Raw genomic sequence first — 107,298 nt, 5'->3', positions numbered from 1 at the left:
TGCGTCGCCAGCACATGGAAAGGCGCCGGCAGGTCGAAGCGCTGGCCGGCCACGGTGACGTGGTATTCCTGCATGGATTGCAGGAGAGCCGACTGCGTGCGCGGCGAGGCGCGGTTGATCTCGTCGGCCATCAGCAATTGCGCGAAGATGGGGCCGGGAATGAAGCGGAAGGAGCGGCGGCCGTTCTCGTCCTGCTCCATCACCTCGGAGCCCAGTATGTCGGAAGGCATCAGGTCCGGCGTGAACTGGATGCGGCGCGCGTCGAGGCCGAGCACGGTGCCCAGCGTCTCGACCAGCTTGGTCTTGGCCAGACCCGGCACGCCGACCAGCAACGCATGGCCACCGGCCAGAAGCGCCACCAGGGTGCGCTCGACCACGCTTTCCTGGCCGAAGATCACCTTGCCGACGCCCTCGCGCACCCGCGAAATATCGGCCAGCGCCTTTTCGGCCTGGGCGATCATGTCCTTTTCGGTGATCGGGCTTTCGGTGACGATGACGCTCATGGTGCCTCGATCCTTCTTGTCCGGGCCTTATGTAGCGGCGGTTTCCTGCCGCAATGCCGCGACTCGCGGCATTGCATAAAGACTTAAGGAGTCTAAATCACAGGCCAAGGCTGACAAGCGCGACAACAGTGACTATTTCGTGACCATGACCGAAAGCAAGCCAGATCGACAGCAAGGCCTCGCCGCCGCCGCGGATACCGGTGGACTGGAGGCGCTGATCGCGCGCGCCGCCCGCGCCGGCAAAGGGCTGCCGCCGGTGGAACGGTGGAATCCGGACTTCTGCGGCGACCTCGACATGGAGATCCGCGCCGACGGCACCTGGTTCTATCTCGGCACGCCGATCGGCCGGCCGGCGCTGGTGCAACTGTTCTCGACGGTGCTGCGCAAGGACGCGGACGGCCGCACCTATCTGGTGACGCCGGTGGAGAAGGTCGGCATCCGGGTCGTCGACGCGCCGTTCGTGGCCGTCGAGGCGGATGTCTCGAAGCAGGCCGGCCGGCAGGTTGTCACCTTCCGCACCAATGTCGGCGATGTGGTCGAGGCGGGTCCCGATCACCCCATGCGGTTCGTGGAGGAGGACGGCACAGGCGGGCTCAAGCCCTATGTGCTGGTGCGCGGGCGGCTGGAGGCGCTGGTGTCGCGCCCGGTGATGTATCAGCTCGTCGAGCATGGCGAGGAGCTCGAGACGCCGCAGGGGCCGATGTTCGCGCTGCGCTCGCATGGCGAAATCTATCCGATCATGCCGCTCGAACAATTGACGCGGCTGAGCCGATGACCACCATGACCACGATCCCTCCCTTTTCGGCCGAGGCGTTTCGCAGGCGGGCGCGCAGGCAGACGCAGGCCGGCGTGGCCGAGCCGGACTATGGCGACCATCGCTTCAATCCGGATCATCCGCGCCTGAAGCTCAACGGCGTGCGGCTGCGTCCCGCCGCCGTGCTGATCCCGGTGGTCGACCATGGCGACGAGGCCACGGTTCTGCTGACAAAGCGTTCGGAAACCCTGCGCAACCATACCGGCCAGGTAGCCTTTCCGGGCGGGCGCATCGATGCCACCGACCCGACGCCGGAATATGCGGCGCTGCGCGAGACGCAGGAGGAGATCGGCCTGCCGGACAGGTTCATCGATGTGGTGGGGCGCATGCCGGACTATGTTTCCGGCACGGGCTACCGCATCGCGCCGGTGCTTTCGGTGGTGAAGCCCGGCTTCCACCTCACCCTCAACCCGGATGAGGTCGATGCCGCCTTCGAGGTGCCGCTGCGCTTCCTCATGGACCCGGTCAATCACCGGCAGGGCAGCCGCATGTGGAACGATCTCGAATGGGTGTTCTACGAAATGCCCTATGGCGGCCAGCGCATCTGGGGCGTCACCGCCGGCATCATCCGCACCCTTTACGAAAGGCTCTATGCGTGAGCGGGACGGTAAGCATTGCCGGGCGCGGCGACTGGCTGGCCGACGAGCATCTGCAGCGGCTGCTGGCGGTGCTCGGCGAGGGGGACGAACAGGCCCGCATCGCCGGCGGCGCGGTGCGCAACGCGCTTCTCGGCCAGCCGGTGGCGGATGTGGACATCGCCACCACCAACCCGCCGCGCGAGACCATGCGCCGGGCCGAGGCGGCCGGCTTCAAGGCGGTGCCGACCGGTCTTGACCACGGCACGGTCACCATCGTCGCCGGGGGGCGGCCGTTCGAGGTGACGACGCTGCGCGCCGACATCGAAACCGACGGCCGCCATGCGCGCGTCGCCTTCGGGCGCGACTGGAAGGCGGACGCGGAGCGGCGCGACTTCACCATCAACGCGCTCTATGCCGAGGCTGACGGCACGGTCGTCGATCTGGTCGGCGGGCTGGCCGATATCGAGGCGCGGCGGCTGCGTTTCATCGGCGATGCCGAGGCCCGCATCCGTGAGGACTATCTGCGCATATTGCGCTTCTTCCGCTTCTTCGCCTGGTATGGCCATGGGCGGCCGGACGGCGAGGGCCTGAAGGCTTGCGCGCGGCTGAAGGAAGGGCTCGACCGGCTATCGGCCGAACGGGTCTGGGCGGAACTGAAGAAGCTGCTCTCGGCCCCCGATCCGTCGCGCGCCCTGCTGTGGATGCGGCAGGCCGGCGTTCTGTCGCGCATCCTGCCCGAAAGCGAGAAATGGGGAATCGATGCGATCCATGCGCTGGTGCGCGCCGAAGCCGATCTCGGTTGGCCGGCCGACGCCATGCTGCGGCTGGAGGCGATCCTGCCGCCGGATGCCGTGCGCATGAAGGGACTGGCGAAGCGCATGCGCATGTCGCGGACGGAGGCAGACCGTCTGGCGCAGTGGGCTCTGGCGCCCGTCGCCAGGCCCGATACGGGCGAGGGGGCACTTGCCCGCCAGCTCTATGCCGGCGAGGCGCAGGCCATCACGGATCGGCTTCGCCTCGCCCTGTCGGGCGCGCGGGCGCGGGCGGCGGAAGATGACAAGGCGCTGGTGGAGGCCGGCAATTTTGCCCGCCAGCTCGGCTTCGCGCTGAAATGGCGGAAGCCGGAATTTCCGCTCAAGGGATCGGATCTGAAGGGGCTCGGCGCTGCGCCCGGGCCGGAACTCGGTGCCCTGCTCAAGCGCCTCGAGCAGGACTGGATCGCGAGCGGTTTCGCGCTCGGGCGCGACGCGCTTCTGGAGCGCGCGGCCGGCGAGGTCAGGCCGCGTTCCTGACCTTGTCGATGCGCGAGCGGATGGCCTCGATCATCGTTTCGCGGATGATGGTTTCGCCATGGGTCTCGCGCATATGCTCGACGGCACGGCGCATGACTTCCGCTTCCTCCTCGGCGCGGGTGTGCCACTCGCAACCGGGGACGAGCGATCCGCAATGAAATTCCTTCATCGGTTCCTCCTTTACCTGTCTGTCGGGCAACAATAACACATCAGGGCGCGGTTCGATCCCTTTCGTGTTCAAATTTGATCCGCAGCGCCTGCGTGTCCGGGCGGAGCATGAAGCTCCACCCGGCAAGTGTCTGGAAAGTCAGCCTATTTCGCGACCGTGACGGATTCGGCGATCTTGTTCTTGCCACTCATGTCCCAGGTCACGGAGACTTTCTCGCCGACCTTGAGGCCGGGGTCCTTGAAGGTCTTCGCCAACTGGAAGGTCGAGCCGTCCTGAAGGACGAGGCTTTTGCCGGCGGTGAATTGCTTGATGCTGCCGGTGGTCTGGTGGGGTGCTGCGAATGCCATGGGACCGCTGGCGAGGAGGATGGCCGCAACGGTCGTAACAACAAGCTTGCGCATGGCAGGCTCTCCTGAGAATGCGGGCGCCCGGTCGTTGGAGCCCGCTTGGGCGGACCGTCCGGACACGTCGGGTCGCGGTCCGAGGCTTGACGAACCGCCGGCGTTTCCCGGTCCGTCACGCAACATATCGCTGTTTTTTCAGGAGGATATTAGACGAAAAAGAAAATCCGGAGCGCCGGGATGGCCACAATCCATGTCCGATTCCGCAATCTGGACATGGATTGTGGCGGCCGGTCCGTTCACGGAAATTTTTAACGCAGGACCGTCAAGGCCATTTCGCTTCCGGCGGCAGGCTGGACAGGATGGAATTGACGTTGCCGCCGGTCTTGAGCCCGAACACGGTGCCGCGGTCGTAGAGCAGGTTGAACTCGGCGTAGCGGCCGCGGCGCACGAGTTGTTCCTCGCGGTCCTGCTCGCTCCAGCCGTCGTTGAAGTTCTTGCGCACGATGTGCTGGTAGGCGACGAGGAAGGCGCGGCCGACATCCTGCACGAAGGCGAAATCAGACTTCCAGCCGCCCTTGTCCTCGCCCGAATGCAGCCAGTCGAAGAAGATGCCGCCGATGCCGCGCGGCTCGTTGCGGTGAGGGAGGAAGAAATACTCGTCGCACCAGTCCTTGTAGCGCGGATAGTCGGCGACGCCGGCATGCTTGTCGCAGGCGAACTGCATGGCACGGTGGAAGGCCACCGTATCGGCGTCCTCCTGGGTGCGGCGCCGGTCGAGCACCGGCGTGAGATCGGCGCCGCCGCCGAACCATTGCCGCGAGGTGACGACCATGCGCGTGTTCATGTGCACGGTCGGCACGTTGGGGTTCCACGGATGCGCGATCAGCGAGATGCCGCTCGCCCAGAAGCTCGGGTCTTCGTCCGCGCCCGGAATCTGGCTGCGGAACTCCGGCGAGAATTCGCCATGCACGGTCGAGGTGTGCACGCCCACTTTCTCGAACAGCCGGCCCTTCATGATCGACATGACGCCGCCGCCGCCGCGGCCTTCGTCACGTTCCCACGGGCTGCGCTCGAAGCGGCCGGGCGTCCAGGTGGATTGCGGGCCGGACAGTTCGTCCTCCAGCCCTTCGAAGGCCGTGCAGATGCGGTCGCGCAATTCCTCGAACCAGATCCTTGCCGTCTGCTTCTTTTCTTCGATGTCGGCAGGCAGTCCTGCCGGGATCTCGGGTCGTTGCTGCACTGGCGTCTCCGCTTGCGGGCCCCGCGGCCCGTAAAATGACTCGTCTTTTGCGGCCGTGATCCCTAATCTCTGTGAGGCAAGCGTCAAGGAGGCTTTTTTGCGCACGCCCGCAAGACCGCCGCTGGATGGCCTCAGGAAACGGCTGGAACGCAGCCGGACGGAGCGCGGCAGCAGGTCGCGCGACGGCTTCCTCAGGGAAACCTTCGTCCTGTCCCGTCCCGAGGCGCGCGCCAAGGCGCAGGAATGGTTCCAGCGCTGGCCGAAGCAGGCCTACTGGACCGAGATCGAAAGCTGGTTCGAGAGGCCGGGCGACATCATCGAGTTCACCATCCGCCGGCTGCCGGCGGCGGACTGACCCTCACCGCAACTGCCTGAGCGCCTCGCCGGCCACCATCGCGGCCGACAGGGCGATGTTGATGCTGCGCGCCCCTTCGACCATGGGAATGAGCAGGCGCGCATCCGCCGCCGCATGCACATGGTCGGGAACGCCGGCCGATTCGCGTCCGAACAGCAGGATGTCGGTCGGCGCAAAGGCGAAATCGGTGTAGGCGGTCGCCGCCCTGGTCGAGAGCAGAATGAGGCGATGCCCCTTGCCTTGCCGCGCTTCCTCGAACGCCTTCCAGTCGACATGGCGGGTCAGCGCCGCCATTTCCAGGTAGTCCATGCCGGCGCGCTTCAGCGCCCGGTCGGAGAGGTCGAATCCCGCCGGCTCGATGATGTCGACGCCAAGCCCAAGACAGGCGGCGAGCCGCAATATGGTGCCGGTGTTGCCGGCGATGTCCGGCTGGTAGAGGGCGATGCGCGGGCGGGTTTCCAAAAGCTTGCTCTATTCCAAGTTGCAATTCGGCCACAGGTGGTGCTGGCATCATCGGTCGGCGCGCCTGTCGTCTGGCCATGGGGTGCGAATGGGTATAATAGGAGCGCCATTGTCAACTCGAACCGAAGGAGGCGGGTATGCAGATACTGATGTACGCAATCATCCATCGCCTCCGGCCAATCGCCTGACGGCGGCAGTCGGTTCGACGTCATCTGACCTAGCAAGCACGTTCGATTCGATTCCCGCCTGAACCTTTCCCGGTTTCGAGCAGGAATCCCGACTTGTCCCGCCAATCAGATCTTCAAGCCTCCGCCTCGTTCAACGCCCTTCCATGGGCGTTCTGCCAGGCGGACCTATATTCCCCGCATACGGCCGCATCCGCGGCTGCGCTTCCGGCGCTCCCGGCGCTCCCGCGCCGTTCTGCGGGCATCGAAATTTGAACGCAAGAGAGCAAAGATGTTTCGCTGGTTTGAAAACAGGCTCAATCCGTTCCCGGCCGAGGAGCCGGTGGAGCCGCCGAAATCCCTGGTCGCCTTCTGCGTGCACTACACGCGCGGTGCGTGGCCCTATATCGCCCTCGACGCGGTGCTGATCGCGGCCATCGCCATCACCGAGGTGTGGATGTTCCAGTTCCTCGGCTCGATCGTCGACTGGCTGTCGGCGCACGACCGCGAGACCTTCCTGCAAACGGAAGGCTGGAAGCTGGCCGGCATGGCGCTGGTCGTGCTGGTGGTGTTGCCCGCGACCGTGTGGTTCCAGTCGCTGATCCATACGCAGACGCTGATGGGCAATCATCCGATGCGCATCCGCTGGCAGGTGCACCGCTACCTGCTCAAGCAGTCGATGACCTTCTATCAGGACGAGTTCGCCGGCCGCATCGCCACCAAGCTGATGCAGACGGCGCTGGCCGTGCGCGACTGCGTCATCAAGCTGGTCGACGTGCTCAACTATGTCGTCGTCTATTTCATCGGCGTATTGGTCATCGTCGGCTCGGCCGACTGGCGGCTGGCCACCCCGCTTCTGGTGTGGCTGGCCGGCTATCTGCTGCTTCTGCGCTATTTCGTGCCGCGGCTCGGCAAGGTCGGCCAGGAGCAGGCCGACGCGCGCTCTTTGATGACGGGCCGCATCGTCGACAGCTACACCAACATCCAGACGGTCAAGCTGTTCTCGCATGCGCGGCGCGAGGCGAGCTATGCGCGCGAAAGCATGGCCCTGTTCCTCGACACGGTCTATCGCTCCATGCGGCTGGTCACCAGCCTCTATGGCGTGCTCTATCTCCTGAACTCGCTGCTCCTGGCGTCCGTCGCCGGCCTGTCGATCTGGCTGTGGCTGGGCCAGCAGGTGTCGATCGGCGCCGTCGCGGTCGTCATCGGCCTGGTGCTGCGGCTGTGGGGCATGTCGCAGTGGATCATGTGGGAAGTCTCGGGCCTGTTCGAGAACATCGGCACGGTGCAGGACGGCATCGGCTCGATCTCCATGCCGCGCCTGGTCGAGGACAAGCCAGGGGCGAAGGAGCTGGTGGTCGACAAGGGCGCGATCCGCTTCGACGACATCGGTTTCCACTACGGCAAGAAGAAGGGCATCATCGAGCACCTGTCGCTGACCGTGAAGCCGGGCGAGAAGGTGGGCATCGTCGGCCGCTCGGGCGCGGGCAAGTCGACGCTGGTCAACCTGCTGCTGCGCTTCTACGACCTCGAGCGCGGGCGTATCCTGATCGACGGGCAGGACATCGCTGCCGTCACCCAGGATTCGCTGCGCGCCCACATCGGCATGGTCACGCAGGACACCTCGCTGCTGCACCGCTCGGTCGCCGACAACATCCTCTATGGCCGTCCCGATGCGACCGAGGAGATGGTGATCGAGGCGGCGCGGCGGGCCGAGGCGCTCGACTTCATCGCCGGGCTTGGCGACGCCAAGGGCCGCAAGGGCTTGGACGCCCATGTCGGCGAACGGGGCGTGAAGCTTTCGGGCGGCCAGAGGCAACGCATCGCCATCGCGCGTGTTATGCTGAAAGATGCACCGATTCTCATCCTCGACGAGGCGACCTCTGCGCTCGACTCGGAGGTCGAGGCCGCCATTCAGGAGAACCTCTACAGGCTCATGCAGGGCAAGACCGTCATTGCCATCGCCCACCGGCTTTCGACCATCGCGGCGATGGACCGGCTGGTCGTCATGGACAAGGGCCGCGTCATCGAGGAAGGCACGCATGACGAGCTGATCGGGCGGGGCGGCCTCTATGCCCAGCTCTGGCAGCGCCAGTCCGGCGGTTTCCTGATCGATGACGACGGTCAGCACGAGCCTGCCGCCCGCATGAAGCTCGAACTTGGAGAAGAGCCGGCCGAATGATCGACACCTGCCCCGCCGAACGGCAATTTCCCAGCGCTGACCCGGCGGGGTGCCCGCGATGATGAAGGCCATCTACAACTGGTTCGAGGCGAGGGTCGATCCCTTCCGCGAACCCGGCAGCCTGCGGCCGCCGGCCACGGTCGGCGGCTTCCTCTGGCACTATGTCGGGCAGGCGAAATTCGCCTTCTTCGCCATGCTGGTCATCGGCGGCGTGGCACCCCTGGTGGAAGCGGCCCTGTTCTACTTCGTCGGGCGGCTGGTCGACATACTCGACCAGCTTCCGGCGGAGCGGAGCTGGACGGTGCTGTGGGACGCGGCCGGCTGGGAACTTGTGTTCATGGTCGTCGTGGTGCTGGTCATCCGCACCCTTGTGGTGGGCCTGTCGGCGCTGCTCGACGAGCAGACCATCACGCCCGGCTTCTACAATCTGGTGCGCTGGCAGGCGCACCGGCATGTCTCGCGCCAGTCCTATTCCTTCTTCCAGAACGATTTCGCCGGCCGCATCGCCACCAAGGTGTGGCAGGCGGGGCAGGCGACCGGCGACCTCATGGAAAGCTTCATCGAGGTCGTGTGGTTCATGATCGTCTACACCGTCACCACGCTGGCGCTGGTCGCCGGGCTCGACTGGCGGCTGGCGGCGCTGGTAATGGTGTGGATCGTCGCCTTCGGCTGGCTGGCGCGCACCTACCTGCCGGAAATCCGCAAGCACGCGGAGGCCACGGCCGAGGCGGGTTCGATGATCAACGGCCGCATCGTCGATTCCTATTCCAATGTGCAGACGCTGAAGCTGTTTGCCGCCGACGGCGACGACCGCTATCTGCGCAGCGGCTTCGACATCTATCTCGGCGCGTTGCGGCCGTTCACGCGTCGGCTCACCGGCGTGCGCATGGCGCTGACGCTGCTGTCGGGTGTGATGATCACGCTGATCGCCTGCTTTGCCATCTATCTGTGGGTGGAGGGCGCCATCACCGTCGGCGCGGTCGCCTTCACCCTGTCGCTGGTGCTGCGCCTCAACATGCTGCTCGGGCGGCTGATGATGCAGCTCAACGGCATCCTGCGGAATCTCGGCGTGCTGGAAAATTCCAAGGCGCTGATCTCGCAGCCGCTCGGGCTGGTCGATGCGCCCGATGCGAAGGAGCTTGTCGTGGCCGGCGGCCGGATCGACGTGAAGAACCTCACCTTCCACTACGGCAAGGGGCAAGGCGTTCTGGATGCCATCGACCTCGTCGTGCGGCCGGGCGAGAAGGTCGGATTGGTCGGCCCCTCGGGGGCGGGCAAGACCACGCTCGTCAACCTCATCCTGCGCCTCTACGACACCGAGGGCGGCAGGATTGCCATCGACGGCCAGGATATCGCGGCGGTCACGCAGAACTCGCTGCGCGCCAATATCGGCGTGGTCAGCCAGGAGACGGCGCTGTTCCACCGCTCGCTGCGCGACAATATCAGGCTCGGCGCGCCGGACGCGACCGATGCCGAGGTGATCGCGGCGGCGAAGAAGGCTGAGGCGCATGAATTCATCCTCGCCTTGCAGGACAACAAGGGCCGCCACGGCTACGACGCCTTCGTCGGCGAACGCGGGGTCAAGCTTTCCGGAGGCCAGCGCCAGCGCGTGGCGATCTCGCGCGTCTTTCTCAAGGACGCACCGATTCTCATCCTCGACGAGGCGACTTCGGCGCTCGATTCGGATGTCGAGGCGGCGATCCAGGAAAATCTCCACAGGCTGATGGAGGGCAAGACGGTCATCGCCATCGCCCACCGCCTGTCCACCATCGCCGCGCTCGACCGGCTGGTGGTGCTCGACCGTGGGCGCATCGTCGAGGAGGGCACGCATGACGAGCTGGTGGCGCTCGACGGGCTCTATGCAAGGCTGTGGAAGCGGCAATCCGGCGGCTTCCTGTTCAACGAGGAAAGTCCGCTCGAAGAGACGCGCCCGGCCTGACAAGGGTGTGGGCAACGCGCCGCGCATGCTCGCCCGGACAGGCCGAAAGCCCGAAAAACCGGCATTTCGCGCCGGGCGCGACAATCTGCCCTCCTGTCATGTTGCGGTCTGGACAAGTGATGGCTTCGCGCATAAACCGAAGTCCAAATGCCGGAGGAATTCGCTAGCCTTTTGCCATGCGTGGAAGGCTGGCGTTTGAGCGGGGACAGGGCTCGATCTTCGGCACGGATGAGGCGAAAGGATCAGTCACCCGTGAGCGCAACCGATATCGAAAATCCAGCCCGTCGAGATTTTCTATACATCGCCACCGGCATGGCCGGCGTCGTTGGTGCCGGAGCCGTGGCCTGGCCGTTCATCGACCAGATGCGCCCCGACGCTTCGACGCGCGCGCTGTCGTCGGTCGAGGTGGACGTCGCGGCGCTGGAGCCGGGCATGTCGCTGACCGTCAAGTGGCGCGGCAAGCCGGTGTTCGTGCGCAACCGCACGCCTCAGGAAATCGAGGCTGCGCAGGCGGTCAAGCTTGAAGAACTGAAGGACCCGCTGGCCCGCAACGCCAATATCGGTTCCGACGCGCCCGCCACCGACGTCGATCGCTCGGCCGGCGAGGGCAAGGAGAACTGGCTGGTCATGGTCGGCGTCTGCACCCATCTGGGCTGCATCCCGCTCGGCCAGCAGGGCGATTTCGGCGGCTGGTTCTGCCCGTGCCACGGCTCGCACTACGATACGGCCGGCCGCATCCGCAAAGGCCCGGCGCCCGAGAACATGGCGGTGCCGACCTTCGAGTTCATTTCCGACACCAAGATCCGCATCGGCTGAGGCAGGGGACAATTCGATGAGCGAGGGACACTCCACCTATACGCCGAAGACCGGGATCGGTCGCTGGTTCGATGAACGCATGCCGCTGCCGCGGCTGGTCTACGACAGCTTCATCGCCTACCCGGTGCCGCGCAACCTGAACTACATGTGGACGTTCGGCGGCATCCTGTCGATCATGCTGGTTTCCCAGATCCTGACCGGCATCGTCCTGGCCATGCACTACGTTTCCGACACGAGCATCGCCTTCGGCTCGGTCGAGAAGATCATGCGCGACGTCAACTCCGGCTGGCTGCTGCGCTACATGCACTCCAACGGCGCGTCGTTCTTCTTCATCGCCGTCTATCTCCACATCATGCGCGGCCTCTACTACGGCTCCTACAAGGCGCCCCGCGAGCTGCTGTGGATCCTCGGCTGTATCATCTACCTGCTGATGATGGCGACCGGCTTCATGGGCTATGTGCTGCCCTGGGGCCAGATGTCCTTCTGGGGCGCCACCGTCATCACTGGCTTCTTCACCGCCATTCCGGTGGTCGGCACCTGGATCCAGGAGCTGCTTCTCGGTGGCTTCGCGGTCGACAACCCGACGCTGAACCGCTTCTTCGCGCTGCATTACCTGCTGCCGTTCATGATCGCCGGCGTCGTCGTGCTGCACGTATGGGCGCTGCACGTCACCGGCCAGAACAACCCGACCGGCATCGAGGTGAAGTCGAAGACCGATACCGTGGCCTTCACGCCCTATGCGACCATCAAGGACGCGCTGGGCATGATCGTGTTTCTGCTCGTCTTCGCCTACTTCATCTTCTACATGCCGAACTATCTCGGCCATCCGGACAACTACATCCAGGCCGACCCGCTGAAGACCCCGGCGCACATCGTTCCCGAATGGTACTTCCTGCCGTTCTACGCCATCCTGCGCGCCATCACCTTCAACATCGGGCCGATCAACTCCAAGCTGGGCGGCGTGCTGGCCATGTTCGGCGCCATCGCGGTCCTGTTCGTGGTGCCGTGGCTCGACACCTCGAAGGTTCGCTCCGCCGTCTACCGTCCGTGGTACCGGCTGTTCTTCTGGATCTTCGTCATCAACTCCATCTTCCTCGGCTGGCTGGGCTCGCGTCCGGCGGAGGGCACCTACGTCATCATGGCGCAGATCGCGACGCTCTATTACTTCGCGTTCTTCCTCGTCATCATGCCGGTGCTGGGCCTGATCGAGACGCCGAGGCGGCTGCCCAACTCGATCACCGAGGCGGTGCTGGAAAAGAACAAGGCCGGCGGAGCCGTCCATCCCGAGGGCGCGGCCGCGTCACCGGAAACCCGAGGCTGAGCGAAGAGTCTTTCGAGAGGAATTTGGGTATGAAGAAGATTCTCGCTTCACTGGCTGCCCTGGGCTTCGTGATGGCTGCTGGCGCCGCCATCGCCCAGGACGAGGGCCACAACGCGGCCGAGCCGACGCATTTCCCCATCCATAAGCCGAAATATGTGGACTGGAGCTTTGCGGGTCCGTTCGGCACCTATGACAAGGCCCAGCTCCAGCGCGGCCTCAAGGTCTACAAGGAAGTCTGCTCGGCCTGTCATTCGATGGATCTGGTGGCGTTCCGCACGCTGGAAGACCTCGGCTACTCCGAGGCGCAGGTGAAGGCCTTCGCCGCCGAATACACCATCGAGGACGGCCCCAACGACGACGGCGACATGTTCGAGCGTCCCGGCCTTCCGTCCGATCATTTCACCTCGCCGTTCCCGAACCACCAGGCCGCCGCGGCGGCCAATGGCGGCGCGGCTCCGCCGGACTTCTCGCTGATCGCCAAGGCGCGCGGCGTGGAGCGCGGCTTCCCGACCTTCATCTTCGACATCTTCACGCAGTATGCCGAGAACGGGCCGGACTACATCTACTCGCTGCTGACCGGCTATGACGAAGAGCCGCCGGAAGGCATGGAAATCGCCGAAGGCACGCACTACAACCCCTATTTCATCGGCGGCAAGTCGCTGGCCATGGCGCCGCCGCTGTCCGACGATCAGGTGACCTATGACGACGGCGCGCCGCAGACCGTCGACCAGTATTCGCGCGACGTGTCCGCATTTCTGATGTGGGCTGCCGAGCCGCATCTGGAGGCTCGCAAGAAGACCGGCTTCCGGGTGGTCGTGTTCCTGGTTCTGTTTGCGGGCCTTATGTACGCCACCAAGCGCAGGGTGTGGGCCAACGTCCCGCACTGACCGCACAGGCCGATAGCTTGAAAAGGAGAGGGCGCTGTCTGGCGCCCTTTTCTTTTGGGTCGAGTACCGTAAAACTGGCGCGCCAAGGGAACCTGCCTATGAACACTTCTGTCCGCGACAAGCTGCTCGCTTCCATCCGCACCATTCCTGACTATCCGAAGCCCGGCGTGCAGTTCCGCGACATCACCACGCTTCTGGGTGATGCGGATGCATTCGCCACGGCGGTGGACGGGCTGGTGGGGCCGTTTGCCGACCTCGGCATCGACAAGATCGCGGGGATCGAGGCGCGCGGCTTCATCCTTGGCGGCGCCGTGGCGCACCGGCTTTCCGCCGGCTTCGTGCCGATCCGCAAGAAGGGCAAGCTGCCGCATGAGACCGTGCGGGTGGCCTACAGCCTGGAATACGGCCTCGACGAGATGGAAATGCACCGCGACGGCGTGAAGCCGGGCGAAAAGGTGATCGTCATCGACGATCTCATCGCCACCGGCGGCACGGCGGAGGCGGCGGTGAAGCTGCTGCGCCAGATCGGCGCCGATATCGTCGCCGCCTGTTTCGTCATCGATCTGCCCGACCTCGGCGGACGCCGCAAGCTGGAAGCGCTCGGCGTATCGGTGCGGACCCTGATCGCCTTTGAGGGCGATTAGTCCTTTCGGTCGCCGACCTTCACGAGCATGGCGTTCTCGAATTCGAACACCTTGTCGCCGCCCGGATCGAAGGCTTCGCCCCTGATGCTGAACATGACCCAGCCGGGCCGCGATGCGAGCGGGCGATGCGAAAGCCCGGTGCGGGCGAAGGTAATGGTCTGGCCGGCATAGACCGGCTTCAGCCATTTCAGATTGCGGAAGCCGGGGGAGGGGCCGAATTCCGGTGCCGGACCGGCGCCCTGCCAGCCCTTCATGGCGGCCATGCGGTCGAGCGCGTCGAAGCGCATGAACATGGAGGCGGTGTGCCAGCCGGAGGCGCACAGGCCGCCCAGGACGCTGCGGCGCGCGGCTTCCTCGTCGAGATGGAAGGGCTGCGGATCGTATTTGGCGGCGAAGGCCTTGATCTCGCCGGCCTGGAAGGTGTGCGCGCCGATCGTCTTCGTCACGCCGATGCCGAGGAATTCATCCAGTGTCATCGGGCGGCCTCGCGGCTTAGGAACATGCCGGTGTTCTCCAGCTCGAACACGCTCTCGCCGCGCTGGTTGACCATCTCGGCGCGCATGGAGACGAAGCCGAGGCCGGGGCGGGACGACGACAGGCGCTTGCCCAGAATGGTGGATCGCGCCGTCAGCCTGTCGCCGGCCAGCACCGGTTTCTTCCATTTGACCTGATCGATGCCGGGTGAGCCCTGCGAGGTGGAATCGAGCAGGAACGCATCGCACATCAGGCGCATGAAGATGCAGCAGGTGTGCCAGCCGGAAGCCGCCAGCCCGCCCAGAACGCTGGCCTTGCCGGCTTCCTCGTCCAGATGCATCGGCTGGGGATCGAATTGCGAGGCGAATTCCACGATCTCCTCGGCCGTCACCAGTTTGGAGCCGAGATCGAGCGAGGCGCCCACCTCGAAATCCTCATAGGCCCACTTCTTCGCCGCCATCCGCCAAATCCCGTTCAAGCTTGTACGATCACCATGGACGCTGCCGGCCCGTTTCGCAAGCGCGGGGCGGGCATGCCCGCCCGCGGCTTCGTAGCGAACGGCCTCGTTCAGGTGTTGAACCTGAACAGCATGATGTCGCCATCCTGCACCACATATTCCTTGCCTTCGTCGCGGGCCTTGCCGGCTTCCTTGGCCGCGACCTCGCCGCCCAGCGTGACGAAATCGTCATAGGCGATGGTCTGAGCGCGGATGAAGCCGCGCTCGAAATCGGTGTGGATGACGCCGGCGGCCTGCGGGGCCTTGGTGCCGCGCTCGACGGTCCAGGCGCGCGTCTCCTTGGGGCCGGCGGTGAAGTAGGTGATGAGATGCAGAAGCTCGTAGCCGGCGCGGATCAGTCGGTCGAGACCCGGTTCCTCCAGCCCCATGGAAGCGAGGAATTCCTGTGCTTCCTCGTCGGGAAGCTGGGCCACTTCGGCCTCGATGGCTGCCGAAATGACGACCACGCGCGCCCCTTGCGCCTCCGCCATGGTCTCCACGGCCTTGGTGTGTTCGTTGCCGCTGGCAGCGTCGCTTTCGGCGACGTTGCAGACATAGAGGACGGGATGCGAGGTGAGCAGGTTGAGGCTCTGGAGAATGCGCAGGTCCTCGGCGGCGATGCCGTCGAGCAGCACGCGCGTCGGCTTGCCGTTCTGGAGCAGTTCCAGCGCCTTTTCCATCATCGGCAGCACGGTGATGGATTCCTTGTCCTTGCCGGTGGCGCGCTTGCGGGTCTGGACGATGCGGCGCTCGAGGCTCTCCAGGTCGGCCAGCATCAGCTCGGTCTCGACCGTCTCCGCATCCGCCACCGGGTCGATGCGGCCCTCGACATGGGTGATGTCGTCATCCTCGAAGCAGCGCAGCACGTGCACGATGGCGTCGACCTCGCGGATATTGGCGAGGAACTGGTTGCCCAGCCCTTCGCCCTTGGAGGCGCCGCGCACCAGGCCGGCGATGTCGACGAAGGAAATGCGGGTGGGGATGATCTCCTTGGAGCCGGCCGCCGCCGCGATCTTCTTCAGGCGCGGGTCGGGAACCGCCACCTCGCCGGTGTTCGGCTCGATGGTGCAGAACGGATAGTTGGCGGCCTGCGCGGCGGCCGTCTTGGTCAGTGCGTTGAAGAGCGTCGACTTGCCGACATTGGGCAGGCCGACGATGCCGCATTTGAAACCCATGATTTGCTGATCCTGTCCTGCTGGGGGAGTATTCCCGGCTATGGTCGATAGGGTTGCCGGTCGTCAAGGCCGGGCTGGCTATTCCTTGCCGAACAGCTTCTTGAGCATCGCGGCCATCGGACCGTTTTCGGGAACGTTGATGGCCGGTGCCTGCTGGCGAGCCTGCCTGATATGGCTCTGGGCCTTAGGAGTCTTTTTTTTGGCCGGAGGTGTGTCGTGTTCGCCGGTTGGCTGGAGCTTGTCGCGCAGGGCGAGCGTGATGCGGTTCATGAAGGAACTGTCGTCGTTGCCGGCGATCAGGCCGGCATTGTCGGCGATCGCATCCAGCAGCACGTCCAGCCACTCACGATCGGCCTTGGCGAAATCGCCCAGCACGTGGCCGTGCACCATCTCGCGCACGCCCGGATGGCCGACGCCGATGCGCACCCGGCGATAGTCCTTGCCGATATGCTGGTCGAGCGAGCGGATGCCGTTGTGGCCGCCGGCGCCGCCGCCCTTCTTCACCCGCACCTTGCCGGGCTCCAGGTCGATCTCGTCGTAGAAAACGGTAACGGCGGAGGGGTCGATCTTGTAGAAGCGCATCGCCTCGCCGACCGCCTGGCCGGAGAGGTTCATGAAGGTCTGCGGCTTGATCAGCAGCACCTTCTCGCCGTCCAGCCGGCCTTCGGCGATCTCGGCCTGGAACTTGCGCGTCCAGGGCGAAAAGGAATGGCGGCGGGCAATCGCGTCCGCCGCCATGAACCCGACATTGTGCCGGTTGTCCGCATATTTCGCGCCCGGATTGCCGAGGCCCACAAAGAGCAGCATCGTCAGCCTCCGGGCGTGGAGAATTACTTCTCTTCTTCCTCGGCCACAGCCTCTTCGCCGTCGGCGTCGGACTTGGCGGCGGCGGAGCCGGCCACGGTGGCCACGGTGAAGTCGCGGTCGGCGATCACCGGCTTGACGCCCTTCGGCAGCTTGATCGAGGAGATGTGGATGACGTCGCCGATCTCGGTGCCTTCCAGATCGACGGTGATCGAGTCCGGGATGGAGTCGGCCGGGCAGACGAATTCGACGTCATGGCGCACGACGTTGAGCACGCCGCCGCGCTTCAGGCCGGGCGACTTCTCTTCGTTGATGAAGTGGACCGGAATGTTGACGGTGACTTCCGACTTGGCGCTTACGCGCAGGAAGTCGACATGCAGCGGGAAGTCGCGAACGGCGTCGAGTTGGTAGTCCTTCGGCAGGACGCGGATCTTCTTGCCGTCCACGTCGATGGTGGCAACGGTGGTCATGAAGCCGCCGCCGTGGATCTTGTAGAAGATGTCCTTGTACGACACGACGATGGCCAGGGGAGGCTGCTTGTCGCCATAGATGACTGCGGGAATCTTGCCTTCACGGCGAATGGCACGGGCGGACCCCTTACCGACCCTTTCGCGCGTCTCGGCCTTGAGCTCGTAGCTGGTGCTCATGGCATTTCCTTTCATAGTGTGCGGAGCGCTTGTAGCGGGACTCTCCCGGCACAAACGTGGAAACACCGCACGTCCCGAAACGCCATGCCTGCCGGGCAGGTGGTGACGATGCGGGAAGGCGGGCTTCGACCGCGTTGCCTCCAAGGGTGTCTACGCGGCTGGCGGCTCTATAGCGGAAGGGGCGTGCCCGCGCAAGGCCGCGGGCGCCGGAAGCCCTCGGCGGCCGGTCGTCTTCAGGCCTGGGCGGCCCGCGCCTGCTTCATGCTCGGCAGGAAGATGGTCAGCAGGCCGATCAGCGGCAGGTAGGAGCAGGCATGGTAGACATATTCGATGCCCTTGGCGTCGGCGACCACGCCCAGCAGCGCCGCCGCGATGCCGCCCATGCCGAAGGCGAAGCCGAAGAAGATGCCGGCGATCATGCCGACGCGGCCCGGCACCAGTTCCTGTGCGAACACGACGATGTTGGAGAAGGCCGACGACATGATGAGGCCGATCAGGATGGTGAGGATGATCGTCCATTCATAGTTCGCGTAGGGCAGGGCCAGCGTGAACGGGATGACGCCGACGATGGAGAACCAGATCATCGCCTTCTGGCCGAAGCGGTCGCCGAACGGCCCGCCGAGCAGGATGCCGAGCGCGCTGGCGCCGAGGAAGGCGAAGAGCAGGACCTGTGACATCTGCACCGAAACGCCGAACTTCTCGATGACATAGAAGGTGTAATAGCTGGAAAGTCCCGCCATATAGGCGTTCTTCGACAGGACGAGGATGGTCAGCACCGTGAGCGCCCAGGCGACGCGCTTACGCGGCAGCACGAGGACGGGTGCCGCCGACTTGGCGCTTGCCGCGTTCCGGGCCCGCAACCGCTTGTACCAGTTGCCGACCTGATAGAGCACGATGATGCCGAGCAGCGATGCGAGCGCGAACCAGGCGATGCTCGACTGGCCGAAGGGAACGACCACGAAGGCGGCCAGCAGCGGGCCGATGGCCTGGCCGGCATTGCCGCCCACCTGGAACAGGGATTGCGCCAGCCCATGCCGGCCGCCCGAGGCGAGGCGGGCGATGCGCGAGGATTCCGGATGGAATATGGACGAGCCGATGCCGATCAGCGAGGCGCCCAACAGCAAGGCCCAGTAGTGGCCGGCATAGGCGAGCACGACCAGCCCGATCAGCGAAGACGTCATGCCGACCGGCAGCGAGAACGGCATCGGCCTGCGGTCGGTGACCAGCCCGACCACCGGCTGCAGCAGCGAGGCGGTGACCTGGAAGGTGAAGGTCAGGAGGCCGATCTGCCAGAAGTCGAGGCCGTAATTGTCCTTCAGCAACGGATAGATCGCCGACAGGAGCGACTGCATGATGTCGTTGATGCCGTGGCACAGGCTCACCGCCAGGATCACGGTAAAGGCCGTGCCGGTCGCGGAGGCGCGTTGGGCGGGCAGGGCGGTATCGGTCAAGGCAGGCTCCGTGCGCTCAGGCATCGCATCAATTCCAAGCTCGGGCTTATAGTCCTGTTGCAATGCGGTTTCTTTCGTGGTTTGGTCCATTACTTTCGCGAGTGGGCCAATAAGCATGGCGACTGCACATCCGGAAACGGCCGGCGGCCGGACCGATCTGTTCGAGACGCATCTGCGCCGATTGAAATGGCTGGAGCAGGCCAGCGACCAGATCGTGGCCATGCCCAGCGACTATCCCGACGGCCACAGGGTTCCCGACCATGAGCACAGCCGCTGCCAGTTGCTGCATGCGCTGACCGGCGTGGTGCTGGTCAAGACGCATTTCGGCCGCTGGATGGTGCCGCCCGACCATGCCATGTGGATTCCGGCCGGCATCGTGCACTCGGTGGAGATGCTGGGCGATGTCAGGATGCGCTCGGTCTATGTCGTGCCGGATGCGATAGAGGGGTTGCCGTCGCGCCTGCGTGTGGTTGCGGTCAGCGACCTGATGCGCAGCCTGATCGTCGAGGCGGTGCAACTGCCTGTTCGGCCGGTGCCGTCGGAGCGGGCCGTGCTGGTGCTCAACCTCCTGCTGCACGAGATCCCGCGCCTGCCGGAACGGCCGCTCGGCCTGCCGTTTCCCTCCGACCCGCGGATCGACTCGCTATGCCGTCGTTTCGTCGCCGAACCCTCGCCCCACACGACCATCGACGACTGGGCGGAATGGCTCGGCATGAGCCGGCGTTCCTTCACCCGTACCTTCCATCGCGAGACCGGCCTGTCGCTTTCGACATGGCGCCAACAGGCGCTGCTGTTCGCGGCGCTGCCGCGCCTGGCCGATGGCGAGCCGATCACCAGTGTCGCGCTCGACCTCGGCTATGACAGCGTCCCGGCCTTCACCACCATGTTCAAGCGGATGCTGGGCTCGGCGCCCCGCAGCTATCTGCGCGGCTCGCGCGAGGGGGAGAGGCCGGGCCGGACTTCCCGGCCCGACGAGAGCGGCATGCTCAGCCGTCCTTCAGCTCCATGAAGCGGATGCGGTTGTTGAACGGGTCGATGACCTCCAGTTCCAGCCGCGTTCCCTCATCCTCCAGCCCCGGTTTCATGTAGCGGTAGTTCCTGGCCGACAGCTCCCTGTGCAGGTCGCGGATGCCGGTCATGTAGACGCACATGTTGCCGCCGGGCGTGGCGTCGCCCGCATGCTCGGACAGGTGCAGCCGCAGGCCGGCGCGCGAAACCTGCGTGTAGAGCGGGAAGTTGTCGCCGTAGCGATGCTCCCAGTCCACGCTGAAGCCGAGGAAGCCGAGATAGAACTCGTGCGCCTTGGCGACATCGAAGATGCGCACGATGGGCACGGCCCCCTCGAAGGCGATCGCGCCGGTGTCCGGGGCGGCGGTGTCGATCTTGTGCGCAAGGATGTTCCAGTTCGCCAGCCCGAACTGGCGTGCGACGATTTCCAGGGCCTGGCTGTGGGTGATGTCGATATGCTGTGCGGCCAGCGCCTCGCGCATGGCCTTCGCCATGGCCTTTGCATCGCGGTAGTCCCGCATGTCCGTTCCTTTCGTCACGGCGAAGCTCTCGTCGGTGCCCGCATTGCCGACGCCTTCGCCTGACGGTGAAACGTTCAGGAAGGCTCGCGGGAGGCGTTCGCCATGCCCTTTTGGGGGCGCGGGCTGCCGGCCGCCTCCGGCCGTAGCCGCACTTTAATGCGTTGTTGCGGCTATTTCCAGCCGGCGTGTTTGCGAAACGGACGGACCATGCGCCGCAAGGTGTCGTCGCGGCGAAGGAAATGGTGGTGCAGCGCGGCCAGCGCATGGCCCAGCGCCAGCAGCCCCGTGCCGTAGGCCAGCAAGGCATGGATGCGTGACCAGAACGCTTCCGCCGCGTCCGAGGCCGCCAGCGGAAGGTTGGGTATGACGACCAGGTCGAAGGCGTAGCTGGGTATGGCGAGCGGCGACGCCGACACCACGGCCCAGCCCGCCAGCGGCACCACAATGGTCAGACAGAGCAACAGGGAGTGGGCTGCATAGGCGGCCAGCCTTTCCAGCCGGCCCATATGCCCGGCCGGCGCCGGCCGGATGCCGATCGCCCACCAGCCGAGTCTGAGCAGGGCCAGCGCCAGGATGAGGAAGCCCAGCGATTTGTGCCATTGATAGAGCCGGAATTGCAGCGCGGGATCATCGGCGCTTGCCTGGGTGAGGTAACCCAGCGCGAGCTGGCAGGCGAACAGCAGCGCGATCAGCCAATGCAGAACTTGCGCTGCGAGCCCGTAGCCGGCCTGCGTATTGCGCCACATGGCCTTCTCCCATGCCTCGGTGCTTTCAGCTCAATTGCCGGTAGGCGCGCACGGCGATCTCCTGCAGCCGCTCCTTGGGCAGGTCTCCGACCAGCGCGCAGCTCAGCGTCGCTTCGGTCCAGGCAAAGGATTCGAGGGCGCCGGCGGCGACATAGCGCAGCGAGGTTTCCTTGCCGTTCTGGGTGGGCACGACGTAGAGGGTGACGCGCCGGCCGCCATCGTCCTCATACATGAACTGCGCGGCCGCGCCGCCATTGGCCGGCAGCAACCGCCCGCCCACCAGCGTCAGCCCCTCGTCGCGAAGGTCGGGGATGACGAGAGGGCGGTCGAGCCGCTTCGACAGCCAGGCGGCCAGATGGGCTTCCTGGTCGCCGCGCACTTCCACTGGATGCAGCACCTCGCGCGTATAGAGGTTGTGGGCGGCCAGGGCTTCGCTGATCATCGAGCGGTCGGCGAGCGAGCCTGCCGCCATCATGTCGCGCCCGAACCAGCCCGAAACGGCGCCGGCCGTCACCAGCAGGACCGCGGCCGCGGCCATGCGCCAGTTGCGGTTCGTTTCGGCCTTCACCCGGTGGGCCATGCGATGCGCGGAAAGCCGGGCCGGCACCGTCTCGCGCGCGACGTGGCCGTAGAGTTCGCGCAGCGTCTCGTTTTGCCTGCGCCAGTGGCCGACATCCTCGGCAAGCACGGGGTTGTCGGCGAGATGCCGCTCGATCTCGATGCGACGATCATCGTCGAGCAGCCCGTCGGCATAGGCGAGCAGGTCGCTTTCGGTGATCGGACTGGTGTCGCCGGTCATTTCATCGTCCTCAGTTTCGGCCCGCCTTCCTCCGTAAGGCTGCGCAGCGTCGCGCGCGCCCGTCCGAGGCGCGACATCAGTGTGCCCACCGGTATGTCGAGAACCGCTGCCGCATCGGCGTAGCTGAAGCCCTCGACGGCGATCAGAAGCAGCGCCTCGCGCTGCTCGGCCGGCAGTTCCTGCATGGCCCGCGCCGTCTCGGCCAACGCCAGCCGGCCGGGCGAAGCGCTTTGCACCTGCGGTTCCGCCACGAGGTCGGTCATCGGCATGGTGTCCGGGGCGCGGCGCCGATGCCGCAACTCATTGCGGTGGATGTTCAGCAGCATGCGGAACAACCACGCCCGCAGCGGCCCGGTCGGCCGCCACAGGCTGCTTTTGCGGATCGCCCGTTCGAGGCAGTCCTGGACCAGATCGTCCGCCAGATCGGCATTGTGGGTGAGGGCGCGTGCGTAGCGCCGCAGCGCCGGCACGCAATCCTCGACCTGGTCCAGGAATTGCGACATGGGCTTGGAACCGGTCCTACTCTTTCACCACATGCCAGGCACCGCCCACTCCGTCACCGCTCACGTCGCCCGGCTGCTTGTCGGCCTGCCACAGATAGAGCGGCTTGCCGTTGTGCGCCCACTGCCTGGAACCGTCCTTTCGGCTCACCAGCGTGAACGGCGCTGCGTCGGTGGCGGAAGCGTCGGCCATCAGCGGCGGCCACTTCACGGCGCAGTCATCGTAGCAGTTCGAGGTGTTTTCGGCATCCTTGTCGAAAGTATAGAGCGTCATGCCCTTGGCGTCGGTCAGCACCTCGCCCTTGCTGGTTTCCATGGTCTTGATCGCACCGCCGGCATAGTCCTCGGCATGGGCGGCAAGCGGAAGGCCGAAGGCGACGGCTGCGATGGCAAGAAGCTTCGTGGTTGCGGACATGGTGCTTTCCTCCAGGTTGTTTGCTCGCGGATCATCCCGCCCACACGAGGGTCAACACCGGCCGGAAAGCTTTAATCCCGCCCCGGCCGGCTATTTTCGGCAATCACCGGCGTCCTTCGACGGTCATGTCGAATTTCACGACATTGGAATAGATGGGCGTGCCGACATCCATGCCATAGGGCGAGCGCAGCACGTTGCCGGTGACATGGAAGGCGATGCCGCGTCCCTGCTGCCGCAGCAGAACCACCTCGAAGCTCTCCCGGCGCGCAACGCCGCGCGCCGAAAGAACGCCTTCCACCGTGGCGCTGCGTGGTCCGGTCTGCGTGACCCTGGTCGAGCGGAAGGTGATGGCCGGATGGTTGTCCACGTCGAACACGGCCGAGGAGCGCAGGAAATTGGTGATGCGGGGCTGGCCGGCCTGCACGCTGGCGGGGCGCAGGGTGAAGGACACCGCCGAGCGCGAGACGCGCGCGGCATCGATGATGAAAGTGCCGGAGAACTGCCGGAACTGGCCCTCTATGCCGCCGCCGCCGACCTGGCCGACGCTGAACACGATGCGTGACGAGGGTTCTATCGCATAGCGGCCGCCCGCGCTGGCCAGGCTTTCGCCGAACGAAGGCGACGAAGCCAGGGCCAGGGCGCCCGCCAGCAGGATGGGCCGGATCATGACGACCTCCCGGTGTTGAAGCTCTATCGGCAACAACACCGGCGGCGGGATTTTAATCCCGGGATTTTGGCGGAAACGTCAGTCGAACAGGCTGGACACCGACTGTTCGGACGCCGTGCGCGAGATCGCCTCGCCGAGAAGGTCGGCGATGGTGATGGTGCGGATGTTGGGGGCGTCGATCGTGGTCTGCGTCGGCTGGATGGAATCGGTGATGACCAGTTCCTGCAGTTGCGAGCCGGCGATGCGGTTCGCCGCGGCGCCCGAGAGCACGCCGTGGGTGATGTAGGCGGTGACGCTGGTGGCGCCCTTTTCCAGAAGCGCATCGGCCGCGTTGCAGAGCGTGCCGCCGGAATCGACGATATCGTCGATCAGCAGGCAGTCCTTGCCGCGCACGTCGCCGATGACGTTCATGACCTCCGACTCGCCGGGGCGCTCGCGACGCTTGTCGACGATGGCGAGCTGGGCGTCGAGGCGCTTGGCCAGCGCACGGGCGCGCACCACGCCGCCGGTGTCGGGCGAAACGACCATGACGTTGTTGAGCTGCTTGTACTTGGCCTTCACGTCGCGGGCCATCACCGGAACCGAGAACAGGTTGTCGGTCGGGATGTCGAAGAAGCCCTGGATCTGGCCGGCATGCAGGTCCAGCGTCAGCACGCGCGAGGCGCCGGCGCGGGTGATCATGTTGGCGACCAGCTTGGCCGAGATCGGCGTGCGGCCCGAGGCGCGGCGATCCTGGCGCGCATAGCCGAAATAGGGGATGACCGCCGTGATGCGCCGCGCCGAGGAGCGCATGAACGCATCGATCATGATGAGCAGTTCCATCAGGTGGTCGTTGGTCGGGTAGGAGGTCGATTGCAGGACGAAGACGTCCTCGCCGCGCACGTTCTCCTGGATTTCGACAAAGATTTCCTGATCGGCGAAGCGCCGCACGCTGGCCTTGCCCAGCGGAATGTTCAGATAGCGGGCGACCGCCTCGGCCAGCACCCTGTTGGAATTGCCCGCAAAGAGTTTCATGCCTTGTCCCCGGAGAGAAATTTACGGGGTTTTTAGCCGCCTTGACCGGTATTGCAAGCGCCACAAACGGGATTCTCGAAGCAAATCCCAAGAATCAGGACAGGTTGTTGCCCGTTGGACATGGGAAAATGTCGCAGGCCGGTGCCTGCTATCCCTGGCCGGGGGCGCTGTCGAACCAGGTCGACAACTGGTCCATGGTCGTATCGGCAATGGCCTTGAGCGTGTCGGGACCCACGCCCGGCCAGCCCTCGGCGCCGTTCACCGCCGTCGCCTTCTGCTGGCCGGAGATGCGGTGCAGGCGGCTGCCGGCCGGGTCATACACGTCCCAGACATAGATGACGGTGGCGGCGCCGTCCTCGTTCAGGACCGAGAAATAACCCTTCAGCACATGGGTCGCGCTCTGGTCGGAACTGCCGGCAAGGGTGACGCCGCGCTGGCGGGCGCGCTGCTGCAATTCCTCCAGCAGCGGGCCGGCCGCTTCCACCGAAGTGCCGACGATGGGCGCGACCTGGAGCCTGATCCGGCCGGGGCGGGCCGGCGGCTGCACGGCGGCGGCCGACGAAGACGCGGCATTGTCGCTCGCCGGCGGCTGGCCCGTGGGTGGCTGGGCCGTGGCGGTCTGGCCGGGGGTGCCGATGGCGGACGGATCGAGCACGCTCGAACTGTTGCACGCGGCCAGGGCCAGCGCCACAAAAAGCACGGTCGACAAGGACGCTCGGCTCATGCCCCACAACACTCCATACGCACGGGGCCATCCAAGCGCCCCGCACGGAATGTATCACTTCACGATCAAGTCGAGATCATGGCGCGACAGCGGCCGGGCCTGGGATTCGGTGGTCAGGTAGGTGCGGCCGAGCGTCATCGCCGTCTCGGTTTCGGAATCCATGATGATCATGTGGGCGAACAGCGTCATGTTCGGGGCGATCGGCTCGGGATTGCCCTGGTAGAACATCGGCATGTCCATCCAGGAGGGCGAGAAGCGGGCGCCGACCGAATAGCCGCAGGCGTTCAGCCGGTGCTTGGTCAGGCCATAGGCTTCCATGGTGCGGGCGTGGGCTTCGAAAACGTCGCCGAAGGTGTTGTCGGGCGTCATCGCCTTCTCGACGGCCAGCAGGGCGGCCTGCGCGGCGTCGAACAGTTCCTGATGGCGCTTGGAAACCTTGCCGGTCAGCACCGTGCGCATCGCCGGTGCATGGTAATGGTGGAAGACGCCGGCCCATTCCAGCGTGAGCTGGTCGTTCTTGTTGAGCTTGCGGCGGCCGGCCTTGTAGCGGCACAGCAGCGCGTCCGGTCCGGAGCCGATGATGAACTCGTTGGCGGGGTAGTCGCCGCCGCCGGCAAAGATGGTGCCCTGCATGGCGGCCAGGATGGCGGCTTCGTCGCCTCCCTGCTTGATCAGCGGCAGGGCCGCGTCGAGCGCATCGTCGGTCAGCGCGGCGGCCTTCTCCACCTTGGCGATCTCGGCCGGGCTCTTGAACAGGCGCAGCCGCCCGACAATGCCGGAGGCGTCGGAAATCTGTCCGAAGGTCTGCAACTGCTCGTCCAGCCGGCGGCCGTTGTAGGCGGTCAGGCCGTGCGTGTCGTATTCGACGCCGATGCGGGCGCCGAGCAGGTCCAGCTCGTTCAGCAGGTTGCGCAGGTCGATGGCCGGGTTGGCGCCGTCGCGGTCGGTCCACAGCACGATGTTGTCGATGATGGAGGTCTGGCGTGCCTGGCGCATGTCGGCCGAGCGCGTCAGCAGTGTCATGGAACCGTCCGCCTGCACCACCAGACATTGGAAGAAGCAGAAACCGAAGGTGTCGTAGCCGGTCAGCCAGTACATGCTTTCCTGCGCGAACAGCAGCACGGCGTCCAGCTTGCGCTCCGCCAGCTCGATCATCAGGCGGTCGCGGCGGGCGTCGAATTCGGAACGTTCGAAATGCAGCGCCATGGCTCTTACCTCTCCAGAACGATGGCCGAGACCTGCCGGCCGTAGTCCGGCTCCTTGCGGTGGGTCGTGCGGCGATAGGAATAGAACAGTTCTTCTTCCTCATAGGTGCAGCGGCCGAGCGCCTCGGCGGTCACGCCTGCCTTGCGCAGGCGCTCCACCGTGTAGCCGTTGAGGTCGAAGAGGAAATGATGCGGCTTGCCGGACGGGACGAACCAGCCTTCGTTGGCGGCATCCGCCGCCACGAACCGCTCGCGGAACTCGGGGCCGACCTCGTAGTTGCGGCCGCTGATCGAGGGGCCGAGCACGGCCACGATGCCGTCGCGGCGTGCGCCGAGGCCTTCCATGGCCGCGATGGTGTTTTCGAGGACGCCGGTGAAGGCGCCTTTCCAGCCGGCATGGGCCGCTCCCACCACGCCGGCCCCGGCATCGGCGAACAGCACCGGGCCGCAATCGGCGGTCGAGGCGCCGACGGCGATGCCCGGCCGGTCGGTGACGATGGCGTCCGCCTTCGGCCGTTCGCCGGCGAAGGGCTCGCGGGCGACGATGACGTCGGGCGAGTGGATCTGATAGGCAGTCAGCAGGCGATCGGGCGCGACGCCCATCCATTCCGCCACGCGGCGGCGGTTCTCGGCCACCAGCGACTGGTCGTCCTGCGAGCCGGTGCCGATGTTGAGGCCTTGGTAAATGCCCTCGGAAACGCCGCCGATGCGGGTGAAATAGGCGTGGCGGATGCCGTGAGCCCCGGCCTTTTCCAGCAGTGGAGAGCGGATCGGTTCCGGCTTTTGCTGATTCACCATTAGGGCTTTGTTGTCTCCCCGGACCGTTTCGTCAAGCGGGAGATGCGAGGGATTTCGCCTGCGCGACGGCTTGCCAGAGTGGTCCCGGCGGACCGGAAAAGTCAATCGCGCGCCGGAAAAGGTACGTCGGCTGCGTCCTTTGGCAGCACCGCCAGCACCTTGAACAAATCGCCCATCTGGTCGGGCGCGGCCAGCCGCTCGACCTGCGCGGTGATCGCTTGCCGTGCGGCCTCGTCGGCGTCGGCGCCCAACCGGCCGGCGCGCTCCAGCAGGCCCATGGTGAGCAGGAATGCGCCTTGGGTGGCCGTCGAAACCTTCAATCCATGGGCGCGGGCCACCCCGCCGAGGGCGGCGAAATCGACATGCGTGGTCAGGTCCGCTTCGCCGGGGTGGGCCAGCACATCGTCGGGGGCATGGTCCTTGAGCGCCTGCAACGTGTCGCCGACACCGGCTTCGAGATAGCCATAGTCGATGAACAGGCCGGCCCCGCCGCGTGCGGCGATGCGCGCCGCGATATCCGCCATCAGGGCGCTGCGGGCCGGGGCGAGCTCGACAATGGCGCCTTCGGGGGCTGTGCCGGCATCTGCCGGCAGAAGCGACGGGTCGAGCGAGGCGGCGCCGGCGAAGAAGGCGAGCCGACCGGCCTCGTCCAGCCCCACCATACGCTCGCGCCAGCCGGAGGCGGTGCGCACGAACTGGCGCACCGGAATGGCGTCGAACAGCTCGTTGCCGACGATGAGCAGGGGTGCGTGGGGCAGGGTGGCCACCGTTTCGTGCCATGTAACGCGTTCGGCCACCGCCCCCAGCGTCTCGCGCTGGATTTCCGTCAGGCGAGGGCTCGTCTCGATCAGAGCGAAGCGCGCTTCTGCGAAAAAGGCCGGGTCGAGCCGCGCCCATGTGCGCAGCATGTCCTTCATCAGCGTGCCGCGTCCCGGCCCGATCTCGGCCACGGTGACGGGCAGCGGCCGGCCATTGGCGATCCATGCCTGATAGAGCCAGACGGCGACAAGCTCGCCGAACATCTGGCTGACCTCCGGCGCGGTGATGAAGTCGCCCCTGGCGCCGAACGGCTCGCGGGTTCTGTAGTAGCCGTGCCGGGGATGGAACAGGCACAATGCCATATATTCGCTGACCGGGATCGGGCCGTCGGCCGCGATCAGCCCGGCTATATGCCGGCCGAGCCCCGTCATGCCTGTGCCGAGCGCGCCAGCGGCCTTGCGGTGGTCATCGCCCAGATGCCGATCAGCACCATCGGCACCGACAGAACCATGCCCATGGTCAGCCAGTTGCCGGCGAGATAGCCGATCTGGGCGTCCGGTTCGCGGAAGAACTCGACGAAGATGCGCGACAGGCCGTAGCCGCAGATGAAGGCGCCGGAAACGAAGCGTGGGGTCCCCAGCTTCAGGCGCGAATGGGTGAGCAGGCGCAGGACCAGGAACAGCACCACGCCTTCCAGCAGGCCCTCGTAGAGCTGGCTCGGATGGCGGGGCAGGGAGCCGCCGGTGGGAAACACCACCGCCCAGGGCATGTCGGAAACGCGGCCCCACAATTCGGAATTGATGAAGTTCGCCAGCCGTCCCAGCCCTAGCCCCACCGGCACCCCGGCGGCCACCACGTCGAACAGCGACCAGGGATGGATGCCGCGCGAACGGGCGAACAGGAGCATGGCGATGGTGGTGCCGAGAATGCCGCCGTGGAAGGACATGCCGCCCTGCCAGACGGCGAAGATGTCGCCCGGGTTTGCAAGATAGCGGGCGAAATCGTAGAACAGCACATAGCCGATGCGCCCGCCGAGCACGACTCCGACCGCGGCCCAGACGACGAAATCGTCTATGTCCTGCGGCTTCATCGGCAGCTTGCCGTCCGGCCACAGGCGCGGGTTGGAAACCAGCCGCTTGGCGTACCACCAAGCAAACACGATGCCGACGACATAGGCCAGACCGTACCAGTGAATGGCGAGCGGGCCGATCTGCACGATGACCGGATCGATTTCGGGGAAGGGCAGGGCCGCAATCGGCAGCAAAGACGGAAAGCTCAACGAGATGTCCTCGTGCGGGTTGGATCGGCGCGGACCATGCGGCAGGGTTTGGACATGGTCAAGGCGACATGGCAAGGCGATGAAGGACCCGCGCGGGCGGCAATCATGCATGCGCCTGCGCGGATGCACTTGCATTCGCAATCCATCGCCACTACGTCAAACCGACCAAGCGAGGTGCAGCCATGTCAACCGGACCCAACCGCATTCTGGACGAATTCGCCAAGCTGATGACCGATGCGGCCGGTGCCGCCCAGGGCGTGCGGCGCGAGGTGGAGACCGCCTTCCGGGGGCAGGCTGAGCGTATCCTCAATTCCATGGACATCGTCCAACGCGAGGAATTCGAGGCCACCCGCGACATGGCCGTCAAGGCGCGCGAGGAAAATGCCAAGCTTTCCGCGCGTATCGAAGCGCTCGAGGCAAGAATTGCCGAGCTGACCGCCAGCGCGGAGAAGTCCGCGCCCGCTTCCGGCTCCCGCGCCAAGAAATAATTCCAAAAGTTTTCCACAAAGGGCGATTCTGGAAAAGCTCTTTGTCATGAATCCCTTACGCACCGGCAGGGAATCCGGTCGTAAGAGGCTTTCCACATGCGAATGACTCTTCGCCGAAAATTGGGCTGGTCACGCGACTCCGGATCAATAGACTGAATTTGTTGCATGATTCGTGAAGGCGAACATGCGCCGGGCGGTGGGGTCCGGTCATGGGTTGTTGTTGCGTCGAGCAGTCCAGACCGTCCGAGTTCTAGAAATCAATGTTCGTTGTGCGTGCCTATCCACGGAGCGTGTGATGGTGCTCCCGAACGACAGGAAGCAGTGAATGGAACTCCTCGAACTCGAAGTCTCGCGCGAAATCCATCCGGTGGATGTCATCGAGCAGGTCGCCCACAACAATGACTGGTCCTTCGAGCGGGCCGGTGACGATGAAATCTCCATCTCGGTTGCCGGAAGCTGGACCGAATATCACGTCTCCTTCTCCTGGATGGAGGATTTCGAGGCGCTGCATCTGGCCTGCGCCTTCGACATCAAGGTGCCGGAAAACCGGGCGCTGGAGGTGATGCGGCTGCTCTCGCTCATCAACGAACAGATGCTGTTCGGCCATTTCGACCTGTGGGAGCAGGAAGGGGCCATCATGTTCAGGCAGTCGCTGCTGCTTGCCGGCGGGGTCGAGCCGTCGAGCCAGCAGGTCGAGGTGCTCCTGTCCTCGGCGCTGGAGGCCTGCGAATGCTATTTCCAGGCATTCCAGTTCGTCGTGTGGTCGGGAACCTCGGCCAGGGATGCACTGGCCAGCGTCCTGTTCGAGACGCACGGCAACGCATAAGGACCAGCGCAGAAATGAGTTCAGGTACGGCGCGCAAGCCGGAGATCGGTTTTGCCGATTTCGACAAGGTCGATATCAGGACCGGCACCATCGTCGAGGCCGAGCCTTTTCCTGAGGCGCGCAAGCCGGCCTTCAAGATGAAGATCGATTTCGGCCCGGAGATCGGGGTCCGGAAATCGTCGGCGCAGATCACCCGCCACTATACGCCCGAGGCGCTGGTGGGGCGGCAGATTTTCGCGGTGGTGAACTTTCCGCCACGGCAGATCGGTCCGTTCATGTCCGAGGTGCTGACGCTCGGCTTCTCCGACGAGAACGGCGATATCGTGCTGGGCGCCGTCGAGCGCACGGTGCCCAACGGCAGCCGGCTTCACTGACCCGGATATCCGTGACTGGTGCCGGTTTTGAGGGTGAGGTATTCCATTCCGAAGACCGTGCCTATTTTGAATTGAGAATCTCTGGATTGATGCAATCCAGGAACGATATCCTTTGAGGAAGGTTCAGTCTTTGCCGAGGATAGGGTAGGCTTCGCGAGGTGCGATGCCACCAGACACCCTTCCAAGGCTTGTGAGATTTGAAATGACCATCCTCAGGAACACCCCGCGCGCCGTTGCCTTTGCCGGCACCAGCCGGCGCACCGCGCTGCTTGCGCTTGCCGCCTCCGTGCTCACCGTCGCGGCGCTGACGCTCATCCCTTCCGCGCATGCCGAGGACAAGACCTCGGTCAAGGTCGGCATCATGGCGGGCGAGGAAGAGGACACCTGGGCGGCGGTGAAGGAGCAGGCGGCCAAGAACGGCCTGACCGTCGAGACGGTCATCTTCAACGACTACACCCAGCCCAACGAGGCGCTGGCGCGCGGCGACATCGACGCCAACGCCTTCCAGCATGAGCCTTACCTCGAAAACCAGATCGCCACGCAGGGCTACAAGATCGTGGTCGCCGGCTACACGGCGCTGTGGCCGGTCGGCCTCTATTCCAAGAAGCACAAGTCGCTGGCCGATCTGCCCGACGGGGCGGTGATCGGCGTGCCGAACGACCCGTCCAACGAGGGCCGTGCCCTCAAGGTGCTGGAGGATGCGGGGCTGATCAAGCTGCGCGAGGGCGCCGGCATCCTGGCCACGGTGACGGATGTCGCGGAAAATCCGAAGAATCTGGAGATCAAGGAACTCGACGCCGGCATCGTCGGGCGCTCGGTCGACGACCTCGACGGCGCCGTCGTCAACACCGACTGGGCGCTGAAAAGCGGGCTGACCGCCGACATCCAGATCGCCAAGGAAACCATCGAGAACAACCCGTACCGCAACTTCATCGCGGTCAGGGAAGAAGACAAGGATGCGCCCTGGGTGAAGAAACTCGTCAGCTCCTATCAGAACGATGCGGTCAAGGCCGCATTCGACCAAATCTACAAGGGAGCGGGCGTTTCCGCCTACTGATCCGACCGGGTTGCGTGGCGCCCGTTCGGGCGCCACGTGGCCTTTGCTAACCAAACGGCCATTGCCCCGTCATCTGATTTGGCGCAAGGAAAGGCGGCCCGCGGCATGTGCGGTGGGCCGCTTTGCGCATGAAGCATCATGAGGCGACAGGGCAGGATGGCTTCCCGGCACATGAAAGACGGCACGATGAACCAGCATGTGGGGCACCAGCACGTGGAAGCGCTCGCCCCGGATGGGCGACGGGCGGCACCGGCTGCGTCCGGCACCGGGCCGGTGGTGCGGCTGGTCGACGTCAAGCGCCATTTCGGCCCGACCGCCGCGCTGGACGGCGTGTCCCTGACCGTCGGCAAGGGCGAGATCATCGGCATCATCGGCCGCAGCGGGGCCGGCAAGTCGACGCTGATCCGCTGCCTCAACGGCCTGGAGCGGCCGGATTCGGGCGAGGTCCATATCGAAGGGCGGGAGATCAGCCGGCTGGACGAAAACCAGTTGCAGCCGCTGCGCCGGCGCATCGGCATGATCTTCCAGCATTTCAACCTGCTGTCGGCCAAGACCGTCGAGGAAAATGTCGCCCTGCCGCTCAAGATCGAGGGCGTTCCGAAGGCCGAGCGCCTGCGCCGCGCAGCGGAGTTGCTGGAGCTTGTCGGCCTTGCCGGCAAGGCGAATGCCTATCCGGCCTCGCTCTCGGGCGGCCAGAAGCAGCGTGTCGGCATCGCCCGCGCGCTCGCCGCGCGGCCGGCGCTTTTGCTTTCCGACGAGGCCACTTCGGCGCTCGATCCGGAAACGACGCGCTCCATCCTTGCCCTGCTCAAGGACATCAACCGCCAGCTCGGCCTTACCATCATCCTCATCACCCACGAGATGGAGGTGGTGCGCTCGATCGCCGACCGCGTGGCGGTGATCGATGCCGGCCGCATCGTCGAGCAGGGCGAGGTCTGGAAGGTGTTCGCCGACCCGCAATCCGACATCACCACCAGCCTGTTGCAGGGCATCCGCCCGCAACTGCCGGCCGAGATCGCGCAGCGGCTCTCGCCGACGCTCGGATCGGAAGCGGTGCTGCGCGTCGACATTGCCGGCGAGGCGGCGCTGGGGCCGCTGCTGGCGGATCTCGCCGCCAAAGCGGGCTCGTTCCGCTTCGTCCATGGCGGTATCGAGCGGGTGCAGGGGCGGCCGGTCGGCACGCTGTTCCTCGCCGTGCCGGCCGGCGAGCCGGACCTTTCGCAAACCGTGCAATTCCTGACGGGCCGGGGCGCCCGCGTCGAGGTGCTGGGCCATGTCTTCGGCAATGATTGAGCTTTTCCTGCGTTCGCTCTGGGAAACGGTGCTGATGACCGGTGCCTCCGGCGTGGTCTCCTTCGTGTTCGGCCTTCCGCTCGGCCTCGCGCTCGTGGTGACCGATCGTGGCGGCATTGCCGAGAACCTGTGGACGAACCGCCTGCTGGGCGGCATCGTCAACGGGTTCCGCTCGGTGCCGTTCATCATCCTTCTGGTGGCGCTGATCCCGGTGACGCGCTTCATCGCCGGCACCTCGATCGGCACCTGGGCGGCGATCGTGCCGCTTTCCATCGCCGCCACGCCCTATTATGCGCGCATCGCCGAAGTGTCGCTGCGCGAGGTCGACCGCGGGTTGATCGAGGCAGTGCGCGCCATGGGCGGCTCGCGCTGGACCATCGTGCGCGAGGTGCTGGTGCCGGAAGCGATGCCGGGCATCGTGGCGGGCTTCACCGTCACGCTGGTCACGCTCGTGGGCGCTTCGGCCATGGCCGGCGCCATCGGCGCGGGCGGCCTAGGCGACCTTGCCATCCGCTACGGCTACCAGCGTTTCGAGACCACGGTGATGATCGCCGTCGTCGCGGTGCTGATCGTCATGGTCAGCGTCCTGCAATGGGCGGGCGACCGGCTGGTCGCCCGGCTGGACCGCCGCACTGCCTGACACCGATACGGCCTACGCCGGTATCCTGATGCGCGCCCGCAGGCCGCCGAGCGGACTGTCCTCGAAGGTCAGGTCGCCGCCATGGCTGCGGGCGATGTCGCGGGCGATGGGCAGGCCGAGGCCGGTGCCGGTGGCGTCGAGATTGCGCGCCGCATCGAGCCGCACGAACGGTTTGAACACTTCCTCGCGCTTTTCCGGCGGAATGCCGGGGCCGTCGTCGTCGATGGTGATGGTGAGCCAGCCATCGCCATGTTCGGCGTGGATTTCGACGGATTTGGCGTAACGAAAGGCGTTGCCTGCCACATTGGCCACCAGGCGGGTGAAGGCGTTGGGCCGCACCTGGATGTCGGGCGAGCCGGCGATCGAGGTGATGAGCTTGCACTTGCGCAGCTTTGCCTCGTCCGCCAGCCGCTGGAAGCAGGCGGCAAGGTCGAAATGCCCGGTGTCCTCGGCCGCCTCGCCGCGCGCGAAGGCCAGATAGCCCTCCAGCATGGACTGCATGTCGTCTATGTCCTTGCCCAGCGCCTCGATGTCGGCCTTGGTGCGGGTCAGCGCCAGTTGCAGCTTGAAGCGGGTGAGGATGGTGCGCAGGTCGTGGCTGACGCCGGTGAGCATCGCCGTGCGCTGCTCGATCTGGCGCTCGATGCGCTCGCGCATCTGCATGAAGGCGAAGCCCGCGCGCCGCACCTCTTCCGCGCCGCGCGGGCGGAAGTCGCGCGGCATCGGCCGGCCCTTGCCGAAGCTCTCGGCCGCCTCCGCCAGCGCCAGGATCGGCCTGATCTGGTTGCGCAGGAAGGGGATGGCGATCATCAGCAGCACCAGCGAGGTGCCGACCATCCACAACAGGAAGATGTGGGTGTTGGACGCATAGGCCTGGCTGCGGCGCACGAAGACGCGCAGCACCCTGCCTTCGAGCTGGATGCGCACCTCGATGACATTGGAATTGCCGACCGTGTCGAGCCAGAACGGCCGGTTGATCTGGCGGGTGATCTCTTCCGACAGGATCTGGTCGAGGATCGAGAAGAACGGCTTCGGCCCCGGCGGGGGCAGGGGCTCGGACGGCAGCAGGTCGACCTTGAGCTGCATCCGGTCCTGGGCGATGCGGATGATGTTGGCGTAGTCCGGCTCGTTCGGATAGGTCTCCAGCAGGTCGATGATGGCGGCGATGTCGCGGGTGACGGCTTGCGACAGGCGCTGGGTCACCGTCTGCCAGTGGCGCTCCATGAAATCGAAGGCGATGACCGATTGCAGCAGGATCATCGGCGCGATGATGATGATCAGCGAGCGGGCATAGAGCCGCTTCGGCATGTAGAGCGAAACCAGGCGCCAGAAGCGCTTCCACGATTTCTGCACCGAGGCGGCGGCGCGCTGGACGCGGGCGCGGAAGTTGTCTGGAGGCGGGCCCTGCAATTCTGTCGTCGTCATTCCGTTCCGGCCTGCGCTTGGGGCGGCGCGTCATGCGGCCGTCCGGCCGACTCTATTCCACGCTGAGGCGATACCCAATACCGCGCACCGTCTGTAGCCACACCGGGTTGGAGGGGTCGCGCTCGATCTTGCGGCGCAGCCGGTTGATCTGCACGTCGATGGTGCGTTCGCCGACTTCCGAATCCTCGCCCACCAGTTCGTGGCGCGGAATCGTTTCGCCGGCCCGTTCGGCGAAGATCGCCAGGATTTCCTGCTCGCGGTCGGTCAGCTTCAGCACCTCGCTGCCGCGTTTCAACTCGCGCTTGGCGATCTGGAAGGTGTAGGGGCCGAAGACGAGCTGTTCCACCTTGGGCGTGGAGGCGGGGCCGCCGCGCCGCAATATGTTGTTGACGCGCAGGATCAGCTCGCGCGGGTCGAACGGCTTCGGCAGGTAGTCGTCGGCCCCGGCTTCCAGCCCGGTGATGCGGTTGTCGGTCTCCGAAAGCGCCGTCAGCATCAGGATCGGCACGTTGCGCTCGGCGCGCAGCGACTTCGTCAGCTCGACGCCGCTTTCGCCCGGCATCATCACGTCCAGCACCAGCAGGTCGAAATCGAGCCCGGCCAGCTTGCGCCTCGCCTCGGCCGCGGTTCCGGCCACGGTGACGCGGAAGCCGTTCTCGCTCAGGAACTGCCTGAGCAGGTTGCGGATGCGGGTATCGTCATCGACCACCAGCAGGTGGAACGCATCGTCATCCGGCGCACAGGCCGGCTGGTCCAGCCTGTCGCTGCCATCCCTGTCAGTGCCTTCCATGACGGTCTCCTAGTCTTCTGCTGCGTCATGCGAGGGGTCGGTGTCGATCTGGGCCCTCAGCTCCGGATTGACCATCGCCTTGAGAAACTGCTCGATCGACTTGCGCCCCGCATCCTCCATTTCCATCAATGCGCCTTGTATTCGGCGGGACTGTGGCCGCGAAAGGGCAAGCGACAGCTCACGCCCCTTGGCGGTGGGATAAAGCTCGCGCTGGCGGCGGTCACGCGGTCCCTGCAATTGCACGATGTGGCCGGTGTCGATGAGCTGCTTGAGCACCCGCGCCAGCGATTGCTTGGTGATCTTGAGCACATCGAGCAGTTCGGCCACCGTCAGGCCGGGCCGGCGGTTGACGAAGTGCAGGACCCGGTGATGGGCGCGGCCGAATCCGTAGTCCGCCAGCATCTGGTCGGGGTCGGAGGTGAAGTCGCGATAGGCGAAGAAGAACAGCTCGATCAGCGTGAAATCGATGCCGTCCTCGTTGGCCACCGCCGCCCGGATCGGTGCCTCGTCGCCGGTTTTTTCCTTCAGCATGCTTCTCCCGCACCAAATTAAGTCAGCACTATTGACGTATTCTGCGCCCAATGATAATTTTTGACAAGCTTTAGGGCTTATTGCGACCGAAAACGCAAGGCTGGACCGGAAATCCGGAACTTCCTGAGTTTGCCATGGCCACAATATGGGCCTAGGCTTCGGACTGGCGGTTGCCTCATCGCTGCCGGATCAAACTTCAACGCACAGACTTATGCAGGCAGGCTGCCTGCGGGAGGTTATTGTCATGGCATCCGTTTCCTTCGACAATCTCGACGGTTATATCTGGATGAACGGCGAATTCGTCAAATGGGCGGACGCCAAGATTCACGTGCTGACCCACGGGCTTCACTATGCCAGCGCCGTATTCGAAGGTGAGCGCGCCTATGGCGGCGAGATCTTCAAGCTGACCGAGCACACCGAGCGTCTGCATGAATCGGCCCGCATTCTCGGCTTCAAGATTCCCTATTCGGTGGCCGAGATCGACGCGGCCTGCAACGAGCTGCTGAAGAAGCAGGGCTTCAAGGATGCCTATGTGCGCCCCATCGCCTGGCGCGGCAGCGAGCAGATGGGCGTCTCGGCCCAGAACAACCGCATCAACGTCGCCATCGCCATCTGGCAGTGGCCGAGCTATTTCGACCCGGAGCAGAAGCTCAAGGGCATCCGCCTCGACATGGCCGAATATCGCCGCCCCGACCCGCGCACGGCCCCGTCCAAGTCGAAGGCCGCCGGCCTCTACATGATCTGCACCATCTCCAAGCATGCGGCCGAAGCCAAGGGCTATGCCGACGCCATGATGCTGGACTGGCGCGGTCAGGTGGCCGAGGCGACCGGCGCCAACATATTCTTCGTCAAGGACGGCAAGATCCATACGCCGACGCCGGATTGCTTCCTCGACGGCATCACCCGCCGCACGGTGATCGGCCTGGCCCGTGATCGCGGCATCGAGGTGATCGAGCGCGCCATTCAGCCGGAGGAACTGGAAGGTTTCGAGCAGTGCTTCCTCACCGGCACGGCGGCCGAGGTGACGCCGGTTTCGGAGATCGGCCCGCACCGTTTCGAGGTCGGCGAGATCGCCAAGACGCTGATGAACGACTATTCGGCAGCGGTTCAGCCCAAGCGGGCCATCGCGGCGGAATAGAACTTCGTCGTCCCGTGAAGTTGCAAGGGAGCGGCCCTCTGGGCCGTTCCCTTTGTTTTTGAGCGTTTGACTTTCGTCAGAATCAGCGTCTCATGACCGCATTCGGCTCACTCGAGTCGAGGTTGTCTGAGAGGGATCACAGATGGAAACGCTACTTCCTATCATCGTGCAGGTCATCACGGGCATTATCGGCGGCCAGGCCGTCGGTGCGGCGATAAAAACGGCCGCGATGGGCCAGCTTCCCAAAATCCTCAGTGGCGCGATCGGAGGAGTCGGCGGCGCCGCCATCCTCGGCAGCCTGCTGGGTGGGGGCACCATTGATCCGGCAGCGGCGACGGCCGCGGCAGAAGGCCTCGGCGGGGCCCTCAACCTCAACAACATTCTCGGCGGCGTGGGCGGCGGCGCGATTCTCACCGGCATCGTCGGTGCGGTCATGAACGCCATGAAGAAATAAGCCGGACCAGTGGTTCGACGAAAAAGGGCGGCTTCGGCCGCCCTTTGCGTGACGGGGCGTGATCGAGGTGCACGCGGCGGCACCGTGACCCTACATCGGGGCAATGTTTCTCGGCCGTCTTTCTGCCGACAGGAAAAGGGTCATCATGGGTCAGCTCAACGCCGGCATCGTTCCCGTCACGCCGTTCCAGCAGAATTGCACCATCCTGTTCGATCAGGATGAGAAAATCGGGGTCGTCGTCGATCCCGGTGGCGATGTCGACCGTATCCTGGCGGCATTGAAGGAAAATGCCATCACCGCCACAGCCATCTGGATCACCCATGGCCATATCGACCATGCCGGCGGCGCGATGGATCTGAAGGAGGCGCTGGGCGTCGAGATCATCGGCCCGCACGAGGACGACCGGCCGCTGCTCGACAATCTGGAAAACCAGGCGCAGCGCTTCGGCCTCACCGGCGCGGTCCGCAATTGCGTTCCGGATCGCTTCCTGAACGAAGGCGACAAGGTTTCCTTCGGCGAGCACGAGTTCGAGGTCCTGCACTGTCCGGGCCATGCGCCCGGCCACGTCGTCTATTACAACCGCGCGGCCAAGTTCGCCCATGTCGGCGATGTGCTGTTTCGCGGTTCGGTGGGCCGCACCGACCTGCCGGGCGGCAACCACGAAGCGCTGATCCGTTCCATCAAGGAAAAGCTGCTGCCGCTCGGCGACGACATCGGTTTCATCTGCGGCCACGGACCGGGCGGACGCCTCGGCGAGGAGCGGCGGTCAAATCCGTTCCTGATCTGACCGGGGAATGCCATGGGATTGGGGGCGCGCTTCGCCAGAGGCAAGGCCCTCGCTCCTGCCCGCTCCCGCAGGTGGCATGCTTCTTCCGTTTGCGGCAGGGGTTTATTGGATCCGAATTACCCCCACCCCTAACCCCTCCCCACAAGGTGGAGGGGAATTCTGCGACGGCAGCATCCAGTCGAATGTCGAAGATTGTTGCTGTGACGTCGGTGAAATCCTCCCCCACCCCCTTGTGGGGAGGGGTTAGGGGTGGGGCTACGACATGTAGAAAAGGGCCGCTCGAAAGCGGCCCTTTTCGCAGGGCAGGGAACCCTTCCGGCCGTCAGTTGGCCTGGCAGAAATGGCGCAGCCCGTCATAGCCCATGAAGGTGCCGCTGCGCGCGTCGAAGCTGCGGTAGCGGTCCGAGCAATACCTGTACCATTCGGGGCTCCACGGCTCGTAGGACGCGCGATAATAATCGTCACGATAATAGCGGCGAACCGGCGCGGGGCGCGGCTCGCGGATGATGTAGGTGGGTTCCGGCTCGTAATAGCGCGGCTGGGAGGCAAGCGCTCCGCCGATCAGGGCGCCGGCGGCCAGCCCGATGACGCCGGCGGCGACCGCATCGCCGTTGGACCGGCTGTGATGGTGGTGATGGCGGCGCCAGTCGCGCGCTTCAGCCGCGGGGAGGGCAGTCGCCATGGTCGCGACGACCGCCGTCGACAACACGAATGCCTTGAAAAATCTGTTCATGACGGTCTCCTGTTCGCAGCCCCACCGCGTACGCGGCCCGATGTTGCCTGAACAGATAGTGGACCGTGCCTGAACGGCGGCTGAACGAAACGGTGCTTTACCCGTAAAAACGCAGCCGCCGGCCAGTTGTTCCGCGCAGCCTCAGCCGATGGTGAGGTTGACCGCCTTGGGGCCCTTGCCGCGCTTGTCCGGTTCGGTCTCGAACGTCACCTTCTGGCCGTCCTCCAGGCCGGGAAGGCCAGAAGCCTGTACGGCCGAGATGTGGACGAAGACGTCCTTGGCACCATCGTCTGGCGTGATGAAACCGAAACCCTTGGCGTGGTTGAAGAATTTTACGGTGCCGGTCTGCGGCATGGGATGCTCCCTTATAGTCCCATAGTCTTGTTCTCGGGTTTGCGAAGGCCCGAAGATCGAATTTGTGATTTATTTTGAGTTCATCGGCAACAAAAACTTTGTACCAGCAGGCTATTCAAGCCGTTAGTCAGCAAAGATTCTGGCGATGAAACACAAAGGGCGCGGCAATAGCTGCCGCGCCCCCTGCCGGAACTGCAATCAGCAGTCGAAATCAGGCGGCGCGCAGATTGACCGCCTTCGGGCCCTTGCCCATGCGGTCGGGCTCGACGTCGAAGGTGACCTTCTGGCCATCGACGAGGGTGCGCATGCCCGAAGCTTCGATCGCCGAGATGTGGACGAAGACGTCCTTGGCGCCGTCTTCAGGCGTGATGAAGCCGAAGCCCTTGGTGGTGTTGAAGAATTTTACGGTACCGGTCTGGGACATTGGGAGAACTCCTTCACCCGTTCGTCGTTCTGGACCTCTTCCTGCCAGCGGCTGCCGGGCAAGGGGAAGTCCGGTGGTTGCTCGGCGGTCATGCATTCGCGCACGGGTAAACCCCCCGCCAGAAACGGGGCTGTCAGAGATTCACGATATCGGGGATAGGGTCGTCCAAAACGTTCCATTCTCCGGGATGCAAATACCCGAACGATGGACTTATCGCACGGTTTTGTGACTGTGGCAAGACGGCGCTATTTCAGGGCCAATCAGGCCAGTCTGCGGACCGATGAAAATCAACGACTTGCCGGTACCCGGCGGAACTGCCGCATCGGTGCGCGTTGTTTGCGCTGCCCCAGGCAAATAGGAGAGGACAATCCATGAAGCTCAAAAGCGTTTTCGTGTCGGGAGTGGCGGTCCTGCTGACTTCCGGCCTGCTCGCGGCCTGTACCGTGGCGGTCGACGAGGGTCCCGGCTACCGCCCGCCGCCGCCACGTCCGCGTCCGCCGGCGCAGGCCTGCACCATGGAATACGCGCCGGTCTGCGGCGTGCGCGGCTCGGATAGCCGCACCTTCGGCAATAGCTGCCAGGCCAGGACCAACGGCTACCGCATCAGCCATCAGGGCGCATGCCGCTCCGGCGGTGACCGGCCCGGTTGGGGTGGGCGTCCCGGCTGGGGTGGGGGGCCCGGCACGCGTCCTCCCGAGCGCCCGTCGCGAGCCTGCACGCGCGAATTCGCGCCCGTCTGCGCTTCGAGCCGGGGCCAGCTGCGTACCTTCCCCAACGCCTGCGAGGCGCGCGCCGCCGAATGGCGGATCGTCCGTAGCGGTAGCTGCCGCTGATCGGTCGGCAAAGAGGAGGGGGCGGCATGGTCCGCCACCTCCTCTTTCTTTTTGCTGGAATTGCCTAGAGAGCGGCTTCCTTCTGCACGTCCAGGAAGGATTCGAATCCGCCATAGATCATGCGCTTGCCGTCGAAAGGCATGTTTTCCATGTCGCCTTTCAAACGTGGATCGGCCATCACCTTGGCAAGGATCTCGTCCCGGTCCTGGCGTGATTTGTAGACCACCCAGGAAAAGATCACGAGTTCGTCGTCCTTGGCCTGCACCGCGCGCGGAAACGAGGTCAGCTCGCCATAGGGCACGTCGTCGCCCGTGCATTCGACATAGGCGAGCGCGCCGTGATCCATCCACACATCGGACGCCTTGCGGGCCATTTCCTTGTATTCGTCCAGCTTTGCCTGCGGCACGGCAAGCACGAAACCATCGACATAGGACATTGCTTCCTCCTTCAGCGTTGTCGTCCGGTTGCTTACTGATTGACGGGTGCGTTCATGGCCCAGTCGACGCCGAACGGGTCGCGCAGGCTGCCCCAGCGGTCGCCCCAGAACATCACGTCCAGCGGCATGACCACCTCGCAGCCGGCATCGACGGCGCGCTGCCACCACGAATCGATGGTGTCCGCCGTCAGGTGAAGCTGCATGGTGCAGGCCTGGATCGGCTGGTGCGGATGCCCGTGTTCCGGATAGGCATCGCACAGCATCAGGCTGGAGCCGTTGACGTAGAGGTGGACATGCATGGTCCGGCCCTGTTCGTCCGGCGGCACGGCGAAGACCTGCTCGGCGCCGAAGGCCTTCTCGTAGAATGCGGCGGCTTTCAGCGCGCCGTCCAGTTGCAGGTAAGGGGTGAGGCCCCCGAGCGGCTTCGGCATCGGCGGGGCCTGGGTCTTCGCGTCTGCATTGGTCATGAGCATCTCCCGGGTCTGGCGTTGAAAGCCCCCACAGGACGTATGACAAAGCGGCGGTCCGACACTGACGGCGGAAATTTTCCGCCGTCGCAGCAATCTACTTTCCGGGCTTCCCGGTTTTCGCGGGACGACGCCGGCGCTGGGCCGTATCCGACGGGTCCTCATAGGAGCCGATACCGGCGCGTTCTCGGCGGATCGGCTTCACGTCGTCCGGCTTGACCGGCTTTGCGCCTTCCATCGGCTTTTCCGTCCGCCGTACGGTCATCTCGTCGAGAGAATTCTTCCTGAACAGGGAAGGTTTACCCTCGCTCACACTGCCGCCGCTGCGCGGGGGCGCCGAACGGTCGGTGGCGGCCTGTCGGCCGCTCGGGCTTCGCCCGATTTCACCGGGAATGCCGAAGTCCGAGCCATGCGCCTCCTGCGCCGACTGCTTCTTGAACAGCGAGCGCGAAACGGCTCCGGCCGGCCTCGTCATGTCGGTGCCCGGGCCCATGTCGTCCAGTGAGGGCTTGGCGAACAGCGGCTTCTTCACCGGCACGGCCCCGTCGGCGCCCATCTCGTCGAGATGCGGCTTGCGGAACAGGGAGTCGCCCTCGGTGCCGTCTTCCACGGCCCGGTGGCGGGCGCGGCCCTTGTTGTGCTTGCCCTTCTCGCGGCCGGAGACCGGACTTTCGGATTCCGCATATTTGGCCAGCGGGTCGTCGGCAACGGCCAGTTCCAGTTCGGTGAGCCGCTTGATCTCGTCGCGCAACCGCGCGGCCTCCTCGAAATTGAGGTCGGCGGCGGCGTCGCGCATCTTCTTTTGCAGGAACTCCAGATGGGCCTTGAGGTTGTTGCCCATCAACTGGCCGGCGTCGTCGGTGAACTGCGAGATGTCGGCGCGCACGTGATCCTTCTCGTAGACCGAGTCGAGGATGTCGGCGATGCGCGACTTCACCGATTCCGGCGTGATGCCGTTGGCCTCGTTGTATTCGAGCTGCTTTTCGCGGCGGCGATTGGTCTCGGCCATCGCCCGTTCCATCGAGCCGGTGATCTGGTCGGCGTAGAGGATGACCTTGCCGTCGACATTGCGCGCGGCGCGGCCGATGGTCTGGATCAGCGAGGTTTCGGAGCGCAGGAAGCCTTCCTTGTCAGCGTCGAGAATGGCGACGAAGCCGCATTCGGGAATATCCAGGCCCTCGCGCAGCAGGTTGATGCCGACCAGCACGTCGAACGCGCCGAGGCGCAGGTCGCGCAGGATCTCGATGCGCTCCAGCGTGTCGATGTCGGAGTGCATGTAGCGCACGCGGATGCCCTGCTCGTGCAGATATTCGGTGAGGTCCTCGGCCATGCGCTTGGTCAGCACCGTCACCAGCGTGCGATAGCCTTTCTTCGTCGTCTCGCGGATTTCGCCCAGAACGTCGTCGACCTGGCTCTTGGCCGGGCGCACCTCGACCGGCGGGTCGATCAGGCCGGTCGGGCGAATGACCTGCTCGGCGAAGACGCCGCCGGACTGCTCAAGCTCCCAGCCGCCGGGCGTCGCCGAAACGGCGACGGTGAGCGGGCGCATGGCGTCCCATTCCTCGAAGCGCAGCGGCCGGTTGTCCATGCAGGAGGGCAGGCGGAAGCCGTATTCGGCGAGCGTCGCCTTGCGGCGGAAGTCGCCGCGATACATGCCGCCGATCTGCGGAACGGTGACGTGGCTCTCGTCGATGAAGATCAGGGCGTTGTCGGGCACATATTCGAACAGCGTCGGTGGTGGGTCGCCGGGCTGGCGACCGGTGAGATAGCGCGAATAGTTCTCGATGCCGGCGCAGGAGCCCGTCGCCTCCAGCATCTCCAGGTCGAAGCGGGTGCGCTGCTCCAGCCGCTGCGCTTCCAGCAGGCGCCCAGCCCTTTCAAGCTCCTGCAGGCGTTGCTTCAGCTCTTCCTTGATCGACTTGATGGCCTGATTCAAGGTCGGGCGCGGCGTCACATAGTGCGAGTTGGCGTAGATCTTTACGCTCTTGAGCTCGCCGGTCTTGCTGCCGGTCAGCGGGTCGAACTCGGTGATCGCCTCGATCTCGTCGCCGAACAGCGAGATGCGCCAGGCGCGGTCCTCAAGGTGGGCCGGGAAGATTTCGATGGTGTCGCCGCGCACGCGGAACGAGCCGCGCACGAAATTCGCGTCCTGCCGCTTGTATTGCTGGGCGACGAGGTCGGCGAGAAGCTGGCGCTGGTCCAGACGGTCGCCGATCGTCATCTGGAAGGTCATCGCCGTGTAGGTCTCGACCGAGCCGATACCGTAGATGCACGACACCGAGGCGACGATGATCACGTCGTCGCGCTCCAGCAGAGAGCGCGTGGCCGAGTGGCGCATGCGGTCGATCTGCTCGTTGATGGAGGATTCCTTCTCGATATAGGTATCCGTCCGGGGCACATAGGCCTCGGGCTGGTAATAGTCGTAGTAGGAGACGAAATATTCCACCGCGTTGTTCGGGAAGAACTTCTTGAACTCGGCGTAGAGCTGGGCGGCCAGCGTCTTGTTGGGCGCGAGGATCAGGGCGGGGCGCTGCGTCTCCTCGATTACCTTGGCCATGGTGAAGGTCTTGCCCGAGCCGGTGACGCCGAGCAGGACCTGCGTGCGGTCCCCGTTGGAGACGCCTTCGACAAGGTCCTTGATCGCGGTCGGCTGGTCGCCGCGCGGCTCGAATTCCGATTCCATCTGGATCGCGATGCCGCCTTCGGATTTTTCCGGGCGGGCAGGGCGGTGCGGCGTCCACAAAACGCCGTTCTTGTGCAGCGGATTGCCGCTCTCGATCAGGTCGGCAAGCGCCTGCACCGTGGCGGTGACGCCGGAGTTCGGCAGCGACGCGGCGTCCTCCAGCGAGATGTCGAGGCCGGCCACCGGGTTGAGGCCGACGGCCGCGCGCTCCTTGGCCGAAGCCGCGCCGCCCATCGAGGTGCCGCGCGCCGTGCGGGTGGGCGAGGCCGACCGGGCCGGAATCTTCCTGGCGGGCTTGGTGCCGGTCTTGTCCTCCTTGCGGAGAGGCCCGGACTGCGGTGCGGGGGCGCTCCCCCGCTGGTCCCCTTCCCTCGAAATCTGCTCGGCCCAGTCCGAGATCGAGCCGGACAGGGCCGTGCCCGACAGCGGCGGCTGCGGAGCTTCGGCGAAGCCGCCCTTGTGCAGCGGCTCGCTGGCATCCATGAAATCGGTCAGGGGGCTGCGCCGCTTGGGCTGCGCCTGCTTGTCAGGAGATTTGGCCATGGTCCCGAATATGGGTGGACTCGGTTCAAATGGAAAGGGGGCGCCCTGCCCGGAAAGCGGTCCCGGCGGCTCTGCTGACAGGAGGCTGTCAGGAGCGTTTCAGCGGAAGCGCAGCTTCATGGCGAGGATGGCGCCGACGAACAGCAGCGTCAGCACATTGGCGACGATGACCGGCCATGAGCCGATGAGCACGCCATAGACAGCCCAAAGCGCCACGCCCGCCGCGATCGAGCCGGTGGCGATGAGCGAGATGTTGTCGGCCTTGCGCTCGCGCGCCAGCTTGACGACCTGAGGAATCCAGCCGAGCGTGGTGATGAACGCGGCCAGCGCGCCTATGATTTCAATCCAGTGATGCAAGGTGGGGGCTCCGAACAGTGCCGCTCATCCTATGCCAGATTCGCCGTCGCGGGGAAGCAGCCCAAGGGCTGGCCCAACGAAACAAAATGTGTCCTCAGCGGGTTTTTCATGGCGCTTTCCGTGATCGTCGGCAGGGGAGGAATGTGGTGCCGGCGTGGCTGTCACATTGCTCGCCGGAACCGCTCCAACCGACTCGATTTGCGCGCTTGGAGCATGTCGCAAACGGGCTGCGCGACGGCATCGCTTCCATCGGCTCCAGGACAATGTGTCGGAATTAAGCCGCTGATTACGTTTGGAAAAGTTACCCTTCGTGATTTGAAATCGAGGGCAGGCTCCGTAGGTTCCGGGGTGTCGCGAGGCGGCCGGCTTGTCCGGCGCCTCTGGCCAAAACCGCTGAAAACGGGAGTTCCCGACATGAAGAAGACCCTTGCCACCGCCAGTGCCCTCCTTGCCCTTCTCAGCACCGCCTATGCGGCGACCGTACAGGGCACGATTCAGGCGGTCGACCCGGAAACCAAGTCGATCACCCTCGACGACGGCAAGATCTACCAGTTGCCCGCCGAGGCCGCCGTCGACCAGCTTGCGGTCGGCACCAAGGTGGTGGTGACCGTGGACGATACCACCGGCACCGTGACGTCGATCGAGGCCGCCGCTTCATAGCGGGTTTGCATATCCGCGCGTTTCAGGCCGGTCCTGTGGGGGCCGGCCATTTCATGTCGGCTGCAATCGCCGCTTGCCGAATCCGCCGGGTCCGCGCTTCAATAGATGGCGCGGAGCTTCGGGAGGAGGCGTGTGAAGGTCGGGGTGATCCTCAATCCGGTGGCCGGCGGCGGCCAGCTCAAGGACCATTGGCCTCAGGTGATGGCCGAACTGCGCACGCAGTTCCCGGAGGTCGAGCTGCGCGAGACGCAAGGCGCGGGCGATGCCGAAAGGCTGGCGCTCGATCTTGCGATGTCGGGCTGCCGGCTGGTGATCGCCGCCGGCGGGGACGGCACGGCCAGCGAGGTGGCCGATGGTCTCCTGCTCGCCCGGCGCGAGGGCGTGAAGAACACGGAACTGGCCCTGCTGCCCTGCGGCACCGGATCGGACTTCGCGCGCGGCTTCGGCCTGCCGCGCGATGCGGCCGGGTTGCTCCGGCATATTGCCGGGGCCAAGGGCCGCCAGATCGATGTCGGGCGCATCTCCTTCGTCGACGACCATGGCGCGCTGTCCAGCCGCCATTTCATCAACATCGCCAGCCTCGGCCTGTCGGGCGTCACCGTGCGGGCGGTGAATGCAGACAAGCGCAAGGGGAGGGTGTCGGCCAAGGCGCTGTTCTACTGGCGCACCATCGGCTCGTTCCTGCGCTATCGGTTCCAGACCGTCCGCATCACGCTGGACGATGGTGAGCCGGTCGAGGCGTGCGTGGCGCTGGTGGCGGTGGCCAACGGCCGCTTCTTCGGGGCCGGGATGATGGTCGCGCCCGATGCGGAGATGGATGACGGCTGGTTCGACGTGGTCATCGTGCGCGCCGCCGGCAAGTCCGGCCTGATCCGCGACCTGACCCAGCTCTATGGCGGGCGCCACCGCAACCACCCGGCGGTGACCATGGTGCGCGCCAGGAAGGTGCTGGTGGAGCCGGTCGGAAGCGCCATGGCCGACGGTGCCCTGCTCGACATAGACGGGGAGTCGCCGGGCCGCATTCCGGCGACGTTCGAGGTGCTGCCGCGCGCACTGACCTTGAGATGCTGATTCAACAGGTTGCGGAATCGATTCCGCAAGGCGATGCAATCTCTTGATTTCATTGAACCGTTTCGTCCGGCCGTTGACGCATCCCTGTCGCGAAGCTACGGCAGGATGAAGCAAACGTCCCGGAGGTCAGGCATGGTGCAATATGTGAACGGCGCGCCGCAGGGGGAACTCACGCTGCGCACGCTGGCCATGCCGGCGGACGCCAATGCGGCCGGCGACATCTTCGGCGGCTGGGTGATGGCGCAGATGGACCTTGCCTGCGGCATCCGCGCCGCCGAGCGCGCCCGCGGACGGGTGGTGACGGCGGCGGTGAAGGAAATGTCCTTCGCCAAGCCGGTCAAGATCGGCGACACGCTGTGCATCTACACGCATGTCGAGCGCGTCGGCCGCAGCTCGATCACGCTGAAGGTCGAGGCGTGGGCGCAGCGCTATCTGTCCGAGCTGATGGAAATGGTCACCCACGCCGATTTCGTCATGGTTGCGCTGGATGGCGAGGGCAAGCCGACGCCGGTGCCGGCGGAATAGGGCAGCCTTGCCCACCTTACTGTTTCGGCGTGCTGTCGAATTGCTCGCGGGCGGCGTTGATGCGGCCGGTATTGGCGCGGGCCCAATCGGCCAGCGCGGTGACCGGAACCAGAAGCTCGCGGCCGAGGTCGGTCAGTTCATAGTCGACGCGCGGCGGGATGGTCGGGAAGACGGTGCGGGTGGCGAAACCGTCGCGTTCGAGACTGCGCAGCGTCGTGGTCAGCATCTTCTGTGAGATGCCGCCGATGGCATGGCGCAATTCGTTGAAGCGCATCGGTCCGCTGCCGAGCATCGACACGACCAGCACGGTCCACTTGTCACCCACGCGTTGCAGCACCGCGCTGACAGCCCGGCAATCCTCGCTGCGGTGATGGTGCCTTGGTTTCAAAAAAGTGCCTCCTTGCGTGGCGGTATCCTGGTTACATAAATAGCGTCGGTTTCCTTTTTATACCACCATCAACGGAGAACATGCATGTCATCTTCCAAAGCCAGGCTGGCCGTGGTCATCGGCTCGATCCGGGCGAAGCGTTTTGCCGACAAGCCCGCCCGCTGGATCGCCGACCTCATCAATAGCCGTGACGACGTCGAGGCGGAGATCGTCGACCTGAAGGACTATCCGATGGCGATGTTCGCGGAGGACACGTCGCCGCTGTGGGGACCTTCCAAGGATGAGCATGCGTTGCGCTGGCAAGCGAAGATGGCCACGTTCGACGGCTATGTCTTCACCGCCGCCGAGTACAACCACGCCCCGACCGGGGTGCTCAAGAACGCGCTCGACTATCTCGGCTCCCAGGTGTTCCGCAAGCCGGCCGGCTTCGTCGGCTATGGCGGCGTCGGCGGCGCGCGGGCTGTGGAGCAGTTGCGGATGATCGCGGTGGAATTGCAGATGGCGCCGGTGCGGGCGGCCGTGCACATCCAGTTGCCCGACTATGTCGCCATCCAGCAGGGACAGGATATTGCCGAACTGGCGCATCTGCGCACCAGCGCCGATGCGCTGCTGGCCGACATGGTGTGGTGGGCCAAGGCGCTGCGCGCCGCGCGGGACGCCGAGGAACGCGCCGAGGCGGCCTGACGAGGCCACAAAACACGGATGGCAAGAAGAAGGGCCTGTGCGGTTGCACAGGCCCTTTTTGCCGGATCAGTTGGCCGGCAGCTTGGTCGCCAGCACCTTGTCGATGCGGCGGCCGTCCAGGTCGACCACCTCGAAGCGCCAGCCCTGCGCGTCCACCGTCTCGCCGGTGGCGGGCAGGTGGTGCATGTGCGACAGGATATAGCCGGCCACGGTTTCGTAATCGCGGTTCTCCGGCAGGTCGATGCCCATCATGTCGGCCATTTCGTCGGCCTGCATGTAGCCGGCCAGCAGCCAGGAGCCATCCTCGCGCTGCACGGCGGTGTCCTCGGTATCGTCCTCGTCGAGGTCGGATCGGAACACGCCGGTGATGGCTTCCAGAATGTCGGCAGGGGTCACCACGCCTTCGAAATGGCCGTATTCGTCATGGACGAGCGCCATCGGCATGTCGGCTTCCTTGAGCTTGGCCAGCACGTCCAGCGCGTCGGCCTGGTCGTGCACGATGGGCGCCTCGCGCACATGCTTGCGCGCATCCAGCGGCTTGCCGGCCAGCAAGGTGGCCAGGATGTCGCGGGTCTGGACGACGCCGATCATGTTGTCGACATTGCCGTCGGCCGCCGGCAGGCGCGAATGCTGGCTTTCCATCAGCAGGCGGCGAATGGCCGCCTCGTCCGACTGGATGTTGAGCCAGTCGACATCGGTGCGCGGGGTCATCACCGCACGCACGGCGCGGTCGCCCAGCCGCATCACGCCGGCGATCATGCGCCGCTCGTCGGATTCGATGGTGCCCTGGTGCTCGGCTTCCGCCACGATCATCTTGATCTCTTCGTCGGTGACCCGCTCCTCGCTCTCGCCGCGCTGGCCGAGCAGCCACAGCACCGAGCGGCCGGACAGGTCGAGCAACCACACCAGCGGCGCCGAAATGGTGGCCAGCATGGCCATCGGCCCCGCGACCCTGGAGGCGACGCGTTCCGGATCGCGCAGGGCGATCTGCTTGGGCACCAGTTCGCCGATGATGAGCGAGGCATAGGTGATGACCGCCACCACGATGCCGACGCCGAGCGTATGGGCGAGACCGGTCGACATGCCCGATTCGACCAGCACCTTCGACAGGCGGTCGCCCAGCGTGGCGCCCGAGAACGCACCCGAAAGCACGCCGACCAGCGTGATGCCGATCTGCACGGTCGATAGGAACTTGCCGGGATTGGCGCCCAGTTCCAGCGCGCGCGCCGCGCCGCGCACATTGCGGTCGATCATGGTCTTCAGCCGCGCGGGCCGGGAAGAAACGATCGCCAGTTCCGACATGGCCAACAGGCCGTTCACGCAGATGAGGACGACCACGATGGCGATTTCAATGTATAGCATGAATGCTCATTAGCATTCCCGATGCCTCTTGGAAAAGAGAGCAAATCGGGCTTCGTATATCGTCGCCGATCCGGCCGCTTTTTTCAGCGGCAGGCGCGATAGCCGCTCTTGCGGCTCTTGATGTCGAAATGGAAATGGTTGCGGTGGTCGTAGTTGTAGCCCGGCCCGAGCACCGTGGTGAAATAGGAGCAACCGTCGGCGCGCACGGTGTTCAGCAGGCCGCGCTCGCGGAAGGCGAACAGGCCGGGCTTGCGCACGTCGATCACCTTGCCGTTGTTCAGCTCGATGGCCATCACGTCGAGCGCATTGCCCTTGCCGTGCTCGGAGAGCACGCCTTCGCCCCGTATCTTGCGGCAGGAATAGCTCGAGCCCTGGCGGATGGACTTGACGCCGCTGAAATAGCGCCAGCGCGCGGCCGATGTCAGCTCGTTGCGGGTCCAGCTCGCGAAGCTGGCCGCCATGGCGCAGGTGAGCGTCGCAGCCGGCTTCATCTCGATATTGCCGATCGCCGAGACCTTGACCGGATGGGCGATGCCGCACTGGCCGCCGTCGCTGATCGGTGCAAGGTCGGTATAGGCCACGCGCAGCCGCTTCAGCTCCTTGCGGCAATCCACCTCGTCCGGCGATAGCTGGTCGGTCGGCGACAGGGGCCGGTCGAAGCGCGGATAGGCGGCGGTCATGTAGGGATTGGAGGGGACCAGCGCCTGCATGCCGACGCCGGGCTGTACGCCCGATGTGGTGCCGACGTCGACGGCGGGCTGGAGATCGAACACACTGCCGGTGTTGCAGGCCGAAACGCCGGCCACCGCCGTCAGGGCGGCAATGGCTGCCAGAAACCGGCCGAGGCGCCGCCCATAGGGGGTGCCGGGCATTGCGCTGCGGGGCGTGCCTGCCATGGCGATGAACTCTGTTTCCTTGGAAAGCAGAGCCTAACCGTCAAGGGTAAAGGAAAGATCAGCGCCGCCATTCATGCCTGTGGCCGCATTGGGGCAGGCCGCCTCGTGGCCTCTCACTGGCAGAAGGTCGAGCCGTTGCGGCGCGGCGCAAGGTCCAGATGCAGGTGGGTTTCATGATCGGCATCGCTGCCGGGTCCGAGCACGGTCTTGAACGGGCCGCAGGCGGCCTTGCGGATGCGGTCGAGAAATTTCCCCTGCTTTTCCGCAGGCGCGAGGCCGACCTCGACGCTGCTCTTGTCCTTGAGGGTGAAGGAGGCGATATCCAGCGCATTGCCGAAGGCATGTTCCGACATTTTCGCGCCGTTGTGGCGCGGGCGGCAGACATAGGCGGAAGCGTGGGTGACGCCGGCCACCTCCGAACCCATGATCTCCCTGGCCGCCGGCTGCACGACGTCGGCCATGAAGCGCGCGAGGGTCTCGGCCATGGCGCAGTTCAGCTCCGCTTTCGGAGCCAGTTCGACGGGTTTGCCGAGGCTGGTGACGATAACCGGGTAGGGGATCGAGCAGCCGGCAGCCGCGTCGTGCTGTGCCGGCTCGTCCTCGAACGCGACGCCCATGGCGCGCAATCTCTTGCGGCAGGCCTCCTCCTCGGCCGGCATCTTTTCGGCGGCAACCATGCCCGAACGCGGATCAGGCTGCGGGGTGGGCCGCTTGTCCTCGGCTTTTTCCGGTTCGTCCGGCTTGCTTTCGGGCGGCTTGCTTTCGGGCGGCTTGCTTTCGGATGGCTGCTTTTCGGGCGGCTTGGCTTCCGGCACGGGCGCCTGGCTGGGTGGAGAGGCTGGCTGCGGCGCGTCGTCCGGCCGGGGCTCCGGTGTCGGCGTTTCCGTCTGGGAGGCAATATCGGGCTGTGGGGTCCGTTCGGCAAGCATTTCGGGCACGGGCGCCGATTGCGGCAGCCGCACAGGCTGGCGCCTTGCGACAGCGGGCTGCGCCATCAGGCAGGCAAGGATCAACAGGGACAGGGAACGAAATCGCGAAACGGCCATCGCATCCAAACGGGTACGGGCCCGCGCGGTTGCAGCGAAAAATGATCACCTTCGGTAACGGCTTGTTGCCGCCGGCGTGTTCCTCGCACTTCGCAGGCAGATTCCGGAACGCTGCCCAAGTCGTTGAAGCCGAATCCCTTTTGCAGGTTCATGCGTGGCTGTCATGCAGCCGGCGGCTCCAGTCCTCGACCTTGCGGCTGGCGATGCGCCGCGCGGCAAGCTCACGCCACGACGGCGCCAGTTCCGGCAGGGCACCAAGCTCCTGAAGCGATTCCGTGTCCATGGTGCGCGTGTAGAGAAGCCCGATGATGCGCGCCAGCGACCACTCCGGCTGCGGGCGCTCATGCAGCACCAGCGCATTGCCCGCCTCGGCCGCGCCCTCTTCCAGCACCCTGTAGTACCAGCCGGTGCGCCCGCTCTTTTGCACTCTGATCGCCATGTCCGGGCGGTCGAAGCGGGCATTGAGCCGCCAGCAGGGCTGGCGTCCCTGGCTCACCTGCAGCAATGCGGAGCCGAGGCGAAAGACATCGCCGATGCAGAGATCGGCTTCGGACAGGCCGCTTGTCGTGATGTTCTCGCCGAAGGCCGGCGCCGCGGCCTCGATGCCTTCCTTGCGCCATTCGCCATAATGGTCGGCGGGGTAGTGATGCACGGCCTTCTCGGGGCCGCCATGGTGGCGGGTGTCGCCATGCTCGTCGCCTTGCAGTCCGACGCGGGTGATGGCCAGATGTCCTTGCACCGGCTTCTTGTCGATGCCGCTCGGCACCTGCCGCGGTCCGAGCGGCGCCAGCGTACCGATGAAAAACCCCTCGACGATGGCCGGCGCCGGTGCCGTAGTCTTATTCGGCAACGCTCTCGAGCCCCTGTTCCAGCCAGTCGGCAAGCTGCGGCAGGCCGAGCAGGTAGCGGGCCGTCTGCCGCAGCGGCCGCTGTTTCGCCGCTGTCAGCGCCTCGTCCCACTCGCTTGCGTCGAAGTCGCCGCGCCCGATCCATGCCAGCGCGATCAGCTCGGCGGCCTCGTCGACGTTGAGATCGCTGATCAGTGCCCGGAATTCGCGTTCGGTCAGGTCTTCCGTCTCTTCCTCCGCCAGGCCGTGATGATGCTGGAGGTCGCGGCTTTCGCCGTCGAATTCGATCTCATGCTCGCTGCCGGCATCGAAATCGTCGCGCATGCCGGCGCTCAACGCCTTCGCCTTGAGGATCAGCATGCGGACCGTGTCCGGCCCGATCGAAAGCTCCCACTCGCGTTCCTGGCTGTTCCGCATCGAAAATCCTCGTGCCAATCCAGCCCGGCCGGTGCTGCCGGACCCGCCCGATGATAGCCTATCTCGCACATTCGTCATACGGCCGAGCTTCGGCCGCAAGAGGCCGGATTGACAGGGCCAGCGCGGCGAATGAAATGGCGCAAGCTCTCTCCATTCGATCGGATTCCCCAGCGTGGCGTCGCTCCTCACTCCCAAGGTCCTGCCCATCCTCATGCTGCTGGCCTCGAACGTCTTCATGACCTTCGCCTGGTACGGCCATCTGAAGTTCAAGGGCGCGGCGATCTCTGTCGTCGTCCTGGCGAGCTGGGGCATCGCCTTCTTCGAATACTGGCTGGCGGTGCCGGCCAACCGGCTCGGCAATCAGGTCTATTCGGCGGCGGAGCTGAAGATCATCCAGGAGGTCATAACGCTCGGCGTCTTCGCCGTGTTCTCGGTCACCTATCTGAAGGAGGCGCTGACCTGGAACCACTTTTTCGGCTTCCTGCTGATTGCCTGCGGCGCGGCGCTGATTTTCAGGGCCTGATTTTTTTGCCGGGCAAGCGTCCTTCGTTTTTAGGACGTGAAAAACCTCCAGCAATTGCTATATTGTGACGAGAATCCGAGATGTGACGGTTCCGTCAGTGTCCTGACGGACCGTTTTCTTTTTGTCGAAAGGGCGCCTGGAAAGGGCGTACGGCAGGAAAGGAGTGGCTATGAACAAGGTGCCGATGACAGGCGGTGGCTTCGAGACGCTGAAGGAGGAGCTGCGCTGGCGCCAGCAGGATGAACGGCCGCGCATCATCGAGGCGATTTCCGAAGCGCGTTCGCATGGCGATCTCTCGGAAAACGCCGAATACCACGCCGCCAAGGAAGCGCAGAGCCTCAATGAAGGCCGAATCAGCGAGCTTGAGGACCTGATCGCGCGCGCCGAGGTCATCGACATCAGCAAGCTGAGCGGCGACAAGATCAAGTTCGGCGCCACGGTCGTGCTCGTGGATGAGGACACTGAAGAGGAAAAGACCTACCAGATCGTCGGCGACCAGGAAGCCGATGTGAAGGCGGGGCGCATCTCCATCTCGTCCCCCATCGCGCGCGCTCTGATCGGCAAGGAAGTCGGCGACGCCATCGAGGTCAACGCACCGGGCGGTGCGCGTGGCTACGAGATCGTCCAACTGCGCTGGGCCTGATCCGGTCGCCGGATAGGAAGATCCAGCCATGGCCGCAGCGCCGGTCGACCTGTCGCGGGTCCATGTCGTGGTGCCCAATTTCAAGAAGCGCCTGTCCGGCGTCACGAGCACCATCATCCAGCTCGTGCCGTTGCAGGCGAAGGAGATCGGCATCGCCACGCTTGGGCCCGGCCTGCCCGACCACCTGCCGCGCCTGCGCTGGTGGCAGGTGCCGGGCTTGCTCCGACGGCCGCAGGGCGCCTCGGTGCGTGTCTGGCATGCGCGCCGCAACCCCGAAATGCTGGCCGGCGTGGTGCTGCGCGACATCTTTCGCGCGCCGCTGAAGCTCGTCTTCACCTCGGCCTCGCAGCGCCGCCACAAGCGCTGGACGAAGTTTCTCATCCGCCGCATGGACGGGGTGATCGCCACCAGCCGCAAGACCGCCGCCTATCTCGAAGTGCCGAACACGGTGGTCATGCACGGCATCGATATCGAACGCTTCCACCCGCCGGCGGATCGTGCCGAGGCGGCGCGGGAACTGGGGCTCGACCCCGGCCAGTTCCATGTCGGCTGTTTCGGCCGCGTGCGGCACCAGAAGGGCACCGACCTGTTCGTCGATGCCATGATCGCGCTTCTGCCGCGCCATCCGCGCTGGTCCGCCATCGTGGCCGGCCGCGCGACGGCCGAGCACAAGGGGTTCGAGGTGGATCTGCGCGCCCGAGTCGAAAAAGCCGGCCTGGCCGACCGCATCCTGTTCGTCGGCGAGCACCGCGACATCGAGCGCTGGTATCGGCCGCTGTCGCTGTTCATCGCTCCGCAACGCTGGGAGGGGTTCGGCCTCACCCCGCTCGAAGCTATGGCGACGGCGGTCCCCGTCGTCGCCACCGATGTCGGCGCCTTCTCCGAGCTGATTGAAGACAGCGTCACCGGCACGCTCATCCCCCGCGACGACCTCGGCGCGATGATCGCTGCGGCAGAGCGATGGATGGAGGACGAGGCCGGGCTAGGGCAGGCGGCGGCGAACAGCCGGGCCCACGCCGCGACGCGTTTCAGCATCGAGGGAGAGGTGCGGCGGCTGGGAGAGATCTATGCAGCCGCTATACACGGGCAATGATCCGTGCGAGATGCCGGAATGGCACGATGGTCGCCGCACCCCGCCTGTGCAGAATTTGAGCCGATGAGCACACAAGCCGAGAACCGCCCCACCGTCTCCGCCGTCGTCACCAGTTGCCGGCGCTTCGACCTGCTTGAGAAGACGCTGGAGAGTTTCCTTGAACAGAACGACTATCCGCTCGACGAGCTGATCGTGATCGAGGACTCGGACGATCGCGGCGTCTACGGCATCGAGCCCCTGTTGCAGGGGACAAGGCACCGCATCATCTTCAACGGCAAGAATATCGGCCAGATCGCCTCGATCGACAAAGCCTACGCGGACATCGCATCGGACTATATCTTTCACATGGAAGACGACTGGCTGTTCACCCGCAAGGGCTTCATCGCCCGGGCCGTCGAGATCCTCGAACAGGAGCCGCAGGCCATCATGGTGACGGTGCGCGACGATGCCGACATGCCCCGCTATGTCCGCAGCCTCAAGACGCGCCGGACCGGGACAGCGAGCTACAAGCTGGCTTTTCCGGAACTGCACTTTCTATGGCATACGTTCACCTTCAATCCGGGATTGCGGCGGACCGAAGATTACCGGGCACTACGGGGCGGCTACGCGGCCATCGGGGATGAAATGGCCATCAGCCACCATTACAAGGCCCGCAAGTGGGACATGGCCTGGATGATCGGCGGCGGGGTAAAACACGCCGGCGATGCGCGATCCGCTTACGGAAATGGAGCGGGATATCGCAGGCCGGCCTCGTCGGGTGGCCTGTCACGTCTGCTGAGGCGCGAAAATTTGCGCAAATGGCGCGAATCTCTGGGGCGCCATTTTTGGCACAGGCTGCGGCTGATGGGAATCGACACCGAGCCACTGCAACGCAGGAAACGGTGACGATGAAAGGATCGATCCGCACCTATGTGATCAATCTGGACGGCGGCACCGAGCGCCTTGAATCCGTCAGCCGGATGCTTGGTTCATTCGGCATGGATTTCGAGCGTGTTCCCGCGTTCGATGGCCGCAAGCTCGATCTGAGCAAAGTTGCCGACTACGATGCGGGCCGCGCGGAGCGCTATATGGGGCGAAGCCTGGTTGGCGCGGAAATCGGGTGCTACCGCAGCCATCTTTCGGCTGCGGCGCAGTTCCTGCAGTCGGATGCCGAGTACGGATTGGTCTTCGAAGACGACGTGCTGTTGCGTTACAATCCCATCGCACTTCTGGAGGAGGCGCTTCCCGTCTTGGAGAGCGCGGACAAGGATTGGCTCCTGCTCAATATCGGCGCCAACAAGTCCAAGATCACCAGCCCGATTTCGGAGCATGACATCGGCAGTTATCGATGCAGTCTCGTTGCCGCGCATTATTTTCCCATGATGGCATGCGCGATCGTCTGGTCCCGGGAAGGAGCCAGGCAATTCGTCGAAAACCACGGCAAGATATTTGCTCCTGTCGACAATTACTTTCGCTATTGGCTGACCCGCGCCGGGCATGGATATGCCTTCTGGCCGGCGCCGGTCACCACCACCGACGCGGAAAGCCAGATTGCCGCATCGGATGGCCGCAAGCGCAGCAGATATGGCCGCAAATGGTATTACGGCTTCTCCAAGCAGAAGAGGCTTCTTGAGGATAAGCTGATCGCCCTGGGCCGTCGGTATCGCTTCAGGGCAAAAGCCTAGAAGTCCCTCAACCCCAGGCGTGCCCCAGCGTAAATGAGCTTATCAATGAAGGTCTATTACATAAACCTGGACAGGTCGCCCGAGCGTCGCGCGTGGTTCACGCAGCAGGCCGAAGCGCTCGGGCTCGATCTCGTGCGGGTTCCGGCGGTCGATGGCCGGGAACTGCCGGCGGGGGAACTGGATCATTGGCGGCAATTGTCCGAAGGGAACAAGATTCTCTCGCGCGGCGAAATCGGCTGCTTCCTTAGCCATAGAAAAGCATGGGAGGCGGTGCTCGCCGCTCAGGAAAAGTGGGCCTTCATTGCCGAGGACGACATTCATTTTTCGAGAAATGCCGCGGCTTTTCTTTGCGACGATAGCTGGATCCCCGCACAAGCTGGTTTGATAAAGGCGGAGACAGATTTAAGGCGACATGAGTTTTCTCCCACTTCATGGCCGACGCCTTTCGGCCATGAACTCAGGCGGTTGAAGTCGACGCATCTGGGTGCGGGTGGCTATCTTCTTACACCTGAGGCGGCTAGTCATTTGTTGGCCTTCACGGAACACAGGTGCGAGGCTGTCGACGGTCTGTTGTTTGCAATGAATTACATGAAGGAGCATCAACTGGAGGCGTGGCAAATACTTCCGGCAATTTGCATCCAGGATGTCTATATCGAAGAGCACGCAGATACTGAAAATCTTCGAAGTGTTGTTGATAAGGAACGTGTCGAGAGCCGTCTGATAACCAAGAGTATTACTGTAACACATTTCACTAAAATTAAGAGAGAGGTAAATCGTATACTGATGCAATTACGTAGCCTTCTTGCAAGAATCTACCTAACGCTCATGCGAAGGTCTGTATTTATGGCAGTCGATTTTGATGGGAAGAAGATGGATTCGTGAGAGACACTGATGAAATGCTATCTCATCAATCTCGACAGAAGCCCCGAACGGCTCGAACGCATGGCCGCCGTGTTCGCCGGCGTGGGGATTGAGTTCGCGCGAATTCCGGCTGTAGACGGCAAGTTGCTTTCCGCGGAGGAGCAGCGGCACTGGCTGAGTGACGGCGATACGCCCTACGAGCTGACCGCAGGGGAGATCGGTTGCTTTCTGAGCCACCGCAAATGCTGGGAAGTCATAGCGGGCAGCTCCGAAAGCCACTTCGTAATATTCGAGGATGACATTCACATCGGCAGGAACGCGACGGAAATTCTCTCGCGCGTCGACTGGATTCCAGCCGACGCCGATATCGTTAAGATAGAGACTTTCCTGCATCCCACGCAGATGCAGAGGAAACCCGCCTCCGTCGTGTGCGGAAGGAAAATCACCAGATTGTGGAGGACCCATTTCGGAACGGGCGGCTACATCATCTCCAGCAGTGCCGCGTCGAAGCTGCTCTCCCTGAGCGGGAAACTTTCCTGCCCTGTTGATCACTTCCTATTTGACCCGCGGTTTTCGGGCTTCAGTTCCCTGGTCATTTATCAGATGTCACCGGCCCTATGTGTGCAGGAGGTGGCGCTTAACTCGAAAGACGTCGACCCAGTCTTGAGCAGCACTCTCCATCGTGAAAGAAATCCACTGGGAAGGGATACAACGCGAAAAGGTCTGCGAAAGCTCCGGCGGGAGATCGGCAGGCCGTTCGAGCAATTTTGGCGAATGGTGTGGCTCTCGATCAAAGGCAGAAAAAGAGGCCTTGTTGCATTTGAATAGCATCGGCGCGAGATATGCTTCGTTTTGCGGTGTACGGCTCCAGAGATTCCAATGGAATTCGAAGCGGGACCTTTCACCTTGCTTTGCGATGATGCCTTATTTGAATTTCCGGGACTTTCATCATGAAAGTGTAAAATTTAATTTGTTCGTTTGATATGCAGTCTGCACTTAATCATGTACATTCAACCCTGTTGATTTATGAAATATTTATTATCAAATATTTTATATAAGTTATTAATATGTATATTTTTTCTTTTTTAATGGGATCGTGAGAATGTTTAAAGAAAGCCGTGCTGAGTTCTTGATGCGATGGTATCTGTACAGGCGCTGGAAGAAGCGTATATCGCCATTGCGGCAGTCTGAATACAATTTCCATACAATTATTCCACGCCTTCGAGATAGGGGCGATATATTTATAGACCTTGGTGCAAACATCGGCGATGTCACCTTGGCAGCTCGCCGATATGGCATGAGAGTCATCGCCTTTGAACCTGATCCCATCGCGCGTGCGGTGCTGGAGGCGCGAACGAACGACGATAGCGGAATTACGATCATTCCCAAAGCTGTTGGTGGGTTGGCTCGAATTGCGACTTTTCATCAACGTCCTGACGTTGATGACCTGATGAAAACACAGTCCTCATCACTGGTGCTCACGCATGAACATACTGGTGGCAATACATTCGATGTTGAAGTCGTTAACATCGTCGACTTTATAAATGAAGTGGATGGCCGCATCGCAGCCCTAAAGATGGATATTGAGGGCGCAGAGGCCGAGTGCCTCGAAGCTATGCTCGATGCAGGGAGTCATCGCCGAATAGGATATATGTTCATTGAGACCCATGAAGGTTTCTCGGATGAGATTCGTGAGAGGATAAGCGCTTTGCGCAGACGTATTCTCTCCGAGAAAATCGATAACATCGATCTTGATTGGGTCTGATCGCCTTGGTTGGAACGGAAATAAGCGAACTACAATCTCGTTAGCGCGAGCTTGTCTGAATTCGGCCTACCCGATCCTCACCGGCACTTCATCCTTCACCTTGCGGATGGTCAGCGCGGTGCGCACCGTGTCCACGTTCGGCGTCGAGGTCAGGTCCTCGATCACGAAGCTCTGGAAGGTGCCGATGTCGCTGGTCACGCAGTGAAGCAGGAAGTCGGATTCGCCCGACACCATCCAGGCTTCGCGCACGATCGGCCAGTTGCGGGTGCGCTCGGCGAAGGCCTTCAGTTCCACCTCGGCCTGGTGCTTGAGGCCGATCAGGCAAAATGCCACCACCTCCATGCCGAGCGAAGGGGCGTCCAGCAGGGCGCGGTAGCCGCGGATGATGCCGGTTTCCTCCAGCCGGCGCACGCGCCGCAGGCAGGGCGGGGCGGAAATGCCTACCCTTTGCGACAATTCGACATTGGTCATGCGGCCGTCATGCTGCAATTCGCGGAGGATTTTCCAGTCGATGGCGTCGAGGTCGGCCTTCACGGTCATGCGATCATCTCTGCGCAAGAATCTGTCGTGTTCCGGTAATTAAACGACTTTTTATCATACGCCAGCGATTTTACGTTACGCCGCGTTTCTCTTTCTCTCCTGCGACAAGCTTTCCGGGGACACTTTGCCGTTTGCCTTGCTGGCACGGCGGCCAGCACTTACATTGACGGCGCATATCGATCTGTTTTTCCTGCGGGCTGCCGGGCGGCCCGCCATCGCCAAGGCAGCGCCATGACCGTCAAGCATGCTCCCGTCCTCATCATCGGTTCCGGTCCGGCAGGCTACACGGCCGCCATCTATGCGGCGCGCGCCATGCTGAAGCCGATGCTGGTGGCGGGGCTGCAGCAGGGCGGCCAGCTCACCATCACCACCGATGTCGAGAACTATCCGGGCTTCGCCGAACCGGTGCAGGGCCCGTGGCTGATGGAGCAGATGGCCAGGCAGGCCGAGCATGTCGGCGCGGAGATTGTCCACGACATCGTCGTCGAGGTCGACCTCGATGCGCGTCCCTTCGTGGCGAAGGGGGATTCCGGCACCGTCTACACGGCCGATGCGCTCATCATCGCCACCGGCGCGCAGGCCAAGTGGCTCGGCATTCCCTCCGAGCAGACCTTCATGGGCTTCGGGGTGTCGGCCTGCGCCACCTGCGACGGCTTCTTCTACCGCGGCAAGGACGTGGCGGTGGTCGGCGGCGGCAATTCGGCGGTCGAGGAGGCGCTTTACCTGTCCAACCTGGCGCGCAGCGTCACCGTCATCCACCGCCGCAACGATTTCCGTGCCGAGCGCATCCTGCGCGAGCGCCTGCTGGCCAAGGACAACATCAAGGTCATCTGGGATACGGTTGTGGACGAAGTCACCGGCCGTCCGGGGCAGCCCCCGCAGCCGCCTTCGGTGGAAGGGCTGAAACTGCGCAATGTGGTGACCGGCGAGGAAAGCAACCTGCCGATCGACGGCGTGTTCGTGGCCATCGGCCACGCACCCGCCGTGGAACTGTTCGCCGGCAAGCTGAAGCAGAAGCCGAACGGCTATCTGTGGACCGAGGCGGATTCCACCCGCACCAACATTCCCGGCGTGTTCGCCGCGGGCGACGTCACGGACGACATCTATCGCCAGGCGGTGACGGCGGCCGGCATGGGCTGCATGGCCGCGCTGGAAGCCGAGAAATATCTGGCGACCGTCGAAGCACACCGGGACGCGGCGGAGTAGCCGCAAAAAATCCCAACTCGTCTTTCAGACGCCGCATCACACGAGGGGAATCATGGCGCTGGATTGGGACAAGCTCAGGGTTTTTCATGCAGCCGCGCAGGCGGGGTCGTTCACCCATGCCGCCGAGACGTTGCATCTGTCGCAGTCCGCGATCTCGCGGCAGGTGAGCGCGCTGGAGCACGATGTCGGCGTGCCGCTGTTCCACCGCCATGCGCGCGGCCTGGTGCTGACCGAACAGGGCGAGATGCTCTATCGCACGGCGCATGACGTGCTGATGAAGCTGGAGTCGATCCGTTCGCGGCTGCTGGAAACCAAGGACCACCCGACCGGCGTGCTGCGGGTGACGACGACGGTCGGGCTCGGCACCGGCTGGCTCACCGAGCGCACGAAGGAGTTCATCGATCTCTATCCGGAGATCAACCTGCAGCTCGTCTTCACCAATGAGGAGCTGGACCTGACCATGCGTCAGGCCGACTGCGCCGTGCGCCTGCGCCAGCCGCAGCAGCCGGACCTGATCCAGCGGCGCCTTTTCACCGTGCACCTGCATGTCTTCGCCTCGCCGGCCTATATCGAGCGCCACGGCAAGCCGAAATCGGTAGCGGAACTCGACCAGCACCGCATCGTCACCTTCGGCGAGCCGGTGCCCTCTTATCTGGGCGGCCTCAATGCGCTGGAGACGGTGGGGCGGCCGGATGGCGAGAAGCGGCCCAGCGTGTTGCAGATCAACGACCTGATGTCGATCCGCAAGGCGGTCAAGCGTGGCGTCGGCATCGCCATGCTGCCGGACTACATGGCCGGAAAGGAGTCCGGGCTCGTCCCGATCCTCGAGGAACTCGAAGGGCCGTCCTTCGACACGTTCTTCGTCTATCCCGAGGCGATGAAGAATCAGGCCAAGCTCAAGGCCTTCCGCGATTTCATGTTCGCCAAGGCCCGCAACTGGTCCTACTGAAGCGGGCGGCGGGTTCGGCGCTCGGGCCGGTATCGGCCGGCTTCATCCCCGCCTTGGTGCGGCCTCCGGAACAGACTGTCCTGCCTGGCAGCCGGCGCAGAAATACGCATGCCGCCGCCTCGCCACTGGTGCCCCTGCCTCGGGAGCAGGCATCCGGCCAGATTTCGTGCCTTTATTCTGGCCTTATTGCTGCATGCGATGCATTGGACCACAGATGCCGCCTTTTTGCATGCGTGCGTTGCAAAATAGATGCTTGTTTGTTGAGCAGCGGTGGCCCATATATCAGTCATCTCCTGAGCGCGTTCTCCTCCCATTAGCGCTCACGAGTGTTCCCCTCTGGAGGTTTAGCCTTTTTGGCACTTCCATCAAACTCAGCCGGATCTTCTGATCCGGCTTTTTTGTTTTTGGCTTCCGCCGGCTGATCTTCAGCTTTCTTGCCGGGTCGGTTTCCGGCCACGGTGGGCGTTCTTCACCACCATCGAAATTTTTCGCAGCCCGCCACAGGAGCAAACGCCGACATGCTCGCATGACGGTGGGCCGCCGGTTTCGCCGCCCTTGCAAGCCGGCGAACGCATCCATGGGTGCTCGCGATGTTCAGGGGCAGCGCGTAACGGTCATGTAACCCCTGTAACGTGACCGCAAAGGCGAATCTTCACTACACAGGACAAGGACGCGGCAGGCTTCGGGGATGGGGGCATCTTCCGAAGCCGGGTCTCAGGTGACGGCCGCGTCCATCCGGTTTCTTGCCGGCGTTGCTGGCAGGCGCGATGCGGCGGACCTGCCGTTTTCCTCCCCGGGGACGGTCCGCAACAAACGGCGGCAGTATCATCTGCCGCCGTTTGTTCATGCTGGACCATGCGCTGCGGCATGTCAGGCCGCCTTGCCGGCTGCGTTCATGACGTCATCGGCCAGCCGGCCTGTCAATTCAGCCATGTGGCTGAAGCTTGCGACATAGGTGGCGACGCCCGCGGTTGCCGAGCGCAGTTCGACGATCAGGTCGCCCATCTCCGCCTGCGGCATGGTCGCCTCCACCACATCCCAGCCCGGCCAGCCGTCGCGGGCGTCATAGCCCAGTATCTGGCCGCGCCGTTGCGGGATGAGGGCGATGATGCGCGCCGTCGCATCCGAGGGGGTGAAGATCTCGACCTTCATGATCGGCTCCAGCAGCACCGGCGAGCATGCGGCCATGCCTTCCTTCATGGCGAGCCGCGCCGCCATCTGGAACGCCATATCGGAGGAATCGACCGTGTGGTAGGAGCCGTCGCTGAGATTGACGGCGATGTCGACCACCGGAAAGCCCAGCGGGCCGCTTTTCAGGTAGTCGCGTATGCCGGCCTCGACCGAGGGGATATATTGCTTCGGCACCACGCCGCCGCTGATCGTGTCGGTGAACTCGAAGCCGCTGCCGCGCGGCAGCGGCTTGATCTCGATCACCACGTCGCCGAACTGGCCATGCCCGCCCGACTGCTTCTTGTGGCGGCCGCGCTGCTGCGTTCCCTTGCGGATGGTTTCCCGGTAGGGCACCGCTGGCGCGTGGCCTTCGACGGCGATCTGGTTGCGGCCCTCCAGCCGTTCGCGCACCACCCGCAGATGCATTTCGCCATGGCCGGACAGAACCGTTTCGGCCGAATCCTGGTTGTGGGCGAGGCTGAGCGAGGGGTCTTCCTCGGCCAGCCGCTGGACCGCGGCCGAAAGCTTCACGTCGTCCTTGCGTTCCTTGGGGCGCAGGGCAAAGGCATAGACCGGTTTCGGCGGCGTCAGTTCGATCAGCGGCGCCCTGCCGCCCTTCGCGGAGGTCAGGGTCTGGCCGGTGCGGGCGCCGTCGAGCTTGCCCACCGCCACCGTGTCGCCGGCCACGGCCTGGCCGAGCTTGGTCTGGTCCTTGCCGAACATGCGGTAAAGGCCGGAAACCTTGTTGACCTCGCCGTCGGGCAGGTAAAGCTCCCCGCCATCCGCCAATTGGCCGCACAGCACGCGCGAGACGGAAAGCTTGCCGCCGTGCGGCGTGTAGATCGTCTTCATCACCTGCACCAGCGTGGCGCGCTCGTCGTCGCCCACGCCGAGCCGCCGGCGCGTCGCCTCGACGTCCGGCGCGTCGTGGCGGATCGCTTTCAGCAGGCGCAGCACGCCATTGCCCTTTTCGGCCGTGCCGAGCAGGACCGGCGTCACCCGCCCTTCGCGCAGATCGGCGGCGAGGTCATCGAACACCGCATCGCGCGGCGGCTCGATCTCCTCCAGCAATTGCTCCATCAACTCGTCATTGTGGTCGGCCAGCGTCTCGAGCATCGAAAAGCGCGCCTCGATCTCGCGCGCCTTCTCGTCGCCGGGAATCTCGGCCACCTCGCTCTCGGCATATTCGCGGTAGATGTAGGCGCGCTCCAGCGCCAGGTCGATCGAGCCGATGACGACGCCGTCCTTGCGCAGGGGAATCTGGCGCAGCAGCAGCGGCACCGAGCTTGCCGGCTGCAATGTCTTGAGCGCTTCGCGAACGCCGGTCGTCGCCTTCTCGACCTTGTTGAGGAACAGGATGCGCGGCACGCCGAGTTCGTCGAGGCGGCGCATGATGAGTTGCAGGGCCGGTATCTTCTTCTCGTCGGGCTCGGCCACGACGATCGCGGCGTCGCATGCGGCAAGCACCGGCTCGGCCTCGAAGGCGAACTCGATCGAGCCGGGGCAGTCGACGAAGGTCAGCGTGTCGCCCATGAAGTCGACGGTGGCGAAATTGGCCTCGACGCTCATGGCGTGTTCGCGGGCTTCGGGAGAGTGGTCGGAAACGGTGTTGCCCGAGGCGGTGGGATTCTGGCGGGCAATGGCGCCCGTGCGGGCGAGAATGGCTTCGAGAAGTGTCGTCTTGCCGCTTGAGAAGGGACCGACGATGGCAATGCATTTCGGTCCCGTACGTCGTCCTCCGGCGCGATTACCCATGGCTGACCTCCGCTCAGGCATTTTTGAAGGGAGCGGCGGCCGGCCTGGCGGCCGTCGCGCGGCGGCAGCTTCGTGGCGCGGCTGCCTGCCGTGAAGCATGGTCACATGGCTTTGCAGGAAGGACAAGTAGGCTTTGCAGGCAGGGCAAGTGGATCAGGCGCGAAGCGGGCTTGCCGCGCATCCTCGCTTCGGCTGAAATGAGGCAAAGGAGAGAGCCGATGAAGATCATTCGTGGCGGCAGCGTGCCGACCGTCATTGCCTCCGATGCCTATTTCACCGGCCGGGTCACCCAGACCCCCATCGTCGAGGCGGAAGCGCCGGCGCGGCTGCGGGCGGTTTCGGTGAGTTTCGAGCCCGGCGCACGCACGCACTGGCACACCCACCCGCTCGGCCAGACGCTCCACGTTGTGGCGGGCGCCGGGCTGGTTCAGGTGTGGGGCGAGCCGATCCAGCAAATCGGTGTCGGGGACACGGTCTGGTTCCCGCCCGGCGAGAAGCACTGGCACGGCGCCGGGCCGCAGACGGCCATGACCCACATCGCCATGCAGGAAGCGCTGGACGGCAAGGCCGTCGACTGGCTGGAGCCGGTCGACGACGCGCAATATGGCGGGTGAGGGGAACCCCGGATGGCCGGCACGTCGTCACGGATTGCCGCCTTTGTCGAAGCCCTTCCCCTGAAGCGCGGGATGCGGGTTCTGGAGATCGGGTGCGGCCCCGGCGTGGCCGCTCGCGAGGCGGCCAGGCGCATAGGCGATGGGTTCGTCCTGGCCATAGACCGGTCCGAGAAGGCGGTCGGCCTGGCCCGCGCGGGATCGGTTTCCGAGATGGCTTCGGGCCGGCTCGATTTCAGGTGCGTTGCGATCGAGGACTTCGTGGCGGAGGCCGGCGAGGAGCCCTTTGATCTGGCGTTTGCCATGCGGGTCGGCGCGCTCGACGGGCGCCATCCGAAAGCGGCGCCCATGGCCTTGCTGCGCATCAAGGCAGCCTTGAAGCCCGGCGGCCGCCTGTTCATCGACGGCGGCGATCCCTTGAAGGAAATCGATCCTGACAGCGGATGACGACCCTTGATCCGGACCCATGCGGCCGTTGCGCTTGATTGTCCGTGCCCTGTCGGGCTAGGCTCCATCATCGACCGAGTGGCAACTAGGGTTCCGGGCGGCATGTCCGCTGCTGGACCGAGCGTTGCAGAGACCGCGGGAATTTCCGCGGCTGCACCCAAGGGATAAAACACCAGGGGAGGAGACGTCGAGATCAACCGGCGCCACAGGCGCGCAAGGGGGTCTCAATGACGCTGTCCTCGCTGCTTTTCGTCGTTCTGGCATCGCTCATCCACGCGAGCTGGAACCTGCTCGCCAAACGCGCGGCCTCGGTCGGCCCGGTTTTCGTGTTTGCCTACAACCTCGTTTCCTGCATCGGCTACGCGCCGTGGGTGCTTTACGTCCTGGGGCAGGGCCACATCGCGTGGAGCGGCGCCGGGGTCGGCTTCGTGCTTCTCAGCGGTGTCATCCATCTGGCCTACAGCCTGTGCTTGCAGCGGGGCTACCAACTGGCCGATTTTTCGGTGGTCTATCCGGTGGCAAGGGGCACCGGCCCGATGCTGTCGACGATCGGCGCTTTCCTGATCCTCGGGGAGATGCCGACCGGCGTGGGGCTGGTTGGGCTGGTGCTGGTGGTCGCCGGGATCGGGCTCATCGCAACGCGGGGCGACCTCTCGGCATTCCGGCGGCCGGGCGGCCAGTCCGGCGTTCGCTGGGGCACGACCACCGGCGGGCTGATCGCGTCCTATACGGTGGTCGATGCCTATGCGGTCAAGGTGCTGGGCATCGCCCCCGTCGTGCTCGACTGGTTCTCCAACCTTTTGCGGTTCTTCCTGCTGGGCCCCTTCGTCGTCGCGCATCCGCGCCGGGCCCTGAAGGCCATGCGCGGCTTCTGGTGGACCGCCGTCGCGGTCGGCCTGCTGTCGCCCCTGTCCTATATCCTCGTTCTGGCGGCCTTGGGATCGGGCGCACCCCTCAGCCTGGTCGCGCCGATGCGGGAGATGTCCATGATGGTGGGGACGCTGATGGGGATGTTCTTCCTGAGGGAAATCGTCGGGCCCTGGCGCCTCACCGGATGCGCGGTCCTCATCGCCGGCGTGATCCTTCTCGGGGTCGGATAAGAAAAGCCCGGCGCGAGGCCGGGCTTTTGGAGTCTTTTGAATCGCTTGCGCCGATCAGCTCAGGCTGGCCGTGAAGCGCTGGATGCGCGTGCAGGCTTCCTCCAGCAGCGCATCCGACGTGGCATAGGAGATGCGGAAGTTGGGGCCGAGGCCGAAGGCCGAACCGTGCACCACGGCCACGCCTTCCGCCTCCAGCAACTCGGAGACGAAGGTCTCGTCGGTGTCGATCACCTTGCCCGAGGGGGCCGCCTTGCCGATCAGTTCCTGGCAGGACGGATAAACGTAGAACGCGCCTTCCGGCGTCGGGCAGGTGATGCCGCGCGCCTGGTTGAGCATCGAGACGACGAGGTCGCGCCGGCCCTGGAAAACCGCCTTGTTCTTCGCGATGAAGTCCTGCGGGCCGTTCAGCGCCTCGACCGAAGCCCACTGCGCGATGGAGCAGGCGCCCGAGGTCTGCTGGCCCTGGATCATGTCCATGGCCTTGATGAGCTGGATGGGGCCTGCGGCATAGCCGATGCGCCAGCCGGTCATCGCATAGGCCTTGGACACGCCGTTCATGGTCAGCGTGCGGTCGTAGAGGTTGGGCTCCACCTCGGCGATGGTCCTGAAGACGAAGTCGCCATAGGTCAGGTGCTCGTACATGTCGTCGGTCAACACCCACACATGCGGGTGCTTCAGGAGCACGTCGGCCAGCGCACGCAGTTCGGCTTCGGCATAGGCCGCGCCCGAGGGGTTGGACGGTGAGTTCATCACCAGCCACTTGGTCTTCGGGGTGATCGCCTTCTCCAGCGCCTCGGCTGTCAGCTTGAAGCCGTTGGCGATCGAGGTTTCGGCAAAGGTCGGCGTGCCGCCGCACAGCGCCACCATCTCCGGGTAGCTCACCCAGTAGGGACGCGGGATGACGACCTCGTCGCCGGGGTTCAGCGTCGCCATGAAGGCGTTGAACAGGATCTGCTTGCCGCCGGTACCGACGATGGTCTGCTCCGGCTTGTAGTCGAGGTTGTTCTCGCGCTTGAACTTCCTGGCGATCGCCTCGCGCAGCGGCGCGATGCCCGACACCGGCGGGTACTTGGTCTCGCCGCGGCGGATCGCCTCGATGGCGGCGTTCTTGATGTTGTCCGGCGTATCGAAATCGGGCTCGCCCGCGCCGAGCCCGATGACGTCGCGCCCGGCGTTTTTCAGCTCGCGCGCTTTCTGCGAGACCGCGATGGTCGCGGAAGGCTTCACGCGGGAAAGGGCGTCGGCAAGAAAGGCCATTTGGACGTCTCCGATATATGGCTGGACGGGGAAAAATGCTGCACGCCTCTAATGTCGCATCGTGCTGTCGAGTGCAAGCATTGTTCGCTGCTGGCGCAATGGTTGCCGGGTCTTAAAGGGCCGGATTAACGCGGGTTAAACCGCTTTTAAGCGTTTCGTGACAGTTTGGACGAATCCCGCGAAGCGAAGGGAAAGATCGTAAGGGTGGAGCGCAGGGCAGGCCTATCTCATATCGAGCGCGAGGCGGATGGCACCGCGATCGGGCGGTGGGGGCCTTTCACGCTCAGGACCGCCTTCCAGCCGATCTTCGCCTTCCATGAAGGCAAGCTGCGCGTCGAGGCATTCGAGGCGCTGGTGCGTCCGTTCCGCAACGGGGAGCCGGAGACGCCGCCGGCCTTCTTCGCCACCTGCAATGCCAGCGACAGGTTGCAGGTCGAGGAACTGACGCGGACGCTGCACCTGCTGAATGCCGGGGTGTGCCTGCCTGAAGGCGTCATGCTTTTCATCAACATCGATCCGTCGGTTTTCACCGAGCAGGACATCGGTGACACCACGCTGCGCAACATGCGGCTGGTGCTGAGCAGCGTCGGCATTGCGCCGGCCCGCGTCGTGTGCGAGGTCACGGAGAACCCGACCGGGTCGCAGGAGGCCTTCTACAGTTTCGTCACCGGCCTGCGCGGCAACGGCTTTCGCATCGCCGTCGACGACTACGGCGCCGATGAATCCGACATCAGCCGCATCAAGGATCTGATGCCCGATATCGTCAAGTTCGATGCGGTCTGGATCAACCGGCTGATGGAATCCGATGTCGGTTTCGCCTTGCTGGCGACCATGGTCAGATCGTTCGAGGAGCAGGGCATCCGCACGGTGTTCGAAGGCATCGAGGAGGACTGGCAGATCGAACTGGCCGAAAAATCCGGCGCTTCCATGGTGCAGGGTTTCGTGCTGGCGCGGCCGGTGATGGCCTCGCCCGAAATGAAGGGGGCAGGTACGCCGCCCCCGGAACCGGAGCCGGAGGAACAGCTCAAGCCGGCGGCGCCACGGTCCGGCCCGCAACATCCGCCCGGAAGGACATTCGGCCGGCGGGTGGTGCGATGACAGCCGGAAACAGACGCCGGCGCATGGTCGCGGATGCCATATTCGCCGATGAGATCGGCATCGAATATGCCGTGCACGAGGATTTCCGGCTGCGCAGCACCTACCAGCCGATCTTTGCGCCGCGCGGCGAGCTGTTGCGCATGGTGGCGGTGGAAGCGGCCGTCGAGGCGCATCACCGGGGGTGCAGCGTTTCGCCAGCCATCTTCCTCGACGCGGTTCTGCCGGGGGAGCGTCCCTTCGTCGATGCGCTGTGCCGCACGCTGCACCTGCGCAATTTCCGCAATATCGGCCTGGACGGGCTGAAGCTGTTTTTCGGCTTCGACCTCGACGTCAATGACGGGGCGGGGCGCACGGTTTCCGAATTGCGGCTGATGGCCGGCCGGCTGGACGAGCTGGGCCTGCATCCGGGGCAGGTGATGTGCCAGGTTGCAGGGGGGCATGCGGACGAGCCGGGCCTCCTGTGCGAGGTGGCTTATGAAATGCGCGCCAGCGGGCTTGGCGTGGTCCTGTCCGGCTTCGGCACCGGCCATGAGAGCGAGCAGCAGGTCGACGTGATCCGGCCGCATGTCGTGCGGGTCGACGGGCCGCTCTTCGCGCTGCTGTGCTCCTATCCGGCCGCCGGGCACCTGTTCGGGCGGCTGGTGTCCATGCTTCAGGATGCCGGGGTCGAGGTCCTGGTGGAAGGTATCGAGACGGCGCGGCAGTTGCGCATGGCGCTGGAAGCCGGCGCCGACCTGCTGCAAGGCCTGCTTCTGGCAAGGCCGCTTGCCGCGGGCGCGTTCTTCGACGAAAGCCCGCTGGTGATCGACCGGCTCCTGCCCGGGGCGGATGCGGCCATGGCGCTGCGGCCGGATCGGGGCAGGTGAAGCTTTTTTTGATGCTTCCAGCAAATTAAGTCATTGGAACCCGGCGTCCGCGCCGCGCAATATGCGCGCCAACGGAGCGATGCCCATGCCCAGACTTTACGGAATGATCGACAGCGGCAATTGCTACAAGCCGCGGCTCTTGATGGCCAAGCTCGGCCTGCCCTTCGCCCATGTCGAGGTGAGTTCCCGCACCGGCGCCACCCGCACGCCCGACTACAAGGCGCGCAATCCCAATGCCATGGTGCCCCTGCTGGAGCTGGACGACGGCAGGGCGATCGCGGAATCGAACGCCATCCTGCTTTATCTCGCCGAGGGCACGCGGTTCCTTCCGTCCGACCGCTACGAGCGGGCCTTGGCCTATCAGTGGCTGTTCTTCGAACAGTACAGCCACGAGCCCTATATCGCCGTGCGCAAGGCGCTGCTGACCTTTCCCGAACGCGCCGCGGATGCGACACCGGAACGGCTGGCGCTGACGCTGGAGCGGGGCAACAAGGCGCTTTCGGTGATGGACGGGCATCTTTCCACCCGCGATTTCTTTGCGGGCGGCGGCATCAGCGTGGCGGACCTGGCGCTTTATGCCTACACCCACAGCGCGGGGAAGGGCGGCTTCGACCTCGACGCCTATCCCCATGTGGTGGAATGGCTGCGGCGGGTCGAGACCGATCCGGGGCATGTTCCGGCCGAGTGGCTGCCGCCGGCCTGAAACGCCGGCGTGAAAAAGGCGGGCAAAGCCCGCCTTTTCCTATTCGATGGGGTCAGGTGGCCTGACAGGGAGCTTTCTGGCCGGGCCGGCAGCAATCCGCTGCTTCGGCTGGTCGGTTTCTTCAAGCTCCGGCGCGCTTCCCTCGCGACCGCCAGTACATCCGTGGCTTGCCGCGCGGTCCGGGTCGATCACCCGGCGCGCGCTCGCGCAGGGTCAGGCCGCCTGCAGAGATCCAGCGGACGACTTGCCGGTACGGCGGTCCTGCTCGATCTCGAAGGTGACTTTCTGGCCGTCGGCGAGCGAGGTCAGACCTGCGCGCTGCACGGCGGAGATGTGGACGAAAACGTCCGGACCACCATTGTCGGGCTGGATGAAGCCATAACCCTTGGTGGCGTTAAACCATTTCACGGTTCCGGTTGCCATATTGCGTATTCCTTCAAGTTGGCTGCTTTGTCTGTGACCGGAAAACCATCCGGCCGGTGGTATCGAGATTTTGCAGATAGACGGCAGCAAGCTCGTAGGAACGCGCGGCCCGGATCGATCGGCCGAAATATCAACGAGCCGCATATAGCGTTTGCTTGCGGCCAAAACAAGGGGCTGCGATAAACGGGCTTCTGCCGCCTTGCGGAACAAGGCCCGCCGGGACGGCGTTTCAGGAGCCTCGCATTGCGGAGGACGAAAATGACCAAACTTCCCTTCGGCAAGACGTTTCACCTTGGCAAGATCGCTGTTCTCGGGCTCGGCCTGAGCCTGCTTGCGGCCGAGGCGCATGCCGTCTCACGCTACGACCCGACGCGCATGAGCTGCGACGGCGTGCAGGTCCGCGTCGCCCGCGAGGGCGCGGTGATCCTGCGCTACCGCTCGCCCCGCAACCCCAGCCTGCCGCTCTACGACCGCTATGTGAGCGACAGCCGCTTCTGCCCGGCCGGACAGGTGCGGGCCCGCGCCTATGTGCCGAGCGCCGACACGCGCTCGTGCCCGGTCTACAAATGCAAGCAGCCGGAATTCGAGCGGCGCGGCCGGATCTGGATGTTCGGGCGGGACTGACGGCTGGAGCCTGGTTTCCTTGGCTGCATTTGTGCAACGCCAGGCGGTTGCGTCTGGCATGCAAAATGCTCAAAAGCCGAACGACGTCTGGGCGGGCGGCGGCGGGCCGACCCGCACGCCCTCCAGCGCCAGCATCTTTTCCTTGGTCGCCGAGCCGCCGGGGGCGGAAAAGCCGCCGATCTTGCCGCCGGCCGCCACGATGCGGTGGCAGGGCACCACCAGCGGCACCGGATTGGCGCCGAGCGCAGCCCCGGTTTCGCGCGCCATGCCCTCATGTCCGGCGCGGCGGGCAAGCTCGCCATAGGTGACGGCCTCGCCGAAGGCCAGCCGGCGCGCGGCGGCGTAGATGTCGAGCCGGAAGGCGTCGATGCCGGAAAGGTCGACCGGCACGGCCGAGAAATCGATATCGGCACCGGCGAAATAGGCCCTGATCGCCTCCACCAGCTCCGCAACCCAGCCTTGCGGCTGGGCGACGGCGGGGCCGTGCCCGGCCAGCCGCCGCTCGACGCCCGCGCGGCTTTTCTCCGGCAGGCAGAGCCGCGTGATGCCGGCTTCGCTCCAGGCAAAGCCGGTGAAGCCCATCTGCGTTTCGAAGACGGTATGGCCGGCGGTTTTGTCGGAATTGTTACGCATTGTTACATTATCTCATCTGCCTGCCGTGGCCGCCACCCGAAAACAGCACATCCGCAGGTTGCCCGCCGGAATCGGCTGGTGTAAGGAGCGATTAACCGATCAACGGACTTGTACCGCTCTTGCCAGCGAAGCTCAAAATCGTCGCCTTTGGCATGGTGCTGGCCGCTTTTGGCCTTTCCGGCTGCACGACCACGTCGCAGACCACCCAGAACCTTGTCGAGACGAGCGAAGCGGAGGCCGACGCCGGCTTCGTGGTGCCGCTGCCCGAGACGGTGGCCGTGCTGCCCGAGAGCGCTTTCGCCGATGCTTCCCGCAACGCCGATCTGGCCGCTTTCCCGGCGCCCGCGCAGCCCGGCGAGACCGCGCCGGTGATGGCGCTGGCCGCCGCGCCTGCGGCATCCCCCATTCAGCTCGCCTCCGCCGCCGCCATGCCGCGCGCGGAGCCCGCGGTGCTGACCACCACGACCGCCGATGCGGAGCCCGTCTCGCGCGGCGGCGTCGACGGGCTGATCGCCAAATATGCCAATGTCTACGGCCTGCCGGAGCAGTTCGTGCGCCGCGTGGTGAAGCGCGAAAGCACCTTCAATCCCAAGGCGTACAACAACGGCCATTGGGGCCTGATGCAGATCAAGCACGCGACGGCGCGCGGCATGGGCTATGACGGCCCGGCCAACGGCCTGCTCGATGCCGAGACCAACCTGAAATATGCGGTGAAATATCTGCGCGGCGCCTGGCTGGTGGCCGATGGCGACGAAAACCGCGCCGACCGGCTTTACCAGACCGGCTACTACTACCACGCCAAGAGGCGCGGCATGCTGGAGATCACCGGTCTCGGCAAGGACCGCAAGCGCCGCCGCGAACCGGCCGCCATCCCGGCCCTGCCGGTGGAAACACCGAGCCATGTCGACCTGCCGGTCGCGCTGAACGAATCCTGATCCTTCCGGCATTTTTCTCCCCTGCTCGAGGACGGCCGGGCCACCGCGCAATTCATCCTCGCCACGCCCGGAAAACCGTCTGGCCATTGATCAAGTCGGGATGACGGGCGGCGCTCGGTCGCTCATCTGAAGTTTTGTGGTGCGGCCTTGCGACCGCCCGTCCAGCGTCCTACCGGGCCCAGCCGGCTACAGCCTTCGAGGCCGCGCACCCCTTGCGAGGATACGCGTGCAATGGACCGACCCGTCCCGTTTCCAGAACGGTTTCAGCCGGGCTGCCGCATTACCGCACAGTCCAGCCTGCGGCGAACCATCGATCCCTTCGCCAGGCACTCCCGATCAGCGGCTTGCCCTCACGTTCAGGGTTCGCCGCCGCGCCGTCCCATCCTCCGCCGCCACCGTCATGACCGGCGGTCCCGCAGGAAGGGCAGGGGAATGATAGGCGAGGCGGCGAGGGTGGGGATAAAAGTGCCGGTTTCTTTCGGATTTTGCAGGAAAAAGTCCCTCACCCTTACCCTTTCCCCCCGGGCGGGGAGAGGGAGGCATCGGCGTTGCGGCCATCTTCCTTCTCCCTGTCTGCGGAGAAAAGAATCTTTCGGGCAGCAACCGGAAGCTTATCTGTCGCCCGATGCGGCGAGGAACACGGCCAGTTGCGCCGCGAATGCCCGCTGGAAGGCCGGTCGCGCCTCGCCGCGGGCGACATAGGCGGCAAGGTTCGGATATTCTTCCAGCATCCCCGACCCGTTCAGCCTGCGCAGCACCATCACCATCATGAGGTCGCCGGCGCTGAAGGCGCCATCGAGCCAGCCGTCGTCGCCAAGACGGCGGGAAAGTTCGGCCAGCCGGACGCGGATGCGATCCTCGAGGAAGGACAGGCGCTCCCTGCCGTACCAGGGCTGGCCGCGTTCCACATAGGGCGCCTGTTCGTGCTCGACGATAGGCGGCTCCACCGTGTTGAGCGCGGCGAACATCCACATGATGGCGCGGGCCCGGCCATGCGGATCGTCCGGCAGCAGGCCGGCATGATGTTGCGCGATATGGAGCACGATGGCCCCCGACTCGAACAGCGCGAGATCGCCTTCCTGATAGGTCGGAATCTGCCCGAAAGGCTGGAGCGCGCGATACGCGGCTTCTTTCATCTCGCGGAACGAAACAAGACGGACCCCGTAAGGCTGGCCCACTTCCTCGAACGCCCAGCGGACACGCATGTCGCGCGCCTGACCCTTGCCGCGGTCGGGCGAACTTTCAAAGGCGGTGATAGTGGGGATCATGGGAAGGCTCCGGGCGGTTTCGCTCATATTATTCGGCTACTGGGCTTTTCAGCCAGAGGACGAATGAGCGGCTGCGTTCCCGACAAGCGCAGCGGCCAAATGAAAAGGCCGGGTCGAAACCCGGCCTTTTCATGAACCCTTCAGGACTCAGAAATATTCCTGCAACGGCCGCACTTCCAGCGAGCCGGCCTTGAGGGCGGCGATGGCTTCGGCTACCGCCGCCATGCCGGACAGCGTGGTGTAGTAGGGCACCTTCTGCATCAGGGTGGCGCGGCGCAGCGATTTGGAGTCCGACACCGCCTTCTGGCCGTCCGTGGTGTTGAAGACGATCTGCACCTGACGGTTGCGGATGGCGTCCTCGATGTGGGGGCGGCCTTCGAGCACCTTGTTGATCTTTTCCGCCTCGATGCCGTTTTCGGCCAGGAAGCGCTGGGTGCCGCCGGTCGCCAGCACGCGGAAACCCTGTCCGGCGAGGCGGCGCACCGGCTCCAGTATGCCGTGCTTGTCGTCGTCGCGCACCGAGACGAACAGCGTGCCCGAGCGCGGCAGGTCGACGCCCGCGCCGAGCTGCGCCTTGGCGAAGGCCAGCGCATAGTCGCGGTCGAGGCCCATGACTTCGCCGGTCGACTTCATCTCCGGCCCGAGCAGGATGTCCACGCCGGGGAAGCGGGAGAAGGGGAAGACGGCTTCCTTGACCGCGATGTGGCCGGGATTGCGGGCGTTCGGCTTCTCGCCATAGTGCGCGAAGGCTTCGTCCAGCGTCTCGCCGGCCATGATGCGGGCGGCGACCTTGGCGATGGGCTTGCCGACCGTCTTGGCGACGAAGGGCACGGTGCGGCTGGCGCGCGGGTTCACCTCCAGCACGTAGATGGTGCCGTCCTTGATGGCGTACTGGACGTTCATCAGGCCGCCGACATTGAGCGCTTTGGCGAGCGCGGCCGTCTGGCGCTCGAGTTCGTCCACGATCTCGTCGGACAGCGAGTGGACGGGCAGCGAGCAGGCGCTATCGCCCGAATGGATGCCGGCCTCCTCGATGTGCTCCATGATGCCCGAGACGTAGACGTCCTTGCCGTCGCACAGGCAGTCGACATCGACCTCGATGGCGCCCGACAGATAGGTGTCGAACAGAAGCGGGTTCTTGCCGAGCAGCGTGTTGATCTGGCCGGTCTTGTCGTTGGGGTATTTCTGCTTGATGTCCTCCGGCACCAGCTCGGGCACGGTGTCGAGCAGGTAGGTTTGCAGCATGGCCTCGTCATGGATGATCTGCATGGCGCGGCCGCCCAGCACGTATGAGGGACGCACCACCAGCGGGAAGCCCAACTCGCCGGCAACGGTGCGGGCCTGTTCGACCGAATAGGCGATGCCGTTCTCGGGCTGGGTGAGGTCGAGCTTCTGGAGCAGCTTCTGGAAGCGGTCGCGGTCCTCGGCAAGGTCGATCATGTCGGGCGAGGTGCCGAGGATCGGGATGCCGTTCTTCTCCAGCGCCTCTGCCAGCTTCAGCGGGGTCTGGCCGCCGAACTGGACGATGACGCCGACCAGCTCGCCGCGGCTCTGCTCCATCTTGAGGATCTCGATGACGTCCTCGGCGGTGAGCGGCTCGAAATAGAGGCGGTCGGAGGTGTCGTAGTCGGTCGAAACCGTCTCCGGGTTGCAGTTGATCATGATCGACTCGTAGCCGGCCTCGGCCAGCGCGAAGCAGGCGTGGCAGCAGCAGTAGTCGAACTCGATGCCCTGGCCGATGCGGTTGGGGCCGCCGCCGAGGATGACAACCTTCTTGCGGTCCGAGACGCCGGCCTCGTTGGCGGGTTGGCCGGCGAAAGGCTGCTCATAGGTGGAGTACATATAGGCGGTGGGGGAGGCGAATTCGGCGGCGCAGGTGTCGATGCGCTTGTAGACCGGGTGGACGGCAAGCGAATTGCGAAGCTGGGCGACTTCCTTGGGTTTCTTGCCGGTCAGCGAGGCGAGGCGGGCGTCGGAGAAGCCCATGGCTTTCAGCATGCGCAGATTGGCGGCGTCCTCGGGCAGGCCGTGTTCGCGGATGCGGGTTTCCATGGCGATGATGCCGGCGATCTGCTCGAGGAACCACGGGTCGATCTTGCACATGGCGTGCACGTCTTCCAGCGAGGTGCCCATGCGGATGGCCTGCGCCACCATGCGCAGCCGGTCGGGCGTCGGGGTGCCGAGGGCGGCGCGGATGGCGTTCTTGTCATCGCCCTGGCCGATGCCGGGGATCTCGATCTCGTCGAGGCCGGTGAGGCCGGTCTCCATGCCGCGCAGCGCCTTCTGCAGCGATTCCTGGAAGGTGCGGCCGATGGCCATGACCTCGCCGACCGACTTCATGGCGGTGGTGAGGGTCGGCTCCGCGCCGGGGAATTTCTCGAAGGCGAAGCGCGGGATCTTGGTGACCACGTAGTCGATGGTCGGCTCGAAGGAGGCCGGCGTCGCGCCGCCGGTGATGTCGTTCTCCAGCTCGTCCAGCGTGTAGCCGACGGCCAGCTTGGCGGCGATCTTGGCGATCGGGAAGCCGGTGGCCTTGGAGGCGAGCGCGGAGGAGCGCGACACGCGCGGGTTCATCTCGATGACGACGAGGCGGCCGTTTTCGGGGTTGACCGCGAACTGGACGTTGGAGCCGCCGGTCTCGACGCCGATCTCGCGCAGCACCGCGATCGAGGCGTTGCGCATGATCTGGTATTCCTTGTCGGTCAAGGTCAGCGCGGGCGCGACGGTGATCGAGTCGCCGGTGTGGACACCCATCGGGTCGATGTTCTCGATGGAGCAGACGATGATGCAGTTGTCCGCCTTGTCGCGGACGACCTCCATCTCGAACTCCTTCCAGCCGAGCACGCTTTCCTCGATCAGCACCTCGGTGGTCGGCGAGGCGTCGAGGCCGGACTGGACGATGGCAAAGAATTCCTCGCGGTTGAAGGCGATGCCGCCGCCGGTGCCGCCGAGCGTGAAGGAGGGGCGGATGATGGCGGGCAGGCCGACGGCATCCAGCGCCTGCGCTGCCACGCCCATGGCGTGCGCGACGTAGCGCTGCTTGCGGTCGCCTTCGCCGAGGTTCCAGCGGGTTTCGAGCGCGTCGAGGTCAGTGTCGGAGGCGCCGGACGCCTTGAGCTCGGCGCGCTCGGCCTCGTGCTTCTTGCGGTCGGCATCCTTGACGTCGGTGGCGTTGGCCAGCATCGACTTCGGCGTCTCCAGCCCGATCTTGGCCATGGCCTCGCGGAACAGGGCGCGGTCCTCGGCCTTGTCGATGGCCTGCGCGTCGGCGCCGATCATCTCGACATTGTAGCGCTCCAGCACGCCCATGCGGCGCAGCGAAAGGGCGGTGTTGAGCGCGGTCTGGCCGCCCATGGTGGGCAGCAGCGCATCCGGGCGCTCCTTGGCGATGATCTTGGCGACGACTTCGGGCGTGATCGGCTCGATATAGGTGGCGTCGGCCAGCTCCGGGTCGGTCATGATGGTGGCCGGGTTGGAGTTGACCAGGATGACGCGGAAGCCTTCCTCGCGCAGCGCCTTGCAGGCCTGGGTGCCGGAATAGTCGAACTCGCAGGCCTGGCCGATGACGATGGGGCCGGCACCGATGATCAGGATGGATTTGATATCGGTGCGTTTTGGCATGGCAGGGTCCGTTATGGCTATGCGCGCGAAACGCCGGCGCCGGGAAACCGGGCCGATGTGCGCGAGGTGAATACTGGTATCAGGCTAAGGGGGCCTTATAGGGGAGAGTTTCAACCGATGTAACCCCGAAAAATGCATGTTTGCCCAGCCAATGCGCATGGCCGGGCAAAGGGGCTGGGCAAAGGAGCCGGATTAAACGCGTGGGCTGGGCGCTCGCGGCGGCGCTCAGCCGTCCTCGTCGAGCGCAAACGACCCGGCGACGATCTCGCCCGCGCGCTCGTAGGTGGCCATGAGGACGCCGGTGGTGGAGACCTGCGAGTGCCGCAATCTGAAAGCGCCCGGCATGGCGCCGTCGCCGAACAGGCGCTTGCCCTTGCCCAGCACCAGCGGGAAGGTCAGCAGGCTGATCTCGTCGAGCAGGTCGCCGGCAAGCAATGCCTGGAGCAGGACGGTGGAGCCCTGCACCAGCAGATCGGGCCCAGTGCCGGCCTTCAGCTCCCGCAGCGCCGCAACGGGCTCGGGCATCAGGGCCCGGCTGTTGCGCCAGCCGAGGCTGTCCGGCCGGTGGGTGGCGACGTGCTTGGTCACGGCGTTGAAGGATTTCGCGATCGGGTCGGTATCGGGAACGCGCGGCCAGTGGGCGGCGAAGATGTCGTAGGTGTGCCGGCCGAGCAGCAGCTCGAAGGGCGTGTCGAAGGTCCGGTCCATGAACGCGCCCATCGGCTCGTCCCAATGGTGGAAGGTCCAGCCGCCATGCTCGAAGCCGCCGTCGCGGTCCTCGTCCGGGCCGCCGGGGGCCTGCATGACGCCATCCAGGCTGACGAAAGCGGTGAGTCGGATCTTTCTCATTGGATGTCCCTTTCGGGTTTCTGGTCGGCGATGGTGCCGCACCGGGCGGTTTCGTGCCCGGCGCATGTTGCAAGGACGTTGGGCAAACGCCGCTTCCGACACTTCGTTTCATTCCCCGGCGGAACCGCGTGCGGCCAGCGGCGTTGAAGGCGATGCCGACCGGCCGGCGGCGCAGTCAATGCAAGTCGAGATGGACAAGTCGAGATGGGCGATGGAGGCCAAAATGGGCAAGGAGAATGCGACGACGGCCAAGGGCGCGGCAGCGGCCGAGGGATTGCTGAAGGCCGCGAAGAACGAGGAACGCAAGGTTGAGGAAGCATCCGGCAGGGACCTGAAGAAGGGCGCCAAGCGGTTCGAGGAGCGCTCGAAAAGCTCCGACGGCAAGAGCGCCGGGGCCAAGCAGCGCGGCTGAGTTTGCCGGGCATGGTATGGGCCGGGCATGGTGCGGGACGAAGAATGGTCATGACTCGTCCCGGCCATTCAGTTATCTGTTAACGGACAGGAAAAGGGCAGGCCGCCGCGCCTGCCGGCAGAATGGGGATCGTGCATGCGCTGGAGAGGCCGCCGTCAAAGCGACAACATCGAGGACCAGCGCGGGCAGGGCGGCTTCGGCCGGCCCGGCGGTTTCGGCGGCGGCCCCGGCCGCATCCGCATTCCCGTGGGCGGCCGCGCCGGCGGCGGCGGCATTTCCACCATCATCATCCTCGTGGTGCTGTTCTTCGCGCTCAAGGCCTGCGGCATCGACCCGATGCAGGTGCTGACCGGCGGAGGCGGCGGGCTGCTGCCGGGCGAGGACAACGGCCGCATCACCTCCACCGAACCTGGGGCGGGCTCGGTGCGCAACGACGAGATGAGGCAGTTCGTGGCCACGGTGCTGGCCGAGACGGAAGATGTTTGGAACGGCATCTTCAAGGCCAACGGCCTGACCTACGAGGAACCGAAGCTGACCCTATTCGACGGCCAGATCCGCTCGACCTGCGGCTTCGCCTCCTCCGCTTCCGGGCCCTTCTACTGCCCGGCCGACAAGAAGGTCTATCTCGACACGTCCTTCTTCCGGCAACTGTCCGACCAGTTCGGCGCCTCCGGCGATTTCGCCGAGGCCTATGTCGTCGCCCATGAGGTCGGCCACCACGTGCAGAACCTGATCGGCGTTCTGCCGAAGTTCAACCAGATGCGCCAGAGCATGGGCGAGCAGGAAGCGAACCACATGTCGATGCAGGTGGAATTGCAGGCCGATTGCTTCGCCGGCGTGTGGGGCCACTACACCGCGCAGAAGGGCATTCTGGAAGAGGGCGACCTGGAAGAGGCGCTGAACGCCGCCCAGCAGATCGGCGACGACACGCTGCAAAAGCGCATGCAGGGCTATGTGGTGCCGGAAACCTTCAACCACGGCACCTCCGAGCAGCGCCAGAAATGGTTCGCCCGCGGCTACCAGAGCGGCAAGCTTTCCGACTGCGACACGTTCAATAATCCGATCTGAGGCAACAACCCGATCCGAGGGCCGCATGGCACAACGCCGCATCGCCGTTATCCAGGCCGGGACCAGCCTGTTCGACACGCCGCGCACGCTCGAGCGCATGGAGGCTCATTGCCAGGCGGCCGCCGCCGAAGGCGTCGAACTCGCCGTCTTTCCCGAGGCCTATGTCGGCGGCTATCCCAAGGGACTGGATTTCGGCGCGCGGATCGGATCGCGCACGGCGCAGGGCCGCGACGATTTCCTGCGCTACTGGCAGGCTGCGATCGAGGTGCCGGGACCGGAGACGGCCCGCATCGGCTCCTTTGCCGCCAAGATGAAGGCGCATCTCGTCACCGGCGTGATCGAGCGCGACGGCGGCACGCTCTATTGCACGGCGCTGTTCTTCGGGCCGGACGGCGCCTTGCTCGGAAAGCATCGCAAGCTGATGCCGACCGCCAGCGAGCGGCTGGTGTGGGGGCAGGGCGACGGCTCGACCATTCCCGTCTTCGACACGCATATCGGCCGCATCGGCGCGGCGATCTGCTGGGAAAACTACATGCCCAACCTTCGGCAGGCGATGTATGGCAAGGGCATCAGCCTGTGGTGCGCGCCGACCGTGGACGAGCGCGACATCTGGCAGGCCTCGATGCGCCATATCGCCTACGAGGGGCGTTGCTTCGTGCTGAGCGCCTGCCAGTACATGACGCGGGCCGATGCGCCGGACGCCTATGACTGCGTGCAGGGGAACGATCCTTCGACCGTCCTCATCCGGGGCGGCAGCGTGATCGTGGGGCCGCTCGGCGATGTGCTCGCCGGCCCCGTCCACGATCGGGAAGCGGTCCTGACCGCGGACATCGACCCTGCCGATACGATCCGCGGCAAGTACGACCTCGACGTGGCCGGGCACTATGCGCGCCCGGACATATTCAGGCTCAGCGTGAACGAGACGGCGCGCGCGCCGGTGAGCTATCAGGTCGAAGTCGCCGACGGCGAGGGGGGCGAGGACGGCGAGGAGCCCGGCGAGGCCGCGCCCTAGCCGGAAGGCATTGACGCCGGACCGTCATGGCCTTGCGCACGCCCTTCGATTGACGGGCGGAAAATCTGCGCCATACTGACTTGCAATGCGTGGCGCGCGGGCTCCCGAGTTTCGGGGCGGTCACCTTGTCGGCATAGCGGACATTGCCCTCCGTTTTCCGGGCGGATGGCTGTTGCGACGCCTGTGCGCGACTTCCGGCATCCCGGACACTTCACGTCATCGTCGAAGGGCTGGCGCGGTCCTGCTTGCGGCCCTGGCCGCCGTTTCGCTGGCGTTGCCGGTGCAAGGAGCGGTGGCGGCTGACGCGATGGCGGAGCTTCGCCCGGCACCCCAAGCCGATGCCGCCCCGTCATTTTCCCTGACCGACCTTTCCGGCAAGACCGTCAAGCTGCCGGACCATGGCGGCGGGCCGGTCCTCGTCCACTTCTTCGCCACATGGTGCGAACCGTGCCGGGAGGAACTGCCGGCCTTGCAGCGTCTGGCCGCGCGCTCGCAGACGCAGCCCGGGCACCAGCCGCTGACGGTGCTGGCCATTTCCGTGGGCGAGGTGGAATTGCGGGTGCGGCGCTTCTTCGAGGAGGCGCCCGTCGCCTATCCGGTTCTGCTGGACATGGACATGAGCGTTGCCAGGGAGTGGGGCGTGCGCTCCCTGCCGACCACCTTCGTGCTCGATGATGCGCTGACGCCGCGCCTTGTCGTCACCCACGACCTCGACTGGGACGGTATTGCGGTGGAGCGGCTGCGGGAACGGCTGGCAACCGGCAATCCGGAAATGGAAACGGTTCAACGGGAGGAAAACCAATGAGGATCGACAGGCGGGATTTTCTGAAGGCGGGTGCCGCGGCTTCCGCTGCGATGCTGCTGCCCGCAACGGCGCGCGCCAACAGCGCCTTTGCACCGAAGCCCGGCAACTGGCGCCGCTTCGAGGTGGTGACGCGGCTTGAGATCGCCGAGCCGCAGGGCCGGACGCAGGCATGGATTCCGCTGCCTTCGGTGAACGAGGCCGACTGGTTCCGTTCCGAAAACAGCGAATGGACGACCAATGCCGGCAGGGCGCAACTGGCGCGGGAGCCGAAATACGGGGCCGACATGCTGCATGTCGAATGGAAGGACGGGGAAAAGGCCCCGGTGGTGGAGGTGGTCAGCCGCATCGCCACCCGCGACCGGGCCGTGGATCTTTCCGCCCCCGGCAGCCCGCCGCCGCTGACGCCGACCGAACAGGCGCTCTACACGGCCGGAACCGACCTCATTCCCGTCGACGGCATCGTGCTGGAGACGGCGCAGAAGATCACCGCCGGCGCGAACACCGACCTCGACCGGGCGCGGGCGATCTACGATTGGGTGGTGGACAACACCTTCCGCGACGCCAGCGTGCGCGGCTGCGGCATCGGCGACATCGCGGCGATGCTGGAGAGCGGCAATCTCGGCGGCAAATGCGCGGACCTCAATGCGCTCTATGTCGGGCTGGCGCGGGCCGCGGGCCTTCCGGCGCGCGACGTCTACGGCATCCGGGTGGCGCCCTCGCAGTTCGGCTATGCCAGCCTCGGTGCGAAGAACGAGGTGATCACCAAGGCGCAGCACTGCCGGGCGGAGGTCTATCTGGACGGTCACGGCTGGGTGCCGGTCGATCCGGCCGATGTGCGCAAGGTAGTGCTGGAGGAGCCGCCCGGCAACCTGGCCGCCGACGACGCCAAGGTGGTGGCGGCGCGCGAGGCGCTGTTCGGCGCATGGGAAACCAACTGGCTGGCCTACAACATGGCGCATGACGTGTCGCTGCCGGGGGCGGCAGGGCCGAAGCTCGGCTTCCTGATGTATCCGCAGGCGGAAACGGCCTCGCTGCGGCTGGACTGCCTCGACCCGGACAGGTTCAGATATGCGATCACGGCGCGCGAACTGATGGCGTAGATCGCAGGCCGCCGGACCGCTATGCCGCCGGGGCCAGCGGCGGCAGGCGCGGCAGGACCGGCGACGACTGGACGATGGCGGTGTTCGTCATCGCATAGGGGACGAGCTGGTCGAGCAGCCGCTCCAGATCGGCCACCGAGGCGACCCGCACGCGCGCCAGGAAGCAATCCTCGCCGGTGATGCGGTCGCATTCGGTGATTTCGGGGATGGAGCGGATGATCTCGGCGACGCGCTTCAGCTCGCCCGGAACCGGGCGCACCCTCAGCCATGCCGAGACCGGATAGCCGATCGCCGCCGGGGCGATGCGGGCCATGTAGCCTTCGATGACGCCGCTGTCCTCCAGACGCCGGAGACGCTCCGCGACGCTCGGGGCGGACAGGCCGACCGACCTTGCAAGCTCGGCCGTGGGGATGCGGGCGTTGTCTGCCAGCAGCGCGACGATGCGCGCGTCCACCGCATCGAGGGCGCCGTTTTCGATTCCAAGACGTTTCATGGCAATGCCCTGCATAGAGAAACGAAATTCGCAAATTACGCCATGGAATAAGCATATAAGATAGCGGATGTGGCTTCTATAAATAGGCGAACGACCGGAGACGGCTTCGCCATGCAGCCGAAGAGCCAGATTGACAGGGTTTCGACGGCGGTTCCGCCGCAGCTATGGTTCGGCGTCAGCGCCGTCTTCCATTATCTGGGGCCGTCCTTCGCCGTGCTGCTGTTTCCGGCGGTGGGGGTGCTGGGCGTGGCCTGGTTCCGTGTCGCGACGGCGGCGGGGGTGTTTGCCGTACTCACACGTCCGTGGCGGACGCTGGCGGAGGCGGACGGGACCACGCGCCTGCTTCTCGTGGCGCTGGGTGTCTGTCTCGCGGTGATGAACACCTCGTTCTATCTGGCGCTGGAGCGGCTGCCGATGAGCCTGGTGGCGGCGATGGAATTCGTCGGCACCATCGGGGTCGCCCTTTATGGGGAGCGGCGCGCCAGAAACGTCGTTGCGCTGGTCCTGGCCGTGAGCGGGGTCTTCCTCCTCATCAACGTGAAATGGGCGTCCGATCCGGCCGGGCTGTCGTGGGCGGCGCTGAACGCGCTGCTGTTCGTCGGCTACATCATCCTCGGCCACCGGGCCGCGCGCGGCGGGGCGGGGGACGGGGTGCGCCGCCTCGGCGCGGCGATGGCGATCGCGCTGGTCGTTCTCATGCCGGTGGGCCTTGCCGAGGCGGCGCGCGCAATGGCGTCACCGACGCTGGTCGCGGCCGGCGTGGCGGTCGGCATGTGCTCGTCGGTCATTCCCTATGTCTGCGACCAGCTGGCGATGTCGCGGCTGCCGCGCGCGACGTTCGCGCTGTTGCTGGCGCTGCTGCCGGCCTCGGCGGCGGCGATTGCCGCGCTGGTGCTGGGGCAGATCCCCGGCGGGCGCGACCTGGCCGGCATCGCGCTGGTGATGGCCGGCGTCGCGGTTCACAAGCCGGCCCCGGCATGAGGGCGCGCCGCCACGACAGCTTATGTCAGCATGAAAACTTTTGAAGTGTTCTCCCATTGTTCCATCCTGGCGACACGCCTATAAGGAGCGCTTCGCCTTTCTGGCGAAGGGAGGACGCAGGATGGTGGACACCGCCACGGCACGGCGCGGACTTGCGCTCGTCTTCGTCACATTGCTGCTCGATATCATCGGCTTCGGCATCATCATGCCGGTGCTGCCGGCCTATCTGCAGGAATTGTCCGGCATTGACGTTAGCGCCGCGGCCCTCGAGGGCGGCTGGCTGTTCTTCGCCTATGCCGCCATGCAGTTCGTGTTCGCGCCGGTGATCGGCAACCTGTCGGACCGTTTCGGGCGGCGGCCGATCCTGCTCGCCTCGGTGTTCACCTTCGCCATCGACAATCTGATCTGCGCCATCGCCTGGTCCTATCCGATGCTGTTCATCGGCCGGCTGCTGGCCGGCATCAGCGGGGCCAGCTATTCCACCGCCTCGGCCTTCATCGCCGATGTCAGCACCGACGAGAACCGGGCGCGCAATTTCGGCCTTCTGGGCATCGCCTTCGGCGTCGGCTTCGTCATCGGGCCGGTGCTGGGCGGCCTTCTGGGCGAGTTCGGGCCGCGCGTGCCGTTCTATTTCGCGGCGGGGCTGGCCTTCCTCAACTTCGCGGTTGCCTTCTTCCTGCTGCCGGAGACGCTGGCGCCGGCCTATCGCCGCCGCTTCGACTGGCGGCGCGCCAGCCCGCTCGGCGCCCTGAAGCAGATGCGCAACTATCCCGGCATCGGCTGGCTGGGACTGGTGTTCTTCCTGATGACGCTCGGCCACATGGTCTATCCGGCGGTGTGGTCCTTCGTCAGCGACTATCGCTATGGCTGGAGCGAGCGCCAGATCGGCCTGTCGCTCGGCCTGTTCGGGCTGTGCGGGGCGCTGGTGATGGCCTTCGTGCTGCCGCGCGTCATCCCGGTGCTGGGCGAATGGCGCACCGCCGCGGTGGGGCTCGCCTTCACCGCCATCGCCGCCTTCGGCTATGCGGCGGCCTGGCATGGCTGGATGATCTATGCGGTGATCGTGGCCACCTGCCTGGAGGCGCTGGCCGATCCGCCGCTGCGCAGCCTCGCCGCCGCCAAGGTGCCGCCTTCGGCGCAGGGCGAGCTGCAAGGGGCGATCACCAGCCTGTTCTCGATCACCTCGATCATCACGCCGCTGCTCTACACGAACATCTTCGCCTGGTTCACCGGCCCCTCGGCGCCGGTGACGTTCGGCGGAGCGCCCTATGCGCTGGCCGGGGTGTTCCTGGCGCTGGCGCTGCTGGTGCTGGTGACCAAGGTGCGGGCGCCCGAACGCAAGCCGGTGACTGTGGGAGTGACGGAGGAGGCATAAGGGGTGCCGGGGTTGGCCCTTTTGTGGACCTAAATTGCTCCGGCAAATACTCCATCGTCATCAACTCTGATGGTTTTGATTGTCTCTGAGCCTTGCGTTGAGGGTTATGATGATCTTTCGCATGGTCGCTGCGATTGCGAGGATCGGTGGTTTTCCGTTGGCGATGAGGCGCGCGTAGAAGGCGGCGAACTCGCCTTGTCCGGCAGCGGCGCGCAAGGCCGGCATGAAGAGTGCGGTCCTGACCTGCGGTCTGCCGCCGCGCTGGCGTCGCCGGCCCCTTGCTGTGCCGCTCTCGTTGGGGTGCGGGGCGGTGCCGGCCAGCGCTGCGGCCTGTCGGCGCTGGAGATGGCCGAGCTCGGGCATCAGGGCGAGGATCGTCACGGCGCTGACCGTGCCGATGCCGTTCATGCCGGTGCAGATGGCGACGCGGTGGCGCAGGCCCGCGTTTTGCGCCACCAGCGCGGCGATCGCCCGCTCGAGCGCCGCGATCTGCCGGGTGATTGTTGCGAGCATGGCCCGAAACGAGGCGGCCATCGCCCTGGCACCGGGTGCCCGTGACCGGTTCTGCTCGGCAACCTTGAATGCGACCAGGTCGGCCCTTCGGCGCACGAGGGCCTGCATCTGCTTCTCGTCGGCGTCGGGCGCCTGCCACAAGGGCAGCTTCGTCCAGCGCTCGCGTCCATAGGCGGCCATCTGCGCGGCGTCGATGGCGTCGCTTTTGCCCAGCGTTCCGAAGGAGCGGATGAAGGCCTTGAGCCTGAGCGTGTCGGCGCGGTGGCAGGCGATGCCGGCCCTCAGGCACTCTTCCAGGAGCAGCAACTCGTAGCCGCCCGTCGGTTCGCACACGACGAGATCGGGGCGGCTGGTCCTGAGCAGCGAGCGGATGGCTGCGCGGCTGTTGGCGACAGTCGCAGCCGTGATGCCGTCATCGACGGCCAGCCGGTCCCTGGCGACATCGACACCGAGGCAGCGGACGGGCGCATGGTGCAGGAAGGTCATGACGGTGCTATCCTTTGCAGGCTTCGGATTGTTTGCGGGCGTGGTGGTGTGCCAGAGGCCCGATCAACTCTCCAAGCGGGGGTGCAAAGGCGGCAGAGACCTTGATGACGTCGGGTGTCGGCCCGATCCCGGAACCGGTCGCCTGCCGCCGAGGCTGCGGGTTTGCAGGCCCGCAGCCTCGCTGCTCAACCTACCCGATATCGATCAAACAATCCCGGAAGCCTGCCGCAGCGGAGCGAAGGCAGGCTGTCCGGGATCCGTTCCGTGACCTTGCCGGCAAGACCAGCCAGCGGCCGAGCGTCATCCGACCGGCGTGGATCCCGGCTCGCGGTCGCTGACGCTCCCTTGGCCGGGATGACGAGATAACAAGCGCTTCAAGTCCACGGAGCAGCCGATACGTTGAGCCTGCCGTTCAAAGCAGGTCGCCCGAAAGCGGGAACCGGTTTCGGGATAACGACATGCGTAAAAACAACAAGTTGGAGCGTACGGAGCGAATCTGAAAGATCGCGACGCGCTCTAGTGGGAAGACGGGCGGGCGGGATCAGGCCCGCTCGGCCAATGCCGGCTCGCCCTTGCGCGCGCGGATGAGGTTGGCGAAGCGGCGGAACAGATAGTGCGAATCCTGCGAGCCGGGCGAGGCTTCGGGGTGGTGCTGCACCGAGAACACCGGCTTGCCGACCAGCGTGATGCCGCAGTTCGAGCCGTCGAACAGCGAGACATGGGTTTCGGTCACACCCTCCGGCAGCGAGGCGGTGTCGACCGCGAAGCCGTGGTTCATCGACACGATCTCGACCTTGCCGGTGGTGTGATCCTTCACCGGATGGTTGGCGCCGTGATGGCCCTGATGCATCTTGACCGTGTTGCCGCCGGTGGCGAGCGCCAGAATCTGGTGGCCGAGGCAGATGCCGAAGATCGGAATGTCGGTCTTGAGCAGTTCGCGCAGCGTCGGCACGGCGTATTCGCCGGTGGCGGCCGGGTCGCCCGGGCCGTTGGACAGGAAGATGCCGTCGGGCTTGAGGGCGAGGATATCCTCGGCCGAGGCGGTGGCGGGCACCACCGTGACCCTGGCGCCGAGCCCGGCCAGCAGGCGCAGAATGTTGCGCTTGACGCCGAAATCGACGGCGACGATGTGCATGGAAGGCTCGTCCTGCTCGCCATAGCCTTCGTCCCACACCCACGGCGTTTCCTGCCACAGGCTCGACTGGCCGCTGGTGACGTCCTTCGCTAGGTCGAGTCCGACGAGGCCGGACCAGCCGGCGGCTTGCTTCTTGAGCGCCTCGACGTCGAAATCGCCGTCCGGCGCATGGGCGATGACGGCGTCGGCCACGCCCTTTTCGCGCAGCAGCGCGGTGAGCGCGCGGGTGTCGATGCCGGACATGGCCACGATGCCGCGCTTCTTCAGCCACTCGTTGAGGCCGCCGGAGGCGCGGTAGTTGGACGGGGTGGAGATGTCGGCCTTGAAGATGGCGCCGACGGCACCGGCGCGGGCGGCCGGGGCCAGGCTTTCCTCATCCTCGTCGTTGACGCCGACATTGCCGATGTGGGGGAAGGTGAAGGTGACGATCTGGCCGGCATAGGACGGATCGGTGAGGATTTCCTGATAGCCGGTGAGCGCGGTGTTGAAGCACACTTCGCCGACCGCCTGTCCGGTGGCGCCGAGGCCGCGTCCTTCGATCACCGTTCCGTCGGCGAGGACGAGCAGGGCGGTCGGCTTTTCCGAAACCCAGGGGGCAGTGCTGGCCATGGCGGCGCTCCATCGTGAAGTTGCGCGGGCACACGGCCGCAAGGCCGTCCATCCGCGGCAAAAGGCACGGGGCGGCGAACCTTCGCGACCTCCGCGCACTTAGTGCTCAGTTCATGCTAAGGCCCACGAAATAGGGGAAGCGGCCGGCCCGGTCAACACCGCGCGGGAAGTTGCCGCAGGTTTTATGGCAAACCCGCTTCCAGCCGCCGGCCACATGCTTTATCTGGACCCATCAAGGAGACGACATCATGCGCGAACGGCTGACCGAGGAAGTGAAGACTGCGATGCGGGCGGGCGACAAGTCGCGCCTTTCCACGCTGCGGCTGATCCAGGCGGCGATCAAGGATCGCGACATCGCCAATCGCGGCGCGGGCAAGGAAGCGGCCACCGACGACGAGATCGCCCAGCTTCTGGCCAAGATGGTGAAGCAGCGCGAGGATTCGGCCAAGGCCTTCGACGATGGCGCCCGGCCGGAACTGGCGGCGAAGGAGCGCGAGGAGATCGTGGTGATCCGCGACTTCATGCCCAAGCAGATGGACGCGGCCGAAACCGATGCCGCCATCCGCGCCGCCATCGCCGAGACGGGGGCGGCGGGCGTCAAGGACATGGGCAAGGTGATGGCCGCGCTGCGCGAGAAATATGCCGGCCAGATGGATTTCGGCCGCGCCAGCGGCGTGGTGAAGGGCCTGCTGGGTTAGTCTCTTTCCTCTTGCCATTTCCCTGCGCCTGCGGGGAAAGGGGGCGTCGGCGTCGCGGGTGGCACCCACCCGTTCACGACAGGCTGTCGCATGGGGAATTTTCCTCGACCTCGACAGTCGGGGACCCCCACCCCTAACCCCTCCCCACAAGGGGGAGGGGAACTTTGCGCCGATGCCACGGCCACCGACGTGCTGGTTTCGGGCGACACGGCAGCGTCGGCGTCTCTCTCCTTTGTGGGAGGGGTTAGCGGTGGTCCCGGCGGGGAGATGAGGGGCAGGCCTGCCTGAACCGGAAAAGCTCTAAAAGATCAGTGACCGGTGCACGGCCACGCCGGCGGTGACGCCGTCGGCGCAGGCCCATGCCACGGAGTGGGCGCCGCGGGCGATGTCGCCGGCGGCGTAGACGCCGGGCACGGTGGTTTCCTTGAGCGAATCCGTGCGGACGAAGGCGCCGGCCGCGTGCTCCTCCAGCGCGCAGCCGAGCTGTTCGGCGATATCGCTGTTGAAGCGGGTGCGCGGGCCGACATAGAGCGCATCGAGCGGCTCCACGCGGCCATCCGCCAGTTCGATGGCCGAAAGGCGGGGCAGATCGCCGTGCAGGGCGGTGACGGCGGCCGGCTCGATGGCAACGCCGCGCCTTTCCAGCTCGGCAAGCTGGCTCGCTTCCGGGGCCGGCTGGCCGTTGAGATAGAAGGTGGTCGGGCCCCATTCGGCCACCAGCATGGCCTGATGCACGGACATGGGCGTGGAGGCGAGCACGCCCAGACGCCGGTCCGAAAACTCGTAGCCGTGGCAATAGGGGCAATGGATGACCGACGCGCCCCAGCGCTCGGCAAGGCCCGGAATCGCCGGCAGATCGTCGGAAAGGCCGAAGGCCAGCACCACCCGGCCGGCATGGAGCGTTTCGCCGTCGGCCAGAGCAACCGTGAAGCCATGGTCCCGCGCCTGCGCGTCGGTGGCGCGCGAGGCGACGAAGCGCGCCGTGGGATAGGCCCGGACCTGGCTGCGGGCCGTGGCGAGGATGACGGCCGGATCGCTGCCATCCTGCGCAAGGAAGCCGTGCGAATGCGCGGCGAAGCGGTTGCGTGGCAGGCCGGCATCGACGATGCAGACGGAGCGGCGGGCGCGGGCGATATAGGTGGCGGCGGACAGGCCGGCAAAGCTGCCGCCGATGACGATCGCGTCGTAGGTGTTGGGGGCGTCATTGTGCATGAACGGTCTCCAGATCGTGGTCGCCGCCGCGGGAGGCGAAGCGGCGGTGGAAATCTTCGCTGAGCATGGCGAGGGTCACTTCGCCAAAGCGGGCGAGCAGGCGGGCCTCGGCGTCGTCGAAGGCCGCGCCGAGGGCGGCGTTGACGGCCTGCTCGACAAGGCAGCCGGGCGTTTCGGTGCGGTTGCCCATGGCGAGAAGCGCCGGCTGGCCGAGTGCGTCGTAGACATCGCGCAAGGTGACGCGGGAGAGGTCGCAGGCCAGCGTCCAGCCGCCGCCATGGCCCTTTTCCGAGTGCACATAGCCCTCTTCGCGCAGGCCAGCCATGATGCGGCGGATGACGACGGGATTGGTGTGCATGGCCCGCGCCAGCACCTCGGAGGTGACCGGCTCCCTGTATTCGGCCATGTGCAACAGGACGTGCAGCACGCCCGACAGTCTGCTGTCTCTTTTCATGTAACTTTATATGTTGCGTGATTGGACGCGCGTCAAGGACTTGGCTGCCAGTTTCCAAACTGATTCAGAATTTGTGCGTCAAGCGCTTGTTTTTGCTGGGCTGCGCCTCTGGATGGTTCGTGCCCGCCGCCACCAAGCCCGGCACCATGCAATGAACCGCCCTGTATCCTCACAGATGCAGGCGGTTCTTTTTCAGGCGAGGGCGGGATTTTCCCGGCCCGGATCAGGGATGCCTCAGCTTGCCTTCAGGCGCGAGCCGCGCAGCAGGCCCTGCTCCTCCAGCACCGGATAGGCCATGGAAGCGAGCAGCGAGTTGATCTGCTTGAGGTCGCGGATGGTGTCGAGGTGGATCGAGCTGGTCTCGATCGACTTCGGCGTGCCGTCGCGCAGGCGCAGGAAATGCTTCTGGCTGGTTTCCTTCTCGAGGTCGCGCAGGCGGTCCTTCTCCAGCACGAGCTGGCGCGCCGTCTCGGCATCGCGCGACACCAGCACGTTGAAGGCGAGGCGGGCATTGGCGAGCACGGAGGCGTGGAAGGAGGTCAGCTCCTGCCAGCCCTCCGGCGTGAACTCCAGCCCCAGCGCCAGCTTCTTGCGGACATGGACGAGCATGTTGCGCACGATGATGTCGCCCACCTGTTCGAGCTTGACGCAGGCGCCGATCAGTTCCTGGCAGCGCAGGGCCTGATCCTCGGTGAGCGAATTGCGGGTGAGCCTGGCCAGATAGATCTTGATGGCGGCGTGGCGTTCGTCGACCCGGTCGTCGAGCGCGGCCAGCGCGTTGATCTTGTCCTCGTCGGCGCTCTCGTACAGCTCGATGATGCGTTTGAGCATGATCTCCACGGTCTCGCACACCCGCACCACCTCGCGCGTGGCGTTGGCGAGGGCCTGCGGCGGGCTGGACAGCGCCGATTCCGACAGGGCCGACAATTCGGCCACCTGCAGGGATTCGGCCGGCTCCGGCTTGGCGCCCAGCGCCACGATCTTTTCCGAGGCGCGGTAGACGAGGCCGGCGAGCGGCAGGCCGGCGATCAGGATGATGACGTTGAACAGGATGTGGGCGTTGACGATCTGGTCCGAGGCGGTGGCGCCGAGGAAACCGATCTGCGGCTTGAAGATCATCACCAGCGCCAGCATGACGATGGAGCCCATGCCGCGCATCAAAAGGTTGCCGATCGGCACGATGCGCACGCCGGGGTCGGAATTGCGGGTGAGCATGGGGGCGATGATCGAGGAGCCGAGATTGACGCCCAGCACCAGCACCACGCCCAGTTCCGGGGTGATGAGGCCGCGCCCGGCCATGGTCGCCATCAGAAGCACGGCGGCGATGGAGGACTGGAACAGCCAGGTGATGAGCGCCGCCAGCAGATAGGCGGTGATGGGATCGCTGGAGAAATAGTTGATGATCATCGGCATCAGCTCGCTTTCGCGCAGCGGTTCCGATGCGTGGCCGATCATCTCCAGCGACAGGATGAGCAGGCCGACGCCGACCAGGATGCGGCCCTTCTGGCGCCAGTCCCGGCTTTCCGTGGCCATGAACAGGAAAGTGCCGATGATGAGGCAGAGCGGCACCAGCAGGGTCAGATCGTAGGTCAAAAGCTTGGCCACCAGCGCCGAGCCGATCTCGGCGCCGCGCACGGCCAGCTGGCCGGCGAGGCCGGACACGATGCCGGCGCCGGCGAAGGAGCCGACCAGAAGGGTGACGGCGGTGGAGCTTTGCAGGGCAATGGCGAGGCCGGTGCCGGCCAGAACCGCCATGATCGGGTTCTGCAAGGTGGCGCGCAATTTATGGCGCAGCACATCGCCATAGGCGCGCTCGACGCCGGTCTTCACGAGACGGGTGGCATAGAGCATCAGCGCCACGGCGCCGGCCAGATGGACGAGGACCACCGACCCGGTCATGCAGGCGCTCCCGCGCGGGCAGCAGCCGTGACGCGACGACGCGACGGCATCGGACAAGGCGCGCAACCGGCGCGCGGGCAGGGGCGAATCAGCTTCATGGCGGGAATATCCGTTAAGGGCTTTTATATTAGCCGGGTAACCAATATTGTCCAGCCCCGCTAGGCTCTTGGAACAAATTTTTGTTCATCTCAAGGCAAGGCCGGCGCCGAGGGGCGGTTGCCGCGCGGCGGGGTGCGGGCGGAGGAGGCGGCTTCAGGGCGTGAATCAATACAGGTGAATAAGCTACGGATTCCATTACGGAATTGTAATGCAGCCGTTCAGTTTCGGTTCATCCGGTGGCCGCTATCCCTTTGGGCATGAACAACACAGGAGTGCCTTCCATGAAACGCATCGTTCTCTCGGTCCTCGCCATCTCCATGCTGGCCGCGACTTCCCTGCAAGGCCAGGCCGCGCCGCTCAACAGGCCGGCGGCGGCGCAGGCCGAACTGGTCCAGGTGGACTGGAAGAAGCCCTCCCACAAATATGACAACCGGCGCGACAGCAAGCGCTACGACAACCGCCACACGGCCAGGAAGTACCAGTATGCCAAGCGCCACCAGTGGAAGCGCGGCCAGCGCTACTCCGACTGGCGCCGTCACCAGGCCGTGCGGGACTACCGGCGCCATGGCCTGAAGCGTCCGGCCCCCGGCCAGCAGTGGATCAAGGTCGACAACGACTATCTGCTGGTGGGCCTCGCGACAGGTCTGATCGCCGGTGTGATCGCCGCGCGCTAGGCGGGCGGATGGCGGAATAAGGAAAGGGCGGCTTTCGGGCCGCTCTTTTCATTTTCTTGCCAGTGAATACCGGGGCCTGTGAATACCGGGGCCTGTGAATACCGGGTATGGGATGCGCCGAGAGTCGTCTTGAGCGCAAAGGACGGCTATATGAGGGGAAACGAGCAGTTTCCCAGATGCGCTTTCCGCCCTCATTCCTCGACGAGATACGTGACCGGGTGCCGATCTCATCGGTGATCGGCGCGCGCGTGACGTGGGACCGCAAGAAGACCAATGCGCCGAAGGGCGACTGGTGGGCGTGCTGCCCGTTCCACGGCGAGAAATCGCCGAGCTTCCACTGCGAGGACCGCAAGGGCCGCTACCATTGCTTCGGCTGCGGCGTTTCCGGCGACCATTTCAAGTTCCTGACCGAGCTGGACGGGTTGAGCTTCCCCGAGGCGGTGGAGCGCATCGCCGACATGGCCGGCGTGCCGATGCCGGCGCGCGACGTGCAGGCCGAGGCGCGCGAGAAACAGCGCGCCGAACTGACCGACGTCATGGAACTGGCGACGGCGTTCTTCCAGGAGCGGCTGCAATCGGCGGAAGGGGCGAAGGCGCGCGCCTATCTGCGCGACCGGGGGATGACGCCGGCCACCCAGCAGTCGTTCCGTCTGGGCTATGCGCCCGAAAGCCGCAACGCGCTGAAGGAATTTCTGGCCTCGCGCGGGGTGGGCAAGGAGGAGATCGAGGCCTGCGGCCTGGTCGTGCACGGGCAGGACGTGCCGGTTTCCTACGACCGTTTCCGCGACCGCATCATGTTCCCGATCCCGGATTCACGCGGGCGCACCATCGCCTTCGGCGGGCGGGCGATGTCGCCCGACGCGCTGGCCAAATACCTGAACTCGCCGGAAACCGAACTCTTCCACAAGGGCAACGTGCTCTACAATTTCGCCCGCGCCCGCAAGGCGGTGGCGCGCGGCGAGACGGTGGTGGTCGTCGAAGGCTATATGGACGTGATCGCGCTGGCGCAGGCGGGTTTCGAGAACGCGGTGGCGCCGTTGGGCACGGCGCTGACCGAAAACCAGCTCGAGCTTTTGTGGCGCATGACCGGCGAGCCGGTGCTGTGCTTCGACGGCGACGGGGCCGGGCTGAAGGCCGCATGGCGCGCCGCCGATCTCATCCTGCCGATGATCGAGCCCGGCAAGACGGCGCGTTTCGCGCTGCTGCCCGATGGCAAGGACCCGGACGACCTGGTGCGCGACGGCGGCGCCGACGCTTTCCGGACCGTGCTTTCGGAGGCGCGGCCGCTGGCCGACCTTCTGTGGATGCGCGAGACTTCCGGCGGCGTGTTCGATACGCCCGAACGGCGGGCCGAACTGGAAAAGACGCTGCGCGAACTCACCGGCCGCATCCGCGACGAAAGCGTGCGCTTCCACTACAATCAGGAAATGCGCGAACGCGTGCAGAGCTTCTTCGGCACGCAGCGCAGGCGCCAGCCCGGGGGGCAGCAGGGGCAGAACGGACGGCGCGGGCAAGGCAGCGGTTTCCAGGGCGGCGGCTATCAGGGCGCGGGCCAGTGGTCGCGGCAGGGCGGGGCGGCCGGGCGCAGCGCCATCACCGAAAGCCTCGGGCGTTCGGCGCTGCTCAAGCGCGGCGGCGAGGTGATGACGGTGCGCGAGGCGACCATCGTGGTGGCGCTGATCAACCACCCGGCGCTGATCGACGAGTTCTTCGAGCACATCGAGTTCCTCGACCTTGTCAATGGCGACCTGCGCAAGCTGCATGCGGCGCTGCTCGACGCGCTGGCCCACGACATGGCCAACGAGCGGCAGGCGGTGGTCGAGGCGATCAGCCGTGCCGGCCACGCCGACATCCGGGAGCGGGCGGAGGCGCTGATCCGGCGCACGCGGCAATGGCCGGCGCTGGAAAGTGCGGCGCTGGACGACGCCCGCGACGCTTTCGCCCAGGCCCTGCACTTGCACCGCAGTGCGCGTACTCTACATAAGGAACTGAAGCAGGCGGAGGCCGCGCTCGCCAGCGACCCCACAGATGAGAATTACAGGCGCCTCGTCGAAATTCAGGCGCAATTCCGGGATGTGCAGGCGACGGAGGCCCTGATCGAAGGCTTCGGCGTATTGTCGGGTCGGGCCGGCAGAAGTTAGCCGGCGGCAGGACCGGCTGTGGGCAGCCCTGGCTGTTTGCGGCCGAATCGGGCGCTTGAGGGCAATTGATTCGCTTTTTTGGGGCGAATCATGCCACAGGCGCTTGACCTATCGGTAGAATGACGGAATCAGGTCGATTCGAGTTACAGTTAACCCAACCCGGCATCGACGAAAAGAACGCAGATGCGGTAGTGCCGCTTGTTGCACGGTGAAAATCTGGGGCACGATGGAAAACCAGGGTTAATCCAGGCTTAACGAGAGTTGCGGCAACTGTGGCGATGAACGCGTCGTTTCAGCAGGCGCGCACAATTTTGCAGCAGGCTTAGATTTCGCGGCTTGAGCAGCCGTCTGGAGGCAGAAGAAGAATGGCGACGAAGGAAAAGGAAGAGGTCGAGAACGAACGCGACGGTGCAACCGACGGCCCGCTGCTCGACCTTTCCGACGATGCTGTCAAGAAGATGATCAAGGTCGCGAAGAAGCGCGGCTATGTCACCATGGATGAGCTGAACGCGGTTCTGCCGTCCGAGGAGGTCACTTCCGAGCAGATCGAAGACACGATGGCGATGCTGTCCGACATGGGCATCAACGTCGTCGAGGACGACGAGCAGGGCGACGACAACGAGAGCGAGGAGTCCGAGGACGATCCGCAGGAGGTTGCCGAGCAGACCGGCACGGCCGTCGCCACCACGCCCAAGAAGGAGCCGACCGACCGCACCGACGACCCCGTGCGCATGTATCTGCGCGAGATGGGCTCGGTGGAGCTTCTGTCGCGCGAGGGCGAAATCGCCATCGCCAAGCGCATCGAGGCCGGCCGCGAGACGATGATCGCGGGCCTGTGCGAAAGCCCGCTGACCTTCCAGGCGATCATCATCTGGCGCGACGAGCTGAACGAAGCGAAGATCCTGCTGCGCGAGATCATCGACCTCGAAGCCACCTATGCCGGCCCCGAGGCCAAGCAGGCGCCGGTGGTGGAGCGCACGGAAGAAGAGGCCAAGCCCAAGGCCGAGGAAAAGCCGCGCCGCGGCCGCAGCGAAGACGACGACATCACCAATGTCGGCGGCGAGACGCGCGGCGAGGAGGACGAAGAGGAAGAGGACGAGACCAACCTGTCGCTGGCCGCCATGGAGGCGGAACTGCGCCCGCAGGTCATGGAAACCCTCGACGTCATCGCCGATACCTACAAGAAGCTGCGCAAGCTGCAGGACCAGCAGGTCGAGAACCGGCTGGCCGCCGCCGGCACGCTGTCGCCCAGCCAGGACCGCCGCCTGAAGGAGCTGAAGGACCAGCTCATCAAGGCGGTGAAGTCGCTGTCGCTCAACCAGGCCCGCATCGAGGCGCTGGTCGAGCAACTCTACGACATCAACAAGCGGCTGGTGCAGAACGAGGGCAGGCTGCTGCGCCTGGCCGAAAGCTACGGCGTGCGCCGCGAGGAGTTCCTGAAGGAATATCAGGGTTCCGAGCTCGACCCCAACTGGACCCGCTCGATCGCCAACCTCACCTCGCGCGGCTGGAAGGAATTCCACCAGAACGAGAAGGAGACGATCAAGGAGATCCGCTCCGAGATCCAGAACCTTGCCACCGAAACGGCGATCTCGATCCTGGAATTCCGCAAGATCGTGAACCAGGTGCAGAAGGGCGAGCGCGAGGCGGCCATCGCCAAGAAGGAGATGGTGGAGGCCAACCTGCGCCTCGTCATCTCCATCGCCAAGAAGTACACCAACCGCGGTTTGCAGTTCCTCGACCTGATCCAGGAAGGCAATATCGGGCTGATGAAGGCGGTCGACAAGTTCGAGTACCGGCGCGGCTACAAGTTCTCGACCTATGCGACCTGGTGGATCCGGCAGGCGATCACCCGTTCGATCGCCGATCAGGCAAGAACCATCCGCATTCCGGTGCACATGATCGAGACGATCAACAAGATCGTGCGCACCTCGCGCCAGATGCTGCACGAGATCGGCCGCGAGCCGACGCCGGAGGAACTGGCCGAGAAGCTGGCCATGCCGCTGGAAAAGGTGCGCAAGGTGCTGAAGATCGCCAAGGAGCCGATCAGCCTCGAAACCCCGGTGGGCGACGAGGAGGATTCGCACCTCGGCGATTTCATCGAGGACAAGGGCGCGATCCTGCCGATCGACGCGGCGATCCAGGCGAATTTGCGCGAGACGACGACGCGCGTGCTCGCCTCGCTCACCCCGCGCGAGGAGCGCGTGCTGCGCATGCGCTTCGGCATCGGCATGAACACCGACCACACGCTGGAGGAAGTCGGCCAGCAGTTCTCGGTGACGCGCGAGCGTATCCGCCAGATCGAGGCCAAGGCGCTGCGCAAGCTCAAGCATCCGAGCCGCAGCCGCAAGCTGCGCAGCTTCCTCGACAGCTAGAGCGAAGTTCCAAAAATGAAAAAAGGCCGGGCGTTTGCCCGGCCTTTTGCTTGGTGGGACAGGGATTTTTTCGCCGCCATGACGAATCCGGGTCGTCAAAACCGGATTTTGCGGACATGGTTCGCAGGCCTGTTGCCTTGCGGACCTGAAGGATTTCCGGCCATGTCGATCGAATTCCTGCTGACCACGCTGATCATCGTCGCCTCGCCGGGGACGGGCGTGGTCTATACGCTGGCGGCCGGGCTGTCGCGGGGCGGGCGGGCCAGCGTGCTGGCCGCCTTGGCCTGCACGCTGGGCATCGTGCCGCATCTGGTGGCGGCGCTGACCGGGCTTGCCGCGCTGCTGCACGCCAGCGCGCTGGCCTTCGAGATCGTGAAATATGCCGGCGTCGCCTACCTGATCTACATGGCCTGGCAGAGCCTGCGCGAACGCGGGGCGCTCAAGATCGAGGCGGGAGCGGATGCGCGCAGCGTGCGCCAGGTGCTGGTCGACGGCATCCTCATCAACCTGCTCAACCCGAAGCTGTCGATCTTCTTCGTGGCCTTCCTGCCGCAGTTCATCGCGCCGGGCGAGGCACATGTGCTGGCCCGCATGCTGGAACTGTCGGCCATCTTCATGCTGGCCACCTTCCTCATCTTCTTGCTCTACGGCCTGTGCGCGGCGGCGATGCGCGACCGGGTGATCGGCAGCCCGCGGGTGATGGCGTGGATGCGCCGCACCTTCGCCGCCGCCTTCGTGGCGCTGGGGGCGCGGCTGGCGTTGCAACAGCAGCAATAGGCGGCGGAGTGCCGCCGGCGGGGCCCTGCCCGCCAGCGGCCGAAGAACGAGCGCTCAGGGAACCGGCTGGCAGATCCAGCCGACGATGCGGCGCACGATGGGCAGAACAAGCAGCAGAGTGGGGAAGGCGACGAGCCAGGACAGGCCCCATGCCGGCCCCCAGACGGCCATGAAGTCCGGCCGCAGGCCGACCCCTTTCAGCGTGGAGATCAGCGACACGATGAAGGTCATCAGCAGGGAGAGAACCAGCGGGGTGACCAAAGGCGCATAGCGCGCAGGCAGCCTGGGGCGTGTGCGTTGGATAGACATAAGAATTTCCTGGAAAAAGCCGGTCCGGGGCATGGCATCCTATCGCCTTGCGGCGTTGCCCGGAGGACCGGGAGTGGATGCGTTGCCTGACGTCACACGCTTACGGCGCGCCCGAGGCGCACGCGATGCCTATACCCGCATGCTTCGCAAAATTCCAGAGCGGAAGCGTGTTTTTGCAACTCCGCGCCTGTTTGCGATATTGTGAGGGCCATATCGAAAGAAGGGCAGGCGGGTTCATTCCGGTTGCCGGACCCGTCTTCCCCCGTCATGGCACCGGAGGGAGGCGACAGATGACCACTTACATCATGCTGCTCAACTGGACGGACGCCGGCGTGAAGAGCGTCCACGATTCGCCGTCGCGGCTCGATACGGCCAAGAAGCAACTGGCCGAGATGGGCGGGGAGATGAAGGCGTTCTACCTCACCATGGGCGAATACGACATGGTGGCGGTGTGCGAGGCGCCCGACGACGCCGTGGCGGCGCGCTTTGCCATGCAGCTGGGCATGGGCGGCAATGTGCGCTCGCGCACGCTCAAGGCATTTCCCGAAGGCGCCTATCGCGAGATCATCGCCACATTGGCGTGACGGCATTTTCGACTAGGGGGCGCGATGGCCTGTCGCCGGCCTTTCTTGGCGGACGGATAGGGTCTATGGTCGCGGGCCAAAGCGCGTTCCGGCCTTGCAGATTCGCCTGTCGCGCCCTGGCTTGCTGTTTTGTGCATGTCTTCGACCGAAACCGGTTCCCGCGTCGGGGAGACATGCTCCGAGAATGAGGTTCGAATGTCTTTCCTGAAACGGCTGTTCGGTGGTGGCGGACAGGAAGCAGCGGCGAAGCCGGCGGAGCCTGCCAAGCAGGTCGAGCACAAGGGCTTCACCATCGTTGCCATGCCCTACAAGGCCGACGGCCAGTACCAGACCTGCGGCGTCGTCTCCAAGGAGATCGACGGCGTGGTGAAGGAGCACAAGTTCATCCGCGCCGACCGGTTTCCCGGGCTCGACGATGCGGCCACGGTGTCGATCCGCAAGGGCATCCAGCTTGTCGACGAGCAGGGCGAGCGCATCTTCGACTAGAGCATTTTCGCTTTTCTCCGAATCGCAGAAACGCTCCAACTCCTTGTTTTGACGCAATTTCGAACGCGAAGATCGCTTCGCGCTTTTGCTGGAATTGCTCCGGGGACAGGCGGCCGGGCGAAGGTCACGGCGTCGGCAGGAACAGCCCGTCGAGCACCACGCCCAGCGTTTCGATGAAATCGGCCTGCGCCGCGCCGGCTTCGATGGACAGGGCGGCGCGGTCGAAGGCGGCCGCCAGCAATGCGGTCAGCGCTTCCACCGGGGCCGGTTTCATGGCGCCTTCGCGCATGGCTGCTTCCAGCCCTTCACGCAATGTGCGCGCGCCGTGCCTGTTGTCGATCTCGTCCATGGCGGCGCGGCCGAGCACGGCCGGTCCATCCAGCAGCAGCAACCGGGTGCGGCCAGGCGTGGCCATGGCGGCCAGGAAGGCCCTGCCGCCGTCCAGAAGGGCCTGCCGGGCATTTTCGGCATCCGGCGTCGCCCGCTCGATCTCGGCCGCGACTTCCGCCGCTTCGCGCTCGACCACGGCGCGGAACAGGGCCTGCTTGTCGGCGAAATGGTGATAGAGCGCGCCGCGCGTGACGCCGGCCGCAGCGACGATCTCCGGCGTCGCCGTTTCCGCATAGGATTTCTCGATGAACAGGGCACGCGCCGCCGCCATCAGCGCGGCGCGGGTGGCCTCGGTGCGTTCGCGGTTGGAACGGCGGGCGTTTTCCTGTTGCATACATGCAGCCTGTATGTTAATTGTTAGAAACATGCAGACTGTATGTTAATTGAAGCCAAGAGGGAAGCCATGAAAACGACCAGCTACTATCCGGTCCTCATGACCGGCGACGTTGCCGCCACGGCGGACTTCTATGTGAAGCATCTGCGCTTCCGGCCGCTGTTTTCGAGCGACTGGTATGTCCATCTGCAATCGGAGGAGGACGAAGGCGTCAATCTGGGCATCGTCGACGCCGGCCACGACACGGTGCCGGAGGCGGCGCGGAGCAGGGGCGCGCAGGGGCTGCTGATCAATTTCGAGGTGGAGGACGTCGATGCCGTGCATGAGCGGATCGCGGCGGCCGGCCTGCCGATCCTGCGCAGCCTGCGCGACGAACCGTTCGGCCAGCGCCATTTCATCTTCGCCGACCCGAACGGGGTGCTGATCGACGTGATCAAGCCGATCCCGCCCTCGGCCGAATTCCTGGCGCAGTACGAAGAAGGCGCGGCGGCAGGCTAGATCATCAGGTTTTGCCGGAAACAGGCCCTTCACCCTTACTCTCTCCCCGCAAGCGGGGAGAGGGGAGGCGTCAGCATTGCGGGCGGCATTCCTTGCCCATGGGCGCGGAGAAAGTTCTGGCGAGGGATGAGGCGTGCAGCGGTTGTCCGGGCCGCGCTTCGGGCCCTTGAGAGGTGCGAAATCGACAGGCTTGATAAATACCAACTGTATGGTATGTATCAGGCATGTCCAGACCCACCAAGCACGCTCCCGAACGCGGCAATGCCAGAACCCGGCTTCTGGAGGCGGCACGCGACGTTGTTCGCGCCAAGGGCTACGCGGCGGCCACGGTCGACGACCTTTGCCGGGTGGCCGACGTCACCAAGGGGGCGTTCTTCCACCATTTCGTCAGCAAGGACGCGCTGGGCGTGGCGGCGGCCGAGTTCTGGACCGAGGAGACGACGGCCTTCTTCGAGGCCGCGCCTTACCACCAGCCGGCGGACGCCCTTGAGCGGGTTCTTGCCTATGTCGCGTTCCGCAAGGCGATCATCGTGGGCGAGATCGCCGAGTTCACCTGCCTCGTCGGCACCATGGCGCAGGAGGTCTATGCCAGTTCGCCCGACATTCGTGACGCCTGCGCCCGCAGCATCTTTGGCCACACCGCCACGCTGGAGGCCGATATCGAGGCGGCGCGGCGCGAGCGCGGCATTGCCGGCGACTGGACGGCGGCAAGCCTGGCGCGGCACACGCAAGCCGTGTTGCAGGGCGGGTTCGTGCTGGCCAAGGCCGGAAACGATCCCGAACTGGCGCGCGAAAGCCTCGACCATCTGGACCGGTACATCCGGCATCTGTTCCACGTCGCGGAGGAGCACGCGAAATGACCAGGACCACGCAGATCGGCTGCGCATGTGGGCGCACGCGCCTCGAAGTGACGGGGCGGCCGATCCTCGTTTCGGAATGCCTGTGCGACAGTTGCAGGGCGGCGGCGGACCGTCTGACCAAGCTGCCCGGCGCCCGCAACATGCTCACCGGCTATGGCGGGACGCCTGCCGCCGAATACCGCAAGGACCGGGTGCGGATCGTTGCCGGTGAGGAGCATCTCGGCGAATTTCGCCTGTCGGCCGGGGCCGGCTCGCGCCGCGTCGTGGCGGCTTGCTGCAACACGCCGATGTTCCTCGAACTGAAGGGCGCGCACTGGCTGAGCGTCTATCTGCATCTGTGGCCGCAGGAGACGCGGCCCAGGCCCGAGATGCGCACCATGACCGGCGACCTGCCCGACAGGTCCCGCCTGCCAAACGACATTCCCAACCCCAAGACCCATACGATGTCGTTCTTCACCAGGCTTCTGGCGGCGTGGGTGGCCATGGGGTTCCGAAATCCTAAAATCGCGGTGAAGGGAACGATCGATGCCTGACGACAAGATCGAAATCGAAAGCATCACCACGCCCGGCCGGACCGAACGCGTCAACCGCGCCAAATACATGGCGATGGGCGACGCCCTTCTGGCCGTGCTGCCCGGCGAAGCGCCCGGGCTGACGGTGGCCGATGCAAAAGAGGCGCTGCTGCCCCGCCTGCCCGAGGCCCTTTTCCCGCAGGGAAGCACGGCCGGATGGTGGCTGAAGGCGGTGCAACTCGACCTTGAGGCCAAGGGCGTCATCCGGCGCGCACCGCGAAAGCCGGTTCATCTCTACAGGACCGGATAAGCGGGCAGCGCCGGTCTTCCGTACCTTACGTAAACGTAACTTTTTGCCCGGCGGGCTTGCGCGGGGCGGGCGATCCGGGCATGGATCGGTCATGGAACGCCGTGCGTTCATCCGGATGCACAACGGACGCTCCAGCACTTGACCGAGCATCGGAGCAAGCCGAAACCCGGCCCGGTCCGAAGCTCCACATAATGAGGAGGCCGGACATGTCCCTGAAGGGAAAGACGCTGTTCATTTCGGGCGGATCGCGCGGCATCGGGCTGGCGATCGCGCTGCGCGCCGCACGCGACGGGGCCAACGTCACCATCGCCGCCAAGACGGCCGATCCGCACCCCAAGCTGCCCGGCACCATCTACACGGCCGCCGAGGAGATCGTCGCGGCCGGCGGCAAGGCGCTGCCGGTGGTGTGCGACATCCGCGAGGAGGAGCAGGTGGCGAGCGCGGTGGCCCGCACGGTCGAGACGTTCGGCGGCATCGACATCTGCGTCAACAACGCCAGCGCCATCCAGCTCACCGGCACGCTGGAAACCGACATGAAGCGCTTCGACCTGATGCACCAGATCAACACGCGCGGCACCTTCCTCGTGTCGAAGCTGTGCATCCCGCATCTGAAAAAGGCGCAGAACCCGCATATCCTCAACCTGGCCCCGCCGCTCGACATGGAGGCGAAATGGTTCAGGAACCACGTCGCCTACACCATGGCCAAGTTCGGCATGTCTATGTGCACGCTGGGCATGAGCGCGGAATTCGCCAAGGACGGCATTGCGGTGAATTCGCTGTGGCCGCTGACGGCGATCGACACGGCGGCGGTGCGCAACGTGCTCGGCGGCGAGACGATGGCCTCGATGAGCCGCACGCCCGACATCATGGCTGATGCCGCCTATGCGATCTTCAACCGCCCCGCGCGCGAGGCGACCGGCAATTTCTACATCGACGAGGAAGTGCTGAAGGCCGAAGGCGTGACCGACTTCACGACCTATGCGCCGGGGGCCAAGGGACCGCTGGTGGCCGACTTCTTCCTGCCCGACGAGGTGATCGCCCGCAGCGACACCAAGCTGGCGGGGATGCTGTAGGGGCGGTTCGGGTTTGGGGTGGAAAGCAGTTATTCAGATAGTCGGATGCTAAAGGCGGCTTGACGCCAATAGCGGTCATCCGCCCACGTTCAAAAGGTGGGATGTTCTTTTCAGGACATACAGGATTTGTTACCCGCGGCCCGTCCTCAAGGCGTTGATCTAACTCGTACCGCCAGCCCATAGAAAGTCATTGTACCATGATGCCAGAGCGCGCCCCGTCCAAACATTGGTCAAAGGTAGAGCTCCTGCACGAGACCGTGAAAAATCCGAACATTCATATCCGTGGGACACACAGCTATTACAGTGCCGCGTGGACAGGCTCATTCGAGGAGAGCGTGGTTCGCTATCACTATGGAGATGCGTACAGCCTCAAGACATGGGAACCCCTGTGGCCAATCGATCAACTCTATATCGGCGACTACGTATGTATCGGTGCGGAAGCTGTTATCTTGATGGGCGGCAATCATACGCACCGGACTGACTGGTTCAGCCTCTATCCGTTTCCTGAGGTTATTCTCGATGCCTACATTGGCAAAGGCGACACCATTCTCGGCGATGGAGCTTGGATTGGAATGCGGGCGATGATCATGCCGGGCGTCACTATTGGTGAAGGCGCGGTGGTGGCTTCCGGCGCTATCGTCACCAGAGATGTCGCACCTTATGTCATTGTCGCTGGTAACCCGGCTGTTCCCATTCGCCAGCGTTTTCCGGCAGATGTGGTCAAGAGGCTCCTCGAACTCGATATCTACAAATGGCACGAAGCCAAGTTCGATGCCTTGAAGTCGTTCATTGCCGCCAATGATATTGAAGCGCTCGTCGTTGCTTCGGACGAGTACGACCAAAAACAAGGCACGACCGCCTAGAGCCAGATGCGGTCATTCCGCTTGCGGAAGCCAATGACGGAAAAGGGATCGAAAGCCGACATTCCGGCCTGTCGCCGAAATCCAGGGTCGCTTTTGTCCAAACCGGAATTTCGATGTAGTCTCTGTAGCCATGGCATACGCGACAATCGAGGCCTTCAACAACGCCCAGAGCGGGGATGACAGACTGATCTGCGATGCTCTCAGGCAGGAGATCGACCAGGCACTTCCGGAGGCGGAGAGCAAGATCTGGCACGCCCATCCCGTCTGGTTCCTCGAGGGCAACCCGATCGTTGGCTACAGCAAGCTGAAGCATTGCGTTCGCTTGCTGTTCTGGAGTGGCCAGTCGTTCACGACCACGGGTCTGGAAGTGGAAGGAACGTTCAAGGCCGCCGAGAAGCGCTTCGTAACGCCCGCTGACATCGATCACGATCGGTT

At 65.0% G+C, this 107,298-nt stretch carries 119 protein-coding genes (2 of these 119 cut by a window edge); 64 read left to right on the top strand and 55 right to left on the bottom strand.

Translation table 11 applies throughout. From position 1 onward, the window contains the following. Window positions 1-503, bottom strand: partial view of an AAA family ATPase gene (locus tag ACVCNR_RS04775; protein WP_354198744.1) — the 5' portion only. It extends 502 nt beyond the left edge of the window; the window shows 503 of its 1,005 coding nt (coding positions 1-503); it begins with the start codon at window positions 501-503; its stop codon lies beyond the left edge, outside the window. Window positions 504-648: 145 nt separating this feature from the next. Between ACVCNR_RS04775 and ACVCNR_RS04770 the strand changes: the two genes are divergently transcribed. Genes ACVCNR_RS04770 through ACVCNR_RS04760 form a run of 3 tightly spaced genes read left to right on the top strand, consistent with a single transcriptional unit; the run spans window position 649 to window position 3,187 of the window. Continuing rightward, on the top strand, window positions 649-1,278 hold the full coding sequence (locus ACVCNR_RS04770; RefSeq protein WP_354198757.1) for a DUF1285 domain-containing protein: 630 nt from the start codon (window positions 649-651) through the stop codon (window positions 1,276-1,278). After that, entirely contained in the window at window positions 1,275-1,916 is a 642-nt protein-coding gene (locus tag ACVCNR_RS04765; RefSeq protein WP_447073976.1) for a CoA pyrophosphatase, read from the top strand. The genes ACVCNR_RS04770 and ACVCNR_RS04765 overlap by 4 nt, the downstream gene beginning before the upstream one ends. After that, window positions 1,913-3,187 (top strand): CCA tRNA nucleotidyltransferase, encoded by a 1,275-nt coding sequence (locus tag ACVCNR_RS04760; RefSeq protein ID WP_447073975.1) that lies wholly within the window; start codon window positions 1,913-1,915, stop codon window positions 3,185-3,187. Before ACVCNR_RS04765 ends, ACVCNR_RS04760 begins: the two co-directional genes overlap by 4 nt. On the opposite strand, the gene ACVCNR_RS04755 is transcribed toward ACVCNR_RS04760, so the two are convergent. From ACVCNR_RS04755 to hemF, 3 genes are all read right to left on the bottom strand, one after another. After that, window positions 3,171-3,356 (bottom strand): DUF1059 domain-containing protein, encoded by a 186-nt coding sequence (locus ACVCNR_RS04755; RefSeq protein ID WP_447073974.1) that lies wholly within the window; start codon window positions 3,354-3,356, stop codon window positions 3,171-3,173. The genes ACVCNR_RS04760 and ACVCNR_RS04755 overlap by 17 nt on opposite strands. A gap of 143 nt (window positions 3,357-3,499) precedes the next feature. Next, on the bottom strand, window positions 3,500-3,757 hold the full coding sequence (locus ACVCNR_RS04750; RefSeq protein ID WP_447073973.1) for a DUF1344 domain-containing protein: 258 nt from the start codon (window positions 3,755-3,757) through the stop codon (window positions 3,500-3,502). Between the two features lie 265 nt (window positions 3,758-4,022). Continuing rightward, complete coding sequence (gene hemF, locus ACVCNR_RS04745) at window positions 4,023-4,940, bottom strand: oxygen-dependent coproporphyrinogen oxidase (RefSeq protein ID WP_447073972.1); 918 nt, start codon at window positions 4,938-4,940, stop codon at window positions 4,023-4,025. A 97-nt stretch (window positions 4,941-5,037) separates the two neighbouring features. On the opposite strand from hemF, the gene ACVCNR_RS04740 reads away from it, so the two are divergent. Then, a complete protein-coding gene (locus tag ACVCNR_RS04740; protein ID WP_354198734.1) occupies window positions 5,038-5,295 on the top strand; it encodes a hypothetical protein in 258 nt (85 codons plus the stop codon). A gap of 3 nt (window positions 5,296-5,298) precedes the next feature. Here the strand turns inward: ACVCNR_RS04740 and ACVCNR_RS04735 are convergent, their stop codons facing one another. After that, the gene (locus ACVCNR_RS04735; RefSeq protein WP_354198732.1) at window positions 5,299-5,757 is read right to left on the bottom strand and encodes a tRNA (cytidine(34)-2'-O)-methyltransferase; all 459 of its coding nucleotides are present in this window, start codon (window positions 5,755-5,757) and stop codon (window positions 5,299-5,301) included. 456 nt (window positions 5,758-6,213) lie between these two features. Between ACVCNR_RS04735 and ACVCNR_RS04730 the strand changes: the two genes are divergently transcribed. The 6 genes from ACVCNR_RS04730 (at window position 6,214) to ACVCNR_RS04705 (ending at window position 13,710) form a co-directional block, all read left to right on the top strand. Further along, window positions 6,214-8,103 (top strand): ABC transporter ATP-binding protein, encoded by a 1,890-nt coding sequence (locus tag ACVCNR_RS04730; RefSeq protein ID WP_447073971.1) that lies wholly within the window; start codon window positions 6,214-6,216, stop codon window positions 8,101-8,103. A 58-nt stretch (window positions 8,104-8,161) separates the two neighbouring features. Beyond that, window positions 8,162-10,042 carry an ABC transporter ATP-binding protein gene (locus ACVCNR_RS04725; RefSeq protein WP_447073970.1) on the top strand — a complete coding sequence of 627 codons (1,881 nt, stop codon included), beginning with the start codon at window positions 8,162-8,164 and terminating at the stop codon, window positions 10,040-10,042. Between the two features lie 252 nt (window positions 10,043-10,294). Continuing rightward, window positions 10,295-10,858 (top strand): ubiquinol-cytochrome c reductase iron-sulfur subunit, encoded by a 564-nt coding sequence (petA, locus tag ACVCNR_RS04720; protein WP_354198726.1) that lies wholly within the window; start codon window positions 10,295-10,297, stop codon window positions 10,856-10,858. A gap of 16 nt (window positions 10,859-10,874) precedes the next feature. Next, the gene (locus tag ACVCNR_RS04715) at window positions 10,875-12,179 is read left to right on the top strand and encodes a cytochrome b (RefSeq protein ID WP_354198724.1); all 1,305 of its coding nucleotides are present in this window, start codon (window positions 10,875-10,877) and stop codon (window positions 12,177-12,179) included. Window positions 12,180-12,208: 29 nt separating this feature from the next. After that, the gene (locus tag ACVCNR_RS04710; protein WP_354198722.1) at window positions 12,209-13,066 is read left to right on the top strand and encodes a cytochrome c1; all 858 of its coding nucleotides are present in this window, start codon (window positions 12,209-12,211) and stop codon (window positions 13,064-13,066) included. 98 nt (window positions 13,067-13,164) lie between these two features. Beyond that, window positions 13,165-13,710 carry an adenine phosphoribosyltransferase gene (locus tag ACVCNR_RS04705; RefSeq protein WP_354198720.1) on the top strand — a complete coding sequence of 182 codons (546 nt, stop codon included), beginning with the start codon at window positions 13,165-13,167 and terminating at the stop codon, window positions 13,708-13,710. On the opposite strand, the gene ACVCNR_RS04700 is transcribed toward ACVCNR_RS04705, so the two are convergent. The 6 genes from ACVCNR_RS04700 to ACVCNR_RS04675 all read right to left on the bottom strand — a co-directional run bounded on the left by ACVCNR_RS04700 (window position 13,707) and on the right by ACVCNR_RS04675 (window position 18,781). After that, entirely contained in the window at window positions 13,707-14,186 is a 480-nt protein-coding gene (locus ACVCNR_RS04700) for a MaoC family dehydratase (RefSeq protein ID WP_447073969.1), read from the bottom strand. The genes ACVCNR_RS04705 and ACVCNR_RS04700 overlap by 4 nt on opposite strands. Next, entirely contained in the window at window positions 14,183-14,644 is a 462-nt protein-coding gene (locus ACVCNR_RS04695; RefSeq protein ID WP_354198716.1) for a MaoC family dehydratase, read from the bottom strand. The genes ACVCNR_RS04700 and ACVCNR_RS04695 overlap by 4 nt, the downstream gene beginning before the upstream one ends. 107 nt (window positions 14,645-14,751) lie before the next feature. Continuing rightward, on the bottom strand, window positions 14,752-15,855 hold the full coding sequence (gene ychF, locus ACVCNR_RS04690; protein WP_447073968.1) for a redox-regulated ATPase YchF: 1,104 nt from the start codon (window positions 15,853-15,855) through the stop codon (window positions 14,752-14,754). Between the two features lie 78 nt (window positions 15,856-15,933). Beyond that, window positions 15,934-16,662 carry an aminoacyl-tRNA hydrolase gene (pth, locus tag ACVCNR_RS04685; RefSeq protein ID WP_354198712.1) on the bottom strand — a complete coding sequence of 243 codons (729 nt, stop codon included), beginning with the start codon at window positions 16,660-16,662 and terminating at the stop codon, window positions 15,934-15,936. Window positions 16,663-16,685: 23 nt separating this feature from the next. After that, entirely contained in the window at window positions 16,686-17,306 is a 621-nt protein-coding gene (locus tag ACVCNR_RS04680) for a 50S ribosomal protein L25/general stress protein Ctc (RefSeq protein ID WP_354198710.1), read from the bottom strand. Between the two features lie 233 nt (window positions 17,307-17,539). Next, the gene (locus ACVCNR_RS04675; RefSeq protein WP_447073967.1) at window positions 17,540-18,781 is read right to left on the bottom strand and encodes an MFS transporter; all 1,242 of its coding nucleotides are present in this window, start codon (window positions 18,779-18,781) and stop codon (window positions 17,540-17,542) included. Between the two features lie 91 nt (window positions 18,782-18,872). On the opposite strand from ACVCNR_RS04675, the gene ACVCNR_RS04670 reads away from it, so the two are divergent. Further along, window positions 18,873-19,766, top strand: a complete 894-nt coding sequence (locus tag ACVCNR_RS04670) for an AraC family transcriptional regulator (RefSeq protein WP_354198706.1) — start codon at window positions 18,873-18,875, stop codon at window positions 19,764-19,766. On the opposite strand, the gene ACVCNR_RS04665 is transcribed toward ACVCNR_RS04670, so the two are convergent. The 12 genes from ACVCNR_RS04665 to lgt form a co-directional block, all read right to left on the bottom strand. Beyond that, the gene (locus ACVCNR_RS04665; RefSeq protein ID WP_354198755.1) at window positions 19,744-20,286 is read right to left on the bottom strand and encodes a glyoxalase superfamily protein; all 543 of its coding nucleotides are present in this window, start codon (window positions 20,284-20,286) and stop codon (window positions 19,744-19,746) included. The two genes, ACVCNR_RS04670 and ACVCNR_RS04665, sit on opposite strands and share 23 nt — an antisense overlap. 170 nt (window positions 20,287-20,456) lie before the next feature. Continuing rightward, window positions 20,457-21,032 carry a cytochrome b gene (locus tag ACVCNR_RS04660; protein ID WP_447073966.1) on the bottom strand — a complete coding sequence of 192 codons (576 nt, stop codon included), beginning with the start codon at window positions 21,030-21,032 and terminating at the stop codon, window positions 20,457-20,459. Between the two features lie 25 nt (window positions 21,033-21,057). Continuing rightward, the gene (locus ACVCNR_RS04655) at window positions 21,058-21,831 is read right to left on the bottom strand and encodes an anti-sigma factor family protein (RefSeq protein ID WP_447073965.1); all 774 of its coding nucleotides are present in this window, start codon (window positions 21,829-21,831) and stop codon (window positions 21,058-21,060) included. Further along, window positions 21,828-22,334 carry a sigma-70 family RNA polymerase sigma factor gene (locus ACVCNR_RS04650; protein ID WP_447073964.1) on the bottom strand — a complete coding sequence of 169 codons (507 nt, stop codon included), beginning with the start codon at window positions 22,332-22,334 and terminating at the stop codon, window positions 21,828-21,830. Before ACVCNR_RS04650 ends, ACVCNR_RS04655 begins: the two co-directional genes overlap by 4 nt. A 16-nt stretch (window positions 22,335-22,350) precedes the next feature. Further along, entirely contained in the window at window positions 22,351-22,746 is a 396-nt protein-coding gene (locus tag ACVCNR_RS04645; RefSeq protein ID WP_354198698.1) for a COG4315 family predicted lipoprotein, read from the bottom strand. A gap of 103 nt (window positions 22,747-22,849) precedes the next feature. Beyond that, on the bottom strand, window positions 22,850-23,413 hold the full coding sequence (locus ACVCNR_RS04640; protein WP_354198696.1) for a YceI family protein: 564 nt from the start codon (window positions 23,411-23,413) through the stop codon (window positions 22,850-22,852). Between the two features lie 78 nt (window positions 23,414-23,491). After that, window positions 23,492-24,427, bottom strand: coding sequence for a ribose-phosphate pyrophosphokinase (locus tag ACVCNR_RS04635; protein ID WP_354198694.1), 936 nt, complete (start codon window positions 24,425-24,427; stop codon window positions 23,492-23,494). 148 nt (window positions 24,428-24,575) lie between these two features. Next, window positions 24,576-25,151: a hypothetical protein gene (locus ACVCNR_RS04630; protein WP_447073963.1), complete on the bottom strand. Its 576-nt coding sequence runs from the start codon at window positions 25,149-25,151 to the stop codon at window positions 24,576-24,578. Window positions 25,152-25,205: 54 nt separating this feature from the next. Further along, window positions 25,206-26,357, bottom strand: coding sequence for a M24 family metallopeptidase (locus ACVCNR_RS04625; RefSeq protein WP_354198690.1), 1,152 nt, complete (start codon window positions 26,355-26,357; stop codon window positions 25,206-25,208). 5 nt (window positions 26,358-26,362) lie between these two features. Then, complete coding sequence (gene pgeF / locus ACVCNR_RS04620; RefSeq protein ID WP_447073962.1) at window positions 26,363-27,154, bottom strand: peptidoglycan editing factor PgeF; 792 nt, start codon at window positions 27,152-27,154, stop codon at window positions 26,363-26,365. Window positions 27,155-27,255: 101 nt separating this feature from the next. After that, entirely contained in the window at window positions 27,256-28,344 is a 1,089-nt protein-coding gene (locus ACVCNR_RS04615) for a class I SAM-dependent methyltransferase (protein ID WP_447073961.1), read from the bottom strand. Next, entirely contained in the window at window positions 28,341-29,192 is an 852-nt protein-coding gene (gene lgt / locus ACVCNR_RS04610; protein WP_354198684.1) for a prolipoprotein diacylglyceryl transferase, read from the bottom strand. The genes ACVCNR_RS04615 and lgt overlap by 4 nt, the downstream gene beginning before the upstream one ends. Before the next feature lie 182 nt (window positions 29,193-29,374). Between lgt and ACVCNR_RS04605 the strand changes: the two genes are divergently transcribed. The 6 genes from ACVCNR_RS04605 to ACVCNR_RS04580 all read left to right on the top strand — a co-directional run bounded on the left by ACVCNR_RS04605 (window position 29,375) and on the right by ACVCNR_RS04580 (window position 33,870). Beyond that, complete coding sequence (locus ACVCNR_RS04605; protein ID WP_354198682.1) at window positions 29,375-29,680, top strand: accessory factor UbiK family protein; 306 nt, start codon at window positions 29,375-29,377, stop codon at window positions 29,678-29,680. Between the two features lie 325 nt (window positions 29,681-30,005). Further along, window positions 30,006-30,506, top strand: coding sequence for a type III secretion system chaperone family protein (locus ACVCNR_RS04600; protein ID WP_354198680.1), 501 nt, complete (start codon window positions 30,006-30,008; stop codon window positions 30,504-30,506). Window positions 30,507-30,520: 14 nt separating this feature from the next. Beyond that, window positions 30,521-30,880: a tRNA-binding protein gene (locus ACVCNR_RS04595; RefSeq protein ID WP_447073960.1), complete on the top strand. Its 360-nt coding sequence runs from the start codon at window positions 30,521-30,523 to the stop codon at window positions 30,878-30,880. Window positions 30,881-31,082: 202 nt separating this feature from the next. Then, a complete protein-coding gene (locus ACVCNR_RS04590) occupies window positions 31,083-31,937 on the top strand; it encodes a MetQ/NlpA family ABC transporter substrate-binding protein (protein ID WP_354198676.1) in 855 nt (284 codons plus the stop codon). A gap of 186 nt (window positions 31,938-32,123) precedes the next feature. Further along, window positions 32,124-33,230 (top strand): methionine ABC transporter ATP-binding protein, encoded by a 1,107-nt coding sequence (locus ACVCNR_RS04585; RefSeq protein ID WP_447073959.1) that lies wholly within the window; start codon window positions 32,124-32,126, stop codon window positions 33,228-33,230. Further along, the gene (locus ACVCNR_RS04580) at window positions 33,211-33,870 is read left to right on the top strand and encodes a methionine ABC transporter permease (RefSeq protein ID WP_354198672.1); all 660 of its coding nucleotides are present in this window, start codon (window positions 33,211-33,213) and stop codon (window positions 33,868-33,870) included. The genes ACVCNR_RS04585 and ACVCNR_RS04580 overlap by 20 nt, the downstream gene beginning before the upstream one ends. Before the next feature lie 12 nt (window positions 33,871-33,882). Here ACVCNR_RS04580 and ACVCNR_RS04575 read toward each other — a convergent pair whose 3' ends face one another. Genes ACVCNR_RS04575 through ACVCNR_RS04565 form a run of 3 tightly spaced genes read right to left on the bottom strand, consistent with a single transcriptional unit; the run spans window position 33,883 to window position 36,616 of the window. Next, window positions 33,883-35,295: a sensor histidine kinase gene (locus ACVCNR_RS04575; protein ID WP_447073958.1), complete on the bottom strand. Its 1,413-nt coding sequence runs from the start codon at window positions 35,293-35,295 to the stop codon at window positions 33,883-33,885. A 52-nt stretch (window positions 35,296-35,347) separates the two neighbouring features. Then, window positions 35,348-36,085 (bottom strand): response regulator, encoded by a 738-nt coding sequence (locus ACVCNR_RS04570; protein ID WP_354198669.1) that lies wholly within the window; start codon window positions 36,083-36,085, stop codon window positions 35,348-35,350. A 9-nt stretch (window positions 36,086-36,094) separates the two neighbouring features. Further along, window positions 36,095-36,616, bottom strand: coding sequence for a MarR family winged helix-turn-helix transcriptional regulator (locus ACVCNR_RS04565; RefSeq protein ID WP_447073957.1), 522 nt, complete (start codon window positions 36,614-36,616; stop codon window positions 36,095-36,097). 244 nt (window positions 36,617-36,860) lie between these two features. Between ACVCNR_RS04565 and ACVCNR_RS04560 the strand changes: the two genes are divergently transcribed. The 3 genes from ACVCNR_RS04560 to ACVCNR_RS04550 all read left to right on the top strand — a co-directional run bounded on the left by ACVCNR_RS04560 (window position 36,861) and on the right by ACVCNR_RS04550 (window position 38,995). Then, window positions 36,861-37,754: a branched-chain amino acid aminotransferase gene (locus ACVCNR_RS04560; protein ID WP_354198665.1), complete on the top strand. Its 894-nt coding sequence runs from the start codon at window positions 36,861-36,863 to the stop codon at window positions 37,752-37,754. A gap of 142 nt (window positions 37,755-37,896) precedes the next feature. Next, window positions 37,897-38,208, top strand: a complete 312-nt coding sequence (locus ACVCNR_RS04555; RefSeq protein ID WP_354198663.1) for a hypothetical protein — start codon at window positions 37,897-37,899, stop codon at window positions 38,206-38,208. A gap of 145 nt (window positions 38,209-38,353) precedes the next feature. Further along, complete coding sequence (locus ACVCNR_RS04550; protein WP_354198661.1) at window positions 38,354-38,995, top strand: MBL fold metallo-hydrolase; 642 nt, start codon at window positions 38,354-38,356, stop codon at window positions 38,993-38,995. A gap of 322 nt (window positions 38,996-39,317) precedes the next feature. Here the strand turns inward: ACVCNR_RS04550 and ACVCNR_RS04545 are convergent, their stop codons facing one another. The 3 genes from ACVCNR_RS04545 to ACVCNR_RS04535 all read right to left on the bottom strand — a co-directional run bounded on the left by ACVCNR_RS04545 (window position 39,318) and on the right by ACVCNR_RS04535 (window position 40,506). Further along, window positions 39,318-39,728, bottom strand: a complete 411-nt coding sequence (locus ACVCNR_RS04545) for a BA14K family protein (protein WP_354198659.1) — start codon at window positions 39,726-39,728, stop codon at window positions 39,318-39,320. A gap of 141 nt (window positions 39,729-39,869) precedes the next feature. Further along, window positions 39,870-40,082, bottom strand: a complete 213-nt coding sequence (locus ACVCNR_RS04540) for a cold-shock protein (RefSeq protein ID WP_035028221.1) — start codon at window positions 40,080-40,082, stop codon at window positions 39,870-39,872. A gap of 211 nt (window positions 40,083-40,293) precedes the next feature. After that, window positions 40,294-40,506, bottom strand: coding sequence for a cold-shock protein (locus tag ACVCNR_RS04535; RefSeq protein WP_354198657.1), 213 nt, complete (start codon window positions 40,504-40,506; stop codon window positions 40,294-40,296). A gap of 371 nt (window positions 40,507-40,877) precedes the next feature. On the opposite strand from ACVCNR_RS04535, the gene ACVCNR_RS04530 reads away from it, so the two are divergent. Further along, on the top strand, window positions 40,878-41,339 hold the full coding sequence (locus ACVCNR_RS04530) for a Kazal-type serine protease inhibitor family protein (protein ID WP_354198655.1): 462 nt from the start codon (window positions 40,878-40,880) through the stop codon (window positions 41,337-41,339). A gap of 64 nt (window positions 41,340-41,403) precedes the next feature. On the opposite strand, the gene ACVCNR_RS04525 is transcribed toward ACVCNR_RS04530, so the two are convergent. From ACVCNR_RS04525 to ACVCNR_RS04510, 4 genes are all read right to left on the bottom strand, one after another. Beyond that, on the bottom strand, window positions 41,404-41,775 hold the full coding sequence (locus ACVCNR_RS04525) for a DUF1428 domain-containing protein (protein ID WP_447073956.1): 372 nt from the start codon (window positions 41,773-41,775) through the stop codon (window positions 41,404-41,406). A 32-nt stretch (window positions 41,776-41,807) separates the two neighbouring features. After that, window positions 41,808-42,242 (bottom strand): VOC family protein, encoded by a 435-nt coding sequence (locus ACVCNR_RS04520; protein WP_447073955.1) that lies wholly within the window; start codon window positions 42,240-42,242, stop codon window positions 41,808-41,810. Between the two features lie 97 nt (window positions 42,243-42,339). Beyond that, window positions 42,340-45,468 (bottom strand): excinuclease ABC subunit UvrB, encoded by a 3,129-nt coding sequence (gene uvrB, locus ACVCNR_RS04515; RefSeq protein WP_447073954.1) that lies wholly within the window; start codon window positions 45,466-45,468, stop codon window positions 42,340-42,342. Window positions 45,469-45,567: 99 nt separating this feature from the next. Continuing rightward, the gene (locus ACVCNR_RS04510; RefSeq protein WP_447073953.1) at window positions 45,568-45,825 is read right to left on the bottom strand and encodes an SWEET family sugar transporter; all 258 of its coding nucleotides are present in this window, start codon (window positions 45,823-45,825) and stop codon (window positions 45,568-45,570) included. 414 nt (window positions 45,826-46,239) lie between these two features. Here ACVCNR_RS04510 and ACVCNR_RS04505 point away from each other — a divergent pair, with 414 nt between their 5' ends. From ACVCNR_RS04505 to ACVCNR_RS04495, 3 genes are all read left to right on the top strand, one after another. After that, window positions 46,240-46,485: a DUF1344 domain-containing protein gene (locus ACVCNR_RS04505; protein WP_354198645.1), complete on the top strand. Its 246-nt coding sequence runs from the start codon at window positions 46,240-46,242 to the stop codon at window positions 46,483-46,485. 132 nt (window positions 46,486-46,617) lie between these two features. Continuing rightward, window positions 46,618-47,556: a diacylglycerol/lipid kinase family protein gene (locus ACVCNR_RS04500; protein WP_447073952.1), complete on the top strand. Its 939-nt coding sequence runs from the start codon at window positions 46,618-46,620 to the stop codon at window positions 47,554-47,556. Window positions 47,557-47,688: 132 nt separating this feature from the next. Then, window positions 47,689-48,081, top strand: coding sequence for an acyl-CoA thioesterase (locus ACVCNR_RS04495; RefSeq protein ID WP_354198641.1), 393 nt, complete (start codon window positions 47,689-47,691; stop codon window positions 48,079-48,081). A gap of 16 nt (window positions 48,082-48,097) precedes the next feature. Here ACVCNR_RS04495 and ACVCNR_RS04490 read toward each other — a convergent pair whose 3' ends face one another. Continuing rightward, window positions 48,098-48,469, bottom strand: a complete 372-nt coding sequence (locus tag ACVCNR_RS04490; RefSeq protein ID WP_447073951.1) for a winged helix-turn-helix transcriptional regulator — start codon at window positions 48,467-48,469, stop codon at window positions 48,098-48,100. Window positions 48,470-48,553: 84 nt separating this feature from the next. On the opposite strand from ACVCNR_RS04490, the gene ACVCNR_RS04485 reads away from it, so the two are divergent. Beyond that, window positions 48,554-49,153 (top strand): NADPH-dependent FMN reductase, encoded by a 600-nt coding sequence (locus ACVCNR_RS04485; RefSeq protein WP_447073950.1) that lies wholly within the window; start codon window positions 48,554-48,556, stop codon window positions 49,151-49,153. Between the two features lie 66 nt (window positions 49,154-49,219). Here ACVCNR_RS04485 and ACVCNR_RS04480 read toward each other — a convergent pair whose 3' ends face one another. The 5 genes from ACVCNR_RS04480 to ACVCNR_RS04460 form a co-directional block, all read right to left on the bottom strand. After that, entirely contained in the window at window positions 49,220-50,515 is a 1,296-nt protein-coding gene (locus tag ACVCNR_RS04480) for a hemolysin family protein (RefSeq protein WP_354198635.1), read from the bottom strand. Window positions 50,516-50,598: 83 nt separating this feature from the next. Then, entirely contained in the window at window positions 50,599-51,411 is an 813-nt protein-coding gene (locus tag ACVCNR_RS04475; protein WP_447073949.1) for an extensin-like domain-containing protein, read from the bottom strand. Window positions 51,412-51,524: 113 nt separating this feature from the next. Beyond that, window positions 51,525-52,457, bottom strand: a complete 933-nt coding sequence (locus tag ACVCNR_RS04470) for an extensin-like domain-containing protein (protein WP_447073948.1) — start codon at window positions 52,455-52,457, stop codon at window positions 51,525-51,527. Between the two features lie 148 nt (window positions 52,458-52,605). Beyond that, on the bottom strand, window positions 52,606-53,307 hold the full coding sequence (locus ACVCNR_RS04465) for an MOSC domain-containing protein (protein WP_447073947.1): 702 nt from the start codon (window positions 53,305-53,307) through the stop codon (window positions 52,606-52,608). Then, window positions 53,297-53,722, bottom strand: a complete 426-nt coding sequence (locus tag ACVCNR_RS04460; protein WP_354198629.1) for a DUF3775 domain-containing protein — start codon at window positions 53,720-53,722, stop codon at window positions 53,297-53,299. The genes ACVCNR_RS04465 and ACVCNR_RS04460 overlap by 11 nt, the downstream gene beginning before the upstream one ends. A 211-nt stretch (window positions 53,723-53,933) precedes the next feature. Here ACVCNR_RS04460 and ACVCNR_RS04455 point away from each other — a divergent pair, with 211 nt between their 5' ends. The 8 genes from ACVCNR_RS04455 (at window position 53,934) to ACVCNR_RS04420 (ending at window position 60,271) form a co-directional block, all read left to right on the top strand. Beyond that, complete coding sequence (locus ACVCNR_RS04455; protein ID WP_447075638.1) at window positions 53,934-54,245, top strand: DMT family protein; 312 nt, start codon at window positions 53,934-53,936, stop codon at window positions 54,243-54,245. A 169-nt stretch (window positions 54,246-54,414) separates the two neighbouring features. Further along, complete coding sequence (gene greA / locus ACVCNR_RS04450; protein WP_354198625.1) at window positions 54,415-54,888, top strand: transcription elongation factor GreA; 474 nt, start codon at window positions 54,415-54,417, stop codon at window positions 54,886-54,888. 28 nt (window positions 54,889-54,916) lie between these two features. Then, a complete protein-coding gene (locus ACVCNR_RS04445) occupies window positions 54,917-55,981 on the top strand; it encodes a glycosyltransferase family 4 protein (RefSeq protein WP_447073946.1) in 1,065 nt (354 codons plus the stop codon). 63 nt (window positions 55,982-56,044) lie between these two features. Continuing rightward, window positions 56,045-56,866, top strand: a complete 822-nt coding sequence (locus tag ACVCNR_RS04440; protein ID WP_447073945.1) for a glycosyltransferase — start codon at window positions 56,045-56,047, stop codon at window positions 56,864-56,866. 2 nt (window positions 56,867-56,868) lie between these two features. Next, window positions 56,869-57,645 carry a glycosyltransferase family 25 protein gene (locus tag ACVCNR_RS04435; protein ID WP_447073944.1) on the top strand — a complete coding sequence of 259 codons (777 nt, stop codon included), beginning with the start codon at window positions 56,869-56,871 and terminating at the stop codon, window positions 57,643-57,645. A 45-nt stretch (window positions 57,646-57,690) separates the two neighbouring features. Beyond that, on the top strand, window positions 57,691-58,527 hold the full coding sequence (locus ACVCNR_RS04430; protein ID WP_447073943.1) for a glycosyltransferase family 25 protein: 837 nt from the start codon (window positions 57,691-57,693) through the stop codon (window positions 58,525-58,527). 9 nt (window positions 58,528-58,536) lie between these two features. Continuing rightward, complete coding sequence (locus ACVCNR_RS04425; protein WP_447073942.1) at window positions 58,537-59,334, top strand: glycosyltransferase family 25 protein; 798 nt, start codon at window positions 58,537-58,539, stop codon at window positions 59,332-59,334. 274 nt (window positions 59,335-59,608) lie between these two features. After that, a complete protein-coding gene (locus tag ACVCNR_RS04420) occupies window positions 59,609-60,271 on the top strand; it encodes an FkbM family methyltransferase (RefSeq protein WP_447073941.1) in 663 nt (220 codons plus the stop codon). 66 nt (window positions 60,272-60,337) lie between these two features. On the opposite strand, the gene ACVCNR_RS04415 is transcribed toward ACVCNR_RS04420, so the two are convergent. After that, a complete protein-coding gene (locus tag ACVCNR_RS04415; protein ID WP_354198611.1) occupies window positions 60,338-60,811 on the bottom strand; it encodes an Lrp/AsnC family transcriptional regulator in 474 nt (157 codons plus the stop codon). A 231-nt stretch (window positions 60,812-61,042) separates the two neighbouring features. Between ACVCNR_RS04415 and trxB the strand changes: the two genes are divergently transcribed. Continuing rightward, window positions 61,043-62,017, top strand: a complete 975-nt coding sequence (gene trxB / locus ACVCNR_RS04410) for a thioredoxin-disulfide reductase (RefSeq protein WP_354198610.1) — start codon at window positions 61,043-61,045, stop codon at window positions 62,015-62,017. Between the two features lie 52 nt (window positions 62,018-62,069). Next, a complete protein-coding gene (locus ACVCNR_RS04405; protein ID WP_354198608.1) occupies window positions 62,070-62,966 on the top strand; it encodes a LysR family transcriptional regulator in 897 nt (298 codons plus the stop codon). A gap of 870 nt (window positions 62,967-63,836) precedes the next feature. Here the strand turns inward: ACVCNR_RS04405 and ACVCNR_RS04400 are convergent. Next, window positions 63,837-65,891, bottom strand: a complete 2,055-nt coding sequence (locus tag ACVCNR_RS04400) for an elongation factor G (protein ID WP_447073940.1) — start codon at window positions 65,889-65,891, stop codon at window positions 63,837-63,839. Window positions 65,892-66,109: 218 nt separating this feature from the next. On the opposite strand from ACVCNR_RS04400, the gene ACVCNR_RS04395 reads away from it, so the two are divergent. The 3 genes from ACVCNR_RS04395 to ACVCNR_RS04385 all read left to right on the top strand — a co-directional run bounded on the left by ACVCNR_RS04395 (window position 66,110) and on the right by ACVCNR_RS04385 (window position 68,049). Beyond that, a complete protein-coding gene (locus ACVCNR_RS04395; protein ID WP_354198604.1) occupies window positions 66,110-66,505 on the top strand; it encodes a (R)-mandelonitrile lyase in 396 nt (131 codons plus the stop codon). Window positions 66,506-66,517: 12 nt separating this feature from the next. Next, window positions 66,518-66,949, top strand: a complete 432-nt coding sequence (locus ACVCNR_RS04390; RefSeq protein ID WP_354198602.1) for an SAM-dependent methyltransferase — start codon at window positions 66,518-66,520, stop codon at window positions 66,947-66,949. A 227-nt stretch (window positions 66,950-67,176) separates the two neighbouring features. Next, the gene (locus tag ACVCNR_RS04385) at window positions 67,177-68,049 is read left to right on the top strand and encodes an EamA family transporter (RefSeq protein ID WP_354198600.1); all 873 of its coding nucleotides are present in this window, start codon (window positions 67,177-67,179) and stop codon (window positions 68,047-68,049) included. Window positions 68,050-68,103: 54 nt separating this feature from the next. Here ACVCNR_RS04385 and ACVCNR_RS04380 read toward each other — a convergent pair whose 3' ends face one another. Further along, window positions 68,104-69,306 carry a pyridoxal phosphate-dependent aminotransferase gene (locus ACVCNR_RS04380; RefSeq protein WP_354198598.1) on the bottom strand — a complete coding sequence of 401 codons (1,203 nt, stop codon included), beginning with the start codon at window positions 69,304-69,306 and terminating at the stop codon, window positions 68,104-68,106. Window positions 69,307-69,510: 204 nt separating this feature from the next. On the opposite strand from ACVCNR_RS04380, the gene ACVCNR_RS04375 reads away from it, so the two are divergent. The 3 genes from ACVCNR_RS04375 to ACVCNR_RS04365 all read left to right on the top strand — a co-directional run bounded on the left by ACVCNR_RS04375 (window position 69,511) and on the right by ACVCNR_RS04365 (window position 71,973). Further along, window positions 69,511-70,404, top strand: a complete 894-nt coding sequence (locus ACVCNR_RS04375) for an EAL domain-containing protein (RefSeq protein ID WP_447073939.1) — start codon at window positions 69,511-69,513, stop codon at window positions 70,402-70,404. Beyond that, the gene (locus tag ACVCNR_RS04370) at window positions 70,401-71,270 is read left to right on the top strand and encodes an EAL domain-containing protein (RefSeq protein ID WP_447073938.1); all 870 of its coding nucleotides are present in this window, start codon (window positions 70,401-70,403) and stop codon (window positions 71,268-71,270) included. The genes ACVCNR_RS04375 and ACVCNR_RS04370 overlap by 4 nt, the downstream gene beginning before the upstream one ends. Window positions 71,271-71,355: 85 nt before the next feature. Continuing rightward, the gene (locus ACVCNR_RS04365; protein WP_447073937.1) at window positions 71,356-71,973 is read left to right on the top strand and encodes a glutathione S-transferase family protein; all 618 of its coding nucleotides are present in this window, start codon (window positions 71,356-71,358) and stop codon (window positions 71,971-71,973) included. 213 nt (window positions 71,974-72,186) lie between these two features. Here ACVCNR_RS04365 and ACVCNR_RS04360 read toward each other — a convergent pair whose 3' ends face one another. Next, on the bottom strand, window positions 72,187-72,396 hold the full coding sequence (locus tag ACVCNR_RS04360) for a cold-shock protein (protein ID WP_354198590.1): 210 nt from the start codon (window positions 72,394-72,396) through the stop codon (window positions 72,187-72,189). Window positions 72,397-72,654: 258 nt separating this feature from the next. On the opposite strand from ACVCNR_RS04360, the gene ACVCNR_RS04355 reads away from it, so the two are divergent. Further along, window positions 72,655-73,020 carry a hypothetical protein gene (locus ACVCNR_RS04355; RefSeq protein ID WP_354198588.1) on the top strand — a complete coding sequence of 122 codons (366 nt, stop codon included), beginning with the start codon at window positions 72,655-72,657 and terminating at the stop codon, window positions 73,018-73,020. A 69-nt stretch (window positions 73,021-73,089) separates the two neighbouring features. On the opposite strand, the gene ACVCNR_RS04350 is transcribed toward ACVCNR_RS04355, so the two are convergent. Next, complete coding sequence (locus ACVCNR_RS04350; protein WP_447073936.1) at window positions 73,090-73,653, bottom strand: methylated-DNA--[protein]-cysteine S-methyltransferase; 564 nt, start codon at window positions 73,651-73,653, stop codon at window positions 73,090-73,092. Between the two features lie 119 nt (window positions 73,654-73,772). On the opposite strand from ACVCNR_RS04350, the gene ACVCNR_RS04345 reads away from it, so the two are divergent. Further along, entirely contained in the window at window positions 73,773-74,588 is an 816-nt protein-coding gene (locus ACVCNR_RS04345; protein ID WP_447073935.1) for a transglycosylase SLT domain-containing protein, read from the top strand. 611 nt (window positions 74,589-75,199) lie between these two features. Here ACVCNR_RS04345 and ACVCNR_RS04340 read toward each other — a convergent pair. The 3 genes from ACVCNR_RS04340 to ACVCNR_RS04330 form a co-directional block, all read right to left on the bottom strand. Beyond that, window positions 75,200-75,856, bottom strand: a complete 657-nt coding sequence (locus ACVCNR_RS04340) for a glutathione S-transferase family protein (RefSeq protein WP_447073934.1) — start codon at window positions 75,854-75,856, stop codon at window positions 75,200-75,202. 147 nt (window positions 75,857-76,003) lie between these two features. Further along, entirely contained in the window at window positions 76,004-79,477 is a 3,474-nt protein-coding gene (gene carB / locus ACVCNR_RS04335; protein ID WP_447073933.1) for a carbamoyl-phosphate synthase large subunit, read from the bottom strand. Between the two features lie 225 nt (window positions 79,478-79,702). Beyond that, the gene (locus ACVCNR_RS04330) at window positions 79,703-80,326 is read right to left on the bottom strand and encodes a dihydrofolate reductase family protein (RefSeq protein WP_447073932.1); all 624 of its coding nucleotides are present in this window, start codon (window positions 80,324-80,326) and stop codon (window positions 79,703-79,705) included. Window positions 80,327-80,549: 223 nt separating this feature from the next. Here ACVCNR_RS04330 and ACVCNR_RS04325 point away from each other — a divergent pair, with 223 nt between their 5' ends. The 5 genes from ACVCNR_RS04325 to ACVCNR_RS04305 all read left to right on the top strand — a co-directional run bounded on the left by ACVCNR_RS04325 (window position 80,550) and on the right by ACVCNR_RS04305 (window position 84,723). Then, a complete protein-coding gene (locus ACVCNR_RS04325; protein ID WP_354198576.1) occupies window positions 80,550-80,738 on the top strand; it encodes a hypothetical protein in 189 nt (62 codons plus the stop codon). Window positions 80,739-80,873: 135 nt separating this feature from the next. Beyond that, window positions 80,874-81,806 carry a KPN_02809 family neutral zinc metallopeptidase gene (gene ypfJ / locus ACVCNR_RS04320; protein ID WP_447073931.1) on the top strand — a complete coding sequence of 311 codons (933 nt, stop codon included), beginning with the start codon at window positions 80,874-80,876 and terminating at the stop codon, window positions 81,804-81,806. Between the two features lie 25 nt (window positions 81,807-81,831). Beyond that, window positions 81,832-82,818 (top strand): nitrilase-related carbon-nitrogen hydrolase, encoded by a 987-nt coding sequence (locus ACVCNR_RS04315; RefSeq protein ID WP_447073930.1) that lies wholly within the window; start codon window positions 81,832-81,834, stop codon window positions 82,816-82,818. A gap of 307 nt (window positions 82,819-83,125) precedes the next feature. Next, on the top strand, window positions 83,126-83,623 hold the full coding sequence (locus tag ACVCNR_RS04310; RefSeq protein ID WP_447073929.1) for a TlpA family protein disulfide reductase: 498 nt from the start codon (window positions 83,126-83,128) through the stop codon (window positions 83,621-83,623). A gap of 2 nt (window positions 83,624-83,625) precedes the next feature. After that, window positions 83,626-84,723 carry a transglutaminase-like domain-containing protein gene (locus ACVCNR_RS04305; RefSeq protein ID WP_447075637.1) on the top strand — a complete coding sequence of 366 codons (1,098 nt, stop codon included), beginning with the start codon at window positions 83,626-83,628 and terminating at the stop codon, window positions 84,721-84,723. Window positions 84,724-84,742: 19 nt separating this feature from the next. Here the strand turns inward: ACVCNR_RS04305 and ACVCNR_RS04300 are convergent, their stop codons facing one another. After that, window positions 84,743-85,216 (bottom strand): Lrp/AsnC family transcriptional regulator, encoded by a 474-nt coding sequence (locus tag ACVCNR_RS04300; protein ID WP_354198568.1) that lies wholly within the window; start codon window positions 85,214-85,216, stop codon window positions 84,743-84,745. Window positions 85,217-85,327: 111 nt separating this feature from the next. On the opposite strand from ACVCNR_RS04300, the gene ACVCNR_RS04295 reads away from it, so the two are divergent. Both ACVCNR_RS04295 and ACVCNR_RS04290 read left to right on the top strand, forming a co-directional pair. Next, window positions 85,328-86,197 carry an EamA family transporter gene (locus ACVCNR_RS04295; protein WP_447073928.1) on the top strand — a complete coding sequence of 290 codons (870 nt, stop codon included), beginning with the start codon at window positions 85,328-85,330 and terminating at the stop codon, window positions 86,195-86,197. Between the two features lie 121 nt (window positions 86,198-86,318). Then, entirely contained in the window at window positions 86,319-87,572 is a 1,254-nt protein-coding gene (locus ACVCNR_RS04290; RefSeq protein ID WP_354198564.1) for a TCR/Tet family MFS transporter, read from the top strand. Between the two features lie 60 nt (window positions 87,573-87,632). On the opposite strand, the gene ACVCNR_RS04285 is transcribed toward ACVCNR_RS04290, so the two are convergent. Both ACVCNR_RS04285 and carA read right to left on the bottom strand, forming a co-directional pair. After that, the gene (locus tag ACVCNR_RS04285; RefSeq protein ID WP_447073895.1) at window positions 87,633-88,571 is read right to left on the bottom strand and encodes a transposase; all 939 of its coding nucleotides are present in this window, start codon (window positions 88,569-88,571) and stop codon (window positions 87,633-87,635) included. A gap of 541 nt (window positions 88,572-89,112) precedes the next feature. Then, the gene (gene carA, locus ACVCNR_RS04280; protein ID WP_447073927.1) at window positions 89,113-90,315 is read right to left on the bottom strand and encodes a glutamine-hydrolyzing carbamoyl-phosphate synthase small subunit; all 1,203 of its coding nucleotides are present in this window, start codon (window positions 90,313-90,315) and stop codon (window positions 89,113-89,115) included. A gap of 248 nt (window positions 90,316-90,563) precedes the next feature. Between carA and ACVCNR_RS04275 the strand changes: the two genes are divergently transcribed. Beyond that, complete coding sequence (locus ACVCNR_RS04275; protein WP_447073926.1) at window positions 90,564-91,013, top strand: GatB/YqeY domain-containing protein; 450 nt, start codon at window positions 90,564-90,566, stop codon at window positions 91,011-91,013. A 300-nt stretch (window positions 91,014-91,313) separates the two neighbouring features. On the opposite strand, the gene ACVCNR_RS04270 is transcribed toward ACVCNR_RS04275, so the two are convergent. From ACVCNR_RS04270 to ACVCNR_RS04260, 3 genes are all read right to left on the bottom strand, one after another. After that, the gene (locus ACVCNR_RS04270; RefSeq protein WP_447073925.1) at window positions 91,314-92,225 is read right to left on the bottom strand and encodes an NAD(P)/FAD-dependent oxidoreductase; all 912 of its coding nucleotides are present in this window, start codon (window positions 92,223-92,225) and stop codon (window positions 91,314-91,316) included. After that, a complete protein-coding gene (locus ACVCNR_RS04265) occupies window positions 92,215-92,679 on the bottom strand; it encodes an Rrf2 family transcriptional regulator (RefSeq protein WP_447073924.1) in 465 nt (154 codons plus the stop codon). The genes ACVCNR_RS04270 and ACVCNR_RS04265 overlap by 11 nt, the downstream gene beginning before the upstream one ends. Window positions 92,680-92,913: 234 nt before the next feature. Beyond that, window positions 92,914-94,578 carry a Na/Pi cotransporter family protein gene (locus ACVCNR_RS04260; protein WP_354199822.1) on the bottom strand — a complete coding sequence of 555 codons (1,665 nt, stop codon included), beginning with the start codon at window positions 94,576-94,578 and terminating at the stop codon, window positions 92,914-92,916. 380 nt (window positions 94,579-94,958) lie between these two features. Here ACVCNR_RS04260 and ACVCNR_RS04255 point away from each other — a divergent pair, with 380 nt between their 5' ends. The 4 genes from ACVCNR_RS04255 to ACVCNR_RS04240 all read left to right on the top strand — a co-directional run bounded on the left by ACVCNR_RS04255 (window position 94,959) and on the right by ACVCNR_RS04240 (window position 100,644). Next, entirely contained in the window at window positions 94,959-95,351 is a 393-nt protein-coding gene (locus tag ACVCNR_RS04255; RefSeq protein WP_447073923.1) for an RcnB family protein, read from the top strand. Window positions 95,352-95,527: 176 nt separating this feature from the next. Further along, window positions 95,528-97,492, top strand: coding sequence for a DNA primase (dnaG, locus tag ACVCNR_RS04250; protein ID WP_447073922.1), 1,965 nt, complete (start codon window positions 95,528-95,530; stop codon window positions 97,490-97,492). A gap of 365 nt (window positions 97,493-97,857) precedes the next feature. Further along, entirely contained in the window at window positions 97,858-99,867 is a 2,010-nt protein-coding gene (rpoD, locus tag ACVCNR_RS04245; protein ID WP_447073921.1) for an RNA polymerase sigma factor RpoD, read from the top strand. A gap of 162 nt (window positions 99,868-100,029) precedes the next feature. After that, window positions 100,030-100,644 (top strand): LysE family translocator, encoded by a 615-nt coding sequence (locus ACVCNR_RS04240; protein ID WP_447073920.1) that lies wholly within the window; start codon window positions 100,030-100,032, stop codon window positions 100,642-100,644. A gap of 54 nt (window positions 100,645-100,698) precedes the next feature. Here the strand turns inward: ACVCNR_RS04240 and ACVCNR_RS04235 are convergent, their stop codons facing one another. Beyond that, window positions 100,699-100,953, bottom strand: coding sequence for a DUF2798 domain-containing protein (locus tag ACVCNR_RS04235; RefSeq protein ID WP_447073919.1), 255 nt, complete (start codon window positions 100,951-100,953; stop codon window positions 100,699-100,701). Between the two features lie 290 nt (window positions 100,954-101,243). Here ACVCNR_RS04235 and ACVCNR_RS04230 point away from each other — a divergent pair, with 290 nt between their 5' ends. Both ACVCNR_RS04230 and ACVCNR_RS04225 read left to right on the top strand, forming a co-directional pair. Then, window positions 101,244-101,537 (top strand): GYD domain-containing protein, encoded by a 294-nt coding sequence (locus tag ACVCNR_RS04230; protein ID WP_354199815.1) that lies wholly within the window; start codon window positions 101,244-101,246, stop codon window positions 101,535-101,537. 195 nt (window positions 101,538-101,732) lie between these two features. After that, the gene (locus tag ACVCNR_RS04225) at window positions 101,733-102,023 is read left to right on the top strand and encodes an HlyU family transcriptional regulator (RefSeq protein WP_354199814.1); all 291 of its coding nucleotides are present in this window, start codon (window positions 101,733-101,735) and stop codon (window positions 102,021-102,023) included. Between the two features lie 124 nt (window positions 102,024-102,147). Here the strand turns inward: ACVCNR_RS04225 and ACVCNR_RS04220 are convergent, their stop codons facing one another. Further along, window positions 102,148-102,747: a TetR/AcrR family transcriptional regulator gene (locus tag ACVCNR_RS04220; protein WP_354199813.1), complete on the bottom strand. Its 600-nt coding sequence runs from the start codon at window positions 102,745-102,747 to the stop codon at window positions 102,148-102,150. Between the two features lie 69 nt (window positions 102,748-102,816). Between ACVCNR_RS04220 and ACVCNR_RS04215 the strand changes: the two genes are divergently transcribed. From ACVCNR_RS04215 to ACVCNR_RS04185, 7 genes are all read left to right on the top strand, one after another. Continuing rightward, window positions 102,817-103,245 (top strand): VOC family protein, encoded by a 429-nt coding sequence (locus ACVCNR_RS04215; protein WP_447073918.1) that lies wholly within the window; start codon window positions 102,817-102,819, stop codon window positions 103,243-103,245. Window positions 103,246-103,469: 224 nt separating this feature from the next. Further along, window positions 103,470-104,105, top strand: a complete 636-nt coding sequence (locus ACVCNR_RS04210; protein ID WP_447073917.1) for a TetR/AcrR family transcriptional regulator — start codon at window positions 103,470-103,472, stop codon at window positions 104,103-104,105. Continuing rightward, a complete protein-coding gene (locus tag ACVCNR_RS04205) occupies window positions 104,102-104,638 on the top strand; it encodes a GFA family protein (protein WP_447073916.1) in 537 nt (178 codons plus the stop codon). Before ACVCNR_RS04210 ends, ACVCNR_RS04205 begins: the two co-directional genes overlap by 4 nt. Then, window positions 104,631-104,927 (top strand): DUF6958 family protein, encoded by a 297-nt coding sequence (locus ACVCNR_RS04200; protein WP_447073915.1) that lies wholly within the window; start codon window positions 104,631-104,633, stop codon window positions 104,925-104,927. The genes ACVCNR_RS04205 and ACVCNR_RS04200 overlap by 8 nt, the downstream gene beginning before the upstream one ends. 206 nt (window positions 104,928-105,133) lie before the next feature. Next, window positions 105,134-106,000, top strand: a complete 867-nt coding sequence (locus tag ACVCNR_RS04195) for an SDR family oxidoreductase (RefSeq protein WP_447073914.1) — start codon at window positions 105,134-105,136, stop codon at window positions 105,998-106,000. 197 nt (window positions 106,001-106,197) lie between these two features. After that, on the top strand, window positions 106,198-106,863 hold the full coding sequence (locus ACVCNR_RS04190; protein WP_447073913.1) for a CatB-related O-acetyltransferase: 666 nt from the start codon (window positions 106,198-106,200) through the stop codon (window positions 106,861-106,863). 130 nt (window positions 106,864-106,993) lie between these two features. Further along, window positions 106,994-107,298, top strand: partial view of a DUF1801 domain-containing protein gene (locus tag ACVCNR_RS04185; protein ID WP_447073912.1) — the 5' portion only. 88 nt of this gene lie beyond the right edge of the window; 305 of the gene's 393 nt are visible here — the first part of the coding sequence; the start codon lies at window positions 106,994-106,996; the stop codon falls past the right edge of the window.

Source organism: Aquamicrobium terrae (assembly GCF_052978165.1).
This window is presented reverse-complemented; position numbering and strand designations above follow the sequence as displayed.

Excerpts from the sequence above, each read along its gene's own strand:
- ACVCNR_RS04770 (WP_354198757.1), top strand. The coding sequence starts at position 649 with ATGACCGAAAGCAAGCCAGATCGACAGCAAGGCCTCGCCGCCGCCGCG.
- ACVCNR_RS04765 (WP_447073976.1), top strand. The coding sequence starts at position 1,275 with ATGACCACCATGACCACGATCCCTCCCTTTTCGGCCGAGGCGTTTCGC.
- ACVCNR_RS04755 (WP_447073974.1), bottom strand. The coding sequence starts at position 3,356 with ATGAAGGAATTTCATTGCGGATCGCTCGTCCCCGGTTGCGAGTGGCAC.
- ACVCNR_RS04750 (WP_447073973.1), bottom strand. The coding sequence starts at position 3,757 with ATGCGCAAGCTTGTTGTTACGACCGTTGCGGCCATCCTCCTCGCCAGC.
- ACVCNR_RS04730 (WP_447073971.1), top strand. The coding sequence starts at position 6,214 with ATGTTTCGCTGGTTTGAAAACAGGCTCAATCCGTTCCCGGCCGAGGAG.
- ACVCNR_RS04725 (WP_447073970.1), top strand. The coding sequence starts at position 8,162 with ATGATGAAGGCCATCTACAACTGGTTCGAGGCGAGGGTCGATCCCTTC.
- ACVCNR_RS04715 (WP_354198724.1), top strand. The coding sequence starts at position 10,875 with ATGAGCGAGGGACACTCCACCTATACGCCGAAGACCGGGATCGGTCGC.
- ACVCNR_RS04710 (WP_354198722.1), top strand. The coding sequence starts at position 12,209 with ATGAAGAAGATTCTCGCTTCACTGGCTGCCCTGGGCTTCGTGATGGCT.
- ACVCNR_RS04705 (WP_354198720.1), top strand. The coding sequence starts at position 13,165 with ATGAACACTTCTGTCCGCGACAAGCTGCTCGCTTCCATCCGCACCATT.
- ACVCNR_RS04700 (WP_447073969.1), bottom strand. The coding sequence starts at position 14,186 with ATGACACTGGATGAATTCCTCGGCATCGGCGTGACGAAGACGATCGGC.
- ACVCNR_RS04695 (WP_354198716.1), bottom strand. The coding sequence starts at position 14,644 with ATGGCGGCGAAGAAGTGGGCCTATGAGGATTTCGAGGTGGGCGCCTCG.
- ychF (WP_447073968.1), bottom strand. The coding sequence starts at position 15,855 with ATGGGTTTCAAATGCGGCATCGTCGGCCTGCCCAATGTCGGCAAGTCG.
- pth (WP_354198712.1), bottom strand. The coding sequence starts at position 16,662 with ATGCTGCTCTTTGTGGGCCTCGGCAATCCGGGCGCGAAATATGCGGAC.
- ACVCNR_RS04680 (WP_354198710.1), bottom strand. The coding sequence starts at position 17,306 with ATGAGCACCAGCTACGAGCTCAAGGCCGAGACGCGCGAAAGGGTCGGT.
- ACVCNR_RS04675 (WP_447073967.1), bottom strand. The coding sequence starts at position 18,781 with ATGCCTGAGCGCACGGAGCCTGCCTTGACCGATACCGCCCTGCCCGCC.
- ACVCNR_RS04670 (WP_354198706.1), top strand. The coding sequence starts at position 18,873 with ATGGCGACTGCACATCCGGAAACGGCCGGCGGCCGGACCGATCTGTTC.
- ACVCNR_RS04665 (WP_354198755.1), bottom strand. The coding sequence starts at position 20,286 with ATGCGGGACTACCGCGATGCAAAGGCCATGGCGAAGGCCATGCGCGAG.
- ACVCNR_RS04660 (WP_447073966.1), bottom strand. The coding sequence starts at position 21,032 with ATGTGGCGCAATACGCAGGCCGGCTACGGGCTCGCAGCGCAAGTTCTG.
- ACVCNR_RS04655 (WP_447073965.1), bottom strand. The coding sequence starts at position 21,831 with ATGACCGGCGACACCAGTCCGATCACCGAAAGCGACCTGCTCGCCTAT.
- ACVCNR_RS04650 (WP_447073964.1), bottom strand. The coding sequence starts at position 22,334 with ATGTCGCAATTCCTGGACCAGGTCGAGGATTGCGTGCCGGCGCTGCGG.
- ACVCNR_RS04645 (WP_354198698.1), bottom strand. The coding sequence starts at position 22,746 with ATGTCCGCAACCACGAAGCTTCTTGCCATCGCAGCCGTCGCCTTCGGC.
- ACVCNR_RS04640 (WP_354198696.1), bottom strand. The coding sequence starts at position 23,413 with ATGATCCGGCCCATCCTGCTGGCGGGCGCCCTGGCCCTGGCTTCGTCG.
- ACVCNR_RS04635 (WP_354198694.1), bottom strand. The coding sequence starts at position 24,427 with ATGAAACTCTTTGCGGGCAATTCCAACAGGGTGCTGGCCGAGGCGGTC.
- ACVCNR_RS04630 (WP_447073963.1), bottom strand. The coding sequence starts at position 25,151 with ATGAGCCGAGCGTCCTTGTCGACCGTGCTTTTTGTGGCGCTGGCCCTG.
- ACVCNR_RS04625 (WP_354198690.1), bottom strand. The coding sequence starts at position 26,357 with ATGGCGCTGCATTTCGAACGTTCCGAATTCGACGCCCGCCGCGACCGC.
- pgeF (WP_447073962.1), bottom strand. The coding sequence starts at position 27,154 with ATGGTGAATCAGCAAAAGCCGGAACCGATCCGCTCTCCACTGCTGGAA.
- ACVCNR_RS04615 (WP_447073961.1), bottom strand. The coding sequence starts at position 28,344 with ATGACGGGGCTCGGCCGGCATATAGCCGGGCTGATCGCGGCCGACGGC.
- ACVCNR_RS04605 (WP_354198682.1), top strand. The coding sequence starts at position 29,375 with ATGTCAACCGGACCCAACCGCATTCTGGACGAATTCGCCAAGCTGATG.
- ACVCNR_RS04600 (WP_354198680.1), top strand. The coding sequence starts at position 30,006 with ATGGAACTCCTCGAACTCGAAGTCTCGCGCGAAATCCATCCGGTGGAT.
- ACVCNR_RS04595 (WP_447073960.1), top strand. The coding sequence starts at position 30,521 with ATGAGTTCAGGTACGGCGCGCAAGCCGGAGATCGGTTTTGCCGATTTC.
- ACVCNR_RS04590 (WP_354198676.1), top strand. The coding sequence starts at position 31,083 with ATGACCATCCTCAGGAACACCCCGCGCGCCGTTGCCTTTGCCGGCACC.
- ACVCNR_RS04585 (WP_447073959.1), top strand. The coding sequence starts at position 32,124 with ATGAACCAGCATGTGGGGCACCAGCACGTGGAAGCGCTCGCCCCGGAT.
- ACVCNR_RS04580 (WP_354198672.1), top strand. The coding sequence starts at position 33,211 with ATGTCTTCGGCAATGATTGAGCTTTTCCTGCGTTCGCTCTGGGAAACG.
- ACVCNR_RS04575 (WP_447073958.1), bottom strand. The coding sequence starts at position 35,295 with ATGACGACGACAGAATTGCAGGGCCCGCCTCCAGACAACTTCCGCGCC.
- ACVCNR_RS04570 (WP_354198669.1), bottom strand. The coding sequence starts at position 36,085 with ATGGAAGGCACTGACAGGGATGGCAGCGACAGGCTGGACCAGCCGGCC.
- ACVCNR_RS04565 (WP_447073957.1), bottom strand. The coding sequence starts at position 36,616 with ATGCTGAAGGAAAAAACCGGCGACGAGGCACCGATCCGGGCGGCGGTG.
- ACVCNR_RS04560 (WP_354198665.1), top strand. The coding sequence starts at position 36,861 with ATGGCATCCGTTTCCTTCGACAATCTCGACGGTTATATCTGGATGAAC.
- ACVCNR_RS04555 (WP_354198663.1), top strand. The coding sequence starts at position 37,897 with ATGGAAACGCTACTTCCTATCATCGTGCAGGTCATCACGGGCATTATC.
- ACVCNR_RS04550 (WP_354198661.1), top strand. The coding sequence starts at position 38,354 with ATGGGTCAGCTCAACGCCGGCATCGTTCCCGTCACGCCGTTCCAGCAG.
- ACVCNR_RS04545 (WP_354198659.1), bottom strand. The coding sequence starts at position 39,728 with ATGAACAGATTTTTCAAGGCATTCGTGTTGTCGACGGCGGTCGTCGCG.
- ACVCNR_RS04540 (WP_035028221.1), bottom strand. The coding sequence starts at position 40,082 with ATGCCGCAGACCGGCACCGTAAAATTCTTCAACCACGCCAAGGGTTTC.
- ACVCNR_RS04535 (WP_354198657.1), bottom strand. The coding sequence starts at position 40,506 with ATGTCCCAGACCGGTACCGTAAAATTCTTCAACACCACCAAGGGCTTC.
- ACVCNR_RS04530 (WP_354198655.1), top strand. The coding sequence starts at position 40,878 with ATGAAGCTCAAAAGCGTTTTCGTGTCGGGAGTGGCGGTCCTGCTGACT.
- ACVCNR_RS04525 (WP_447073956.1), bottom strand. The coding sequence starts at position 41,775 with ATGTCCTATGTCGATGGTTTCGTGCTTGCCGTGCCGCAGGCAAAGCTG.
- ACVCNR_RS04520 (WP_447073955.1), bottom strand. The coding sequence starts at position 42,242 with ATGACCAATGCAGACGCGAAGACCCAGGCCCCGCCGATGCCGAAGCCG.
- uvrB (WP_447073954.1), bottom strand. The coding sequence starts at position 45,468 with ATGGCCAAATCTCCTGACAAGCAGGCGCAGCCCAAGCGGCGCAGCCCC.
- ACVCNR_RS04505 (WP_354198645.1), top strand. The coding sequence starts at position 46,240 with ATGAAGAAGACCCTTGCCACCGCCAGTGCCCTCCTTGCCCTTCTCAGC.
- ACVCNR_RS04495 (WP_354198641.1), top strand. The coding sequence starts at position 47,689 with ATGGTGCAATATGTGAACGGCGCGCCGCAGGGGGAACTCACGCTGCGC.
- ACVCNR_RS04485 (WP_447073950.1), top strand. The coding sequence starts at position 48,554 with ATGTCATCTTCCAAAGCCAGGCTGGCCGTGGTCATCGGCTCGATCCGG.
- ACVCNR_RS04480 (WP_354198635.1), bottom strand. The coding sequence starts at position 50,515 with ATGCTATACATTGAAATCGCCATCGTGGTCGTCCTCATCTGCGTGAAC.
- ACVCNR_RS04475 (WP_447073949.1), bottom strand. The coding sequence starts at position 51,411 with ATGGCAGGCACGCCCCGCAGCGCAATGCCCGGCACCCCCTATGGGCGG.
- ACVCNR_RS04470 (WP_447073948.1), bottom strand. The coding sequence starts at position 52,457 with ATGGCCGTTTCGCGATTTCGTTCCCTGTCCCTGTTGATCCTTGCCTGC.
- ACVCNR_RS04460 (WP_354198629.1), bottom strand. The coding sequence starts at position 53,722 with ATGCGGAACAGCCAGGAACGCGAGTGGGAGCTTTCGATCGGGCCGGAC.
- ACVCNR_RS04455 (WP_447075638.1), top strand. The coding sequence starts at position 53,934 with ATGCTGCTGGCCTCGAACGTCTTCATGACCTTCGCCTGGTACGGCCAT.
- greA (WP_354198625.1), top strand. The coding sequence starts at position 54,415 with ATGAACAAGGTGCCGATGACAGGCGGTGGCTTCGAGACGCTGAAGGAG.
- ACVCNR_RS04445 (WP_447073946.1), top strand. The coding sequence starts at position 54,917 with ATGGCCGCAGCGCCGGTCGACCTGTCGCGGGTCCATGTCGTGGTGCCC.
- ACVCNR_RS04440 (WP_447073945.1), top strand. The coding sequence starts at position 56,045 with ATGAGCACACAAGCCGAGAACCGCCCCACCGTCTCCGCCGTCGTCACC.
- ACVCNR_RS04435 (WP_447073944.1), top strand. The coding sequence starts at position 56,869 with ATGAAAGGATCGATCCGCACCTATGTGATCAATCTGGACGGCGGCACC.
- ACVCNR_RS04430 (WP_447073943.1), top strand. The coding sequence starts at position 57,691 with ATGAAGGTCTATTACATAAACCTGGACAGGTCGCCCGAGCGTCGCGCG.
- ACVCNR_RS04425 (WP_447073942.1), top strand. The coding sequence starts at position 58,537 with ATGAAATGCTATCTCATCAATCTCGACAGAAGCCCCGAACGGCTCGAA.
- ACVCNR_RS04420 (WP_447073941.1), top strand. The coding sequence starts at position 59,609 with ATGTTTAAAGAAAGCCGTGCTGAGTTCTTGATGCGATGGTATCTGTAC.
- ACVCNR_RS04415 (WP_354198611.1), bottom strand. The coding sequence starts at position 60,811 with ATGACCGTGAAGGCCGACCTCGACGCCATCGACTGGAAAATCCTCCGC.
- trxB (WP_354198610.1), top strand. The coding sequence starts at position 61,043 with ATGACCGTCAAGCATGCTCCCGTCCTCATCATCGGTTCCGGTCCGGCA.
- ACVCNR_RS04405 (WP_354198608.1), top strand. The coding sequence starts at position 62,070 with ATGGCGCTGGATTGGGACAAGCTCAGGGTTTTTCATGCAGCCGCGCAG.
- ACVCNR_RS04400 (WP_447073940.1), bottom strand. The coding sequence starts at position 65,891 with ATGGGTAATCGCGCCGGAGGACGACGTACGGGACCGAAATGCATTGCC.
- ACVCNR_RS04395 (WP_354198604.1), top strand. The coding sequence starts at position 66,110 with ATGAAGATCATTCGTGGCGGCAGCGTGCCGACCGTCATTGCCTCCGAT.
- ACVCNR_RS04390 (WP_354198602.1), top strand. The coding sequence starts at position 66,518 with ATGGCCGGCACGTCGTCACGGATTGCCGCCTTTGTCGAAGCCCTTCCC.
- ACVCNR_RS04385 (WP_354198600.1), top strand. The coding sequence starts at position 67,177 with ATGACGCTGTCCTCGCTGCTTTTCGTCGTTCTGGCATCGCTCATCCAC.
- ACVCNR_RS04380 (WP_354198598.1), bottom strand. The coding sequence starts at position 69,306 with ATGGCCTTTCTTGCCGACGCCCTTTCCCGCGTGAAGCCTTCCGCGACC.
- ACVCNR_RS04370 (WP_447073938.1), top strand. The coding sequence starts at position 70,401 with ATGACAGCCGGAAACAGACGCCGGCGCATGGTCGCGGATGCCATATTC.
- ACVCNR_RS04365 (WP_447073937.1), top strand. The coding sequence starts at position 71,356 with ATGCCCAGACTTTACGGAATGATCGACAGCGGCAATTGCTACAAGCCG.
- ACVCNR_RS04360 (WP_354198590.1), bottom strand. The coding sequence starts at position 72,396 with ATGGCAACCGGAACCGTGAAATGGTTTAACGCCACCAAGGGTTATGGC.
- ACVCNR_RS04355 (WP_354198588.1), top strand. The coding sequence starts at position 72,655 with ATGACCAAACTTCCCTTCGGCAAGACGTTTCACCTTGGCAAGATCGCT.
- ACVCNR_RS04350 (WP_447073936.1), bottom strand. The coding sequence starts at position 73,653 with ATGCGTAACAATTCCGACAAAACCGCCGGCCATACCGTCTTCGAAACG.
- ACVCNR_RS04340 (WP_447073934.1), bottom strand. The coding sequence starts at position 75,856 with ATGATCCCCACTATCACCGCCTTTGAAAGTTCGCCCGACCGCGGCAAG.
- carB (WP_447073933.1), bottom strand. The coding sequence starts at position 79,477 with ATGCCAAAACGCACCGATATCAAATCCATCCTGATCATCGGTGCCGGC.
- ACVCNR_RS04330 (WP_447073932.1), bottom strand. The coding sequence starts at position 80,326 with ATGAGAAAGATCCGACTCACCGCTTTCGTCAGCCTGGATGGCGTCATG.
- ACVCNR_RS04325 (WP_354198576.1), top strand. The coding sequence starts at position 80,550 with ATGGGCAAGGAGAATGCGACGACGGCCAAGGGCGCGGCAGCGGCCGAG.
- ypfJ (WP_447073931.1), top strand. The coding sequence starts at position 80,874 with ATGCGCTGGAGAGGCCGCCGTCAAAGCGACAACATCGAGGACCAGCGC.
- ACVCNR_RS04315 (WP_447073930.1), top strand. The coding sequence starts at position 81,832 with ATGGCACAACGCCGCATCGCCGTTATCCAGGCCGGGACCAGCCTGTTC.
- ACVCNR_RS04310 (WP_447073929.1), top strand. The coding sequence starts at position 83,126 with ATGGCGGAGCTTCGCCCGGCACCCCAAGCCGATGCCGCCCCGTCATTT.
- ACVCNR_RS04300 (WP_354198568.1), bottom strand. The coding sequence starts at position 85,216 with ATGAAACGTCTTGGAATCGAAAACGGCGCCCTCGATGCGGTGGACGCG.
- ACVCNR_RS04295 (WP_447073928.1), top strand. The coding sequence starts at position 85,328 with ATGCAGCCGAAGAGCCAGATTGACAGGGTTTCGACGGCGGTTCCGCCG.
- ACVCNR_RS04290 (WP_354198564.1), top strand. The coding sequence starts at position 86,319 with ATGGTGGACACCGCCACGGCACGGCGCGGACTTGCGCTCGTCTTCGTC.
- ACVCNR_RS04285 (WP_447073895.1), bottom strand. The coding sequence starts at position 88,571 with ATGACCTTCCTGCACCATGCGCCCGTCCGCTGCCTCGGTGTCGATGTC.
- carA (WP_447073927.1), bottom strand. The coding sequence starts at position 90,315 with ATGGCCAGCACTGCCCCCTGGGTTTCGGAAAAGCCGACCGCCCTGCTC.
- ACVCNR_RS04275 (WP_447073926.1), top strand. The coding sequence starts at position 90,564 with ATGCGCGAACGGCTGACCGAGGAAGTGAAGACTGCGATGCGGGCGGGC.
- ACVCNR_RS04270 (WP_447073925.1), bottom strand. The coding sequence starts at position 92,225 with ATGCACAATGACGCCCCCAACACCTACGACGCGATCGTCATCGGCGGC.
- ACVCNR_RS04265 (WP_447073924.1), bottom strand. The coding sequence starts at position 92,679 with ATGAAAAGAGACAGCAGACTGTCGGGCGTGCTGCACGTCCTGTTGCAC.
- ACVCNR_RS04260 (WP_354199822.1), bottom strand. The coding sequence starts at position 94,578 with ATGACCGGGTCGGTGGTCCTCGTCCATCTGGCCGGCGCCGTGGCGCTG.
- ACVCNR_RS04255 (WP_447073923.1), top strand. The coding sequence starts at position 94,959 with ATGAAACGCATCGTTCTCTCGGTCCTCGCCATCTCCATGCTGGCCGCG.
- dnaG (WP_447073922.1), top strand. The coding sequence starts at position 95,528 with ATGCGCTTTCCGCCCTCATTCCTCGACGAGATACGTGACCGGGTGCCG.
- rpoD (WP_447073921.1), top strand. The coding sequence starts at position 97,858 with ATGGCGACGAAGGAAAAGGAAGAGGTCGAGAACGAACGCGACGGTGCA.
- ACVCNR_RS04240 (WP_447073920.1), top strand. The coding sequence starts at position 100,030 with ATGTCGATCGAATTCCTGCTGACCACGCTGATCATCGTCGCCTCGCCG.
- ACVCNR_RS04235 (WP_447073919.1), bottom strand. The coding sequence starts at position 100,953 with ATGTCTATCCAACGCACACGCCCCAGGCTGCCTGCGCGCTATGCGCCT.
- ACVCNR_RS04230 (WP_354199815.1), top strand. The coding sequence starts at position 101,244 with ATGACCACTTACATCATGCTGCTCAACTGGACGGACGCCGGCGTGAAG.
- ACVCNR_RS04225 (WP_354199814.1), top strand. The coding sequence starts at position 101,733 with ATGTCTTTCCTGAAACGGCTGTTCGGTGGTGGCGGACAGGAAGCAGCG.
- ACVCNR_RS04220 (WP_354199813.1), bottom strand. The coding sequence starts at position 102,747 with ATGCAACAGGAAAACGCCCGCCGTTCCAACCGCGAACGCACCGAGGCC.
- ACVCNR_RS04215 (WP_447073918.1), top strand. The coding sequence starts at position 102,817 with ATGAAAACGACCAGCTACTATCCGGTCCTCATGACCGGCGACGTTGCC.
- ACVCNR_RS04210 (WP_447073917.1), top strand. The coding sequence starts at position 103,470 with ATGTCCAGACCCACCAAGCACGCTCCCGAACGCGGCAATGCCAGAACC.
- ACVCNR_RS04205 (WP_447073916.1), top strand. The coding sequence starts at position 104,102 with ATGACCAGGACCACGCAGATCGGCTGCGCATGTGGGCGCACGCGCCTC.
- ACVCNR_RS04200 (WP_447073915.1), top strand. The coding sequence starts at position 104,631 with ATGCCTGACGACAAGATCGAAATCGAAAGCATCACCACGCCCGGCCGG.
- ACVCNR_RS04195 (WP_447073914.1), top strand. The coding sequence starts at position 105,134 with ATGTCCCTGAAGGGAAAGACGCTGTTCATTTCGGGCGGATCGCGCGGC.
- ACVCNR_RS04190 (WP_447073913.1), top strand. The coding sequence starts at position 106,198 with ATGATGCCAGAGCGCGCCCCGTCCAAACATTGGTCAAAGGTAGAGCTC.